This is a genomic window from Limnohabitans sp. TEGF005 (assembly GCF_055394835.1).
The window spans coordinates 572,221-684,810 of the sequence record NZ_AP029226.1 but is presented as its reverse complement, the minus strand read 5'-3'; the positions used below and the strand labels follow the sequence as shown (position 1 = coordinate 684,810).

Below are 112,590 nucleotides of genomic sequence, written 5' to 3'. Positions count from 1 at the left end.
GGTGGGCATGCTGATGACTGTGTGGTTCGGTGCCATCCCACGTCGGCTCATGCGCGTGCTGATGGTGCGCATCGTGCACATGGCGATGTGCATGTACCAACGGCTCATGGGTGTGCTCGTGTGCGTGCCGCTCGGTCAAGTGCAGCCAAACCCCCAGCCCCATCAACGCGCTGGCCAACCAGAAAGTGGGCGAAGTGGTTTCAGCCAAAAACACCACCGACACGGCCGCGCCCATGAACGGCGCAGTTGAAAAATAAGCCCCTGTGCGTGCCGCGCCCAAACCCCGCAAGGCCAACACAAACAACACCAGGCTGACGCCATACCCCAGCAAGCCGACCACCATGATGCCCAGCAAGGTCGGCGAGTCGGGCCAGCTCAAACCGAGTGCCAAGGCCATGGCGGTGTTCACCCCGCCTGCGATCAGGCCCTTGGTGCTGGCAATGAAGAGCGCATCCGATGCCGACACTTTGCGCGTCAGATTGTTGTCGATGGCCCAGCACAAACACGCCAAAGCAATGGCCGCAGGGCCCATCCCGTCAGAAGCGGCCATCTGGCCCGTGGGCCAGGACAACACCACACCACCGGCCACGATGGCCAGCATACCCAGCACCACCCGCCGATCGGCGTTTTCCTTGAAAACCAGCCAAGCCAGCACCGCCGTCAAAACAGCCTCAAGGTTCAACAACAAAGAGGCCACCGAGCCGCTGGTCTGGGTCAAACCGAACATCAACGCCACCGGCCCGAGCACCCCACCAAACAAAATCGCACCGGCAAGCCATGGCCATTCGTGGGGCGGCAGCCCCGAAGCTGGCCAGCCTCGTTCACGCCATAAGCGCATCAGCGCCAAACCCAGGCCACTGCCCAGATAGAGCAAGCCCCCCAGCAAAAGGGGCGGTACCTCGCCGACCAGCAACTTGGCCAAAGGCGTGCTGGCACCAAACAAGGCAGCAGCGGCCAGCGCCACCCCCACACTGCGGTTCATCAACACCGTGTTATTCCATGAGGCTTCAGACCACCAAGGCGGTCAGCACGTCCTGCACAGCCGTGGGGCGCACGACGCGGGCCACCTCCCGACCCTCACGCAAAACCAGCAAGGTCGGCCACAGCTTGACGCGAAAAGAACGCCCCAGCGCACGGCCCGGGCCGTCTTCTACTTTGAGGTGTTGCCACTGTGGCTGCTGTGCCAGTGCCTGGGCTACAGCAGGCTGTGCGGCGCGGCAGTGGCCGCACCAGTCGGTGCCAAATTCGAGCAAGGTCAGGCCGCGCAAGGCATCCACATCGGCGCGGCTGGGGGCTTCGATTTCGCTGAGGTAAGGGGCGGTTGTGGCCATGACGGGGTGTCTACTGATAAAGCGGTGCGCTGAATCATAAAGCCGAGCGGGTCAGCCACCACACGCGAGAACGGTCAAACCCCGGCCAGCTCGCGCAGCGCTTGCGGGTTGGGCAAGCCCAGCACACGACCTGCACCACTGATGAGCTGGCGATCGCGCAGGTGGCGCAGCACACGGGAAAAAGTTTCTGGGGCAATGCCCAACTGGGCTGCGATCGTGCGTTTGCGCTCGGTCAGCTTGACGGCCAATCCTCCGACCAGTTCATCGGGTTCGGCGTGTCGCAAGAGCCATTCGGCGCAACGCGCATCAGCGTCCTTGGCCAATCGGCTCACGGCCATTTCAGTTTGCTGGCGCTGCGAACGCGCCATGTCCAAGAGCAGGTTTTGCGAGGCCTTGGGCATCGCATGTACCTCGGCCAAAAAATCCGGCACGTTCACGAATTGCAAATGCACCTCGGTTTCAGCCACAGCATCGACCGCATGGGGCAAGCCCAGCAAGCCTGAAGCGGCTTCCAACCAAAATGGCCCTTCGACCACACCCAACTGGTGCGCCATGTCGCCATCGGTCATCACACCCACAATCACTTTGCCTTGCAACACATGCACGATGCGATCAGCTGCATCGCCACGGTGCAGCAAGACGGTGCCTGCTGCCTGGGTGGCAAAGGGCTCGGACAAAGGGGTCAAAGTGGTATCCAACATGATGAGACCGAATGTGCCAGAGCATGAGGTCTGCAGCTTTGACACAAATCAATAACGCACCCTGCGGAACCAGCATCGCCCAGTCGTCACGCCACTTGATCAATGGCCCAAGCCTTCGCCACAGATGGATACCCGCGTGCGCGGGCATGACAGACGGGGCATCTTGTCACCCCCGACCTGACCGGGGGGCCATGCCTTCGGTGCATGGCGGCAACAGCGTCAAACCACCAAAATCGCCCGGAAATCGTTCACGTTGGTGTGCGTGGGGCCGGTGATGACCAGATCACCCAAGGGTTCAAAAAAGCCATAGGCGTCATTGCGCTGCAGGTGTTCGTCAACCTTGTGGCCAAGTGCCAACGCGCGGGCCAAAGTATCAGGGCTCAATTGCGCCCCGGCGTTGTCTTCAATACCGTCAATGCCATCGGTGTCGGCAGCCAATGCCCACACACCAGGCTGACCCTGCAAGGCTTGGGCCAAGCCCATGCAAAACTCGCCCGCCCGGCCACCTCGCCCGCGTGGGCTGCCTGCAGGCTGGGGTTTGATGGTCACCGTGGTTTCACCACCACTCAAGATCACGCAGGGCTTGATGAACGGCCCCTGACCTTTGGCCGCTGCACGCGCCAAAGCGGCGTGCACCTTGCCCACCTCGCGAGATTCGCCCTCGATTTCGTCACTCAGGATGTAGGCATGAAGGCCCTCTGCCCGGGCCGCCTCGGCGGCAGCCTCCAGCGACTGCTGGGGCGTGGCAATCATGTTGACCACATGGCCTGCAAACACAGGCGAGCCGGGTTTGGGCGTTTCCCATGCGTCAGATTGCAGGGACTGCAACACCTCGGGCGGCACAGCAATCGCATAGCGCTGCAAGATGGCCAGCGCGTCTGCGCAGGTGCTGGCATCGGGCACAGTGGGGCCACTGGCGATGATTGAAGGATCGTCCCCCGGTACATCGCTGATGGTGAGTGTGACCACCCGCGCTGGCGCGCAGGCCGCCGCCAGACGCCCGCCTTTGATGCGCGACAGGTGTTTGCGCAGGCAGTTCATCTCTGAAATATTGGCCCCGCTGGCCAGCAGCTGGCGGTTGATGTCTTGCTTAACTTGCAGGCTGATGCCGTCTGCGGGCAAGGTCAACAAAGACGAGCCGCCGCCCGAAATCAGACACAACACCAAATCGTCGGCGGTCAGGCCTTTGGTGAGCTCAAGAATCCGCTCGGCCGCTTGAAGGCCAGCCGCATCGGGCACCGGATGCGCAGCCTCTACGACCTCGATGCGCTCAGGCAAACCTGCCGGGCGCGGTGGCGTGTGGCCGTAACGCGTGACCACCAGCCCAGACAGCGGCGCGTCTTGCGGCCACAAAGCCTCGACGGCCTGTGCCATAGCACCGCCAGCTTTGCCAGCACCCAACACCAACGTGCGACCCTTCGCGGGATCTGGCGGCAGGGGCAAATGGGCGGCAGTGTTGTGCAGCGGCAAAGCGCGGGTGACAGCGGCGTCGTAGAGACGACGCAGGAATGGAGACGGATCGTTCATTGGCACGACAAGTGGGCCCCGTAAATGCTACAAAAAAATCAGTGTAGCCTGAGCAAGCACCCCAAGATGTCGCCGAAGCGGACACCGACAGACAGCGCTCAATGCGCTGTCTGTGCGTGAGCTCAAGCCAGCAAAGCCTTGATGCGGCTGTTCATTTTTTCAGCCGAGATGCCGTAGCGGTCGTGCAGCGTGGGCAAAGCGCCCGCGTCCAGGAAGGCATCGGGCAGCGCCAGCATGCGGAACTTGGCGGGAATCACCCCTTCACGCATCAGCAAGCTGGCCACAGCTTCACCCAAGCCCCCCACGATGGAATGGTTTTCGGCCACCACAACCAGACGGCCCGCCTTGCGTACTTCGGCCAGGATCGTCGCTTCGTCCAAAGGTTTGATGGTCGGGCAGTGCAGCACAGCCACATTGACTTTGTCAGCATCAAGCTGTTTGGCTACTTCAAGGCTGCGCATGGTCATGAAGCCGCTGGAGATCACCAGCACATCCGTTCCTTCGCGGAGCATCTTGGCTTTGCCCAGCTCAAATTTGTAGTTGTACTCGTCCAGAACCAACGGCACATTGCCGCGCAGCAGGCGCATGTAAACCGGGCCTTTGTGCTCGGCAATTTGAGGCACGGCCTGCTCAATATCGAGTGCATCACATGGATCCACGATGGTCAGCCCGGGAATGGCACGCATCATGGCCAGGTCTTCGGTGGCCTGGTGGCTGGGGCCATAGCCTGTGGTCAGGCCCGGCAAAGCGCAGCAGATCTTCACGTTCAAGTTTTCTTCGGCAATCACTTGGTGAATGAAGTCATACGCGCGGCGTGTGCCAAACACCGCATAGGTGGTGGCAAAGGGCGTCAAGCCTTCCTTGGCCATGCCACCGGCTGCCGCCATGAGCAACTGCTCGGCCATGCCCATCTGGAAAAAGCGCTCGGGATAAGCCTGCGCAAACAAGTGCATGTCGGTGTACTTACCCAAGTCGGCAGTCATGCCAACGATGTCAGGGCGGTTGGCCGCGTATTCGACCAAAGCTTTGCCAAAGGGTGCGGCCTGCACGCGCTGCCCTTCAGACGCGATCGAGGCGATCATGGCCGAGGTGGTCAGGCGGGGTTTCTTTTCTGTGACGGCGTTCATCTTGGGTGTCCTCAGTTTTGGGATGCGTCCAGCACATGCAGCGCTTGTTGCCACTCGGGCGGATCGACGCGGATGAAGTGGTTCTTTTCGCGCGTTTCGAGAAAGGGCACGCCCTTGCCCATGAGCGTGTCGCAAAGGATCACGCGGGGCTTGGCCTCGGTCAACTGGCGTGCCGTGTCAAAGGCCCGCAGCACAGCAGGTAAATGGTTGCCATCCACACGCTGCACATGCCAGCCAAAAGAGGCCCATTTGTCGGCCAAGGGTTCAAAGCCCAGCACCTTGGACGAAGGGCCATCGGCCTGCTGGTTGTTGATGTCCACGATGCAGATCAGGTTGCCCAAGCCGTGGTGGGCGGCAGCCATTGCGCCCTCCCAGGTCGAGCCTTCGTCCAACTCGCCGTCCGACATGGAGTTATAGACAAAGGCCGGGTTGTTTTTGTGGCGCAAAGCCAGCGCCATGCCCACCGCAATCGGCAAGCCTTGGCCGAGCGAGCCGCCAGACATTTCCATGCCCGGCGTGTAGCTGGCCATGCCTGACATGGGCAGACGGCTATCGTCGCTGCCGTAGGTTTCGAGTTCTTCCTCGCTGATGATTTTGGCTTCAATCAGTGCGGCATAAAACGCGATGGCGTAGTGACCATGCGACAACAAGAAACGGTCACGACCGTCCCACTTGGGGTCATCAGCGCGAAAGTTCAGCGCATGGCCATAAGCCACAGCCAGCACATCGGCATAGCCCAGCGCCTGGCCAATGTAGCCCTGACCTTGCACTTCACCCATGCGCAGGGCAAAACGGCGAATGCGGTAGGCGCACTGGGCAAGAGAGGACAGCTGGGCGTTCGTCATGGACATGAAATCTCCAAGTCAATCAATACAGTCATTTCAGAATCACAGCGGGAACATATGAAACCAGCAGCAAGACGCCAAAGGCCACCACATAGAACGGCACCATGGCACGCACGGTTTCGCCCACTTTGACTTTGGCCAACGAACTGGCAATGAACAGCGTGGTGCCCACGGGCGGGGTGTACAGGCCAATGGCCAGATTGACGACCATCATGATGCCCAGTTGCACCGTGTCCATGCCAATCGCTTGCGCCAAGGGCAAAAACACAGGGGTCAGCAGCAGCACAGCTGCAGGCAGGTCAATGAACATGCCAAGGAACAGCATCATGGCGTTCATCAGCATGATGACAACCCACTTTTCATTCACGTTTTGCTGCACCCATTGCACGATGTGCTGCGGCATCTGGTCAAAGGTCAGCAACCAGCCAATAGCTGCTGAGGCCATGATGACCATCAGCACCACACCCGTGGCCAAACCGGCCTCGATGATGGCGTGGTGCAGGCGTTTGAGGGACAAATCGCGGTAAATCACCAGCGACACCAATCCCGCGAACAGGGTCGACAACACCGCCACCTCGGTGGGCGTGGCAATGCCGAAGCGCAAGAACACGATGATCAAAATAGGCAAGGCGATGGCCGGGATGGAATACACCAGGTTTCGGCGAAACTCGGCACGGTCGGCTGGTGCGCTTTCGCGCGGCAAGTTGTCGCGCTTGCCCACATACCAACAAGCCGTCATGAAGCCACCGCACAGCAGCAGGCCCGGCAATATGCCCGCGTAAAACAAGGCTCCAATCGATTCGTTGGCGCTCATCGCATACAAGATCATGGGAATTGAGGGCGGGATGATGATGTCGATCGTGGCCGCCGACGCCAGCGAGGCTGCCGAGAACGGCATGGGATAGCCCAGCCTGCGATGCCAAGGCATGACCAAAGAGCCAATGGCCGAGGCATCGGCCACCGCCGAGCCGGACACACCGCCAAACAAGGTGGACGACAGCACGCTCACCTGCGCGGGCCCGCCGTGCCAGCGACCGACCAAAACCGTCAAGGTGCCGACGATGGCCTGGCCGAGTCTGCCACCCATCATGAGCGAGCCCGTCAGCATGAAAAACGGAATGGCGATCAAGGGAAAGCTTTGCACCTGGGCCACCATTTGCTGCACCAGCAGGTCAAATGGAACCCGGTCGCTGCTGACCGCAGCGGCCATGGCCGCCACCAAGATGGCGTGGGCGATGGGCATGGCCAGCGTGGCCGCACCCAAGAAAACAAACAAAATCAAAAAGGTCATGGTGGTTATCCTTGAGCGGCTTGCGCCCCGGGTTCTGAATCGTCACGCGCCACTTGCACACCCCGCAAAGCTCGGTAAGCGGACAGCAGCGCAAGCAAGGCCAACATCAACATGCCAGCCATGAGACAGCCATAAGTCACCGATGTGGGAATCAGCAAAATCGGGGTGCGCTCGTCGTGCACGATTTCCAGCATGTTCCAGGTCGCACGGACCAGCACCGCGTACATCACGGCCACCGCGCTCCACGAAATGATCTCGATGCCGCGCTTCGTCGAGGCTTTGACCGCCTCGACCAGGAACACCGTTGCAATGTGTGCGCCTTTTTCGGCCGCCAACACCACGCCGGACATCACCAGCCAGGGAAACAACAGCTCGGGTATCTCGTTTGACCACTGCAAGCTGGTGCCGCTGGCATACCGCAGCAAGGTGTTGGCCGTCAGAATCAAGAAAATCAAGACCATCGTCACCCACAGCACCGAGCTGCAGATGACCACGATAGCGCGCTCAAGCGCGTTGCGCTTGACAATGACTGGGGTCATGAATGGATCTCCTCAAAGGACCACCTCGGCGTTTGATGCCGGGCAGAGCGTGAACATGGCAAGAGTGGGGCTGTATCGATCGGAGATGCGGCGTGTGTGACACGCCGCAAGTGCTTCAGCAAACGTTATTTGGCACGCGCAGCGGCCACGACTTTCTTCACGAACGGACCAATCGGGCCGGCTTCCCATTTGGCCACCACGGGGGCCGTGGCTTTTTCAAAGGGTCCCTGGTCGACTTTGTCAATTTGCACACCCTTGGCTTTAAGTTCTACAAACATCTTGTCGTCTGACTCTTGTGCCAGCTTGCGCTGTAGTGCTGTGGCCTCATCGGCTGCATCCTGCACGATTTTCTTATCGGCGTCAGACAGTCTGTCCCACGAGCGCTTGCCAATGAGGAACGGGGTCATTTCGTATTTATGGCCGGTCAGGGAGATGTACTTTTGCACCTCATAGAGCTTGCCCGCTTGCACGTTAACCAATGGGTTTTCCTGACCGTCCACCACGCCTTGTTGAAGCGCCACATAAAGCTCCGACCATTTAATCTGCTGAGCTTCAGCGCCAACACTTTGCATGATGTCAACCGTGACCGAATCAGGGGGCGTGCGCATTTTCAGGCCCTTCAAGTCCTCGGGCTTGAGGAGAGGCCGTTTGTTGTTGCTCATGTGGCGAATGCCGTTGTCCCAATACCCCAGAACGACCAATCCTTTTTCCGCAGATTTTTGCGCCAGTTCTTTGCCAGCGGGGCCATCCATCACTTTCCAAGCCTGGGCCTGGCTTGCAAACAAGAAGGGCATGCCGAAGGCGGCGTACTCAGGCACTGCATTTGCCAATGCACCTTGTGAATTGGCCGACATGTCCAATGCGCCAGTCCGCAGCGCAGTGACCATCGCAGCGTCGTCACCCAACTGGGATGCAGGTGCCACAGTCACATCAATGCGCCCATTGCTTTTGACCTTGGCCACTTCGGCAAACTTCAGCGACGCCAAATGGCGCGGATTGTCGGTTGCGGTACCGTGACCCAGCGTGAGTTTGACAGCCTGAGCTTGAGCGGCCGAAGTGGCCACGAGCAAAGACGCTACCAACAGACTGCGACGGAAAGTATTTAATTTTTTCATGATGTCTCCTTAGTTGAAATAAACCACGGCCCTGCCGTTGGTAGTGGGTGAAATTGAAATCAGTGAATCAGCATGCCGCCGTTAACATCCAGCGTCACACCAGTGCAGTACTTGGACAAGTCGCTGGCCAAAAACACCACGCAGCCCGCCACGTCGTTCGGCTCCCCAATCCGGGCCAACGGGATACCGTCCAAAATACCCTGACGCTTGTCTTCAGGAATCTTGCCTTTGTTGATGTCGGTGGCAATCAGGCCGGGGGTCACGCAGTTGACACGAATGTTGTTGCCACCGTATTCGCGTGCCATGGCACGGGCCAGGCCCAATACGCCCGCTTTGGCCGCCGAGTAGTGCGGACCGCCCAAAATGCCGCCACCGCGCTGTGCCGAGACCGAAGAGATGCACACAATGGAGCCGCTGTTTTGCGCCACCATGGTGGGCAAAACAGCTTGCGAGGCGTACAAGGTGCCGCGCAAACTGACATCCAAAATCCGGTCGTAGTCACTGCCGGTGATCTCCAAAAACTTGGCGGGCTGGGTGATGCCTGCGTTGTTGACCAAGATGTCGATTCGACCGTATTGGGCGTTGATTTTGGCCACAGCCGCTTCACAAGAGGCTTTGTCCGTGACATTGCCCACCAGACCCAGGTGACCCGAACCCAAACGCTCTGCAGCAGCATGGGGGTTGGCTCCTTCCAAATCCAAAATCACCACTTTGGCGCCCTGTTCCGCCATCATGGTGGCCGTGGCAAAACCCAAACCATTCAAGCCTGCGCCCCCTGTAATGACCGCAACTTTGTTTTTTAACAGCATGTTTGTCTCCTTTGATTGATGGATGCGTGGTGGTGAATGTCGCGATTCTCTAGTGCTTACCGCATGAAGACAAACGACATAAACTCACCATGGCATTAATTTTTTTCATGCTGCAACGCAATAAATATAGGCACACACCCCAGACTTCTTCTGGTGCAGCTTTGGGTGCTTTACCCCATCGGCGCAAATCAATACAGTCATCGGTGCAAGGAGTAATCCTGCCTGGCCACCCATCGATGTCATGCGCGCGCCAGCATTCGCACAGGCTGTTCGGCGACTACATGGTCCGACAAAATGCTTCTGAACCTTTGTACATGCGGCGTCGCCAAGTGGTCCTCGAACGCTTGTTCAGATTTGTAAACCTCGTAAAACAGCACTCCGTTTGTGCCTTTGGGAGTACGCAGCACGTCAAACTGCAGACAGCCGGATTCGTCCGCCAGAGAATGCCGAGCATCGTCAGATGCATGGGCCAAAAAGGAATCAATCAACCCCTCTTTGACCACGAATTCAGCAATCACAACAAAGGCGTTTGGTGAATAAAAAGCCTTGGATTTCGTCATGATTCAGACGCCACGTTAGTTGGCTTTGCCGAGCATGGTTCGCGTGTATTCCTTGCGGAATTCGACGACATCCAGGTTGTCCACGAGCTCGACATCGGAGAAACTCACGGGCGTGTCTTTCGCGACTGGCTTCACCAGTTTCACCTTGTGCGCCAAACCAATAGGCAAAGCATCAAGGGCCAGGCTCTTGGAGGCCGGAATGGCATTGGCCCAAACCGCAAAACCGCCCTCACCGTCCAACATTTCGCCTGCCTTCAAATCGGTTTTGGCGGTAGCCACCGCGTCGGCGCGGAACTCTTTGGAACAACCGGTGGCCTCGCCCCGCAACACGGCCGACAACACGCTCACACTGGTTTCCAGACCGATCAGGTGGAATGGCCGCCACATTGAGGCGTACCAACCCGATTTGTCAGTCAACAACCCGTACTGTTTGAAGCAGGCCCGGGTGTATTCATCTGGTGCCTTGAACGTGACAAACATACCGTAGCGGATGTTGTTAAGCACCTCGCGCCCATCGGGTTCCTGGCTGGCGGCAATGTCGATCAGACCACTGCGTGCCAGTCGGCCACCGTCTGCGGCAGGCTTAAAGACGTTGGCCAGATCGTGTAGGCCTGCGGGCAAAAATGCCAGACCCGCATCAGGGCAATCCAGCCCGGTGCCATTGGCCACCGCCGCCATCTCGATTGCTGCTTTGGTGCCGTCCGTAAACGAGTTGTACATCTGCGCGTTGAAATCACCGGCCTTGACCTCGGCCTCTGTCCAACCGAAGTAGCCCCATACAGTATCTGGCGTGGAATAGCGGTACCGAGGCTCGAAGTTCATGCCCTTGCCAGCGGCTGTCAGCTCAAACCCACAAGATCTAACCCAGTCAATCAGCTCGCACATAAAGGCTGGTTGGTCTCCGTACGCCATCGAATAAACCACGCCTTTGGCCTTGGCTCGGGCCGCCAATAAAGGGCCACACATCACATCAGCCTCGACGTTGACCATGACGACATGTTTTCCGTGATCGATGGCCAGCAAGGCATGACGCACACCGACGATCGGGTGTCCTGTCGCTTCGATGATGCACTCGATTCCGTCAAATTCGGCCAAGGCAGCCGCGTTGTCCACGATGCAGGTCTTGCCCGTTTTGTAAGCATCCCCCAGCGTTTTGGCGCTGTATTGATCTTCTTCCCAACCTACGCGCTTGAGCGACTCACGCGCTTTGGCCACATTCAAATCGGCAACGCCTACGACGTGGTAGCCCTTTATATGTCTGGCCTGCGCCAGCATCATGGAACCAAATTTTCCGGCACCGATGATGCCAACACGTACGGGACCCGCTTCTGCTGCGCGCTTTTGGAGCAATGTTGCCAAGTTCATGGAGAGTAATTTCCTTTTACAGTTAATGATTGCCTAAATTCAAATTAGAAAATATTTATATTTAATATCGCAAATAACAATTTTTCTCATCGTTAGTCAATTGATATTTAATTAAAATATTTATGTCATTTGAATGCATCGAATTAATTCGATATTCACTCAATAGCCAATTCGTTAGAAACAATATTAAGAGTCTCTCCTTCCCCTGTCCATTGACTTAAATTTGCCTTGTTTTTAGAAAAACTTAAGCGTTTTCTGCCTGCCGCAAAATTGCCCACAGTGACCTTGTGCAAAAGTCCCCGTCAGTTTAATTTTCCCCTGCCAACTCAGCGCCGTGCCAGGCATTGACCCCGTCAAAGGAGCCAGAGCGAAGGGGATTTAGGGCCGCACAGACTCGTTCTGCCAGTTCGTGCGTTCTTGCCGCAACCAGTCCAAGAACAGTTGGACTTTCGCTTTGCGCAAATGGTCAAAGGGGCAAACCACCCATTGCGTGGTGAGCTTGAATTGTGGAGGGTTGCGGACAGGACAAACCAGCGAACCCTCTTGTAATTCACGCCACATCATCAAGTTACTCTCCAATGCCACGCCCAAACCATCTGCCGCTGCGTCAATAGCCATGTGGCTGCGGTCAAAAAGCAAACGGGTCCATTCGGCAGATGGCAATACCCCCACAGACGCAAACCACTGCGTCCACTGCAGCTGAGCTTTCACCGAATAAATCAGTCGGTGTTGCTGCAACTCTGACGCTTCTAAGCTTTGAGCCGAGGCATAGGCTGGCGCACATACAGGTAAGTAGATTTCCTCTGCTAGCCCTTCCACAAAAACGCCCGGCCATTGCCCTTCCCCGTGACGAATCTCAACATCTACGGCTTCCCGGCTGAAGTCGGTCGGCTCCGTTGTGGCGTTAAGGCGCACTTCGACATCAGGGTTGGCATCCAGAAAACGTTGCAAACGAGGCAACAGCCACTTGCTGCCCAGCGTGGGCGTGGTGCGCACGGTCAGTGCGGCGCGAGAACGAAAGCCTCGTATCCGTTGGGTCGCCTCGGTGATGCGCTGCACATCCTCCGCAATCATCTCGAAATAGCGTTCACCTGCCTCTGTAAGGGCTACACCTCGTCCGGCCTTTTTGAGCAAGGTGGTACCCAGGTGCAGTTCCAGCGCATGAATTTGCTGACTGACGGCAGAGGGCGTTACATACAGTTCTGCCGCCGCCTTCGTCAAACTACAGCAACGCGCGACCACGTCAAATACGGCAATTGCGCGAAGAGGGAGTGTCATGTCATAGCCATTGGTTATACAAGCGTAGAAGGATATCGCTTTATCAAATTTACCAAGTCAAACGCATGCGCCAAATTTATTCGCTAACGCGACAAAAAGCCTGCTCTGCATGGCCCACTGAACAACACGATCAGCAGACAATTTAGACTGAGATATGCTTTGGTTGGATTTACAGCGAAGAACAACGATTTAATTTTATTCAAGTGACATGATCCCACCACTAAGCGCCCTGCAAGCCTTTGAAACCATCGCCCGCCGCAAAAGTTTTTCACTGGCTGCAGAGGAGTTGCACCTGACGCCATCGGCCGTGAGCCACCAAGTGGCCAAGCTGGAAAGCCTGCTGGGCGTGCGCCTGTTTGAACGCTCGGCCCGGGGCGTGGAACTGACACCCGCTGGCCAGCAATACCTGCAACGCGTGGCCAGCGCTTTGGGCGCCATCAACACAGCGACCGAAGACCTGCGCCACGGCGTGCAAGACACGCTGTATGTGCACAGCAGCCCCAGTTTTGCCAGCCTGTGGCTGATGCCGCGCATCGCCAGATTCACAGAATTGCACCCCAACATTTCGCTGGTGCTGTCGGCTTCGCATGTGCATTCGGACTTTCAGCTGGGCCAGATGGACATCGACATCCGCTATGGCATGCCCAATTGGCCCAACCTCGAAGTCGAGCCGGTTTTTACCGAACAAATCCTGCCGCTGGCCAGCCCCGAATTTATCCGCACCCACGCGCTGCACGATCCGAAAGATTTGCTGCGCGTGCCACTGATCCAGTCCAGCGTGAGCGTGGTGCAATGGCCCGAATGGTTTGCCCGGTTTGGCGGCGATCTGCGGCCAGAACGCATGGGCCTGCGCTTTGACCGCGCCATGATGAGCCTGGACGCCGCCGTGCAAAAACTCGGCGTGGCCCTGGAAAGCACCAGCATCGGCCAGTCCTTGATCGCCAGCGGCAAACTGCAACCGGTCTTTGCAGAAGACCTTTGCATGCAGGTGCGGGCGCACTTCATGGTCTACCCGGCCAGGCATGCGTCGCGGCCAGAGGTTAAAAGCTTTGTGGAGTGGTTGCGGGATGAGACGGGGGAGTCAACACGCTGAAACGGTTGGCAACTGGCGTCTAGTTGTCCGTGGAGCCCATCACTGTGGTCTTAGCCAGTCCGCCAGTTCGCGGGGTGAGGGTATGCGCCCAGCGGCCTTCACCGTGCCATTGATCACCAAGGCTGGTGTGCCGACCACAGGGTACTTCATGATCTCAGCGGGTTCCTGCACATGCTCCACTTCAATCGTTAGTCCCTGGGCTGCAGCCGCATCGCGGGTGAGTTGCTCCAAGCGCTGGCATCGGGCGCAGCCAGTGCCCAAAATTTTGATGTCCATTCAGTTGATCCTTTACGTTTGGGTTCAGGCTGTGCCGACGGGTTCTTGCAGCTGTCTCCGACCAAAGATACGGACAGTCGCTGTCACTGCAAAGCCCAATGCCGCCACGGACAGCGCAATATGCCAGACAGGTCGTGCATCGACCCAAGCGCCGTAGGCCAGACCTGCCACCGTCGCAAAAAATGCCACCAAGGCCACATAAATGGCTGTCTTACGGCGGCCGATGATGGAGGTTGTGATCAGCATGCTCTGCACGGAGAGTTCCGGGTCCGCCATGATTTAGGCCAGCAAGGGGCCCGGGTGCATGCCCATGGACAGCAACATCTTGGCTACGGGTACTTCGACCAACGTTGGAAAATACATGAAGACGCCAAACTCATGCGGCTTACGCCGGCGTTATCTTGGAACGATTCAATCTGAGCGGATCGCGCCATGTCATCGCGGTGAAACAGCACGGCCATGATCATGCCGATGCCCACGCCAAAGACCAGCGAAAGGACCAGCCGAGCGAGTGCGAATTCGCCGCCAAGCGCTACGCCGGTGTAAGACAGGGCCAGATATTGGCCGCCGGTGCGAAAAACATGAACGTCATGGCGGGCCCCAGCCCCACTCCTTGTTTGTAGATGCCAGCAAACAAGGGCTGTACCGTGCACGAGCAGACAGCAAGCAGGCTACCCGCACCAGCAGCTGCAGCTGCAGGATATGCCACCCACTTAGAAGCGCCAGGCCCTAAAAAGCGCACTACCGATGCCAGCGGCACCAGGGCCGAGAGTGCACCTGCGACAAAACAGGCGAACACAAGGCAAAGCATTACATGGGCCGCCAAGTACGACACCAGACTGCCCATTCCGCTTTGCAGGATCACCACTAGAAAATCCATGTCAGCCTTTAAACCATCAAAACAGGGTGGCCGTGCCGCATGGTTCATCGGCACTCCCAACTGACCATAGTCCATCAATGGTCGCAAGACTTGATTGATCCAAGTCAACTGTGCGCGCTGTCAAGCTTCTGCTCAATCACTTTGAGTTATGCAAGATGATGGCGAACGGCATCAGGGCCGGTGAATCCCGAATTAGCTGACAGAAGCCGACCAGAAGATCAATGCGAGTGACTGTTTCCGCGGCTTTTCAGTCGCTCATGCGGTGATGATCAAACGCCACGACGCCTCAAAAGCAGCCGACTGCCCGCCCGAATTACTTGCATAAATTTCATCTGATCCTGAATATTCATCGCTTGTCTTCATGTATCAAGCTGGCAAAAATCACAGCCAACATTCCATACACAGGAGACAGGCGCAGGTTCCGGCTGGAGCATGCGCCCACCCCATGAGCGCCCACCCACAACAAGCCTTGGCCCACGCCATCCGTTTCCTCTCGATCGACGCCATCGTCAAAGCCCAAGAGGGCCATCAAGGCGTGCCACTGGGCATGGCCGAGATTGCCACCGCGCTCTACACCCGCCACCTCAAATTCAACCCGGCTGAGCCCACATGGTTTGACCGCGACCGCGTGGTGCTGTCCAACGGACACGGCTCCATGCTCTTATATGCACTGCTGCACCTGACGGGCTACCCGGCATTTCCGTTGCAAGAAATCCAGCGCTTCCGTGAGCTGGGCTCGCACTGCGAGGGCCACCCCGAACGCAACCCAGCCATCGGCATCGAAGTGACCACTGGCCCGCTGGGTCAGGGCATCGCCAACGCATTGGGCATGGCCGTGGCCGAGGCGTATCTGAACGCCCGCTTTGGTAATGATCTGGTCAATCATTTCACCTACGCCTTTGTGGGTGACGGCTGCCTGCAAGAGGGCGTGGGCCAAGAGATGATTTCGCTGGCAGGGCACCTGCAATTGGGCAAGCTGGTGCTGCTGTGGGACGACAACCTGATCACCGACGACGGCAGCACCGCCCTGTCGATCAGCGAAGACGTGGCCCAGCGCTTTCGCGTGGCGGGCTGGCATGTGGTCGAGGTGGATGGGCACGACACTGAGGCTGTGTCTGCCGCACTGGATGCAGCCCGCGCCGACCCGCGCCCGTCCATGCTGGCGTGCCGCACCGTGATCGCCAAAGGCATCGCCCGCCTGCAAGGCCAGCGCGGTGGCCACAGTGGCCGCTTGTTTGCCGAAGACGCGCAGGCTGCACGCGAGTTGTTGGGCTGGCCACATGGCCCGTTTGAAGTACCTGCCGATGTGCAGCAGGCCTGGCGTGCAGCGGGACAACGCAGCCAAGGCGAACACGCTGCTTGGCAAGCCCGTGTGGCCGCCCTGCCCGCAACCGAACGCGCCGAATTTGAACGCGTGATGAAGGGTGAACTGCCGGCCAATTGGCAGCAGGTGTTGCAGAACTACAAACTGCAAGCGCTCAAAGCACCACCGGCTCCGAGCGGCATTTTCATCTCAGCCGAAATCAATGACCTGCTGACACCGCTGCTACCAGAGCGCATGGTGGGTTGCGCCGACCTGGAAGCGCCCACGAGCCACAAGCGAGGCCTGACCGCCTTCACAGCCGACGACCATAGCGGTTCGTATGTGCACTGCGGCGTGCGAGAGCATGTGATGGGGTCCATGGCCAACGGCATGGCCGCGCACGGCGGCGTGCTGCCACTGTCGGTGACCTATCTGGCGTTTGCCGATTACCAGCGCCCGGCCATGCGCATGGCGGCGCTCATGGGCCTGCCTGTCAAATTCGTGTTCAGCCACGACTCGATCGGCATCGGCAAAAACGGCCCCACGCACCAGCCGGTCGAAATTCTGGCCTCGCTGCGGGCCATGCCCAATATGTGGGTCATGCGCCCCGCCGACGCGGTAGAAGCCGCCGAATGCTGGGAAGCCGCACTGGCCCACACCACCGGCCCGGTCAGCTTGGTGTTTGCACGCCAATCGCTGCCACTTGTGCGCAACACGCACTCACCGGGCAACCTCGCCAGTCGCGGGGGCTATGTGCTGCACGAAGCCGCCTGTGGACATCGACAAGTCAGCCTGCTGGCCACCGGCTCGGAAGTGTTGTTGGCTGTGCAAGCGCGTGAACAACTCGAGGCTGCCGGCATCGCCACAGCGGTGGTGTCCCTGCCCTGCTGGGAACTTTTTAGCGCACAAGATGCGGCCTATCGGCAAAGCGTCTTGGGGGACTGCGAAACGGGCGTGCGTGTAGGCATCGAAGCCGCCGTGCGTCAGGGCTGGGACGCTTATCTGGGCAGCGACGGTGGGTTTGTGGGCATGACCGGCTTTGGTGCCAGTGGCCCGGCAGATGCGCTTTACAAACTCTTCAACATCACCCCTGAGTCCGTGGTGGCCGAGACGCAGCGTCTGCTTAAAATCTAAACTCTGCACAGCCCGGGACGCGCGGCAACGTGGTGCTCGCCCTACCCCCGTCAACGCGGGGGCCAGGGGATTCGGCCGCGACTTGACTCTTTTGTTGACCCAAGGACAAGTCCATGACCACCCTGCTGATTCACCGCGCCCGCTGCATCGCCACGCAAGACGATGCCAACACCGAACTCAAAGACGCTTCGCTGCTGATACGCGACGGCCGCATCGAACGCATCATCACCGCCAGCGAGAACACCGACGAACTGCTCGCGCAAGTCGACGAGGTGATCGACGCCCGCGGCCATGTGGTGGTGCCGGGCCTGATCAACACGCACCACCATATGTACCAGTCACTCACGCGGGCGATACCCCAGGTGCAGAACGCGGAGCTGTTCAGTTGGCTGCAAGGGCTGTACCCGATCTGGGTAGGCCTTACGCCCGAGATGGTGCGCGTATCGGGCCAAGTGGCCATGGCCGAGCTGCTGCTCAGTGGCTGTACCACCAGCTCTGACCACCTCTACATCTACCCCAACGGCGTGCGGCTGGACGACAGTATCGAAGCGGCGCACACCATGGGCATGCGCTTCACGGCCACCCGCGGGAGCATGAGCGTGGGCAAATCGCAAGGTGGATTGCCGCCCGACAGCGTGGTCGAAAAAGAACCCGCCATCCTGAAAGAAACACAGCGTCTGATCGAGACTTGGCACGATGCCAGTTATGGGTCGATGACGCATGTGGCCGTGGCACCCTGCTCGCCCTTCAGCGTGAGCCAAGACCTGATGCGCGAAGCAGCCAAATTAGCCCGTGCGCACAAAGTGCGCCTGCACACGCACTTGGCCGAAAACGACCACGACATTGCGTACACGAAAGAAAAGTTCAACTGCACCCCTGCGCAATACGCCCAAGACCTGGGCTGGGTGGGCGACGATGTGTGGCACGCGCACGGCGTCAAGCTCGACGACGAAGGCACCTACCTGTTTGCAAAAACCCGCACCGGCATTGCCCACTGCCCGTGCAGCAACATGCGCTTGGCCAGCGGCATCTTGCCCTTGCGCAAAATGCTGGATGCAGGCGTGCCCATCGGTTTGGGCGTGGACGGCAGCGCCAGCAACGACGCGGCGAACCTGCTCAACGAAGCACGCCAGGCCATGCTGCTCGCGCGCGTGGGCAAAGCCATGGAGCCACCACGCATCGAAGACGGGCGCACCGTTTACGGTTGTGACCGAGGCCCAGCCGAGATGACACCCCGCGACGCCCTGCGCTTGGCCACACGCGGCGGCGCACAGGTATTGGGCCGCGCGCACGAGCTGGGGCAAATCAAGGCGGGCTATTGCGCCGACATCGCGCTGTTTCGCACCGACACGCTGAGCATGGCGGGTGGTGCGGTGCACGACCCGGTGGGCGCGCTCTTGCTGTGTGCCAGCGACAACGCGGACTACACCATCGTCAACGGCCGTGTGGTGGTGCGCCAGGGCCAGATCACCACGGTGGACATGGGTCCACTGATCGAGCGGCACAACCAATTGGCTTTGCAGTTGGCGTTGGGCTCGACTTAACTCCCCCCATCAACATCACAAGTGTTTTGACCCGTCACTTGGCAAGGCCTTGTCTACACTGCAGCCATGATCCAAGGCCTCGTTCAACTCTTCATCTTCCAGGCACTCGGCGAACTGGTGTCCAAGTTCGCTCTGCCCTTCATTCCCGGTCCGGTGCTCGGCTTGGTGTTGTTGCTGGCATTTTTGGTTTTGCGCGGCCAGGTGCCTGCGTCGATGGACACGGTGGGCAGCAGCATCTTGCAGCACTTGGGGCTGTTGTTCATTCCCGCATCGGTGGGTGTGGTGCTTTACTTGCCCGTTTTGCAGGCCAATGCGTGGGCCATCAGTGCAGCGCTGGTGCTGAGCGTGGTGGCCACGGTGGCGGTGACAGCCGGTTTGCTCAAAGTTTTGGCCAAGAAGGACTGACGCCATGAACAACCCTTTGCGCTCCGACCTGCCCGCCATCTCCGAGATTTGGGTCTATCTGTCTGGCAGCCCGCTGCTGGCCTTGGTGTTGACGCTCAGCGCGTATTTGCTGGGCTTGACTCTGTACGAGCGCAGCCAGCGCAACCCGCTGGCCAACCCGGTCTTGATTGCGGTGGTGGTGGTTTGCTTGAGTATCAGCCTGCTCGACATGCCTTATGCCAAGTATTTTGAGGGCGCGCAGTTTGTGCACTTCTTGTTGGGCACAGCCACGGTGTCGCTGGCCATTCCGATCTACAAAGGGTTTGCTTCACTCAAGGGACGCATGAGTGTGTTGCTGCTGTCGTTGGTGGCGGGCGGCATCACCTCGGTGCTGACTGCCGTGGGCATGGCGCGTTGGCTGGGTGTCGACGAATCGCTGGTGCGCGGCCTGGTGGCCAAGTCGGTCACCGCGCCCATAGCGATGGGCATTGCCGAACGGGTGCAGGCCTCGCCGACCTTAACCGCCATCTTTGCTGTCAGCACCGGCATTTTGGGCGCAGTGCTGGGCCGCTATGTGCTGGACGCCTTGCGCGTGAAGGCCTGGTGGCAACGCGGCTTTGCCTTGGGTGTGGCCGCACACGGCATAGGCACCTCACGCGCTTTCAGTGTGAACGCCGAAGCCGGGGCTTATGCCAGCTTGGGCATGGGTTTGCACGGCATTGTGGGCGCTGTGCTGATCCCGCAAGCGGTGGGGTGGTGGTTTTGAACGTGCCGTTCAGTCTACTTTGGCACCCGCGAGGAACCAGCGACCGATCAGAGCGCGCTCTTCGGCGGTGATGCCCGTGGTGTTGTTCATGGGCATTTGCTGGGTCACCACAACTTGCTGATAGACGTTTTGCGCGTGTTGCGTGACCAGCGCAGGGCTGTCCAGGCGCACATTTTTCATCTGCACCTGTTCGCCATGGCACATGGCGCAGCGTTGGGCCAAGATGGTTTGCACCTGCGCAAAACTGACCGGCGCTGCGGGGGCGGCTGACACCACGGGGGCTGCGGGCCTGAGCGCGATGATCACGCCCAAAATGAGCACGACACCCACGGCGGCAAACGGCCACGGGTTGGCGGCACGGCCCAAGTGATAACCGTGGCGCTGCACAAAGAACTGGCGAATCAAAGCACCCGCAAACATCATCACAAACAGCAACACCCAGCGGTGTTCGTGCGTGTACAAAAAGCTGTAGTGATTGGAGAGCATCGCAAAGATGACGGGCAGCGTGAAGTAGGTGTTGTGCACACTGCGTTGCTTGCCGCGCTTGCCGTGAATGGCCAAGGCATTGGCATCGTATTTTTCGCCACTGGTCATGGCAGCCACCACTTTGCGCTGGCCGGGAATGATCCAAAAGAACACGTTGGCGCTCATGGCGGTGGCGATCATCGCACCCACCAGCAAAAAGGCGGCACGCCCTGCAAACAGCTGGCATGACAACCATGCGGCAAAAGAGATGACCACGATCATCAATCCAGCCACGATCAGCTCGCCGTTTTTGCGAAAACCAAACCATCGGCACACGGTGTCATAAACAAACCAGAAGGCCACCAAAAAACCCAGCGCCGCAGACCCGGCCATGACGGGCGTCCAGTCCATCAGCGATTTGTCGATCAGGAAAGTGCCCGCGTTCCAGAGGTACAGCACAGTGAACAGCGCAAAGCCACTCAGCCAGGTGGAATAACTTTCCCAATAAAACCAGTGGAGCTTGGTGTGGATGACCTTGGGGGCCACCATGTACTTTTGCGGGTTGTAAAAACCGCCGCCGTGCACCGCCCACATCGCGCCCCCAACGCCTTTTTCAAGCAGGTCGGGCGAATTGGGTTTTTGCAGGTTGTTGTCCAGAAAGACAAAGTAAAACGAGGAGCCAATCCAGGCGATGGCGGTGATGACGTGCACCCAGCGCAGCAACAGATTGGCCCATTCCAGCAGATACGTTTCCATGAAGGATCTCCAACCAGCTCACCACCGCGGGCCCTGTGAGCGGTCATTCGGTCGCGAACATGAACAAACCGAGGTCTGTTCCTGCGCCGCTGCGACCAGTGCACTGAAGTGTATACAGTTTATCCGCGTGAATCCAGCCTTGTCCTCCGCTCGCGCCTAGGGAAAACCAGAACCACGCCTCAAAGCGTTTGCAAGAGTTGTGCCGCCACAGCCACGGCAATGACTTCGGGCTCTTTGCCTGCGATGCCTGGCACGCCAATCGGGCAAGTGATGTGCGCAATCTCTTCGGCTGTAAAACCCCGATCCTCCAGGCGATGCCGGAAGGTGGCCCATTTGGTCTTGCTGCCGATCAAGCCCACAAATGGCAAATCGGCCTGCTCGCGTTGGCGTTTGAGGCAAGCGATGACGATGTCCAGGTCTTCGGCGTGGCTGAAGCTCATGATCAGCACGCGGCTGCCGGGCAACAAATCGGTCACAGCCGCGTGCACCGGGTTGGAATGTTCACAGTCCACAACATCGGGCACATCGGACGGAAAGATCTCGTCACGGCTGTCCACCCAGCGAATGACAAAGGGCAAAGGCGCCAGGGCATTGACCAGCGCCTTGCCCACATGACCGCCACCAAACAGCGCCAAAGGTGTGCGCGGCGGCATCAGAAGATCGCGCAGCCTGGGCAGGTCAGCTGCACTGACGGGCTCAAAACCCAGTGCCAGCGCACCGCCGCAGCATTGCCCCAAGCTGGGGCCCAGCACCTGATGCAAAGTGGTTTGGGTGGATTGGCCTGCCAGCAACAGCCGGGCATGGGCCAGGGCCTGAAACTCCAGATGGCCGCCACCAATCGTGCCCTGCTCTCCTTGCGCAAACACCAGCATGCGGGTGCCCGCAGTTCTGGGAACGGAGCCTTGGGTCGACAGTACCGTGACCACCACCGCGTTTTCAGTGCTTAGCCGCTTGAGGGCTTTCTCAATCCAGTTCAATCTCGTTGTCCATTCAATTAGGAGGGCCTGAAAGTTGTTTGCCCATTGGGCAAGGTCGATGCCACAATCATGGCCACCACAGAGTATGCCAAGGACAAGGGCTTGCCATGAACCAACATCTGCGCCAGATTCAAAATGCACTCACCACGACACTGCTGAGCTTGGGTGCTGCCACTTTGGGGTTTTTAAGTGGTTGCAGCACGCCGCCACCCGAAGTCATCAAACCGCCTGCGCCACTTCCGGTTGCCAAGGTCCCTGAAATCGTCAAAGTCCCTGCAGGTCCGACCTCGCTTGCGCGCACCAGCAGAGAGTACCGCAAGGACGCAGCCGGCCATTTGTACGGCATGCAAGCACACCGCATTTACAAAGGCCGTATGCCGCCCATGCTGGAAGCAGTGGGCGTGCTGAATGTGGACATCGACAAAAAAGGCGCCGTCAAAGCCGTCCACTGGATGCGTGCCCCCAAGCATGTGCCGCAAGTCATGGCTGAAATCGAGCGCATGGTCAAAGCCGCAGCGCCCTACCCCGTGCCCCAGCACCTGAGCCAAGTCACTTACACAGACACTTGGCTGTGGCACAAGAGCGGCAAATTTCAGCTGGACACCTTGACCGAAGGCCAAGACTGAGCGGTCAGCTCAGTCGTGCTGTGGCAGCTCAGGCTGAACAGCCGTGACAGCGGGCTGAGAAAGCGCCGTCTGCTGCGTCTGAGCCAATGGGATGCTGGCTTCTGATCGCGCTGGAAAGCACATCTTCTGGCCATCCCATTTTTGACCGCACCAGCAAACGCCCTCGTCGTTGATGATGCAAGTGCCGGTGCCGCAGCACCTTGGATCGTCTGACATGTGCCCACTCCTGAAACGTGTTTGGTCTTGGGCCGCAGGATGCCTGAAAAACTTTCAGGCATCCTGCCAAGCAGATCAAAGGCCCGCAGTGGCCTTGGCTTTTTCACACGCCATCAAGATGCGCTCGGGCGTGGCAGGTGCGTCCATGTACACCACCGCTTTGTGGTTGGCGCTGGCGGCCACCGCATCGCGCAAGGCGAAGAAGGCCGACAGGCCCAACATCAAAGGCGGCTCACCCGTGGCCTTGCTGTTGAAAGGCGTGGGCTTCAGGTTGGCGTTGTCGAACAAGGACACCTTGAAGTGCTCAGGGATGTCGCCCGCCACCGGGATCTTGTACGTGCTGGGGCCGTGTGTGAGCAGCTTGCCCTTTTTGTCCCAAATGCACTCTTCCATGGTGAGCCAGCCCATGCCTTGCACATAAGCGCCTTCGATCTGGCCTTTGTCCAATGCGGGGTTGATGCTACGGCCCACGTCTTGCACGATGTCCACGGCTTTCAGCCACCACTCGCCTGTGCGGGTGTCGATTTCCACTTCGCTCACCGCCGCGCCGTAGCAGTAGTAATAAAACGCACGACCGTTCAGGGTGGTGAAGTCGTATTTGATTTCGGGCGTCATGTAAAAGCCCGTCACGCTCAGGCCCACGCGGTCGAGCCAAGCTTGCTTGGTCACGTCGGCCCACTTGACGGATTTGCCGCCGCCGTGCAGCTCATTGTTGGCAAAGCTCACGTCTTCGGCTTGGCAGCCCAACATGCGCGCGGCCACAGGCTTGAGGCGTTCGCGCATTTGCGTTGTGGCGTTCATGATGGCCGCGCCATTGATGTCGGCACCGCTGGATGCCGAAGTGGCTGACGCGTTGGGTACTTTCTGCGAGTCGGTGGCGGTGATGCGCACATGGTCTACGCTGATGCCCAGACCATCGGCACACACCTGAGCCATCTTGGTGTTGAGGCCCTGGCCCATTTCGGTACCACCGTGGTTGCAACTGACCGAGCCGTCCATGTACACCACCAGCAATGCGCCGCCCTGGTTCAGGTGCGTGGCGGTGAAGCTGATGCCGAACTTCAGGGGCACCAAGGCCAAGCCGCGCTTGCGGGTTTTGCTTTTGGCGTTGAAGGCCTGCACTTGTGCACGGCGCTCGGCGTAATTCGATTCACGCTCGACCTGCGCAATCACCTTGTCGCCCACCCAGTCTTCGATGAGCTGGTTGTATTGGGTGGTCATGGTGTCGGGGCTGCCGCTGATGGCCGGGTCTGTGTACAGGTTGAGCTTGCGCACTTCCAAAGGGTCTTTGCCCAAAGTCATGGCAATTTCGTCCATCACCGTCTCGATGCCAAACATGCCCTGTGGGCCACCGAAACCACGGAAGGCGGTGGCGCTTTGCGTGTTGGTTTTGCAGCGGTGGCTGATCAGCTTGAGCGCGGGGATGTGGTAACTGTTGTCGATGTGCAAACAAGCGCGGTCATTCACCGGGCCCGAATAGTCGGTGCTGTAGCCGCAGCGGGACATGAGCGTGATGTCAGCGCCCAGCACGCGGCCGTTGTCGTCAAAGCCCACTTCGTAGTCGATGCGGAAATCGTGGCGCTTGCCCGTGATGGTCATGTCGTCATCGCGGTTCACGCGCAGCTTGACGGGCTTGCCCAACTTGTGTGCGGCCAGTGCGGCGCTCTGGCTGAAGATGCTGGCGTTGCCCTCTTTGCCACCAAAGCCACCGCCCATGCGGCGGCAAATCACTTCCACGTCGTTGGTGTGCAGGTTCAGGGCGTGCGCGGCTTCTCGTTGGTTGCCATCGGGGTGCTGGGTCGACACATACAGCGTGAGCTGGCCGTCTTCTTTGGGCACCGCGTAAGTGATCTGGCCTTCGAGGTAAAACTGCTCTTGCTGACCGGTGCGGGTCGTGCCCTTGATCTTGTGCGGGGCATTGGCAATGGCCGTGGCCGCGTCGCCACGGGTGATGCCTTTGGGCGGCATGATGAAGCTGCCCGCGGCCATCGCCTCTTCCACCGTCAGGATCGGCGTGAGTTCTTTGACCAGCACCTTGGCTTTGTGCGCGGCTTCGCGGGCATAGAGCATGTTGCGCGCCACCACCACGGCCACGGCCTGGCCAATGAACTCGACCTTGCCAGCGGCGAGGAAGGGATCATCGTGCACGATGGGGCCGCAGTTGTTTTCACCGGGAATGTCTTTGGCGGTGTACACCGCGACCACGCCGTGTTCCTTGAGAATGGCTGCGCGGTCGATGCCGTCGCCGATCAACTCGCCATGCGCCACGGGCGACAGGATGAGGGCGGCATACAAGGTGCCTGCGTGCTCAGGGATGTCGTCGATGTAGGTGGCTGTGCCTGTCACGTGCAGGTGCGCAGACTCGTGAACGATGTCGGTGCCTTGCTGAACGCCCGATGCGGGCAACAGGTTTTTAAGTGCGGTAGGAGCGTTCATTCAAGCCACCTCTTTCTGTTCTTCAATGAATTCCAAAGCCAAATTACGCGCCACCAAAGCGCGGTAAGCCCACGTGGCACGCAAGCCGTCGCGTGCGGTAAAGCTGGCGGCAATCGCGGCGTCCAGATCAGCCGCCTTCACATCGGCGGGCGCTTGGCCTTCGAGCACGGCTTCGAGTTGGGGCGCACGGGCCGGGAAGGGGCTCAGGCCGTTGTAGGCCAGCTTGACGCCAGACAACTTGCCGCCTTGGAGCGTGTAGCTGATGGCCGCGCAAGTGGCCGAAATGTCTTGCTCAAAACGCTTGCTCACCTTGTGGGCGCGAAAAACCTGTCCGGCCATGGGCTTGGCCAACTCCACCGCTTCGATGAACTCACCGGCTTCGAGCACGCTTTTCTTCATGCCGGTGTAGAAGTTTTCCAGCAACACGTTGCGGGTTTTGTCGCCACGGCGCAGCACCAAATTGGCACCCAGCGCCAGCAAGCAAGGCATGGAATCGCCAATCGGCGAGCCGTTGGCAATGTTGCCCGCCAAGGTGGCGGTCGAGCGGATGGGGGGCGAGCCAAAGCGGCGCAACACTTCGGCAAAGTCGGGGTAGGCCTTGGCGACCAGTGCCTCCACGTGGCTGAGCGACACTGCGGCACCGATGCGCCAGACCTTGTCGGTCTCGGCCACCTGGCGCAGGGCTTTGACATTGCCCAAATACATGATGTGGTCGGGGCGTGCGTACTGCTTGTTGACCTGCAAACCGATTTCAGTGCTGCCGGCCAAGAGTGTGGTGGTGGGGTGTTTGACCAGGTAATCGGCCACTTCTTCGATGGTGGCAGGCGACACAAACTCATTGCCTTTTTTAGTGCGCACCACGGGCTGCACGATGATGTCACCGTCCAGGCTGAGGGTGGGCACGCTGGCGCGCTGGATCTCTTTGAGCAAGGGCACATCGGCGCTGTCGTCCAGCTTCAGGGCTTCTGGCTTGGCGCAGGCCTTGGTGGCTGAATCGATGATCGGCTTGTAGCCAGTGCAGCGGCACAGGTTGCCGCTGAGCGAATCGGTGATCTGCTGGCGATTGGGCATGGGCAAAACCTGCACCAAGTTCACCAAACTCATCACGATGCCGGGGGTGCAGAAACCGCACTGCGAGCCGTGGCACTTGACCATTTCTGCCTGCACCGGGTGCAGCGTGCCGTCGGGTTTTTTCAGGCTCTCGACGGTCTTGACCGATTTGCCGTCCAGCGAAGGCAGCAACTGGATACAGGCATTGGTGGCGACATAGTCCACGCCTGTGCCTGCCGCGTTGAGTTCGCCCACCATGACCACGCAAGCGCCGCAATCGCCTTCGGCGCAGCCCTCTTTGGTGCCGGTGCGGTGCATTTGCTCGCGCAAATAGTCCAGAACGGTGGTGGTGCGGCGCTCGCCTTGGGCTTCGACGATCTGGCCGTCGAGCACAAAGCGCACAGTGTTGGTGACTTGGGTCATGGTTCGGGGGTCTAAATAAACGGTAGAGGCCAGATTTTAAAGAACCGGGGCCAGTGTGGCGGGCTTTTTTCGATGAAGTTGACAGATTCATCGAATGAATCGGGATATGACCTCAATTAACACCGTCAAACCCGACGTCATCGGGGGTCTACGCCCTAACCACCGTCACCCCTGACGTGATCGGGGGTCTATGCCCTAAGCACCGTCACCCCAGACGTGATCGGGGGTCTATGCCCTGACCACCGTCACCCCCGACGTGATCGGGGGTCTATGCCTTCGGCTGTGATGGATACCCGGTCAAGCCGGGCATGACGGATCTGTTGAATCAATCGGGGGCAAATCAATCATCAATCGTTAATCGGGGTCAGATCCCAAAATCAATCAGGGTCAGATCCCAATTAATTCAGGAGCCTCGATAGGTCGAGTAGCTCCATGGGCTGGCCAGCAGTGGGACATGGTAGTGCTGGTCTTCGTGGGCCACGCCAAAGTCCAGGCTGACTTTGTTCAAAAAGTGGGGTTCGGGCAGTTCAAGGCCTTTGGACTTGAAGTAGTCACTCACATTGAAGACCAGGCGATAGGTGCCTTTGCGCAGGCTGGCATGGTCGTACAGCATGCCGTCGGGGTTGCGACCGTCGCTGTTCAGCGTGAAGCTTTTGACCAAGGTGGCCTGATCGCCTTGGGTGGTGAAAAGAGAAACCTGCATACCGGCGGCGGGGCAGCCGTGCATCGTGTCCAGAACGTGAGTGCTCAATCCCATGGTCTTGCTCGCTTGTTTTGAATGGGGTCAAAAAGGTGGTTTTTGCAAGGCTTTAAAAAGCCCGCCAAACCGGTCGACCGAAGTGTATACAATTTTGCTTTTAGTGGCTATCATTTCTGCCGCAGACATCAAAACACCCGGGTCATTACCCGAAAAGGGACCGCGAGACATGGAAACTTCCACCACGCACCACATTGTCGAGTCGCTGACCCGCGCCATCGTGGAGCACCGCTTGCTGCCCGGCTCCAAGTTGGCAGAGCAAAAGCTGGCTGACCACTTTGGCGTCTCGCGCACGTTGGTCAGGCAGGCGCTGTTTCAACTGTCGCAAAACAGGTTGATCAAGCTCGAACCGGCCCGTGGCGCATTTGTGGCGGCGCCTTCAGTCGAAGAGGCGCAGCAGGTGTTTGCCGTGCGCCGCATGCTGGAAGCTGAGATGACCCGCGCCTTTGTCCTGCAAGTCACGCCGGAACAAATCGTGGCCCTCAAGGAACACATCAAACAAGAACGCGAAGCCGTGACACAGGGCGACATCACGGGCCGCACCGAGTTACTGGGCGACTTTCATGTGCGCATGGCCGAGTTGATGCACAACGATGTGCTGGCCCAGGTGCTGGGCGAGCTGATCTCGCGCTGCGCCTTGATCACATTGATGTACCAGTCACGCAACGAGGCCGAACACTCCACCGACGAACATGCGGACATCGTGGGCGCCCTCGAAGCCCGTAACGCTGACCTGGCCGTGCGCTTGATGCACGAACACCTGCTGCATGTCGAGGAAAGCCTGACCTTCGACCGCAAAGTACCGACGCACGACATTTCTTTGGCCCTGGCCTGAAGCCACAAAACGACCATGAGCACTTACGACTCGACCCTCCCCTACCCCCGCGACCTCAAGGGCTATGGCCGCCATGTGCCACACGCACAATGGCCGGGCGGCGCACGCGTGGCGGTGCAGTTTGTCTTGAACTACGAAGAAGGCGGTGAAAACTCGGTACTGCATGGCGATGCGGGCTCCGAACAGTTTTTGTCCGAGATGTTCAACCCTGCATCCTTCCCTGAGCGTCACATCAGCATGGAAGGCATCTACGAATACGGCTCGCGGGCGGGCGTGTGGCGCATCCTGCGTGAGTTCGAAAAACGCGGCCTGCCGCTCACGGTGTTTGGCGTGGCCACTGCATTGCAAAAGCACGACGACGTGACCGCCGCCTTCAAAGAGCTGGGCTACGACATCGCCTGCCACGGCCTCAAGTGGATCCACTACCAGCACATCGACGAGGCCACCGAACGCGCCCACATGGCCGAGGCCATGAACATTTTGCAAGAACTCACAGGCGAGCGGCCACTGGGCTGGTACACCGGCCGCGACAGCCCCAACACGCGCCGCCTAGTGGCCGACTTTGACGGCTTTGAATACGACAGCGACTACTACGGCGACGACCTGCCCTTCTGGATGAAGGTACGCAAAAGCGACGGCAGCGATGCGCCACAGTTGATCGTGCCCTACACCCTGGACTGCAACGACATGCGCTTCGCGCTGCCGCAGGGTTATTCGCATGCCGATCCCTTCTTTCAATACATGAAAGACACCTTTGACGCGCTCTATGCCGAAGGGGACCCGAACGGCGACAACGCGCCCAAGATGATGAGCATCGGCATGCACTGCCGCCTGCTGGGACGCCCCGGACGCATCACCGCACTGCAACGCTTTTTGGACCACATCCAGTCGCACGACAAAGTGTGGGTGGCGAGGCGCATCGACATCGCACGGCACTGGAAAGCCACACACCCCTACAAGGATTGACCATGCCCATCACGTTGGAACAACTCAATAACGCCAGCCGTGAAGAGGCGGCGCAAATGCTCGACGGCCTGTATGAGCACTCGCCCTGGATCGCCGAGCAGGCGCTGAACGAGCGCCCCTTCACATCGCTGGCGCATCTGAAACACGCCATGTGCGAGGTCTTGGCCCACGCTGGGCGCGAGGCGCAGCTCGGCCTCATCCGTGCCCACCCGGAACTGGCGGGCAAGGCCATGGTCAGCAAAACGCTCACGGCAGAATCCACGAACGAACAAACCAAGGCGGGTCTGACCGACTGCACGCCCCAAGAGTTCGCCCAAATCCAACAGCTCAACGCCGACTACAACGCCAAGTTTGGCTGGCCCTTCATCTTGGCGGTGCGCGGCCCGCGGGGGGTGGGCTACAACAAACGGCAGATCATCGACGCGTTTGAGCGCCGCCTGCACGGCCACCCCGACTTCGAATTGCAAGAGTGCCTGCGCAACATCCACCGCATCGTTGAAATTCGCCTGAACGACAAGTTTGACTTCGAGCCCACCCTCGGCCACCAGGTCTGGGACTGGCAAGAAAAACTGGCCCAACATTCAGACACCGGCTTTGCCGAGCTGGGCCAACTCACCGTCACTTACCTGACCGATGCGCACCGGGCGTGTGCCCAGCGCATCACGCAAAACATGCGCGACTGCGGCTTTGACGAGGTACACACCGACGCTGTGGGCAACGTGGTGGGCCGTTACCACCCCGCCACATCTGGCGGCAAATACCTGCTGACTGGCAGCCACTACGACACCGTGCGCAACGGCGGCAAATACGATGGCCGCCTGGGCATCTTTGTGCCCATGGCCTGTGTGCAGCAGCTGCACCACCAGGGGAAACGTCTGCCCTTTGGCATCGAGGTGGTGGCCTTTTCTGAAGAAGAAGGCCAACGCTACAAGGCCACGTTCTTGGGCTCTGGTGCCTTGATCGGTGACTTCAAGCCCGAATGGCTGGCGCAACAAGATGCCGACGGCATCACCATGCGCGCGGCCATGCAGCACGCGGGCCTGTGTGTGGAAGACATTCCCAAAATCCAGCGCGACCCGGCGCAGTACCTGGGCTTTGTCGAAGTGCACATCGAGCAAGGCCCGGTGCTCAACGAAGTAAATATCCCGCTGGGCGTGGTCACCTCGATCAACGGCAGCGAGCGCTACCTGTGCGAAATCATTGGCACCGCCAGCCACGCAGGCACCACCCCCATGGACCGCCGCCGCGACGCGGCCTGCGCCGTGGCCGAACTGGCGCTTTACATGGAGCAACGTGCGGCCCAAGACGGCGACTCGGTGGCCACCATCGGCCAGCTGAATGTGCCCAACGGCTCGATCAACGTGGTGCCGGGACGCTGCACCTTCAGCCTGGACATGCGCGCCCCCACCGACGCACAGCGCGATGCGCTGGTCGCCGACGTGATGGCCCAACTGCACGCCATCAGCGAGCGTCGCAGCGTGCGCTACAGCGCCGAACGCACCATGAGCGCTGCCGCTGCGCCCAGCGCCCCCGAGTGGCAAGCCCGCTGGGAACGTGCCGTAAGCGCCCTGGGTGTGCCGCTTTTCAAGCTGCCCAGCGGCGCGGGCCACGACGCCATGAAGCTGCACGAAGTCATGCCGCAAGCCATGTTGTTTGTGCGCGGCGAAAACGCAGGCATCAGCCACAACCCGCTCGAATCGACCACCAGCTGCGACATGCAGCTGTGCGTCGACGCTTTCACCCATGTTTTGAACCAACTCTCTCAGGAACTGTCATGAGCGCTACAGCCCAACAATACCAACAACTCGACACCTGGATCGACGCGCACTTTGACGAACAGGTGCAGTTTTTGCAGGCGCTGGTGCAAGTGCCCACCGACACCCCGCCTGGCAACAACGCGCCTCATGCCGAGCGCACTGCCGAACTGCTCAAGCCGATGGGCTTTGAGGCCGAAAAACACCCTGTTCCTGCCTCCGAAGTCAAAGCCTATGGGCTGGAGTCGATCACCAACCTGATCGTGCGCCGGAAGTATGGCGAGGGCAAAACCATTGCGCTGAACGCCCACGGCGACGTGGTGCCCCCCGGCGAAGGCTGGACTTACCCACCCTACGGCGGCGAGATTCACAACGGCGCGATGTATGGCCGCGCCACTGCCGTGAGCAAGTGCGACTTTTCCACCTTCACCTTTGCCACGCGGGCACTCGAATCACTGAAAGCCCCACTCAAAGGCGGCGTGGAACTGCACTTCACGTACGACGAAGAGTTTGGCGGCGAAATGGGCCCCGGCTGGCTGCTGGCCAAGGGTTTGACCCAGCCCGATTTGATGATTGCCGCAGGCTTCAGCTACCAGGTGGTCACCGCGCACAACGGCTGCCTGCAAATGGAAGTGACGGTGCAAGGCGAGATGGCGCACGCCGCCATCCCCGACAGCGGCACCGATGCACTGCAAGGCGCGGTGCACATCTTGAACGCACTGCACGCGCTGAACACCCAGTATTTAAAAGTCACGTCACAGGTAGAGGGCATCACACACCCCTACCTGAACGTGGGCCAGATCAGTGGCGGCACCAACACCAATGTGGTGCCCGGCAAGGTCGTCTTCAAACTCGACCGCCGCATGATCCCCGAAGAAAACCCGGCCGAAGTCGAAGCCAGCATCCGCCAGACCATTGCCGACGCGGCCGCCAGCTTCAAGCCCCCACGCGGCGGCCAAGAACTCAAAGTGGATGTGCGCCGCATGCTGCTGGCCAACGCCATGAAGCCCTTGGCGGGCAACCAGCCAATGGTCGACGCGATCCAAAAGCACGGTGGCGAACTCTTTGGCGAAGCCATCCCCGCGGTGGGCACGCCGCTGTACACCGACGTGCGCCTGTACGTGGAACGCGGCATCCCCGGCGTGATCTATGGCGCAGGCCCGCGCACCGTGCGCGAGTCCAACGCCAAGCGCTCAGACGAGCATGTGCAGCTAGAAGACCTGCGCCGCGCCACCAAAGTGATTGCGCGGACCTTGCTGGATTTGCTGGCCTGATGGGTCTGATGGCCAGCGCTGAAGTCAGCCCGGCTGCGTCACCCGCTCGCCATCAACCACGTTGAAGGTACACCTTCACGAAGCTGCTCTTGAGCTTGTCGGCCTGGCCTGACAAGCCATCGCGCTTGTCTGCTTGCGCCATCGCCATCAACGCATCCAGGTGCTGACGAATGGCCTGAATTTCGGCATCGTTGGCTTGCTCTTCAACTTGTCGAAGTTTGTCACTGACGGCGGGATAAAGCTGGATGATTTTCTGAACGTCTCGGGCTTGTGCCGCATCGAGCATCTGCTCCATGTTGTCGTGAAAATCGACCAAAGCCACTGACAACAAAGAGAAGCCATTGCGCTTGAGCATGTCCTGAAACACAGGGCGCACCTTTTCCAGATCCAAATGGGCTTGATGCAGATCGCCGCTGCGAACCGCTGGCTCAACGCCGGACAGCATGGCCTGCACCGACACGAGATCGGCGCTCAATTGGGTGTCAGTGCGCAACGCATAGGGGCGATATTTTGTGTACTTTGACTGAAATGCAAGCCACGCGGGCATCAAGCGGTCATAGTCGGCGTTGGCCTTTTCCCGCTCATTCTTGCCCGTCAAGAACAGGGTTTGCTTGTAAAAATGGTTCATGGCGTTGAACTCTTCAAGAAAGAGTTTTCGGCTAAAGGCCGCACTGCCATAGCTGCCACCGACCAGCAAGGCCAGCAAAGCGGCCCATCCCAAGGCTTTCCACGCCATGCCCACCTCACCCGATGAACGGCTTGCAGTGCTTACGCCCAACCAACGGTACACCGGACAAAACTGAAGCAAAGCCGTGCCCCCCAGAATCGCCGCCACGGCATAAACCGGCCATTGAGCGGCCGACGTCAACCAAAAATAAGCCCATTGAGCCAAGCCAATGGCCAATGCCAGACGCAGCCAGCGATCGATCGGATGGGTATTTTTCATGTCAAAACCTTGTGTGAAGACCCTCGAAAGGCTTTCGACGGTGACGGGTTCAAGTATCTGACCCGACGCCCTGGTTGAATTTGATCTTGATCATTTGGGGCACGCCTACAAGCTGTTTTGCAGCACCTGGGTAATCCCTGAGGTCAGCCCTGGATTTTTTGTATACAGTTTGAAACACAAAGAAGCACACATTTAGCCTCTTTGCGGTTTTCCCTCTGTTTACTTTCCAGGAGACACCTCCATGAGTTCAACCATCCACCCCGTGGACGAGCATTTGCCCAATGGCAAGCTCGCCGCTTTGGGCCTGCAACATGTGCTGGTGATGTACGCCGGTGCTGTGGCCGTGCCCCTGATCGTGGGCCGCGCCCTCAAGCTCAGCCCGCAAGACGTGGCTTACCTGATTTCGGCTGACCTGTTTTGCTGCGGCTTGGTCACCCTGATCCAGTCGCTGGGTGCCACACAGTGGTTTGGCATTCGCCTGCCCGTGATGATGGGCGTGACGTTCGCGTCGGTAGCGCCCATGGTGGCCATGGCCAACGCCAACCCGGGCGAGCTGGGGGCACAGCTGATCTTCGGCTCCATCATTGGGGCGGGCATCATCTCGATCCTGATCGCGCCACTGGTGAGCCGCTTGTTGCGCTTCTTCCCGCCTGTGGTCACCGGCACCATCATTGCCGTGATCGGCATCAGCTTGATGCGCATCGGCATCAACTGGATTTTTGGCAACCCCTTTGGCCCCACTGCGCCCAGCATCGTGACGCCCGAGCACAAACAATGGCTTGATGCGGCAGCGGCAGCTGCCAGCGCACCGGGTTCCGTGTTGCCCGCCATTCCCAAAGACCTGGCGCTCTTGCCCAAGATGCCCAACCCCAAATACGCCGACCTGACTGGCGTGAGCATTGCGGCTTTGGTGCTGGTGTCCATCATGCTGATCTCGCGTTTTGCCAAAGGCTTTCTGGCCAACATCTCGGTGCTGTTGGGCATCGTGATCGGCGGCGTGGTGGCCACAGCCATGGGCCTGATGAACTTCGACAAAGTGGGCAAAGCTGCCTGGTTTGACGTGATCATGCCGTTCCACTTCGGCATGCCGGTGTTTGAGCCGGTGCTGATCCTGACCATGACCCTGGTCATGATTGTGGTGATGATCGAGTCGACCGGCATGTTTTTGGCCTTGGGCGAAATGACCGACAAAAAGGTCGACCAAGCCGCGCTCACACGCGGTCTGCGCACCGATGGCCTGGGCACGCTGATCGGCGGCATTTTCAATACCTTCCCCTACACCAGCTTCTCGCAAAACGTGGGCTTGGTGGCGGTGACGGGCGTGAAAAGCCGTTTTGTCTGTGTGGCCGGTGGCTTGATTTTGGTGGCCTTGGGCCTCTTGCCCAAAATGGCTGCGCTGATCGAATCGCTGCCCACCGTGGTGCTGGGCGGCGCGGGTCTGGTGATGTTCGGCATGGTGGCGGCCACTGGCATCCGCATCCTGGGCAATGTGGACTTCAAGAACAACCGCTTCAACGCGATGATCGTGGCGATTTCGATCGGCATCGGCATGATCCCGCTGATCGCTCCCAACTTCAAACAGTGGATGCCGCATGGCCTGCACCCGTTGATCGAGTCGGGCATCTTGCTGGCGTCCCTCAGCGCAGTGGCTTTGAACCTGTTCTTCAATGGCGCCAGCGGTGACAACCGCGACGCGATCGAGGCCGCCAAGCAAGCCGAGGCGCACTGAACCAGGGCAAAAGAAGACATGGATACCCGGTCAAGCCGGGCATGACAACACACTTGTCACCCCGACCGGATCGGGGGTCCATGACTTCTGGCTTTGTCACCCCCGACCAGATCGGGGGGCCTTGACTTCTGGCTTTGTCACACCCGACCAGATCGGGGGGCCTTGACTTCTGGCTTTGTCACCCCCGACTGGATCGGGGGTCCATGACTTTATGAGTGGGCACACCACCAAAACGCCAATTTGGTGCACAGCCCCAGCCAAGCTGCACCAAAAATGAGGATTTCTAGGGGATGGACCTGACATGAGCCGTCAGACCCATGGTCGATAATGGCACCGATTTTGCTAGACAAGATTCACCGTTTATTTGACCCTGGAGCCCCTCATGAACAAGCGTTTCTTACTCAAAGCCACCGCCGTGTTGGCTGCTGCTGCCGCTTTTGGCACCGCCCAAGCCCAAACAACCCCCATCAAATTTCAGCTGGACTGGCGTTTTGAAGGCCCTGCCGCGTTCTTTTTGCAACCTGCAGCCAAGGGCTATTTCAAGGATGCCAAGCTCGACGTGACTGTGGACTCAGGCAACGGTTCGGGTGGCGCGGTCACCCGCGTGGCTTCGGGCACATACGACCTGGGCTTTGCCGATCTGGCCGCGTTGATGGAGTTTCACGCCAACAACCCCGACGCGCCCAACAAGCCTGTGGCCATCATGATGGTCTACAACAACACCCCCGCTTCGGTCATGGCCCTGAAGAAATCCGGCATCAAGACCCCGGCTGACCTGGCGGGCAAAAAGCTCGGTGCCCCCGTGTTTGACGCTGGCCGCCGCGCCTTCCCCATCTTCCAGAAAGCCAACGGCATTGGCAACGTGGCCTGGACCGCGATGGACCCACCTCTGCGCGAAACCATGCTGGTGCGCGGCGATGTGGACGCCATCACGGGTTTCACCTTCACCTCGCTGCTGAACATCGAAGCGCGTGGCGTGAAAGCCGAAGACGTGGTGGTCATGCAGTACCCTGACTTTGGCGTGAAGCTCTATGGCAACGCGATCATCGCCTCGCCCAAGATCCTGAAGGAAAACCCAGCCGCCGTGAAAGCCTTCCTGAGCGCCTTCACCAAAGGGGCCAAAGACGTGATCACCGACCCAGCCAAAGCCATTGAGTCGGTCAAAGCCCGCGACGGCATCATCAACGTGGCCCTGGAAACACGCCGCCTGCAATTGGCCATTGACACCGTGATCAACAGCCCATCGGCCCGTGCTGAAGGCTTTGGCCAAATCAATGGCCCACGCCTGACCCTCATGGCCTCGCAAGTGTCCGACGCCTTCAACACCAAGACCCGCGTGAAAGTGGACGACATCTGGAACGGTTCGTTCCTGCCCACGGCCAAAGAGCTGGACATTCTGCCCAAGCCCAAAAAATAAAGCGCCTGGCAAATACACCCGGCACTGACTTGAGCCCACTTCAACCTTTGTGGTTGTGGTGGGCTTTTACAGGATGCTGCCTGTATACACTTTCGAACACCATTTCAGAGTTTTCACCATGTCACAAGACGCATTCGTCGATTTCCAGAATGTCTGGCTGGCCTACAACGACGAGTTGTTGGCACAAAACCACTTCGCGGTAGAAGACATCAACCTGCAGGTCAAGCAAGGCGAGTTCATCGCCATCGTCGGCCCATCGGGCTGCGGCAAATCGACCTTCATGAAGCTGACCACGGGCCTGAAAATGCCCAGCAAAGGCACCATCCATGTGGATGGACAAGCCGTGACCGGCCCGCTCAAGATCAGCGGCATGGCGTTTCAGGCTTCGTCATTGCTGCCTTGGCGCACCACGCTCGACAACGTGCTCTTGCCGCTCGAAATCGTCGAGCCCTACCGCTCCAACTTCAAGCAAAAGAAGGCCGAATACGTTGAACGTGCCCGCAAGCTGCTCAACACGGTGGGCCTGGGTGGCTACGAAGACAAGTTTCCTTGGCAACTGTCGGGCGGTATGCAGCAACGCGCCAGCATCTGCCGGGCCCTGATCCACGAACCCAAAATGCTGCTGCTCGACGAGCCCTTTGGCGCGCTCGATGCCTTCACACGCGAAGAACTCTGGTGCATCTTGCGCGACCTGTGGACCGAGCAAAAATTCAACGTCATCCTGGTCACGCACGACCTGCGCGAATCGGTGTTTCTGGCCGACACGGTGTATGTGATGAGCAAGAGCCCCGGCCGCTTTGTCGTCAAACGCGAGATCGATCTGCCACGCCCGCGTGATCTGGAGATCACCTACACCCCCGAATTCACCAACATCGTGCACGAGCTGCGCGGCCACATCGGTGCCATGCGCAAGACCGGTGCGGCGATCAACCAATAAGCGGGAGCCCCCATGAACAAAAAATCCCTCGAAAGCTGGTCCCCCTGGATCTTGCTGGTGCTGACCCTGTTGATCTGGGAAGGCTTGTGCCGCGTCTTCAATGTGTCGGAATTCGTGTTCCCCAGCCCCTGGCGCATTGCCGAGCAAACCGTCGAATACCGCGATGTGATCGCGGGCCATGCCTGGCGAACCTACTGGGTCACCATGGTGGGTTTTGGCATCGCCATCGTGGTGGGGGTGCTGCTGGGATTTGTGATCGGCAGCTCGCGCCTGGCCTATGCCGCCGTCTACCCGCTCATGACCGCTTTCAACGCGCTGCCCAAAGCGGCGTTTGTGCCGATCTTGGTGGTGTGGTTTGGCATCGGCATCGGCCCCGCCATCCTCACAGCGTTCCTCATCAGCTTTTTTCCGATCATGGTGAACATCGCCACGGGTTTGGCCACGCTGGAGCCTGAACTGGAAGACGTGCTGCGCGTGCTGGGTGCCAAGCGCTGGGACGTGCTGGTCAAAGTCGGCCTGCCCCGCTCCATGCCCTACTTTTACGGCTCGCTCAAAGTGGCCATCACCTTGGCCTTTGTGGGCACCACCGTGTCGGAGATGACCGCCTCGAACGAAGGCATTGGCTACCTGCTGATCTCGGCCGGTTCGGCCATGCAGATGGGCCTGGCGTTTTCGGGTTTGGTGGTGGTGGGGGCCATGGCCATGATCATGTACGAACTGTTCAGCGCCATCGAAAAACACACCACCGGCTGGGCGCACCGCGGCTCGCAAGGCGAATGAAGATCGCCCCGGCGCAGCGGACACCGCGCAACATGCCACCGGCTCACACATGACCTGGCACGCCAGCCTCAACCTCGACTACACCCTGGAGTCTGAGCGCAGCGTGGCCCGCTACCTGCACCAAGGCCCGCTGCGCATTTTGCAAAGCCTTTACCCCGAAGGCGATGCGGTCTGCCACAACGTGCTGGTGCACCCACCCAGCGGCCTGGTGGGCGGCGACACCCTCGACATGCACGTCACCGTGGGCGCAGGTGCCCATGGCCTGGTCACCACGCCGGGGGCCACACGCTTTTACCGGTCGGATGCGGGCTTGGCCACGCAGCAAGTGCATGCCCGTGTGGAAGGCGGTGCTCGGCTGGAATGGCTACCCTTGGAGGCGATTGCCTACAACGGCTGCGATGCGCTCAACCGCGCCGTGTTCGATCTGGCACCCGGCGCAGAAATGATGACCTGGGACATCACCGCGCTGGGCCTGCCCGCCGCCGACTTGCCTTTTGCACAAGGCACATTTCGCCAACATTTGGAAATCCCCGGCCCGAAGGGTCCGATCTGGCTAGAGCGCGGCACCCTGAACGCCACCGACACCCGATTGATGGACAGCCCACTCGGTCTGGCAGGCCAGCGCTGCATGGCCACGCTGGTGTTTGCGGCAGGCAGCGCCATCGCGGCTGAACGCGCAGATCGCGCCCTCGCCTGCGCACGCGAGCTGATCGAAGCCTCATCCCTGCGCTTGACGGCGGGTGCGACATCGCCCCACAAACAAATCATCGTGCTGCGCGTGCTGTCCCCCGTGACCGAGCCAGCCATGCAACTGCTGCGGCAAGTGTGGGCCGCGTGGCGTCAGGAGATGTGGGGATTGGCGGGGAACGTGCCAAGGTTGTGGAATCTGTGATTGCCGAATGACCGGCATTGACCGCTCACCAGACGTCGGAGAAAAGCAACCGTCAAGAAATCCTTGACGGTTCAACCCTAGAACAGCCCCCTTGCCGACCGCGGACGGGGCTATATACAATTGCCATATACGTTTCTTTAAGGGGGTCACCATGTCCATCGGCACTGTTTTCGTCAACAACCGTACCCAGGCCGTTCGTCTCCCTTTGGACGTGCGACTGCCCGAGGGCGTCCAAAAGGTCGAGATACGCGTCAATGGCAACGAGCGCATCATCGCCCCTCTAGGCCAAACATGGGACAGCTTCTTTCTCGGTGGTCCCACAGTGAGCGACGACTTCCTGCCCGAGCGCGCCACCCAGCACCAGCCGGAGCGGGAGGCGCTCTGATGTTGCGTTACCTGCTGGACACCAACATCGTCATCTACGTGTTGAAGCGGCGACCCGTCGAGGTGCTTTCCACCTTCAATGCCAACGCCAGCCGCATGGCGATTTCCTCCATTACCCTCGCCGAACTCTTGCACGGTGCGGAGAAAAGCAGCCGCGTGAGCGGGAACTTGGCCGCGATCGAGGACTTTTGCAGTCGCCTAGCCGTTCTGCCCTATGGCCCCAAGGCCGCGCAGCATTACGGCGCCATTCGCGCCGCCTTGGAAAAAATCGGCCAGCCTATCGGTGTGAACGACATGCACATTGCAGCGCACGCCCGCAGCGAAGGCCTGGTGCTGGTGACGAACAACATGGGCGAGTTCGCACGGGTGCCTGCGCTGCAAGCAGAGAACTGGGTCCAAACAGCGCAGTAATTGACGAGTTATCGAGCATCAGTCGCAAAAAGTGCGTCGACTGCCACGCCAAGTTTGCCGCGATAGCTGCGGCAGGCCAGCAGCAGGCCTTTGACGTGATGACCACACCGACAGGTCTAGGCTGGGAGCGAACCTTCGTATCAGGCCTGACGTATTGCAGCGTCATACCCGTTACAGACGTTGAAAGGCGTTATTCGTAAAGGCTTATCGAGCGACTACATTGAAAGTTGGCTCATAGCTCACGGGGAAATTAACTGATCGAGCAATAAAGCAAAAGTCATGAACTTTATGGTGAAGTTCGCCAGCGAGTCCCAAATCTGCGCCTTCTTGCACCGAAATTTTGGGCCGGAGAACTGCAGCAAGAAACCGTCCTGCCCCATTCGGCAAAGTCTCGCCATGGCCAATCGGATCATCACGGTAGCCTGTCACAACGATCCCAGCATTGCTTGCAAGGTGTAAATACCAAAGCATGTGACATGCGGACAACGCCGAAATCAAGAGGTCTTCAGGATTCATTTTGGCTGGATCACCACCAAGGAGAGGATCATTCGAACAATGAATGATGTCCTTACCAGGCAAAGCAATATCCCAAGTCCGGTCGTAAGCTTTGTAAGCGCGGGTTCCTTCTCCACGGTTTCCAGTCCAGATAATCGACGAAGCGAAATCGTGTAGCTTTGCCATGTCTTGTCCTTTTTATTCGAAGCAACAGTTTATAGCTACTGTATTTGTATAGCTTGATCCATACCGTATCGAAGAGGCCTGACCGCCCAATCCAGCTCGGCTCACCTGAGTTTCCGGTTCTGGCCGAGGACAGTCGGTTGAACCGCAGAAGTAGAAGACGTCACCCGCTGCTTATCGGTCACCTTTTCCAATCTGTTCTCTTTTTTCACCCCGCCAACGCAGAAGCCCCCTCAAATCGCCACCAACTGCTGAATGCTCTTTTCCTTCATCTCGCTGCCTGGGCCTCGGGCAATCACCTCGCCGCGGTCCATCACCAAATACTGGTCGGCCAGTTCCTCGGCAAAGTCGTAGTACTGCTCGCACAGCAGCACCGCCATGCGCTGGCCTTGCAGGCCCACGTCGGCCAGTTGGCGAATCACACGGCCAATGTCTTTGATGATGCTGGGTTGAATGCCTTCGGTGGGCTCGTCCAGAATCAGCAAACGCGGCTTGGCTGCCAAAGCGCGGGCAATGGCCAGTTGCTGTTGCTGACCGCCTGAGAGGTCACCACCGCGGCGGTGCAGCATTTGCTTGAGCACTGGGAACAGTTCAAACAACTCAGGCGGGATAGGCGTGCCACCCGCTTGCGTGGCCAAGCCCATGCGCAGGTTGTCTTCGACCGTCAAACGGGCAAAAATTTCTCGACCCTGCGGCACATAGCCAATACCGGCCGCCGCACGTTCGTAGGGTTTTGCCTGTGTGATGTCTTGCCCAGCCAGCGTGACGCTGCCGCTTTTGATCGGCACCAGGCCCATGAGCGATTTGAGCAAGGTGGTTTTACCGACGCCGTTGCGGCCCAGCAAGACGGTGACTTGCCCCTGCTCGGCAGACAGGCTCACATCGCGAAGGATGTGGGAGCCGCCGTAGTATTGGTGAATGTTTTGGACTGTCAGCATGTTTTCTCTGTTTGATGTGTTTGCACCAACTTGTTCGGTACGGGTGAATCGGACATGGTTCCCGGATCAAGTCTGGGATGACTCGTCCTGATCAGCGCCCCAAATAAACCTCAATCACCCGCTCATCGGCCTGCACTTGATCGAGCGTGCCCTGGGCCAGCACCGAGCCATCGCACAGCACGGTGACGATGTCCGAGATGGTCCGAATAAAGCCCATGTCGTGCTCCACCACCATCAGCGAATGTTTGCCCTTCAGGGTCAAAAACAACTCGGCGGTGCGCTCTGTTTCGTGGTCGGTCATACCGGCCACGGGTTCGTCCAGCAGCAGCAACTTGGGGTCTTGCATGAGCAGCATGCCAATCTCGAGCCACTGTTTTTGACCATGGCTGAGTGTTCCCGCTTGCACCCGCACACTGTCAGCGAGGTGGATGGTGTGCAGCACTTCGGCCAAGCGATCGCTCTGGCGTGAGTCGAGCTTGAAGAACATCGAGGCCTTCACGCCTTTGGGCGTTTTCAGCGCCAGCTCGAGGTTTTCAAACACGCTCAGATGCTCAAACACCGTAGGCTTTTGGAACTTGCGACCAATGCCCAGCTGGGCAATCTCGGGTTCGTTGTGGCGCAGCAAATCAATGGTGCTGCCAAAAAACACCGTGCCCTCGTCAGGCCGGGTCTTGCCCGTGATGATGTCCATCATGGTGGTTTTGCCAGCGCCATTGGGGCCAATGATGCAGCGCAGCTCACCGGGTGCAATGTCGAGTGACAGCTTGTTGATGGCCTTGAAGCCATCAAAGCTCACGCTCACATCCTCGAGGTACAAGATGCGGCCATGCGTCACATCCACCTCTTTGGCGTCTTGCAGCACACGGCCATAACCGGCAGCTCGGCCACCCGACTCGGTGGACTCCACACGCTGTTGCGCCGACTGGGCAATGCGCTGCGCGCCTTGTTTCAACAGATCGGGGGTCATGCAGCACCGCCTTTCTTGTTCTTGAATTTGGCCACCAGCCCCACCACGCCTTGCGGCAGGTACAAAGTCACAGCAATGAAGAGCGCCCCTAAAAAGTACAGCCAAAATTCTGGCGCGGTCACGGTGAGCCAGCTTTTGGCCCCGTTGACCAAAAACGCGCCCACGATCGGTCCGATCAAAGTGCCACGCCCTCCGACTGCGGCCCACACCGCCATCTCGATGGAGTTGGCCGCGCTCATTTCACCGGGGTTGATGATGCCGACCTGCGGCACATACAAGGCCCCTGCAATGCCGCACATCACAGCCGAGATCACCCAAATGCTCAGCTTGTAAGGCAGTGGCGAATAGCCCGAAAACATGACCCGCGTTTCGGCATCGCGAATGGCTTGCAGCACGCGGCCATATTTGCTGCCCACCAGCCAGCGCGAGAACAGATAGAAACCCAGCAAGGTGACACCTGTGATGACAAACAAGCTCATGCGCATGTGGGGGGTGGCGATCGGCAGGTCCAGAATGCGCTTGAAGTCGGTGAAGCCGTTGTTGCCACCAAAGCCGGTTTCATTGCGGAAAAACAGCAGCATCGCCGCATAGGTCATGGCCTGGGTGATGATGGAAAAGTACACCCCTTTGATGCGCGAACGGAAGGCGAAATAGCCAAACACAAAGGCGATGAAGCCTGGCACCAACACCACCAAAATCAGTGTGGCCACAAAGCTGTCCGACAGCATCCAGTGCCAAGGCAGTTCTTTCCAGTCCAAAAAGACCATGAAGTCGGGCAAGTCACTTTTGTAGTTGCCGTCTTGGCCGATCTGACGCATCAGGTACATGCCCATGACGTAGCCACCTAAAGCGAAGAACAGTCCGTGGCCCAGCGACAAAATGCCGGTGTAGCCCCAGATCAGGTCCATGGCCAAGGCGCAAATGGCGTAGCACATGATCTTGCCAATCAGCGATACCGCAAAGTCGCTCAGATGCAAGGGGTTGCCTGCAGGCACCCACAAATTGAGCACCGGGGCCAAAAAGCCCACAACGATCAGCGCCAGCAAGAAAGCCATCCAGGCTTTGCGCCCCAACAGGGGCGCAGGAGTCGGTAATTTAAATGACGTCATATTCATGCTCATATTCACGCTTCAGCACTGCGACCCTTCATCGCGAAGATGCCTTGAGGGCGCTTCTGGATGAAGATGATGATGAACACCAGCACGCAGATTTTGGCCAGCACAGCGCCGGTCCAGCCTTCGAGCAACTTGTTGACCAGGCCCAGGCCCAGCGCGGCATACACGGTGCCAGCCAATTGGCCCACCCCGCCCAGCACCACCACCATGAACGAGTCCACGATGTAGCTTTGGCCCAAATCAGGGCCGACGTTGCCCACCTGACTCAAAGCGCAACCGGCCAAACCGGCAATGCCCGAACCCAAGGCAAAGGCATAGGTGTCGATGCGGGCGGTGTTGACGCCCATGCACGAAGCCATGGGGCGGTTTTGCGTGACGCCACGCACAAACAGGCCCAAACGCGTTTTGCCAATCAACAGCGCCATGCCCACCAGCACGGCGGCGGCAAACACAATGATCAACACACGGTTCCAAGGCAATTGCAGGTTGGGCAGCAACTGCAGCGAGCCGCTCATCCAAGAAGGGTTTTCGACGCCCACGTTTTGCGCACCAAACAAGCTGCGCACGCCTTGCATCAGCACCAGGCTGATGCCCCAGGTGGCCAGCAAAGTTTCCAAAGGGCGGCCGTACAAATGCTTGAGCACGGTGCGCTCCATCACCGCCCCCACCAAGGCCGAGGTGATGAACGCCACCGGAATAGCGACCGCCAAGTAAGCGTCAAACGCGGCGGGCAGGTAATCCCGAAACAAGGCTTGCACCACATAGGTGGCGTAGGCACCAATCATCATCAGCTCGCCATGCGCCATGTTGATCACGCCCATCAGGCCATACGTGATGGCCAGCCCCAGTGCCACCAGCAACAAGATCGAGCCCAGGCTGGCACCCGTGAAAAGCGCGCCCAAGCGCTCGCCCCAGCGCAAACTTTCTTGCACAGCGGCCAACGAAGTCTGAATTTGTTTCTTGACCGAAGGCTCTTGCTCATCAGCCAGGCGCTGGTTGAGCAACAACAAGGTCTCTGGCTGTTTGCTGTCGGCCAGCTCACGAGCGGCCAGCAAACGGTCGTTCGGTGCATCGCTGTTGAGCAGCGCAGCCGCACGGGCCTGGCGCACCAGGCTTTGCACAGTGGCATCTTTTTCAGCCGCCAGCGCTTTTTCCAGCAAAGGCTTGCGACTGGCATCAGGCTCTTTGAGCAGTGATAAGGCCGCCAGACGGCGCACCTTGACATCGGCGCTGAACAACTTGAGGGCAGCCAGCGCTGTGTCGATCTCGCCACGCAGGCGGTTGTTCAACATCACATCTTCGGCGTCTGCGGGCACGGTGACAGACTGGCCTGTCACAGGATCTGTGCCCTGGCCATCGCGCACGACCAGCACCTGGTCTTTGGCGATCTTGACCACATCGTCGGCCAGCGCCTGCAAATACGCGGCGGTTTTGTCATCGCCTTGCGCCACCGCTTGTGCCAAAGCTTCTACGCGGGCATCGCTCTCTCCGGTCGCCATGGCAAGGGCTTCGTCCATCGTCAGGGCTTGCGCGGCCGACAGGCCCCACACCGCGCTGGCGATCAACGCGCCTTTCACAATCCATCTTTTCATTTTTCTCATCTCATGTTCAGCAGCTGCTCGCCAAGGCAATCTTGGGCATGAAATGGATTCCCGCGTGCGCGGGAATGACAGTTTGTTCATCAAACTCATGAATGACAAGTGTCGTGTCATCCCCGCGAATGCGGGGATCCATCTCGTTGACTGTCATGGATTCCCGCCTGCGCGGGAATGACCTTCAAACCCATCACTTCTTGGCAGGTTCGTCAGGCTTGACGTCGTTGCCGGGGATGTAAGGGCTCCATGGCTTGGCTTTGACCGGGCCAGGTGTCTTCCACACCACGTTGAACTGACCGTCGGCCTTGATCTCGCCGATGAACACCGACTTGTGCAGGTGGTGGTTTTTCTCGTCCATCTTGCTGGTGATGCCGCTGGGCGCTTTGAAGGTCTGACCCGCCATGGCTGCGATCACTTTGTCGGTGTCAGTCGACTTGGCTTTTTCAACCGCTTGCTTCCACATGTTGATGCCGATGTAAGTCGCCTCCATCGGGTCGTTCGTCAATGGCTTGTCTTTGTGACCGGCGATGTTTTTGGCCTTGGCATAAGCCGCCCACTTTTTGGTGAACTCGTCGTTGGCCGGGTTCTTGATGGACATGAAATAGTTCCATGCCGCCAGGTGACCGACCAAAGGCTTGGTGTCCACGCCGCGCAGCTCTTCTTCACCCACCGAGAAAGCGACCACCGGCACGTCTTTGGCTTTCAGGCCCGCATTGCCCAGCTCTTTGTAGAAAGGCACGTTGGAGTCACCGTTGATGGTGGAGACCACGGCGGTCTTGCCACCGGCTGAGAATTTCTTCACATCGGCCACGATGGTTTGGTAATCGCTGTGGCCAAACGGGGTGTATTTTTCGTCGATGTCTTTGTCAGCCACGCCTTTGGACTTGAGGTACGCGCGCAAGATTTTGTTGGTGGTGCGGGGGTACACATAGTCGGTGCCCAGCAAGACCCAGCGCTTGGCTGCGCCGCCTTCTTTGCTCATCAGGTAGTCGACTGCAGGAATGGCTTGCTGGTTGGGCGCAGCACCGGTGTAGAACACGTTTTTCGACAGCTCTTCACCTTCGTACTGCACGGGGTAAAACAGCAAGCCGTTCATTTCTTCCACCACCGGCAGCACCGACTTGCGCGACACCGAAGTCCAGCAGCCGAAGATCACCGAGACCTTGTCTTGACCGAGCAACTGCTTGGTTTTTTCAGCAAACAAAGGCCAGTTGGAAGCGGGGTCAACAATCACAGGCTCAAGCTTTTTGCCGAGCACACCGCCCTTGGCGTTGATCTCGTCGATGGCCATGAGCACGGTGTCTTTCAACACGGTTTCAGAAATGGCCATGGTGCCCGACAAGCTGTGCAACACGCCCACCTTGATGGTGTCAGCGGCCAGTGCCTGGACCGAGAAAGTCAAACTGCCCGCCACCAAGGCTGCGGCAGTTGCGAGGGCTTTGAGATTGCCACGACGGTTCATCATGAGATCACTCCAATCAGGAAAGTAGGTTTTCAAACACGCGGAGACTTGCAACGCTGAACCTGCTCTTGCAATCACCGTGCCAACCCACGCAAATGCCCTGACGCCCGCCAACAGGACTGCCGTTTCCCTAGGAATTGAGTGGCTCCCTATAAAGGGGCACGCTCTTTGCTACATTGAAATCATCCAATGCACCAATTCAACCAGAGCGCACCAAAATGGAACTCACCCCTCGCGAAAAAGACAAGCTGCTGATCTTCACAGCAGGCCTTTTGGCCGAGCGCCGCAAAGCACGCGGCCTCAAACTGAACTACCCCGAAGCCATTGCGCTGATCAGTGCCGCCGTCATGGAAGGCGCACGGGACGGCAAGACTGTGGCGCAACTCATGAGCGAAGGCCGTAGCGTTTTGACGCGGGCAGACGTGATGGACGGCATCGCCGAAATGATCCCCGACATCCAAGTCGAAGCCACTTTTCCAGACGGCACCAAATTGGTGACCGTGCACCAACCCATTGTTTGAACCCCAGGAATCACACATGAAAAAATTCACTTTGACACTTGGCCTCGCACTGTCCAACCTGGGCAACACCGCTTGGGCTCACGAGGGCCATGGCCTGGGCAGCACCCATTGGCACGCCACCGATGCACTCGGTTTTGTGGTCGCTGCCGCCTTGGTGGCGGTGGCGTTTTACTTCGGCAAAAAGTGAGCCCGACATGACGCCTGGAGAACTTTTGATTGACCCCGGTCAGCATGCGCTGAACGTGGGCCGCCGCACCTGCACGCTGGTGGTGCAAAACGCCAGCGACCGTCCGATTCAAGTGGGCTCGCACTACCACTTTGCCGAAACCAATGCAGGCTTGAAATTCGACCGCACCGCCGCACAAGGCATGCGCCTGAACATCACATCGGGCACCGCCGTGCGCTTTGAGCCGGGCCAACAACGCACCGTGGAGCTGGTGGACTACGCCGGTGACCGCGTGGTGTACGGCTTCAGAGGCCTGACCAACGGTGCACTCGACACCACGCATGCGAAAGGCAACTGACATGGCCCACATCGACAAACGCGCTTACGCCGAAATGTTCGGCCCCACCGAGGGCGACCGGGTTCGCCTGGCCGATACGGCCTTGCTCATCGAGGTCGAAAAAGACTTCACCTTGCTGGCAGGTGGCTACGGCGAAGAGGTGAAATTTGGTGGCGGCAAGACGATCCGCGATGGCATGTCGCAATCGCAACGCACCAATGCCGAGGGCGCGATGGATTGCGTGCTGACCAATGCGCTCATCGTCGACCATTGGGGCATCGTCAAAGCCGATATTGGCCTCAAGGGCAACCGCATCGCCGCCATTGGCAAGGCGGGCAACCCAGACACCCAACCGGGCGTGGACATCGTCATTGGCCCTGGCACCGAGATCATCAGCTGCGAAGGCCTGATCGTGACGGCAGGCGGCATCGACAGCCACATCCACTTCATAGCGCCCCAGCAAATAGACGAAGCGCTGGCCAGCGGCGTGACCACCATGCTGGGCGGCGGCACGGGCCCGGCCACCGGCACCTTTGCCACCACCTGCACGCCCGGCCCTTTCAACATCGAACGCATGATGCAGGCGGCTGACGCCTTTCCGATGAACCTGGGTTTTTTGGGCAAAGGCAATGCCACTTTGCCTGCGGCGCTGCACGAACAAATCAATGCGGGCGCCATTGGCCTGAAGCTGCACGAAGACTGGGGCACCACGCCCGCAGCGATTGACAACTGCCTGAGCGTGGCCGAAGCCACCGACACGCAAGTGGCCATCCACACCGACACGCTCAACGAGTCGGGCTTTGTCGAAGACACGGTGGCCGCCTTCAAGGGCCGCACCATCCACACCTTTCACACCGAAGGTGCGGGCGGCGGGCACGCACCCGACATTTTGAAAGTGGTGGGCGAAGCCAATGTGCTGCCCTCTTCTACCAACCCCACACGGCCATACACCATCAACACCCTGGACGAGCATGTGGACATGCTGATGGTTTGCCACCACCTGGACCCGGCCATCGCCGAAGACCTGGCCTTTGCCGAAAGCCGCATCCGCAAGGAAACGATTGCAGCCGAAGACATCCTGCACGATTTGGGGGCCATCAGCATGATGAGCAGCGACAGCCAGGCCATGGGCCGGGTGGGCGAGGTCATCATCCGCACCTGGCAGACCGCACACAAGATGAAGCAGCAGCGCGGCAGCTTGCCCGGCGACACAGATCGCCATGACAACGCCCGCGTGAAACGCTACATCGCCAAGTACACGATCAACCCCGCCATCGCACACGGCATGAGCCACGAAGTGGGCAGCATCGAGGTGGGCAAGTGGGCCGACCTGGTGATCTGGAAGCCGGCCTTCTTTGGCGTCAAACCCGCCATCGTCATGAAGGGCGGCTTCATCGCACTGGCCGCCATGGGCGACCCAAACGCGTCGATTCCCACCCCGCAGCCGGTGCATTACCGGCCCATGTTTGGCAGCTTTGGCGGTGCACTGACTCGGGGCTCGCTGACCTTTGTCTCGCAGGCGGGTTGGCAAGCGGGCATCGGTGCGCGTTATGGCCTTCAAAAAACTTTGTCGGCTGTGAAAAACATCCGCAAGGTGGGCAAAAAAGACATGGTCCACAATGACTACGCCCCCCGCATGGAAGTCGATGCACAGACCTATGCGGTGCGGGCCGACGGCCAACTGCTGGTGTGTGAACCCGCCACCAGCTTGCCCATGACGCAACGCTACTTTTTATTCTGATGATCACTTGTTCCAAACTCATGCCCCAAGGCCGTGGCCTGGCCAGCGTGCTGGTCAAGCGGGCCAGCACCATCACACTGGACTGGGACACCCGCCAAAAAAGCCGCTTTGACGCGGTGGACAGCAGCCAGCGCCAGCTGGGCATCTTCTTGCCCCGAGGCACCGTGGTGCGCGGCGGCGATGTGCTGGTGGCCGAAGACGGTTCGCTGGTCCGTGTGGAGGCGGCGCCGCAAACCGTGCTGCGCATCACCGCCTGCACCGAGCACGGCAGCCCGTTCGACCTGACTCGCGCGGCGTACCACTTGGGCAACCGCCATGTCCCGATCGAGCTGAAACCGGACCATCTGAAGATCGAGCCCGACCATGTGCTGGCCGACATGCTGCGGGCCATGCACATGACCGTGGTGCAAGTCACAGAGTCGTTTGAACCAGAAAGCGGCGCTTATGGCGACCACGGTGGGCATTCGCACGATCAAAGCGACACATCCCAACCGCATACACACGGCCCCGACTGCAAGCATGAACACTGACACAGCGCCTTCGGGCCTGCTGCAACTGATCTGGCTCGCGTCCCCTGCGCTGCCGATTGGGGGCTTTTCGTATTCCGAAGGGCTCGAAGCGGCCATTGAACAAGGCTTGGTACACGATGAGCACAGTGGCACGGACTGGTTGGTCGACCAACTGCATCTGACGCAGTCGCGCGGCGACATGGCCGTGCTTGCTCAAGCCATCCCCGCTTGGCAAAGCGGTGACACCGCCCGACTGCAAGCCCTGAACGACTGGGTCATGGCCACCCGCGAAACCGCCGAGATGCGCCTGCAAACCGAACAAATGGGGCGCTCATTGCTGGACTGGCTGCGCAACCTGCAGCAAGCCAGCCCGTCGCAACTGGCGTGTTGCGCTCAATTGCCACCCACCTACCCGCTGGCCATGGCCTTGGCGCTGTCGTTGTCTCATGCACCGCTGGATCAGGCCCTGCAAGCCTGCGCCTTTGGTTGGGCCGAAAACATGACCCAAGCCGCCCTCAAAGCAGTGCCTCTGGGCCAAAGCGCAGGCCAACGCATGTTGGCCAGGCTGGCCCGTGAAATCCCTGTGGCGGTGCAAACCGCCATGCACTTGAGCGACGAAGATCGCCAAGCTTTCAGCCCCATGCTGGCCATTTTGTCGGCCCGCCACGAAACCCAATACTCCAGGATCTTCAGATCATGAATACGCCCTTGCACCACATCCCCAACCGCACCCAAAAACTGCCGCCCCTGCGCGTGGGCATTGGCGGGCCTGTGGGCTCTGGCAAAACCACACTGCTCGAAATGCTCTGCAAAAACATGCGCGAGCGCTGGGACCTGATTGCCATCACCAACGACATCTACACCAAGGAAGACCAAAGGCTGCTGACCGAAAGCGGCGCCCTGCCCGCTGAACGCATCATGGGCGTGGAGACTGGTGGCTGCCCACACACGGCCATCCGCGAAGACGCCTCCATCAACCTCGAAGCGATTGACCGCATGCTGGAAAAGTTTCCCAACGCCGATGTGGTCTTCATTGAAAGCGGGGGAGACAACCTGGCCGCCACATTCAGCCCAGAGTTGAGCGACCTCACGATTTACGTGATCGACGTGGCTGCAGGCGAAAAAATCCCACGCAAAGGCGGCCCCGGCATCACCAAGAGCGACTTGTTTGTGATCAACAAAACCGACTTGGCTCCCCATGTGGGCGCTTCCTTGGATGTGATGCGGGCCGACACCGCCCGCATGCGCCCAAACCCCGAAACACGGCCATGGGTCATGACCAACTTAAAAACACAAGCGGGCCTGGCCGAAGTCGTGGCGTTTATTGAAAAAAGGGGCATGCTGAAGCACGCCTGAACCTCTTGGACCCCCATCAACGCCAGATTCAAGGTTTTAAGCCGTTACAATCTGCCCCCAAGGAAGCGTGGCAGAGTGGTCGATTGCACCGGTCTTGAAAACCGGCGACTCGAAAGGGTCCGTGAGTTCGAATCTCACCGCTTCCGCCAGACCTCACACCTTAAAAGCGCCCTCTCGGGCGCTTTTTTGTTTTCCGGCTTTTGCGCTCAGCAACAGGCCAATGGAGGCAAGACCCAATGCCGAGCCGGGTTTATCAGAATGGCTCACAAAGGCTGTGGTCTCTAATAAAAAATCCGATACCACCATTTAATTCGATAAAATCGAAGAATTATGGAAAAAACAAACAGTCCTTTTGCCTCGGCATACATGCGTTTTCTGCAACTCGCCAAGGTCATTCAAGCCTTGCCCAGTGGCATGGAAATGGATGCCAACGAAAGCGCCTTGTTGCAAGCGGTGGTCTTGCGCTGGTACGAAAACAAACCCATGACGGTGCGCGAGGCCATTGGCTTAGCCGATTTGGGTTCGCCCGCGACTTTGCACAAACGCATCACCCGCTTGCGCGGAAAAGACATGCTCAGCACCCTGAACCTGGAAGGCGATCGCCGGGCCAAGTTCCTGATTCCCACTGAGCGGACCTTGGATTATTTCAGTCACTTGGGTCAATCCATGCAACAGGCCCATCAATCCCAAGCTGCATGAAGATCGCCCTCAAAGAAGCCTTTGAAACAGCAGCACTGACCTTGGGCAGTGCTGTGTTGTTTGCGGGCTTCTTTCATTTCAATGGCTGGCTTTTTGCAAGCTTGTCTTATGCAGAGGGCGTCAATTGGGTGTTTTTGCCTGCAGGCTTTCGCATCGTGCTTGTCTTGATTTTGGGGCTGCCGGGCGCCACAGGCATCATGTTGGGCACTTGGTACCTCGACCAAGGCTCGCTGGACAGTCAGCCCTGGCTGGTGTTGCTCACCGGCGTGGTTTCGGGCTTCACCCCCTTTGCGGTCATGAAGGTCCTTGCCAAAGGCCAACAAACCGCTCGCCTGCTGCAAGGCATAACCACCCAAAGTTTGCTCAATTTCACCTTGATTTTTGCGGCCGCCAGTGCCGTGACCCATCAACTGCTGTGGTTGGTGATGGACCGCGCTGATGTGAACATTTGGGTAGATGTCTGGCCCATGTTCATTGGCGATGCGATTGGCTCTTTGTTGATGCTCTACGCCTTCAAACTGCTGCTCTCGCAGATGAAAATCAAGGCGCTCTGATACGCCTTGACAAGTGACAGGCTCACTCTGCCAGAAAGAGTGCCTGCAAGTCGCTCAAAAAGTCGAAACCCTTTTCTGTCGGCCAAACCCGGTGCAGGTCACGTCCGATCAAACCCAGTTTTTCGGCCTCTTGCAGGCCCTGCTGAATGCTTGTCATGGCCAAGCCCGTGCGGTCCACATAGTCGGCCAAAGCAAAACCACCGCGCAGGCGCAAGGCATTGAGCATGAACTCAAACGGCAGTTCCTGGCGTGACACCTCGGTGCTTTGCGTGACCGGCTCGCCCTTCATGGCTTGCTGCATATAAAGCGCAGGCTCGCGGTAACGCACCTGCCTCAGCACGCGATGCGCAAAACTGAGTTTGCTGTGCGCCCCTGCGCCAATGCCCAAGTAGTCACCAAACTGCCAATAGTTCAGGTTGTGCGCACACGTGTGTCCGGCTTTGGCGTAGGCCGAGACCTCGTAGCGGTCCAGGCCAGCAGACGCGGTCAGCTCGGTGATGCGGTCCATCATCTCGTAGGCCAAATCGTCTTCGGGCAAGCTTGGCGGAAACTTGGCAAACACGGTGTTGGGCTCGATCGTCAGGTGGTAGATCGAGATGTGTGGTGGCGCAAAAGCCAGTGCAGTCTGAATGTCTTGCGTCATGCCTTCGAGCGTCTGGCCCGGCAAGGCGTACATCAGGTCCAGGTTGAAGGTGTCAAACACCTGCGCGGCTTCGGTCACGGCGGCCAAGGCTTGGTCGCGGTCATGCACCCGGCCCAGCGCTTTGAGGTGTGCGTTGTCAAAACTCTGCACACCGATCGACAAACGGGTGATGCCTGCTTGGCGGAATGCCTTGAAACGGTCTTTTTCGAAAGTGCCGGGGTTCGCTTCCATGGTCACTTCGGCATCGGGTGCCAAGCGCACACGGGCACGGATGCCGCCGATCAAACGGTCAATGGCGTCGGGTGAAAACAGGCTGGGCGTGCCACCACCCAAAAACACGGTCTGGATGCTGCGGCCCCAGATCAAGGGCAAGCTGGCTTCCAGGTCGGCAAACAGCGCGTCGATGTAGGCGTCTTGCGTGGAAGGCGCATCCACCCCCGCGCGGAATTCGTGTGAGTTGAAATCACAATACGGGCACTTTTTGATGCACCAAGGCAGGTGCACGTACAGCGACAGCGGCGGCAACGCGTTCAGTTGCAGCAAGCCAGGGCGCATGGCGTGCACCGGGTCCATCATTGGATTCATGACAGGCTCATGTTGGTGTGAGGTCCAACCAACGCTCGCGCATCAGCACCAGCATGGCCTGGGCCGCACGGCCCCGGTGGCTGTTGGCGTTTTTGACTTCGGTGGGCAGTTGGGCAAAGGTCTTGCCAAACTCGGGCAAAAACATGACCGGATCGAAGCCAAAACCGTTGCTGCCCAGGCGCTCACGGGTGATCTCGCCCACCACCCGGCCCACTGCAATCAAGGGCTCAGGGTCATCGGCGCTGCGCACGGCCACCAGCGTGCTGACCATGGCGGCGCGGCGGTTGGCGAGGCCTTGCATTTGTTCTAGCAATGCGGTCACGTTGTTGTCATCGCTTTTGGGGTAGCCAAAGCGAGTGGCGTAATACGCCGTGTCGACACCCGGCTGGCCATCAAAGGCGTCCACGCACAGGCCAGCGTCATCGGCCAGCGCGGGCAAGCCGCTCAGCTGCGCGGCATGTCGGGCTTTGGCCAAGGCGTTTTCAACAAAGGTCTTAAAAGGCTCTTCTGCCTCAGGAATGTTCAGTTCAGACTGGCGCACCAGCGTCATGTGCAACGGTGCAAACAGCGTTTGCAGTTCGGCCAATTTGCCGGCGTTGTTGGAAGCGAGAACGATTTTCATGACACCGTCACCCGCACTTCAAGCTGTGAAAGTGAGGGTTTTGGGCTCGTCATGCGCTTGCTTTTGAAGCTGCACCAGTTGCGCAATGCCTTTTTCGGCCAGTGCCAGCATGCGGTCCATCTCGACGCGGGTGAACGCCACGCCTTCGGCCGTGCCTTGCACTTCAACAAAATGACCGGCACCCGTCATGACCACGTTCATGTCGGTGTCGCAGGCCGAGTCTTCGGGGTAATCCAGATCCAGCAAGGCTGTGCCGTTTTTCAGGCCCACCGAAATGGCGGCCACGCGGTCCAGGATGGGCGACTCGCTCAATTTGCCTGTCGCCATCAGCCAATTGACGGCATCTTGGGCCGCCACAAAAGCGCCCGTGATGCTGGCGGTGCGCGTACCGCCATCGGCCTGAAGCACGTCGCAATCGAGGTGAATGGTGCGTTCGCCCAGTTTCTTGAGGTCAAACACGGCACGCAAAGACCGGCCAATCAGGCGCTGAATCTCTTGCGTGCGGCCGCTTTGCTTGCCGCGTGCGGCTTCACGGTCGCCCCGGGTGTGCGTGGCGCGAGGCAGCATGCCGTATTCGGCGGTCACCCAGCCTTCGCCGCTGCCTTTTTTGTGGCCCGGCACTTTTTCTTCCACCGAAGCGGTGCACAACACACGGGTCTGGCCAAACTCGATCAGCACCGAGCCCTCGGCGTGGACGGTGTAACCCCGGGTGATGCGCACAGGGCGCAAAGCATCGGCGGCGCGACCGGATCGGACGTAAGAAGCAGTCGTGGTGTTCATGGTGTGTATAAAAGTACGTTTGAAGCGTGCCAGCAATGGGGGCAGGCAGAGAGTTTGCGATAATCCACGGTTTGGTGTTCGCACCTTGTGCGGCCCATTTGCAGCGCTCAAGCCTCTTTCTTGCAACCGAAGAAGGGCTGTGCTGTCCCAAGGAATTTGACCGATGCCAGTTTACAGTATGACCGGGTACGCCAGCGTGCAGCACAGCCCGCTGCCCACCGAGGGCGAGGCCCCTGCCAGCACAGGCCCCACAGCACGATTGGGCCTGGAAATCCGCTCGGTCAACAGCCGTTTTCTTGACCTGTCTTTTCGCCTGCCAGAAGAGCTGCGCCAACTCGAACCCGGCCTGCGCGAGCTGATCACGCGCCAGATCAAGCGCGGCAAAGTGGAAGTGCGTGCCAGCCAGGATGCAGGCGATGGCGCTGCGCTGCAAGCGCCCAACCACCAAGCCCTGCAAAAAATAGCCGCCCTGCAAGACAAAATTCAAGACTGGTTGCCAGATGCCCGGCCTTTGAGCGTGGCCGATGTGCTTCGCATGACTGCGGGCAGCTCGGGCCAAGCCGCACCCGACGAAGCCGCCTGGATGCAACTGGCCACCCGGGCTGTGGATGCCCTGCGCGAAGCCCGCTCCCGCGAAGGTGCCCGCCTGACCGACATGCTGCAAGGTCATATCACCCAGCTGCTGAGCTTGGCGGAACAAGCGGTGCCGCTGGTGCCACAGCTCGTTGAACAACAACGCCAACGCTTTCTGGAGCGCTGGAAAGACGCCATGGCACTGGCCGACGGCAGCCACCTGCCCGAAGCCGCGCAAGACCGTGCCCTGACCGAGGCCACCGCTTTTGCGATCCGCATCGACGTGGCCGAAGAGCTGACCCGCCTGCGCTCGCACTTGGACGAAATCTCCCGCCTGCTGACCAAAGGGGGCGACATCGGCAAACGCCTGGACTTTTTGATTCAGGAACTGCACCGCGAAGCCAACACGCTGGGCTCCAAATCGGCCGTACTGGAAATGACCCGCATTTCTGTGGACATGAAGGTGCTGATCGAGCAAATGCGCGAACAAGTCCAGAACATCGAATAAAGAACCTCAGCATGGATTACCCCGGAAACCTCTTTGTCGTGGCCGCCCCCAGCGGGGCCGGCAAATCCAGTCTGGTGAAAGCCTTGATGGAGCTGGACTCGCGCGTCCAGCCCACGGTCTCGCACACCACCCGCCCCCCGCGCGGACAAGAAAAGCACGGGCGCGAGTACTTTTTCGCATCCGTTCAGGAATTTGACGCCATGGTGCTCGGCGATGCCTTTGTCGAGTGGGCGCATGTCCACGGCCAGCGCTACGGCACTTCCAAAAAGATGATCGAAGACCGCATGGCCCAAGGGGCCGATGTGATTCTAGAAATCGATTACCAGGGTGCCTTGCAGATCAAGAAGATGTATGCCAACGCGGTGCTGATCTTCATCTTGCCGCCCAGCTGGGAAGAATTGCGCTCGCGCCTGGAGCGGCGCGGCGAGGACACGGCCGAGATCATTGAACTGCGCTTGCAAAATGCCGCTGTCGAAATGGCTCAGGCCCAGGAATTCGACTTCGTTATAATCAACGAAGTATTTGATCGTGCCCTGTTTGACCTCAAAGCGGTTGTTCACGCCCAGCGGCTCAAGTACCACGTCCAGCGCCGAGCACGGCCTGACACCTTTCAAGCGCTCAAAATTGCTTGAATCACGCTCAGAAATTCTCAAGGAAAACATCATGGCCCGCATCACTGTTGAAGATTGCCTGGAACAGATCCCTAACCGCTTTCAGCTGGTTTTGGCTGCCACCTACCGTGCCCGCATGCTGAGCCAAGGTCACACACCCCGCATTGAAAGCAAAAACAAGCCTTGCGTGACCGCCTTGCGTGAAATTGCTGCAGGCAAAGTCGGCGTCGAAATGCTCAAACGCGTTTCCTGATCCGCACCCCACCCGGTACCTGCCGGGTCACAAAAGCCCCAGTGATGGGGCTTTTTTTTGTCCCACGAAAAAGCCAGCAACGCCTTGCGTTACATTGATGTCATGAGTACTGCAATGCCCCCATCCTCCAAAGCAGGTCACAGCCGCCCCAAGGCCGTGCCACCGGCTGCAGCCAATGCGGCAGCTGCCAGCTTTGCGGTGCTGGAGGCCCAACTCGGTTACCTGAACGAAGCCGAAACGGAGATGGTGCGCAAAGCCTACAAGTTCGCTGACGAAGCTCACTTGGGGCAAATGCGCAAAAGTGGCGAACCCTACATCACCCACCCCATTGCGGTAGCGGGTTTGTGCACCGAATGGAAGCTAGACGCCCAAGCATTGGCCGCCGCTTTGTTGCACGACGCCATGGAAGACTGCGGCGTCACCAAGATCGAGTTGATCGAGCGCTTTGGCTCACCGGTGGCTGAACTGGTCGATGGCCTGACCAAGCTGGACAAGCTGGAGTTCAACACCCGCGAAGAAAACCAAGCCGAGTCGTTTCGCAAGATGCTGCTGGCCATGGCCCGCGATGTGCGTGTCATCCTCATCAAGCTGGCCGACCGCACCCACAACATGCGCACCATGTCGGACATGCCGCGCAGCAAGTGGGGCCGCATTGCCTCGGAAACACTCGAAATTTACGCGCCCATTGCCCACCGTCTGGGTTTGAACCAGATTTACCGCGAACTGCAAGACCTGTCGTTCAAACACCTGCTGCCCTGGCGCTATGCGGTGCTGACCAAGGCCGTGTCACGGGCACGCAACCGCCGTCGCGATCTGATTCAAAAGGTGCAAGTCGATGTGGAAGCCGTCTTTGCGCAGGCCAAGATGGATGTGCGCATCAGTGGACGCGAAAAAACGCTCTATTCCATCTACAAAAAGATGGATGAAAAACACCTGAGCTTTGCCCAGGTGACCGACATTTATGGCTTTCGGGTCATCGTGCCCTCCGTCATTGACTGCTACACCGCCCTCGGCTGGCTGCACCAGATCTACAAGCCTGTACCTGGCAAGTTCAAAGACCACATCGCCATTGCCAAGGTCAACGGTTATCAATCACTGCACACCACGCTGGTGGGCCCGTCGGGCGTGAACGTCGAGTTCCAGATGCGCACCGAGGCCATGCACCTGGTGGCCGAGTCGGGTGTGGCCGCGCACTGGCTTTATAAAGAACACGCATCGGCCAATGCCCAGTCAGAGCGTTTGGGCACGCAATGGCTGCAATCGCTTTTGGACATCCAGACCGAGACGCGCGATGCGGCTGAGTTCTGGGACCACGTCAAGGTCGACCTGTTCCCCGATGCGGTTTATGTGTTCACTCCTAAGAGCCAGATCATGGCCTTGCCGCGCGGTGCCACAGTGGTGGACTTTGCCTACGCCATCCACAGCCGGGTGGGCGACCACGCGATGGCGGCCCGCATCAATGGCGACCAGGTGCCACTGCGCACCGAGCTCAAAAACGGCGATGTGATCGAAGTGATCACTGCACCCGTTTCGGCCCCCAACCCGGCTTGGCTGGGTTTTGTGCGCACCGGAAGGGCCCGCTCCAAAATTCGCCACCACCTCAAAACCATGGCACAGACCGAGTCGGTCGAGCTGGGTGAAAAACTCCTGACCCAATCGTTGCGCGCAGAGGGCATCGACAAACTGCCTGCGGACGACGATGCACACCAAGCGCTGTGGGAAAAGCTGTTGCGCTTCACAGGCAACCGCAACCAGCAAGATTTGTTGATGGACATCGGTTTAGGCAAACGCATTGCCACCATCGTGGCCAAGCGCTTGGCCGCCTTATTGTCAGAATTGGGCCAAAAACCCGATGCATTGCTGATGACCCGAGAGCGCTTCACCGCGCACGAATCCATCTCGCAAGGTGCCATCACCCTCGATGGCAGTGAAAACGCATCGGTGGTCTATTCACGATGCTGTCGTCCCTTGCCGGGTGACGACATCGTGGGCTATTTGGGCCGTGGTGAAGGTTTGGCCGTGCACACCCGTGACTGCGCCACGGCAAGAAAACTGGAACACAAGGACCGGGAGCGCTTCATTGGCGTCGAATGGTCCGACGAGTTAACGCGCAATTTTGAAACCAGCATCAATGTCACCGTCGTCAACGGCAAAGGTGTCTTGGCCAGAGTGGCTGGGGCATTGGCCAGCGCTGAAACCGATATCGTTCACGTCGACATGGGCCACGAAACACCACAAGACACGGCCGAGTTGAAGTTCGTGGTCGCCGTGCGCGACACCACTCACCTCGAACAAGTGCTGCGCCACCTCAAACGCACACCTTCCGTGATCCAGGCGGACCGACAAACCAACAAAGGCAGCTCAGCCTCTTGAGGCGGCCTCAGGCCTGCTCCCCCAAAGGCGGGGCAGGATAACTGACCTGCAAAACCTCGATCTCCAGCACACCTGCAGGCGTGACCAGCCTCAGCTCGTCGCCTTCGCGTGACTTGACCAAGGTACGTGCGATTGGCGAGACCCAACTGACCTGTCCTTGCAAACTGTCAGCTTCGTCAATGCCCAAAATCGTCACCGTGCGTTCGGTGCCCGAGGCTTCGACATAGGTGACCGTGGCACCAAAAAAAACCTGATCGCTGCCGTGGTGCACCGCTGGGTCCACCACTTCGGCCAGCTCCAGACGCTTGGTCAGGAAACGAATCCGCCTGTCTATTTCACGCAAGCGTTTTTTGCCATAAATGTAGTCACCGTTTTCTGATCGGTCACCATTGCTGGCCGCCCAGTGCACGATCTCGACCACTTTAGGACGCTCATCGTCAATCAACCCAAAGAGCTCGGCCCTCAAACGGGCATAACCTGCTGGCGTCATGTAATTGCGCGCACCTTTGGGCAAGGCGGGCAAACCCAAATCGTCGTCATCCTCGGTGTCTTGGTTGGGGGCTTTGCTCATGTCGTGATGCTACAGAGGCAAGTGAAAGACGCAAGGATCTCTGGATGGTGATGGGCACGCGCTATTAGCGGCACATTTTGAGGAGCAGAAATAGAAAAAGCCCACAACTTTCGTTGTGGGCTTTCTAATTTTTGGTGCGGCTGGCAGGAATCGAACCCACGACCCCTTGGTTCGTAGCCAAGTACTCTATCCAGCTGAGCTACAGCCGCATCATGCATCGAATTATAGCAAGCTTTTTTGGCCCATTTGAGCCAGCCCGCAATTTATTGCCAGGAAACTGCCGACATGTCGTTCGCAAAAACCGGCGAGCTCGACCACAGGCCCTTCAGGCCTTTGCGATACACCGCTGTGTTGGATGCATTGAACAAAAACACGTTGACTGCATCCTTGGCAATCATGCGTTGCATGTCGCCAAACAACTGGGTGCGCTCCTTGGCTGTCGTGGTGGAAGAATGTTTGGCCGCCAGATCACGGAAAGCCTTGCTGTCGTACCCCCAGTAATACTGCGGGTTGGCATAGTTCATATAGTCCAGCGGCTCAACGTGATTGATGACCGTCAGGTCAAAGTTACCCTTGAAGGTACCGCCCAGCCATTGAGCCCATTCGACGTTTTCGATCTTGGCGATGATGCCCACCTTGGCCAGTTGTGCCGCGAGAATCTCGCCGCCCTTGCGTGCATAGGGTGGCGGCGGCAAGGTCAAGGTCACATTCAGCGGTGTCTGGACACCGGCTTCCTTGAGCAGGGCTTTGGCTTTTTCTGGGTCATACCCGTAGGTGCCACTCAACTCGACATAGCCCGCATCGGTGGGGGCCATGTGACTGCCGATGGGTTTGGCCAGCCCTTCAAAAACACCATCGATGAACGCCTTTTTATCGATCGCATGCGACAAAGCACGGCGCACGCGCACATCGTCAAACGGCTTCTTGCGGTTGTTGATGGTCATGATGCCTTTGCCAGCCGTACTGCCGACTTCAACCATGAAGCGCTTGTCGGCCTGAAACTGCTTCAGGCTTTGTGGCGATTGAAAGCGGGGCATGCCATCGATGTCGCCAGCCAACAAAGCAGCCACCTGGGCAGCCGAATCGTTGATGAAACGGAAAGTGACTTTCTTCACCTTGATCGCGTTGGCATCGCGAAAACCATCCCATTTAGACAGCGTGACTGCCGTGCCCTTGGCCCAGCTGTCGAGTTTGTAGGGGCCTGTGCCGATCGGTTTGGTGGCGGCGTTGGCCGCGCTGTCGGGGTGCAGGATGACCGCTGTGTTTTCACCCATGCGGAACAAGAAGTTGCCATCCGGGTTGTTCAGCACCAACACCACGGTGTGCGCATCGGGCGTTGAAATGTGGCTGATGTTGTTGAACACTGCACCTTTGGCTTTGTTCGTGCTCTTGGGGTCTTTGGCACGTTCAACACTGAACTTCACTGCCGCAGAGTCAAAAGGACTGCCATCCTGAAACTTCACGCCTTTGCGCAGCTTGAAGGTGTAGGCCTTGCCGTCGGCGTCCATTTTCCAGCTCTCGGCCAACAAAGGACTGATGGAGCCATCGACGTTGATCTTGGTCAGGCCTTCGAGGATGTTGTAGTGCACCACTTCGCCAATGGCCGCAGCGGGGGCCATGGTGGGATCGAGGCTGGTGGGCTCCAAAATCATGCCCAAAATCACGCTGTCCTTGCGCGATTGAGCTTGCGCCTGCAACGGTGCCCAGGCCAAGCTGGCAGCTAGCAGGGCCACCGCGCTCAGGCCTGCAGTGCGGCGCGTGATGGGGAATTGAACTTTCATGTCTTCTCCTGATCTAAAAATGCGTCCCGTGTACCGGGCACGGCTGAAATGAGCATCCGAGTGTAAGGATGCGCGGCATGCTGAAAAATTTGTGCTGAGGGGCCTTGTTCAACCACTTGGCCAGACTGTAAAACCAACACATCGTCGCACATGAGATTAACGACGGCAAGGTCGTGGCTGACCAACAAATAGCTCAAACCGTGGCGATCTTGCAGGTCCATCATCAGGTTGAGCACCTGCGCCTGCACCGACACATCCAGGGCACTCACAGGCTCATCGGCCACGATCAAGGCAGGGCGAGTAATCAAGGCCCGGGCGATGGCGATGCGCTGGCGTTGCCCCCCCGAAAATTCGTGGGGGTATTTGTCCAGATCGGCGGTTCTGAGGCCCACTTCGCTCAAGGCCTCAGCGGCGCGGTCGCGCAGCTCGGTTTGACTCACGGCGCGGTCGCGCAGCTCGGTTTGACTCACGGCGCGGTCACGCAGCTCGGTTTGACTCACGGCGCGCTCGCGCAACGTCGAGCGACTGTCTGCTGGGGGCTGCAAAGTCAAGATCGGCTCGGTCACGATGCTCAGCACTTTTTGACGGGGATCGAGTGAGCCATAAGGATCTTGAAACACCATTTGAAAACCGCTGCGCAAATGCCGCAATGCAGCCGGAGCGGCTTTGTGCACATCCACGCCGTTGAACAACACCTGCCCCTCGCTGGGTTGATCGAGCGCCATCACCAAACGGGCCAGCGTCGATTTGCCAGAGCCAGACTCCCCCACAATGCCCAAGCTCTTGCCCGGCTGCAGCTTGAAACTCACGTTCGACAAGGCCGGCAAGCTCTTGGCGGGGCCCCACAGGGACGATCGTGGCAGGGCAAAACGCCGCCCCAACTGCCGAACTTCCAGCAGCGGTGGCGTGGTCGGTGTCTGGGCCTTCGTCATGACAGCCTCCAGCGCGGACAACACACCACATGGGCTTGATCGGTGGGGCTGGGCGGTGCCACGGTTTCGGCTTGAGGCGGGGTGCGACGGCAATCGTCTACAGCCCAAGCGCAGCGGTCCGCAAAGGCACAGCCCGTCGGCAAATCCATCAACTCAGGCACGCTGCCGGCAATCGTGCTCAAGCGTGTCCCGCGGGCCAAGCCCAAACGTGGCCGCGCCGCAAAAAGCCCCCGCGTGTAGGGGTGCGCACGGTGGGCAAACAAGTCAGGGGTGGTCGCGCTTTCGACCACCGAGCCGCCATACATGACCATCACACGGTCCACCTGGTCTTGCATCAGGCCCAGATCATGGCTGATCAGCAGCAAGCCCATGCCGTCTTCGTGGACCAATTGCTTGATCAAGGCCAGCACCTCTTTTTGCACCGTCACATCCAGCGCCGTGGTGGGCTCGTCGGCAATCAGCAAATCGGGACTGCAAGCCAAAGCCATGGAGATCATGACGCGCTGTCGCTGACCGCCCGACAGCTCGTGCGGATACGCGTCAAGACGCTCTCGCGCCCGAGGCAGCTGCACACGATCGAGCAATTGCAGGGCACGCGCCTTGGCTTGGGCCACCCCCATGTGCTGGTGCAAACGCACGGGCTCGGCAATTTGTTTCCAGATGGGGTGCAGCGGGTTGAGTGCCGTCATCGGCTCTTGAAAAATCATGGCCATGCGCGCTCCGCGCAACTGGCACAGCTGGGGCTCAGGCATGCCCACCAGCTCTTGGCCTTGCAACAAAATCGACCCGCTGACCTGTGCACGTTCGGGCAGCAAGCCCATCAATGCCAAAGCGGTGAGCGATTTGCCGCAACCACTTTCTCCAATCAAACCGACCGTCTGGCCACGCTCGAGTTGCAGCGACACGCCACGCAGGGCCTGCGCCCAACCCCGTGCCGTGGGCAAAGTGACCCGCAAGTCGGTCACTTGCAGCAAAGGCTTGGAGGTAGACATTTCAGCCATGCGCGTTCACCGTTGTCTGGCCAAACGCGGGTCCAGCACGTCGCGCAAGCCGTCGCCCAACAGGTTCAAGCCCAGTACCGCCAGCGCAATGGCCGCGCCCGGGTAAACCGCCAGCAAAGGGGCTTGGAACATTTGCGATTGCGCCTCATTGAGCATGCGACCCCAACTGGGCTGGGGCGGTTGCGTGCCCAAGCCCAAATAAGACAGCGCCGCCTCGGCCAAGATGGCGATGGCAAACTGGATGGTGGACTGCACGATCAGCACACTGGCGATGTTGGGCAACACATGCACCCGTGTGATGGCCAGCGGCCCTTGGCCCGCGGCGCGGGCGGCGGCAGTGAAGTCGCGCGACCACACGGCATTGGCCGCGCCACGCGTGATGCGGGCAAACACCGGGATGTTGAAAATGCCAATGGCCACAATGCTGACCACCAAACCCGGTCCGTAAATGGCGGTCAGCATGATGGCCGACAACAAAGCCGGAAAGGCAAAGGTGAAGTCCGATGCACGCATGATGACTTCCTCAACCCAGCCACGCCGTGCCGACGCCAGCAAGCCCAAAGGCACGCCCACCCCCAAGCCGATGCCCACCGCGATGAAGCCCACCAACAAAGAATTTTGACTGCCGACCAAGAGCAAAGCGCCGATGTCGCGCCCCAAGCTGTCGGTGCCCAACCAATGCGCTGCGCTGGGCATGGCCAGTTTGTTCGGTATATCGATGTCGCCCACCGGGTAAGGCGACCAAAACAAAGACAGCAGCGCACACGACACCATCAGCAAGACCACGGCCCCGCCTGTCACGAAACTGGGGTGCCGACAAGCGCGACGGATCAACGTGTTTTTATCCGGCATAGCCCGCCTTCAGACGTGGATCGATCCATGCATAAAGCACATCAATACAGAAATTGATGAGGATGACCAAGGCGGCCAACAACATGACCACATCGCGCACCACGATCAGATCGCGGTTGGCAATGGCCTGAAAGATCAGTCGCCCGATGCCCGGCAACACAAACACGTTTTCAATCACGATGGCGCTGGTGATCAGGTTGCCAAACTGCAAGCCCATCACCGTGAGCACTGGGATCATGGCATTGCGCAACACATGCCCCCACAGCACTTGGCGGCGCGACAGCCCTTTGGCCCGTGCGGTTCGCACAAAATCTTCACGCAATGTGTCAAGCACGGCCGAACGCGTCACCCGCGTCAAAATCGCCGTTTGCACCGCCGCCAGTGCCATGGCCGGCAGCAGCAGGGCCTTGATGCCCTCGACCATCCCGCCACCTGTTTCTTCCGTCCATCCCGGAAAACCGCCTGCGCTGACCCACTCCAAGTGCACCGCAAACAGCAAAATCAACAAGATGGCCAGCCAAAAATTCGGCAAGGCCAGGCCCAACTGGCTGAGCGTCATCACCCCCAGATCACCCGCCTTGTTTTGCTGCGAGGCGGCATAGATGCCCAGCGCCAGCGCCAACGCCACCGTCAAGCCCATGGCCATGACGGCCAGCGGCAAAGTGACCTGCAAACGCTCGGCCATCAACTGGGCGGTGGGGGTGTCGTAAGAAATACTCAGGCCGGTTTGCCCCTGCAACAGCCCACCGACCCAATTCGCATAGCGGGTGGCGGCAGGCTGGTTCAGGCCCAGCTTGTCTTCCATGGCGGCCATCGACTCGGGCGTGGCTGTTTCGCCCAAAATCACTTGAGCGGCATTGCCGGGCAGCAACTCGAGCACGGCAAACACCACGACCGACGTGGCCAACAGGGTCAACACAAAGCTCAGCAGCCGTCTCAAAACGAACAGGGGCACACGCTATCCTTGGGGTCTGTGAGCAACGACGAACAGGGTTTTCAATGGCATCGCAAATGATTGTAAACAGCGAACACGGCAGCATTGTGGATGTGCCGGGTTTACAGGTCGGCCACTTCACGCTCAGCGAACGCCTGACGGGCTGCTCGGTGGTGCTGGCCCCCGAAGGCGCTGTAGGTGCAGTGGATGTTCGAGGTGCCGCGCCGGGCACGCGCGAAACCGATTTGCTCGACCCCGCCAACTTGGTAGACAAAGTGCACGCCGTGCTGCTCAGCGGCGGCAGTGCTTTTGGTCTGGATGCCGCCAGCGGCGTGGTGCGGTGGCTGGAGGAACACGGCATTGGCTTTGAAACCGGCTATGGCCGCGTGCCCATCGTGCCAGCGGCCGTCTTGTTTGACTTGCCCGTGGTCCGCCCAGGCGACGACCCCAAAGCACGCCCCCAAGCCGAGGCCGGTTACGCCGCCTGCCAAGCGGCATCGACCGCACAGCCGGCGGCAGGCAATGTGGGCGCGGGTGCCGGCGCCTGCGTGGGCAAACTGTTTGGCCTGGACCGCTGCATGAAAGGGGGCATCGGCAACGCCAGCGTGCGCGTAGGCCCCTGGGTGGTCGGTGCTTTGGTGGCCTGCAACGCGGTGGGCGATGTGATCGACCCGGCCAGCGGACAGGTATTGGCGGGTGCCCGCACAGCCGATGGCACAGGCCTGCTGGACAGCCAACGCGCCTTGTTGGCGGGCGAGCGGGGCAAGCGCCCATTGCCCGGCACCAACACCACCATCGGGGTGGTGGCCACCAACGCCACACTCACCAAAGCCCAGGCCAAACGCCTGGCTATGAGCGCCCACGACGGACTGGCCCGCAGCATCCGGCCCGCCCACACCCCGCTCGACGGTGACACCTTGTTTGCCCTGGCCACCGGCACCGAAGCCAGCCCGGCCGATCTGATGCTGCTCACCGTGATGGCCGCCGAAGCCACGGCATTGGCCACGCTCGACGCCATACGACAAGCACAGAGCATCGAAACAACTGGCGGGACAGTGCCTGCGGCCTCTGCCTGGCAGCCGTCCGATAAAATCTCTCACCTATGACAAACCAACTCGACAAAAAATCCCAAGCCTGGTCCGCGCTCTTTTCTGAACCCATGAGCGAGTTGGTCAAGCGCTACACCGCCAGCGTCTTCTTTGACAAACGCCTCTGGCAAGCCGACATCACCGGCAGCTTGGCCCACGCCGACATGCTGGCCGCCCAGAACATCATTGGCGCCAGCGATCTGGCCGACATCCAGCGCGGCATGGCGCAAATCACGCAAGAGATCGAATCCGGCGCTTTTGAATGGAAGCTGGACCTGGAAGACGTGCACCTGAACATCGAGGCGCGCCTGACCCAGCTGGTGGGCGACGCAGGCAAGCGCCTGCACACCGGGCGCAGCCGCAATGACCAAGTGGCCACCGATGTGCGCCTGTGGTTGCGCACCGAGATGGACCTGATCATCGATTTGTTGGCCGACCTGCAAAAGTCGCTGGTCGATGTGGCCGAGCAAAACGTCGAGGTCATCATGCCCGGCTTCACCCACTTGCAAGTGGCCCAGCCCGTGAGCTTTGCGCACCATTTGCTGGCCTATGTAGAAATGTTTGCCCGTGACGCCGAGCGCATGGTGGACGTGCGCCGACGCACCAACCGCCTGCCATTGGGCAGCGCCGCCTTGGCAGGCACCACCTACCCACTGGACCGCGAACGCGTGGCCCGCAGTCTGGGCATGGTCGATGAAGCGGGCCAGCCACAGGTCTGCCAAAACAGCCTGGACGGTGTGAGCGACCGCGACTTCGCCATCGAATTCACCGCCGCCGCTTCGCTTTGCATGGTGCACATCAGCCGCTTCAGCGAAGAGCTGATCTTGTGGATGAGCCAGAACTTTGGCTTTGTGCGCATTGCCGACCGCTTCACCACCGGCTCGTCCATCATGCCGCAGAAGAAAAACCCCGACGTGCCTGAACTGGCACGCGGCAAGACAGGCCGTGTGGTGGGCCACCTGATGGGCCTGATCACCTTGATGAAGGGCCAACCCCTGGCCTACAACAAAGACAACCAAGAAGACAAAGAGCCCCTGTTTGACACCGTGGACACGCTCAAGGACACCTTGCGCATCTTCAGCGAAATGGTGGGTGGCCAAGTCAACCCAGCCACGGGCCGCAAAGAAGGCGGCATCACCGTCAACGCCGCCGCCATGGAAGCGGCCGTGAAAAAGGGCTACGCCACTGCCACCGACCTGGCCGACTATCTGGTCAAAAAAGGGTTGCCTTTCCGCGATGCGCACGAAGTGGTGGCCCATGCCGTCAAGACCGCGCAAGGCCTGGGCGTGGACTTGTCAGAGTTGCCGCTCGAAACCCTGCAAAAGTTTGACAGCCGCATTGAAGCCGATGTGTTCGGGCCGCTCAGCCTGCAAGGGTCTTTGAACGCCCGCAACACTTTGGGCGGCACCGCGCCCGCGCAAGTGCGTCTGCAAATTGGGCGGCACCGGGTGCGTCTCGCCTGATCAGCGACATGCCTGCCTATTGGGCAAGCATTTAATTGGGCAAGCATTTAGTTTGAGGCGAATCAAACACTTGCCATCTGGTTCACCTGCCCCCTGAAAACTTGACTAGCATCAGCGCATGTTGATGCAAACGCTGAGTGCAGCCCGTGACCTGGGGCGTCTGAACACGATTTTGGGGGTGCTGATTCGCCATGGTTTTGGCGACAGCGTGCGTCGCTTGGGACTGGCCGACACGTTGGAAAAGGCCGGGCACGCACTGCACTGGGACCATGCGGCCGATCTGGCCCGCCTGCCGCCCCCGGTGCAAGTTCGGTTGGCGCTCGAGGAGCTGGGGCCCACCTTTGTGAAACTGGGACAAATCTTGGCGGGGCGGGCTGACTTGTTTGGCCCCGAATGGATTACCGAGTTTGAAAAACTGCACAGCCAAGTACCGGCTCTGCCCTTAGATGACTTGCGGGCCCAATTGGTACAGGATTTGGGTCAGCAGCCTGAAGCCGTGTTCAAACGGTTCGACACCCTTCCCTTGGCTGCGGCCTCGATGGCGCAAGTGCACGGCGCACAGCTCCAGGATGGCACCGAGGTCGTTGTGAAAATTCGCCGCCCTGGCATCACCGAAACAGTGGCTGCCGATTTGCGGTGGCTGGCCAAGCTGGCCACCTTGGCCGAAGCGCAGTTGCCTCTGCTCAAACCCTACAGACCGCAACAACTGGTGCGCGAATTGACCCGGTCATTGACCCGAGAACTTGATCTGGCAAGCGAATGCCGCAACGCTGAGCGCATCGCGGCCAATCTGGCGCAGATGCCGTGGATCGTGATTCCGCGCGTGCATTGGGCTTTCACACACGAACGCATCAATGTGCAAGATCGCATTGTGGGCATTGCCGGACACCAACTGGACTTGCTGGACCAGAACGGTTACGACCGCCAACTGCTGGCACGACGTGGTGCAAATGCGGTACTCAAAATGATCGTGGAAGATGGCTTTTTTCATGCCGACCCACACCCAGGCAATGTGCTCTACCTGCCCGGTAACGTCATCGCGTTCATCGACTTTGGCATGGTCGGACGCTTGTCCAGGCGACGCCGTGAGGACCTGCTGAACTTGTTGCTGGGCTTGGTTGAACGCAAACCCGAAGCGGTTGCCGACGTGCTGCTGGAATGGACAGGGGATGAACAGGGCGTGCAACTGGAGACACTGGAAGGCGAAATCGAGGCCTTTGTCGACCAGTATTACGGTGTGCCACTGGCGCAACTGAGTTTGGGACAGATGCTGAACGATGTCACCGCCATTTTGCGTGAGCACCGTTTGGCTTTGCCCAGTGATCTGGCGCTGCTCATCAAGGCCTTCATCACGCTGGAGGGCATGGGTCGTGGCCTGGACCCTGGCTTTCACATGGCCGCAGAGGCCCTGCCCTTGCTGCGCAAAGTGCTGCGTGCCCGCTACAAACCCAAAGTGCTTGCGCAACGGGCTTGGCACGCGTTGAGCCGCAGCTTGCAACTGGTCGGGCAACTGCCGCACGATGTGTCGCGTCTGCTGCGCAGTGCCCGTCATGGCCAATGGCATATGGCCCTGGAGTTGACCCACCTCAAACGGGTGGGCAACCAAATCAACCAAGCGGCCAATCGCATGGCCATGGCGTTGGTGATAGCCGCCCTGATCGTGGGCTCGTCCATCGTGATGACGGTGCAAGGTGGACCCACGCTGTGGGGGCTACCTGCGTTTGGTTTTATGGGCTTTTGCGGTGCGGTGCTGGGCGGTATATGGCTGGTGCGTGCCATCTGGCGAAGCAGCCACCAAAGCGACGACAGCGACCACTGATCATTCGCGGTCTGGGTACGTCCACGCACAGACCCCATGGCCCCAAGGCCCAAGACTGAACCCTGTTAGCGCGTCACAGCACACACCACCGCTGTTGATTTAAAAACCGGATGAGTCTCAAGGAGGTCACGCATGCAATTCCACACCCAGTCGTCTCAAATTGAAAAGCTGCAAGGCGTGCCACGCACCTTGCTGGTGCCATTGGCGGCCCGTGCGCAAGGCGGTGCTTCGTTTCCGGCATTGGATCCCCATGACCGCTATGCCCGAGAACTGCTCTCAGCCCTGGGCACAGAAGCACAAACCGACCTCAGTGATGTGCCTGTCGTGGTCAATGTGCTTTGGCGAACCGGCTTGATCAAACAAATGGGCCGCGATTTTTTTAACCGCTACCCCGAAGGGCTGGGTGTCAATCTGGGTGCGGGATTGGCGCATTATTTTCAATGGCTTGGCCAAGAGAACAACGCGTGGGTGGATGTGGATCTGGAACAGGTGATTGAACTGCGGCAGTTGTTCATGCCGCCAACGTCTTCGCAGTGTGACAACCATGCCATGGACATCACCGAGCCAGGCTGGTGGCAACGCCTGTCGGGGCACCAGCGTCATTCAAGGCAGCCGGTTTTAGTGGTCTGCGAAGGGGTGTTGATGTATTTGCAGCCCTTCAAGGTGAACCGCATCATCCGTGAAATCGGTGAAAACGCGCCAGATGGCTCTGAACTGGTGCTGGACTTCATTTCACCTTTGGCCGTGGGCCCTACAGCGATGCTGAAGCAGCAAGAAGACCCCGATGCCCCGTTCACTTGGGGCGTGCACAACGGTCAAGAGATTTCCCACTTACACCCGCGACTGGAATTGCTGTCTCAGCACAGTGTGTCAGAGGCTTATGGAATGGGTGCCACTTGGGCCGAGATGTATTGGCGCATGTTCACAGCGGGCCCGCTTTATGGCATGGCCCGATTCAGAATATCGTAGCCAGCGCAAACCCCGGCTGGGCCTGCAATGTGAAGAAAGACCATGGAACACATCCGGCCATGACATCCGCGATAATTTGCAGGCCAACCGGCCGTCTTACAACCACACTGTCCTTTCATGCACACCATGACCACCCCTGCTGAAACCACGCCCAATCTGATGCCCTGGACCGATTCGCTCAACACGGGCGATGCACGAATGGATGAAACGCACCAGGAGTTCGTGGACATGATCAACACGATCTTAGCCACGCCGGAAGAAGAACAACTGCCGGTTTACAAGGCGTTTTTGAACCACACGGTGGAACACTTTGCGCAGGAAGAGCGTTGGATGCTGGCCACCGGGTTTTCGGCCGACAACTGCCACGCCGAGCACCACGCCACCATTCTGGAAACCATGCGCGTGGTGGAAGCCCATTACCTGGACACCGACAAGCAAATCATCACCCGCATGGCCGAAGCGCTGGCCGAGTGGTTTCCGGGCCACGCCAACAGCATGGACGCTGGCTTGGCGGCGCACCTGCAGTCGGTGGGCTTTGACAGCGTGACCGAAACCCTGGCCGACCCATCGGCCATCAAAAACGTGACCATGTCGGGCTGCGGCAGCGTGAGCTGCAGTTAAGCCCTGCCCATTTGGACCTCAACCCCTGACAGGTTGAGGCCTTTTTGAAACAGGTCCAAACGCGGGTTCAGTGAACTTCAAACGCTGGTCACTCCAGCGTGATTTTTTCGTCCTTGACAATTTTGGCCATCGCTGGAATTTCTAAGCGCATCCATTGGGCGAATTGGTCGGGTGTCATGCCAGAGGGCTCTGCGCCCAATGCGGTCAAACGCTCTTTGATCTCGGGCAGGGCGGCAATGCGTTGAATCTCGGCATGCAATTTGTCAATGACCGCCTTGGGTGTGCCCGCTGGCGCCAGCAGCCCCTGAAAACTACCTGTCAAAAAGCCGGGCAGCGACTCCGAAACGGTGGGCGTTTCAGGCATTTGCGCGTTGCGTTTGGTGCTCGAGATGGCGATCAATTTGATCTTGCCCGCCTTGACGTGCGGATAGGTGGCAACCATGCCATTGAACATGACGTCAACTTGTCCGCCGATCAAATCGGTGATGGCTTGTGCACCGCCTTTGTAAGGCACATAACCCCACTCAATGCCGTTGCGCTGGGCGTACATGACGCCAGCCAGATGCGAGGCGCTGCCCATGCCAGCAGCCACGGCGTAATTGAGCTTGCCTTTTTGTGATTTGGCATAGGCCACCAATTCTGCAGGTGTGTTGGCAGGCACTTTGGTGCTGACCGCCAGCAAATGGGGGGAATAGGCCACCATGGCGACGGGTGCAAAGTCTTTCTCGACATTGAAGGGCAGTTTGAACAAAGCAGGGCTGATCACCAAATTGCCCACATCCATCAGCACCAAGGTATGGCCATCGGCGGCAGACTTGGCCACCGCATCAGCACCCAGGTTACCGCTGGAGCCTGGACGGTTTTCAACCACCACGGCTTGGCCCCAACTCTCGGTGATTTTTTGACCAAAGATTCGGGCCAAGACATCTGACGTGCCACCCGCTGGGAACGGCACCACAATTTTGATGGGTTTGGTCGGGTAAGTTGCCTGCGCCCAAGCAGGTGCCATGGGCGTGATCAGAACCGCTGCCAATGCAGCAAATAAAAATGACTTGTTCATACCAATCTCCGGTTTAAAAAACACGCTGTCATCACGAAAACTCGAAACTGCCCTGAGTCCACCGCCGGGCCTGCTCGCTCAGTGAAACGCCCAGGCCAAGCCGGGTAGGCACCAGCATGCGGCCGTCTTTAATCTGGATGCGCTCATTGAACAGCGGTTCGAGCCATTCGAAGTGCTCGACCCACGGTTCGGTTTTGTAATTGGCCGCCAAGTGGATGTGCAGCTCCATGGCAAAGTGCGGGGCCAGCATGATGCCTGCGTGTTCGGCCAACTGCGCGATCTTGAGAAAAGGCGTGATACCGCCCACACGCGGGCCGTCGGGCATCAGAAAATCGGCGGCGCGGTGGCGAATCAGATCCCAGTGTTCCTGCACGCTGGTCAGCATTTCGCCTGTCGCAATGGGGGTGTCGAACTGGGCGGCCAGCGCGGCGTGGCCTTCGTGGTCATAGGCGTCCAGAGGCTCCTCAATCCAGATCAGGTTCATGGGCTCGAGACGGCGGCACATGCGCTGCGCGGTCGGGCGGTCCCATTGCTGGTTGGCGTCCACCATGATCGGAAAGCGGTCACCCAGATGCTGGCGCACGGCACTCACACGCTCGATGTCTTTATCGCAGTCGGGCTGCCCCACTTTGAGCTTGATGCCGCCAATGCCCTTGTCTACCGAGGCTGCAGCGTTGACCAGCAACTGGTCAAGCGGTGTGTGCAAGAACCCGCCCGAGGTGTTGTAGCAGCGCACGCTGTCTCTGTGCGTGCCCAGCAGCTTGGCCAACGACAAGCCTGCGCGTTTGGCTTTCATGTCCCACAGGGCCACATCGAACGCGCCAATGGCCTGCACGCTCAAGCCGCTGCGGCCCACCGAAGCGCCTGCCCAGCACAGCTTGTCCCAAAGCTTGGCAATGTCGTTGGGGTCTTCGCCGATCAAGACCGGTGCAATCTCTTTGGCATGCGCAAACTGGCCGGGGCCGCCTGCACGTTTTGAATAGCTGAAGCCTACGCCCTCGGCACCGTCCCGGGTCTTGATTTCAACAAACAAGATAGCGATTTCGGTCATCGGTTTTTGACGACCGGTCAGCACCTTGGCGTCGCTGATGGGGTTGGCCAGGGGCAAGGTGCAGGCGGACACCCGCACCCAGGAAATGGCGTCGGACATGAGGGCTTCTTTCTTATTCGGGCTTGATGCCTGCGGCCTTGATCACACGGGTCCATTGGTCCAGCTCGGATTTGACAAAAGCCGTGTAGGGCTTGTTACCCGACGCGGGAATGACAAAACCGGTGGAAGTCAGGCGCTGGCGGAAGTTGGCCGATTGCATAGCTTGGGCCGTGGCCGCTTCGAGCTTGTCCACGATGGGCTGGGGCGTGCCCTTGGCCACCGACAAACCCGACCAAGACAGGGCTTCAAAGCCTTTGTAGCCAGACTCGGCAATGGTGGGCACATCGGGATAAAGCGCGTTGCGCTCCTTGCTGGTCACGGCCAGTGCCCGCAACTTGCCCGCCTTGACGTGTGGCAGCGCCACGTCTTGGTTCAGAAAGACCATGGGAATGGTGCCCGCCAGCAAGTCGTTGAGCATGGGACCACCGCCCTTGTAGGGGATGCCCGTCATGAACACACCCGTGGTTTGTTTGAACAATTCCATGGCCATGTGGCCTGAGGCGGCGTGGGTGAAACCGTAATCCAACTTGCCAGGATTTTTCTTGGCGTGGTCGACCAGATCCTTCACGGTCTTGAACGGTTGTGCTGGATGCACCAGCAACACGTTAGGCCCCGAGTGCACTTGCGTGAGGTGAATGAAGTCGGTCAGCGAGTTGTACTTGAGGTTGGGGTCTAGGCCATGCGCCACGGCGTTTTGACCCACACCGGTCTGGATCAGGGTGTAGCCATCGGCCGGCATTTTGGCCGCACGATCGGTGCCCACCACGCCACCGGCACCACCAATGTTTTCGACCACCACGGGCTGCTTGAGGACTTTAGCCAATTCCTCAGCCATCAAGCGGCCCATGACATCGCTGGTGCCTCCGGGTGGGAAAGCCACGATCAGCTTGATGGGTTTGTTGGGGTAATCGGCTTGCGCAATGCCCTGTCCTTGGCCCAGCAAGCCCAGACCGGCGAGGCCGATCGCGGTCAGCAGTTGGCGTTTTTTCATCATGGTTGTCTCCTGGCGTTATGGTGTCAAAAATCAAAAAAAGGACGTAAAAAATCAGGTAATAGGTGCGGGGTTGAACAGCACCAACGCGTTGTGCAGCTTCCAGTGCTCGGCCCAAGTTCGTTTGCCGCTGGCGGTTTCCAGCAACATGTGGAACAGCGCCCAGCCCGCTTCTTCAATCGTCATCGCACCATCGGCGATCTGGCCCGCATTGAAATCCATCAAGTCGTGCCAGCGGCGTGCCAAGTCGCTGCGCGTCGCCACCTTGACCACCGGGCAGGCCTGCAAACCATAAGGCGTGCCGCGCCCAGTGGTGAACACGTGCACATTCATGCCAGCCGCCAATTGCAGCGTGCCGCAGATGAAATCGCTGGCGGGCGTGGCGGCAAAGACCAGCCCCTTTTGATCTGGCTTGAGCTTGTCGCCGGGCGCGAGCACGCTGGCAATCGCCCCGCTGCCGCTCTTGATGATCGAGCCCATGGCTTTTTCAGCGATGTTGGACAGGCCTCCGGCCTTGTTGCCCGGCGTGGTGTTGGCAGTGCGGTCCACCCGGCCACGGTCAAGGTACTGGTCGTACCAGCCGAGTTCACGCACCACACCTTGTGCAACCTCAAACGTGGCGGCGCGGCTGGTGAGCTGCTCTACCGCATCGCGCACCTCGGTGTTTTCCGAGAACATCACGGTGCCACCGGTGCGTACGATCAGGTCGGCCATATAGCCCACCGCCGGGTTGGCAGTCACACCAGAAAACGCGTCACTCCCGCCGCACTGCACGCCCACCACCAAAGCGCTGGCAGGTACGGTCTGGCGACGGCGGCCGTTCAGGCGCTCCAAGTGGGGTCGGGCACGCTGCACGATGTCGTCGATCATGGACATGAAGCCCACGTGTTCGTCGTCCTGCAGGCACACCAGATCAGGGCCTTTTTCTTTGTCACGCGCATCGTGCACCGGGAAGCTGCCGGGCGGCAACAATCGCGCTGGTTGCAGCTTTTCGCAACCCAAACTCACCACCATGACCTCATCACCAAAGTTGGGGTTGAGGCTGATGTTTCGCAGCGTGCGGATCGGGATCTCGGCGCCGGGCGCGTCAATTGCAACACCACAGCCATAGGTGTGCTCGAGACCCACCACACCGTCCACATTCGGGTACATCGGTAACAGCTCGCGCTCGATGCGCTCAACAGCGATCTTGACCACGCCTGCCACGCACTGCACCGTGGTGCTGATGGCCAGCAGGTTGCGCGTGCCCACCGAGCCGTTGGCGTTCACATAACCTTCAAAGGTGTGGCCCTCCAGCTGTGTCCATTGAGGCGCAGGGACCGTGGCCATGGGCAGGTCTTGCAGTTCACGCGCAGGCGGAATGTCCAAGAGTCGCTCATGCACCCAACTGCCCGCCGTGATCGCTTCGCGGGCATAGCCCACCGGCACGTTGTAACGCAGCACAGCCTGGCCTACGGGAATGTCTTTCAAGGCCACCTTGTGGCCTTGTGGGACCTTGTCACGCAAAGTCAAGCCTTCGGGCAGGACGGTGCCTGCGGGCAGACCACCATCGTTGGCGATGATGGCCACGTTGTCATTCGGGTGCATGCGAATGGCCAAAGAACGCAGGGGTGTGCTCATGTCAATAACGAGGCTGTTTGCCCGTGAAAGTGGGGTCGTACTTGCGCATCTGGCCCAAGTCGTCGCGGTTGCGGATGCCGCAGTGCAGCCAGTTGTCGTGCAGGCGTTCCAGCGCTTGGGGATCAATGGACACACCCAAGCCCGGCCCACGCGGTACGCGCAGGCTGCCGTTTTCAAATTGGAGACGACCGCCCTGCACGATTTCTTCGTCCTGCCAAGGGTAGTGGGTGTCACATGCGTAGGCCAGGTGCGGCACCGATGCGGCCAGGTGGGTCATCGCGGTCAGGCTGATGCCCAAGTGCGAGTTGGAGTGCATGGACAAACCCATGTCAAAGGTCTGGCACAGGCGCGCGAGCTGTTGCGTGGTGCGCAGGCCACCCCAGTAGTGGTGGTCAGACAGCACGATGCGCACCGGACAACCCAGGCGCACGTTGTCCGCAAACTCTTTGTAGTCGGTCACGACCATGTTGGTGGCCAGCGGCACATCACAAGCCCGTGCGACCTCGGCCATGCCATGCAGACCGGGGGCCGGGTCTTCGTAATACTCCAGCACGCCGCGAAGCTGCTCGACCACCTTGAGGCTAGTGGCCACGGTCCAGTTGGCGTTGGGGTCGATGCGCAGCGGCGCGCCCGGAAAGGCTTTGGCCAGCGCCAACAGGGCGGCCACCTCTTGCTCTGGGGGCAGAGCGCCCGCCTTAAGTTTGATGCTCTTGAAGCCGTACTGCTCGATCATGCGGCGCGCCTGCGCCACCATCTGCGCGGGGGCAATGCCTTCGCCAAAAGGGTCGGCGGCGTAAGGCTTGTCGATGTGCTCGGCGTACTTGAAAAACAAATAAGCACTGAAAGGCACCGCATCGCGTGCGGCGCCCCCCAGCAAATCCACCACCGGTGCGTTGGCCAACTGCCCCTGCAGGTCCAGCATGGCAACTTCAAAGGCACTGATGACCTTGGCCACGTTCTTGGACACATGGGTGCCCGGGGCCAAGGAGATCTGTTCCCCCAAAAACTCCGAGGTGTGCCCATCGGGCTGCACCAGTGCCCGGACACGGGTTTCCATCGCGTTCAGGTCCCAGGGCGACAGGCCTTCTAAGGCGGGTGCGGCCTTAGCCAGCACGTCCAGCATGGCCTGGTCGCCATAGGTCTCGTTGATGCCCACGCGTGCGCAGCTGGTTTCGATTTGGATAATCGAACGCAAGGCCCAAGGTTCGTGAATGCCTGCTGCATTGAGCAAAGGCGGGTCGCGAAAGGCGATGGGCGTGACATGCACGCGTCGGATGGTGTGCTGCTTCGACATGGCTTACTTGAGCAAATTAGGCAACCACAGGGTGAACTGAGGCACGTAAGTCACCAGCAGCATGGCCAAGGTCAGCGCACCATAAAAAGGCGCAATGGTGCGCATGACCTGCCCCACCGTTATCCCGCCAATGGCGCAGCCCACAAACTGCACCGAACCCACCGGCGGTGTGTTCAGACCCAAGGCGCAATTGATCAGCAACATGATGCCGAACTGCATCGGATCCATGCCAAAGTGCATGGCAATGGGCAAGAAGATCGGGGTACAAATCAGGATGGTGGCTGCCATGTCCAAAAATGTGCCGAGGATGAACAACAAGATGTTGATCATCAAAAAGATGACCCAAGGCTCGGTGCTGACTTTTTGCATCAGATCACCGGTCATCTGCGGCACTTCATACAGCGCCATGAAATAACCAAAGGCATTGGAGATGCCGATCAGCAAAAGCACCACGCCCGTGGTTTTGCAAGCTTTGGCGCAGGCTTTCAAGAAATTCTTGAAGGTCAGGGTGCGGTAGACGACCACGGTGACAAACAACGCCCAGGCCACCGCAATCGAGGCCGACTCTGTGGCGGTGAATGCGCCGGACAAAATACCGACCAAGATGATCACCACGACAAACAAACCAGGCAAGGCAGCACCGAATGACTTGATCACTTCAAGCCAACCCGGAAAGTTGCCATGGATCGGGTAACCACGGCGCACCGCCACCCAATAAGCCGCGCCCAGGTTGCACAGCGTGAGAATGATGGCGGGTACCAGCCCAGCCAGTATCAAGCCCAGCACACTGACCGAGGCCAGACCCGAAGCGGCCAGCGTGAAGATGATCATGTTGTGCGAGGTGGGCATGATGGCGCCCACCAAAGCCGCATGCGTGGTCACATTCACGGCATAGTCGGCGTCATAGCCTTCTTTTTTCATGAGTGGAATCATCACCGAGCCCATGGCCGAGACATCGGCCAATGGCGAGCCCGCCACACCGCCAAAAATGGTGCAGCCGATCACATTGCTCATGCCCAGACCGCCCCGCACATGGCCCACCAAACTGTTGGCAAAGCGCACGATGCGGTCGGCGATGCCGCCATACAGCATCAACTCACCCGCAAAAACAAAAAACGGAATGGCCAGAAAGGAGAACACCTGCATGCCGCCCACCATTTTTTGAAACACCATGGCCACCGGCAACCCGGCGGCCATGATGGTGGCGACAGAGGACAGGCCGATGGCGAAAGCCACCGGAACACCCAAGATCAGCAGCAAAGTAAAGCTGAGGGCAAGAACAGTCAATTCCATGGCATCAATCCCAAACAGGCTTTACAAGCTCACCGCGCAGCAAGGCCACGATATGCTCAATCGAGAAAAGCAAAATCAAAGCCCCCGCGATGATCACGGGCACATAGTCAATCCCATCGGGCACGGGCAGCATGGGCTTTTTTTCGGCCCACTTGGCAGAGGCCCAAAGCCAGCCGCCTTGCACCATCAAATAGCCAAACAAGCCCACCAGGGTGTGAATCAAGATTTCGATGCGGTGCTGCCATTTTTCGGGCAATAAAACCACCAGCGATTCCAAGCCAATGTGACCTGCATCGCGCACCCCCACCGCCAAACCAAAGGCCGTCACGAACAGCACGATCAACATCGCCAGGGCTTCGGCCCAGGTCGGGGTGTCGTTGAGCACATAGCGCCCAATGACCTGCCACTGAACACACAAGATCACGGCAATCAGGCCGATCACGGCCAGCACCAGACAGATCTTGGAGACCGTTGCACAAAATTTGGTGAACATCAAAAACTCCAGCCCCCGGCTCTCGCCAGGGGCACAGGGAAAAACCGCTTACTTGGTGTCTTGAATGGCCTTGATCGCACGCTTCATTTCAGGCGTGGTCATGAACTTGTCGTACACCGGGGCCATCACAGCCTGGAAAGACTTCTTGTCCACTTCGACAATCTCGGCACCTGCGGCCTTGACATTGGCCAGTGATTTGCCTTCGGCTTCGTCCCAAGCTTTGCGCTGAACGGCCACCGACTCTTTGGCCGCCTGACGGACCATGGCTTGCTCGTTGGCGGGCAACTTGTCCCAAGTGACCTTGGACATCACCAAAATCTCAGGGGCCATGGAGTGCTCGGTTTTGGAGTAAACCTTCACAGCTTCCACATGTTTGGCCGTATCAAACGAGGGGATGTTGTTTTCGGCAGCATCGATCAGGCCCGTCTTGAGGCCGGTATAAACCTCGCCATAAGGCATGGGCGTGGCGTTAGCGCCCATGGCGCTGACCAGCGCCACCCACAGATCAGACTGCTGCACACGGATCTTCAGACCCTTGGCATCGGCCACGCTCTTGATGGCTTTCTTGGCGTAAATGGAGCGGGCACCGCTGTCATAAAAAGCCAAGCCCACGTAGCCTGCGGCTTCGCAGCTCTTGAGGATTTCGGCACCCACAGGGCCGTCCAGCGCATGGCGCATGTGCTCCACCGAGCGGAACAAAAACGGCATGGTGGGCACCATGGTCATGGGGCAGACGCCGTTCATGGGGGCGACGTTGACGCGCACCATGTCGAGCGCACCGATCTTGACTTGGTCGATGGTCTCTTTTTCGGAGCCCAGTGCGCCTTTGTTGAAGACCTTGATTTTGTGCTTGCCGCCCGACAATTTATCGAGCACCGTGCTCATGTGCTTGACCGCCACCACGGTGGGGTAGTCGTCGGCATTGTGGATGTCAGCAGAGCGAAATTCAGCAGCTTGTGCCGACAGGGCCAGGCCAGCAGCGATCGCCATCAGGGAAGGTTTGAGTTTCAGCATGAAAGTCTCCAGAGTTAAAAGTTTTTAAAACACACCATCAAACACTTGCGGGAAAACGGGAAAAAACAGGCTCCGGCATGCCGCGCACACCGGGCTGTAAAGCGATCACAGCGCCGCTCAGGCCTCTTGCGGCCTCTGTGGTTTGCGCGGGAATGATCGAGGTCACCAACAGCTGGTCCAGCTCGCCCCCCCCAAACGCGCACATAGAAGGCTTGGGCATGGGCACGGTCAGCGACCGGGTCCAGTGGCCCTGGGCATCAAATGCATGGATCTGTCCCGCATCGTTGCCACAAATCCAGTAATGCCCTTGCGCATCCACGGCCGCACCATCAGGGCGACCCGGCCATGGGTTCATGTCCACAAAAAGGCGCTGCTGGCTCAGCGTGCCTGTGACCACATCCAGGTCAAAAGCCCAAATTTTTTGCACCGTGGGATGCGAGTCAGACAGGTACAAAACTCGGCCATCGGGGCTCATGCCCAAGCCATTGGGCGTGAGCAAGCCCGTGACGTGTGGCCCCGTCAAGCCACGCTCGTCCAGGCAATAAAGCCCGCCTTGCGCCGAAGCCAAAGACATGTCCATCACCATGGTGCCCACCCACAAACGCCCACTGGCATCGCAGCGGCCGTCATTGAAGCGCATGCCCGCTGCGGGATGGGTGATGCGTGCCAACCACTGCACGTTTGCTTGGGCACCTTCATGCAAGGTGATGCGCGCAATGCCGGTTTCCATGGCCGCGACCAATTGGCCTTGAACGCCAGTCAAGGCAATGCAACCCACGCGCTCAGGCATGCGCCAAGACTGCACCGGCTCCAAAGAGCCCGGTTGGCAGCAACGAACGAAGGGGCCTTCAATGTCCACCCACCACAAACGCTGCGCACGGACATCCCACACAGGAGACTCCCCCACACGGTCTTGTGTATCGGCAATGGTTTGACAAGGGGTCATGAAAGAGTGGCCATCAACGTTGGTGTTCTGATACATTGCTACGAAAGCACAGTGATCTGTTGTCGTACAAGTTAATTGTGCAAGCCCTCCCATCAAACCAAAATGGGTATTTACCCGATGAACACACCAACAGCCGAAGCCCCAAAGCGCAAAACACGGAGTTTGACCTTCGGGCTCGTCGATCAATTGAGCACAGAAATTCAGAATGGCACCCTGAACAGCGGCCAAAAATTACCCACCGAAGCGGCCATCATGGCGCGCTTTGGCGTCAGCCGAACCGTGGTCAGGGAAGCGATATCCAAACTCCAGGCTGCCTGCTTGGTAGAGACCCGACACGGCATCGGCACATTTGTTTTGGCGCAGACAGACACCCCCTCTTTTCGCATCAATCCCAACCAATTGGGCACCTTGCACGACGTGATTGCCTTGCTGGAATTGCGCATCAGCATTGAAACCGAAGCCGCCGCACTGGCTGCTGTCAGGCGCAACGAGGACAATTTGCGTGTGATGCAAGACGCCATGGCCGCCTTTTTGAGCGCCATCGAAGAAGGCCGCGATGCCATCGCGGCCGATTTCCAGTTTCACCACGAAATCGCCCGCGCCACGCAAAACAACCACTTTGCCGACATGATGAATTCGCTGGGGTCGCAAGCCATTCCCAGAGCACGCCTCGAGACCACATCGCCAGAAGAGCCCCAACGCTTGGGCTATTTGCGGCGCGTCCATCAGGAGCATGAAAACATCCTGAACGCCATCACGGCACAAGATGCCGAATCCGCACGCGCAGCGATGCGCACCCACCTGTCCAACAGCCGTGACCGCCATAAAAAAGGCATATCCAGCCATCCCTGAGCACCCAACAAGGGTTAATACGGACCCCCTAAAACCCGACTAAGTTGTACGATGTCTGCTAAATTAACAGCCATTAACGCCATGTCCAAGACCCCATCAACCCCCGTGATCACACGCATGCAGGTGATTCCCGTTGCAGGCCACGACGGCATGCTGCTCAACCTGAGCGGGGCGCACGGACCGTTTTTCACACGCAACATCGTCATCCTGACCGACTCGGCGGGTCGCACCGGCTTGGGCGAGGTGCCCGGCGGCGAAAAAATCCGCCAGACCCTGAATGACGCAAAGCCCCTGATCGAAGGCCAGCCCGTGGGCGACTACAACCGCCTGCTCAATGCCATGCGCCAACAGTTTGCTGACCGCGACAGTGGTGGCAGAGGCAACCAGACTTTTGACTTGCGCATCACCATCCACGCCGTCACCGCCGTAGAAAGCGCCCTGCTCGACCTGCTGGGCCAGCACCTCAACGTGCCCGTGTGCGCCTTGTTGGGCCAGGGCCAGCAGCGCACCCGCGTACAGATGCTGGGTTATCTGTTTTATGTGGGCGACCGCCAACAAACCGATCTGGCCTACCGCAGCGAGCCCGACCAGACCGACGACTGGCTGCGCCTGCGCCACGAAAAAGCCCTGACTGCCGAGGCCGTGGTGCGCTTGGCCGAAGCCGCGCAAGCGCGTTACGGATTTCAAGACTTCAAACTCAAAGGTGGCGTGCTGCGCGGCGAAGAAGAAGTCGAGGCCATCGTGGCACTGCACGAACGCTTTCCCCAAGCCCGCATCACACTCGACCCGAATGGCGGCTGGCTGCTCAAAGACGCGATCCGACTGCTGCGCGACCACCGCGACACCATGGCCTATGCCGAAGACCCTTGCGGTGCAGAAGGCGTGTTTTCGGGCCGCGAAATCATGGCCGAATTCCGACGCGCCACGGGCTTGCTCACCGCCACCAACATGGTCGCCACCGACTGGCGCGAGATGGCCCACAGCATCCAGTTGCAGTCGGTCGACATTCCGCTGGCCGACCCGCATTTCTGGACGCTGCAAGGCTCGGTGCGCGTAGCGCAGCTGTGCCAGATGTACGACCTGACCTGGGGTTCGCACTCCAACAACCACTTTGACATTTCGCTGGCCATGTTCACCCACTGTGCGGCAGCCGCACCTGGCAAGGTCACGGCCATCGACACGCACTGGATTTGGCAAGACGGGCAGTTCCTCACGCAAACGCCGCTGCAAATCAAGGGCGGCTATGTGGATGTACCTGCCAAGCCGGGCTTGGGCATTAATGTTGACATGGCTGCCATTGAACGCGCACACCAGCTGTATTTGCAGCACGGCCTGGGCTCGCGCGACGACGCCATGGCCATGCAGTATTTGATACCCGGCTGGACATTCAACCCCAAGATGCCCGCACTGGTTCGCTGATCCTTGGCGATCACAACGGGCACTGAACACTTTGACAACACACACCTATCGGATTTGGAGCAACACATGAAATTGGGATTCATCGGACTGGGCATCATGGGCAAACCCATGGTTGGGCATCTGCTGGCCGCTGGCCACGAACTCTTTGTGCACTCACGCAGCGGCACACCAGAAGAACTGACAGCACAAGGGGCCAAAGCCTGCGCCAGCCCCGCCGAAGTGGCTCAGCATGCCGACATCATCTTCACCATGGTGCCCGACACCCCACACGTTCAAGACGTGTTGTTTGGCGAGCAAGGCGTGGCCAAAGCCCTGAGCGCAGGCAAGACGGTGGTGGACATGAGTTCCATCTCGCCCATCGCCACCAAAACGTTCGCAGCGCAAATCAACGCCTTGGGCTGCGACTACCTGGACGCCCCCGTTTCAGGCGGTGAAGTGGGTGCCAAAGCAGCCAGTCTGACCATCATGGTGGGCGGCAGCGAGGCCACTTTCAACAAGGTGCAGCCCCTGTTTGCCTTGATGGGCAAGAACATCACCTTGATCGGCGACAACGGCAGTGGGCAAACCTGCAAAGTGGCCAACCAGATCATCGTGGCGCTCAACATCGAAGCGGTGGGCGAGGCCCTGCTGTTTGCGTCCAAAGCGGGGGCCGACCCGGCCAAAGTGCGGCAAGCCCTGATGGGGGGCCTTGCCACCAGCCGCATTCTGGAACTGCATGGCGAGCGCATGATCAAACGCACGTTCAACCCAGGTTTCCGCATCGAGCTGCACCAAAAAGACCTGAATCTGGCGCTGGAAGGCGCCAAGGCCATGGGCCTTAGCCTGCCCAACACCGCCAACGCACAACAACTGATGAACAGCTGCATCGCCCACGGCGGCGCGGCCTGGGACCATTCGGGTTTGGTTCGGGCGCTCGAAATCGCGGCCAACTTCCAGATCGCAGGCAACTGAATTCCAGACGTCGAAACACCCCACACAAGAGACACATCCATGGACATGCCCCTCAACCATTTCAAACACGCGATCCAGTCGGGTCAAAAACAGATCGGTCTGTGGTCGCACCTGTGCAGCAACATCAGCACCGAGATTTTGGCGCACTGCGGCTTTGACTGGCTGCTGCTGGACATGGAGCATTCACCCAACGACCTGCCCGAAATCCTGGCCCAGCTACAAGCCATGAAGGGCAGCCCCACCACCCCGATCGTGCGTCCACCCTGGAACGACATGGTGACCTTCAAGCGCTTGCTCGATGTGGGTGTGCAGACGCTCTTGGTGCCCTATATCCAGACGGCAGAAGAGGCCCAACAAGCGGTGTCTTACACCCGTTATCCACCACAAGGTGTGCGCGGTTATGCGGGTGCGCCACGCGCCAGCCACTATGGCCGTGTCAAAGGCTATGCCCAGCACAGCAGCGAAGAAATTTGCGTGCTGCTGCAAGTGGAGACGGTGCAAGGCCTGCAAAACATCGAAGCCATCGCCAACGTAGACGGCGTGGATGGCGTTTTCATTGGCCCCGGTGATTTGTCGGCAGCGCTCGGCCACCTGGGCAACCCCAAGCACCCCGAGGTGCTGAAGGTGATTGACGAATCCATTGCCCGCATCCGCGCTTGCGGCAAAGCGGCGGGCATCCTCACTGGCGACGAAGCCCTGGCCAAACACTATGTTGAACAAGGCTGCCTGTTTGTGGCCGTGGGTGCCGACCAGAACGTATTGCGCGACAGTGCCACCGCTTTGGCTGGCCGATTTAAATCTTGAGCACGGGACAACACATGCTGAACACCCCCTCATCCACACCCACATCCAATTCAGGCATCCGGTTTCCACGCTTGCTGCTCACAGGCGCTGGCGGCAACCTGGGGCAAGAACTGCGCCCCCGCCTGAAGGCTTATTGCGACGTGCTGCGCGTCAGCCACCGCCGTGACCTGGGGCCTGCTGCTGCGGGTGAAGAAGTTCAGACGGCATCGCTCGAAGACGCCGAACACATGCTGTCATTGCTTGACGGTGTGAGCGCCGTGGTGCACATGGGCGGTGTCTCGACCGAGCAGCCCTGGGCCCCGATCCTGGCGGGCAACATTGTGGGCATGGTCAACCTGTACGAAGCGGCCCGCCTGAAAGGCGTCAAGCGCATCGTGTTTGCCAGCTCCAACCATGTGACTGGTTTTTACCGCCAGGACGAAGTGGTCAACACCCGCATGCCACCCAAGCCCGATGGGTTTTATGGCCTGTCAAAAGCCTTTGGCGAAGACCTGGCCCAGCTGTATTGGGACCGTTGGGGCGTAGAAACGGTGAGCATCCGCATCGGCTCGTCATTTACCGAACCGCGCGACCGCCGCATGCTGGCCACTTACCTGAGCTATGACGACTTGGAGCGCCTTGTGGTGGCAGCCCTCACTGCCCCCATCGTGGGCCACAGCATCATCTACGGCATGTCGGACAACCAAACCACCTGGTGGGACAACACCCACGCCAAACACATTGGCTACCGGCCACAAGACTCTTCTGACGTGTTCCGCCATGCCGTAGAAGCGCGCCAGCAGACCATTGACAAGCAAGACCCGGCCGCGATTTACCAAGGGGGCGCGTTCGTCAAGGCAACACCCCACGGCTGAGCGCAACCCTGGCAGTGCAAAAACGGGCAGGCCCCAAAAATTTCAAACGGCCTGACCCAAGTTTCACAGCCCTCACAATGGGCTGAGGCTACGATGGGTGGCTTTCAAGAATCGCTACACCCCCGCAGGAGACAACCCATGCCCGTGATCACCAACATCGAAGACTTGCGCGTTTTGGCCGAAAAGCGCGTGCCGCGCATGTTCTACGACTACGCCGACAGCGGCTCATGGACCGAGGGCACCTACCGCGCCAACGAAAGCGATTTTCACAAGATCAAGCTGCGTCAGCGCGTGGCCGTGAACATGGAAAACCGCACCACCGCCACCAAGATGGTGGGCATCGACACCAAAATGCCCGTGTGCATCGCCCCCGTGGGCCTGACCGGCATGCAACACGCCGACGGCGAAATGCACGCGGCCATGGCCGCCAAAAAATTTGGCATTCCTTTCACGCTGTCGACCATGAGCATCTGCTCCATCGAAGACATCGCAGCCCACACGCAAGCGCCGTTTTGGTTCCAGCTTTACATGATGCGCGACCGCGAGGCCATGGCCCGCATGATCGACCGCTGCAAAGCCGCCAACGTGAGCGCCCTGGTGCTCACGCTCGATTTGCAGGTGATTGGCCAGCGCCACAAAGACCTCAAAAACGGCCTGACCGCCCCACCCCGCCCCACCATCGCCAACATCATCAACCTGATGACCAAACCGCGCTGGTGCCTGGGCATGGCGGGCACCAAACGCCACACCTTTGGCAACTTGGTGGGCCATGTGAAGGCGGTGACCAACATGAAGTCATTGGCCTCATGGACCAACGAGCAGTTTGACCCGACCCTCAATTGGGAAGACGTGGCATGGGTCAAAAAACAATGGGGCGGCAAGCTGATCCTCAAAGGCATCATGGACGTGGAAGACGCCCAACTGGCCGTGGCCAGCGGTGCCGATGCGATCGTGGTCAGCAACCACGGCGGTCGTCAGCTTGACGGCGCGCCCAGCAGCATCGAAGCCCTGCCCGCCATCGTGGCCGCCGTGGGCAGCCAGATCGAGGTTTGGATGGACGGCGGCATCCGCAGCGGCCAAGACGTGCTCAAGGCCTGGGCGCTGGGTGCCAAAGGCACCATGATTGGCCGCGCCATGGTTTATGGCCTGGGCGCCATGGGCGAAGAAGGCGTGACCAAAGCCCTGCAAATCATCCACAAAGAGCTGGACGTGACCATGGCCTTTTGTGGGCGCACCGACATCCAGACGGTGGACAAAAGCATCTTGCTGCCCGGCACGTTTCCGGTCTGATGCCCAAACCCAAGCTGGGCTGAAAGATCAGCCTTTGGGTTTGAAACGCCACAACACCTGCCCCGCCTCGTCCAGCAAAAGCAGTTGACCCTGCTCTTGCCGGGCTGAACGGGTTTGGGCCATGGCCTGCAAAAACCGGTCTTCAGCCTCCATCACCCCCGGCTGAAAACAGTACATGCGGGTCGACCCCATCTGCACCCAACGCAAAGAATGAAGGCCGATGTCGGCTTTGCCGAAATAACGGTTACAGCCCGTATGCCCTGAAATTTGGCCCGTGCTGGCAATGTCCAGACTGGCGGGCAACTGCCCCAGCGTGGGTCCTGCGTCTACCCAATGCGTTTCGAGCAAGGCCTTGGGGCTCCAAGCTTGCGCATGCCCCGTGCTCAATGGTGAGCAAGCCACCAAACCCCACACGGCAACGCCCAGCGCACCGATCACAAGCTGCTTGTTCATATACCTCCCTTTTTATTTGTACCTACAGGCCGGATGTTAATCGCCAGGCCGCGGAGGCTGAACTTGGCGTTATCCTTCTGCGGTGCCACCCGATACCGCCCCCTTTGATCAGCCAGAAAGCCCTGCCCTGACTCGCCGCATTGCCCACCTCGACATGGACGCGTTTTACGCCTCCTGCGAGTTGCTGCGCTACCCGCAGCTCAAAGGTTTGCCGGTGGTCATTGGCGGTGGCCGCCGCAAAGAAGACGACCTGCTGGGCAAGCTGCAAGCGGCTTACCCAGACAGCGAATGGACCGAAGCCACATTTGCCGAACGGCTGGACCGCATCCCGCTGGACTTTTTCCCGCGCATCGAAGGCTACACCGGGCGCGGCGTGATCACCACCGCCACCTATGCGGCCCGGCAGTTCGGCATCGGCTCGGCCATGGGGCTGATGAAAGCGGCCAAGCTCTGCCCCCAAGCCATTTTGCTGCCGGTGGACTTTGACCGTTATCGGCATTACTCGCGCACCTTCAAAAGCATCATCCTGGACATCGCCCCCGTCATGCAGGACCGAGGGGTGGACGAGGTCTACATCGACTTCACCCATGTGCCTGGTGGCCAGCGCGAAGGCGGGCGGGTGCTGGCCCGCTTGATCCAAAAAAGCATTTTTGACGCCACCGGCCTGACCTGCTCGATTGGCGTGGCCCCCAACAAACTGATCGCCAAAATGGCCAGCGAGTTCAACAAACCCAAAGGCATCTCCATCGTGCACGAGGCCGACCTGCAAAGCCTGATCTGGCCGCTGGCCTGCCGCAAGATCAACGGCGTAGGCCCCAAGGCCGATGAAAAACTGCAAAGCTTTGGCATCCACACCATCGGCGACTTGGCCGCACGCGAACAGCACTGGCTGGTGGAACACTTTGGCAAAAGCTACGGCGCCTGGCTGCATGAAGCGTCATGGGGCCGCGACGACCGCCCGATCGAAACCGAGAGCGAGCCCGTCAGCATGAGCCGAGAAACCACATTCGAGCGCGACCTTCACGCCGTGCGTGACCGGGCCGAGTTGGGCGCGGTGTTCACCCGCTTGTGTGAACAGGTGGCGGCCGATTTACAGCGCAAAGGCTACGAAGGCAAAACCATCGGCATCAAGCTGCGCTATGACAACTTTCAGGCCGTCACGCGGGACCAGTCTTTGCCCGGTTACACGGCTGACGCCAAACAAATCCGCCAAATCGCGGGGCAGTGCCTGAAACGGGTGGACTTGTCACGCCGCGTGCGCCTGCTGGGCGTGCGTGTGGGGTCACTGGTCAAGGCGGGGACAGCAACTGCCACGATCAGTCACCCTATGGCCGCAGAAGAGCAGGGCCATGGGCCTCAAGCGCAGCTGCTGTTCACGGACGACTGAGGGTCGCCAAACCTTTCAATGGCTGTGCAATTTCTCCTGCAGCCAGACCTTGATGAGCGACTGATAAGGCACATCCCGTGCGTTGGCAGCGACCTTGATGCTGTCAAGCAAATGCTGGGGCAGTCGCAATGAAATGGTCTTGGTGGTGGGGCGCAAGTTGGGTAACTTCACCTTTTGGGCCTTTGTCCAGTCCACATGCACGGTGGAGTCTTGACCCTGCGGATCTGACTCCCAGTAGGCGCGCTCTTGTGCCTCTGTCTTGAATTTGGGAATCGGTTGTTTAGCTGTCTGCTTGTTCATAAAAACTGCGCTCCTTTCTGTGCATGTTCCGTGCTGAAATCACGCGAATTAACTCGCCTGATCGGCGCAAAGTGAAGGTGATGTGCAAGCGTCGCCCTTCGTCCGTCATGCCCAACGCGTGAAGCCGAGCTTCACTCTCACTGTGCGCGACATCGTTCAAAAAAAGCAACGGCGCATTGAAGAAAACCTGCTCAGCCTCTGCCGTGCTGACGCCATGTTTGTCATTCTTTCGCTCGTTGCCTGCATCCCATTCGAAGCCGACGATGGTTGAGAAATCAATCATGATTTGTATATTACTATCATTTACAAAATATGACGAGCCTGATCAGACAAGGTCAAAGCCGCGACAGCAATGCCATCCGCCAGCCGCTACATTGACCCAGATGAGACACCCCACAAACAAACTCAACTGCTTTTCTTTGACGACTGAAGGCCATGTGGCCCACCTGGTGCTGAACCGCCCCGAGGCGATGAACACCATGCACCCCACCTTCTGGCGCGAGCTGCACGAGGTGCTGACCGACATCCACAAAGCGGGCACCGCCCGGGCGCTGGTGATCTCGAGCACGGGCAAACACTTCAGCGCGGGCATGGACCTGCAAACCTTCGGCAGCGCTATTCAAATGGACGACAGCAGCGCCGAAGGTCGCTCGGCCGTCTATGACCTGCTGACCGACATGCAGCGCACCTTCACCCTGCTCGAAGAACTGCGTATCCCGGTGATCGCGGCCATCCAAGGTGGCTGCATTGGTGGCGCGGTGGACATGGTGACCGCCTGCTGCATGCGGTATGCCTCGGCCGATGCGTTTTTCTGCATCCAAGAAATCAACATCGGCATGGTGGCCGACGTGGGCACCTTGCAGCGCCTGCCCAAGCTCTTGCCCATGGCGCTGGTCAAAGAACTGGCCTACACAGGCCGACGCCTGAGTGCCGACAAAGCGCTGACCCACGGCCTGGTCAATGAAGTGCTGCCCACCCACGAAGACACCGTGGCTGCCGCCCTGCAAGCGGCCAAAGAGATCGCCAACAAACCACCCGTGGCCATCTGGGGCACCAAGCAAGTACTGCACTACGCCCGCGACCACAGCACCGAAGACAGCCTGCGCCACATGGGCTGGCTACAAGGCGCCATCTGGAGCAACGCCAATGTGCGCGAAGCGATCAGCGCCATGCAAGAAAAACGCGAGGCCAACTTTTCGCCGCTGCCAGCGCTCAAAGGGTTTCGGGAATTTGGTTGAGGCCGGATCATCACTTTGCCAAAGCCCTGCGCCCAAAAGACACGCAACAAATAGCACTCCTCTGAGGCCAGCGGTCGGGTTATTGGGGCTATAAAGTGGATAGCGAGACTACCCAGTTGAAATTAAAGGCGACAGGGGGCAAGCAGCGCCTAACGAATGTCATGGACACGCAGCAAATTTTCAGGATCATTCAATCCATTCCGTCCACAGAGGCCGAGCCCTTCGAGCTGTTGCTAGCCAAGCAATTGCGGCTTGGCAATCAAGATTTGAAATGAGCAAACCGGTCATGTCCAAACACCCACTCACATTGCGCGACCAAACGACAGAGTTTCTGCTCTACACCGCCCCAAACGGCGCAATCAAGGTAGAAGTCCTGCTCAGCAACGAGACCATTTGGCTGACACAAAAGCGCATGGCCGAGTTGTTTGGAGTGGGTGTGGCGGCCATTTCCAAGCACCTAGACAATATTTACGCCTCGGGAGAATTGCAACGTGATGCAACTATTTCCATTTTAGAAACAGTTCAACAAGAGGGGGCGCGCCAAGTCACCCGCAAGCTCGAATACTTCAACCTCGATGCCGTCATTTCAGTCGGCTACCGCGTCAACTCGGCACAGGCCACGCAGTTTCGGATTTGGGCCACCCAGCTGATCAAGGACTACATCATCAAGGGGTTTGCTATGGATGATGAGCGCCTGAAAAATGGGAGATTTTTTGGCCAAGACTACTTTCGCGAGTTGCTGGAGCGGGTGCGCTCCATACGAGCCAGCGAGAGGCGCATTTACCAGCAGATCACCGACATTTTTGCAGAGTGCAGCATTGACTACGACCCCAAGTCAGATACCACCCGGCTGTTTTATGCCCATGTGCAAGACAAGTTTCACTTTGCGATCACGGGGGAGACGGCTGCAGAGATCATTTCGCGCCAAGCCGATGCCAGCAAACCGCTGATGGGATTGAGCACCTACAAAAATGCGCCCGATGGCCGCGTGCTGAAATCGGACACGCTGGTGGCCAAAAATTATTTGAGCGAGCCCGACATCAAAAAACTGGAACGTGCGGTAGCAGCTTTCTTTGACTACATCGAACGCATCATCGAGCAGCGAACCAGCTTCACCATGGCTGGTTTTGCTGAGAGCGTGGACAAGTTTTTGGCCTTTAATGAATACCAAATTCTGGAAGGCTACGGCAACATCAGCAGCGAACAGGCAGAGCAAAAAGTTTTGGCTGAATATGAAAAGTTCAACAAGCAGCAACGCATCGAGTCCGATTTCGACCGCCAAGTCAAAAAGCTGTTGAATAAAGGGAGTGCTGATGCCACATGACAGCCCCGTGAAAGTGCAGATGCTTGAGTCCGTTCACATTCGTACAGCATGGGATGGGCACGCTAACAAAAGTGTGGATGCCTCGACTTATTGGAGCAAGCTCAAACAGTGCCTGAAAGCTAAGGGCAATGAACCCGTGACAAATTTTCACGGTTTGAAGATGAAGGGCAGCCAATGGCAAATTGCGCATGACCGATGTGGCCGTTATCGAGCTACTTCTTCAAATCATCCAATCGTTTCCCTTTAAAAAGGCCTAGCCCTTCAAGTTGCGGCTGGCCGAAGTGGGCATATTTAATATGCCGCGGTTCGATAATTCCCCATGCAAATCTTCCACAACACCCAACACGCAGAGCACGCAGGCCGCCAAGAAATGTTTCGGGGCCGCATGGTCGATTGCCACGAAGTGCCGCAGCGCTTGCAGCATGTGCTGGACGAACTGGCGCGGCGGCCCGTGGGCAGCTTGGTGCAGCCTGCGTCTGACTTGCCGCTGGACGCGGCTTTGCTGCGCGTGCACAGCGCCGACTACTTGGACTTTTTGGCCCATGCCTGGCGCGACTGGGTGGCGCTGGACCCGGCCAATGCGGCGGTGGACGCCCTGCCCTCGGTCTGGCCGCTGGCGTCGCGGCACGGCTTTCGCACCGATATGCCGCCACTCAACTTTGCGGCGCGGCTGGGGCAATACGCGTTTGACTCGGGCACGCCCTTGATGGCGGGCAGTTGGCCCGCTGCCCGCGAAGGCGCGGCCTGCGCGCTGGCGGCCGCGCAAGCCCTGCTGGGCGGCGAACGCTTTGCCATGGCGCTGACCCGCCCACCGGGCCACCATGCGGGCCCCAACTACATGGGCGGTTATTGCTTCATCAACAACGCCGCCGTGGCCGCGCAGGCCCTGCGCGACGGCGGGCTGCAGCGCGTGGCCGTGCTGGATGTGGACTACCACCACGGCAACGGCACACAAACCATCTTTTACGAACGCGGTGATGTGTTCACCGCCTCGGTTCACGGCGATCCACGCACCGAATACCCTTTCTTTTTAGGCCATGCCGACGAGCGCGGCGCGGTTGCTGGCGAGGGTTTTAACCTGAACTTGCCTTTGCCACGCGGCACCGGCTTTGAGGTCTGGTGGGCCACGCTGCAAACGGCCATGCAAGCGGTCAGCGACTTTGCGCCGCAAGCGCTGGTGGTGCCGCTGGGGCTGGACACGTTTGAGGGCGATCCGATCTCGGGCTTCAAGCTTCGCAGCGCCGACTACCTGAAGCTGGGACAAGCTTTGGCGCAATTGGGCTTGCCGACGGTGTTGACCTTTGAAGGCGGTTATGCCGTGGCCGAAGTGGGTGTGAACACCGTGAATGTGCTGGAAGGCTTGCGCGGCTAAAAGCCATCTATTCGCACCGCGACAAAATTCAACCCTGAATGATGCGCCAGCGCTCTAGCTCAGCTGGGCGCAAGCCGTATCTGGCCAACACGCCTTCGTGCAGGCGGCGCAGCTCTTGCATGACGAGCGCCCGCACGTCTTCGCGGTCCGGTCCTGGTGCGGCCAGGGCCACTTGGTCAGCCACCAGCGCCAGCGGGTCTTGCTCGGGGTTTTGCACCACGGCCTTGACGATTTGGCGGATGGCCTCACGGTAAGTCAGGCGCAGCAAGTCGGGCTCGGCCACGCTGGATTTGGCCGTCAGGTATTCCTTGGTCGAACGCTCATAGGCCCACATGAACAAATCCCGCAGCAACTCGACACGGTTCATTTCGTAAACACCCAGCACAGATGCGGTGTACCAAGCCTGTGACACGCCTAAAAATGTCAATGGGCACAAGTTGGCCCGCATCAAAGGCCAGTTGGCCAGCAGGCGAGAAGTGCGCTTGTTGCAATCAGCAAAGGGCTGCAAATAAGGCAGGTGCACCATGGCAAAAAAAGACTGTTCAAACGGGTCTTCGATCGCGTTGAATTTGGCCAACGCTTCGTCAAGCAAGGTGCTGATGAGCGACTGGCCCGATGGTGGCTGGTACACGCTTTGGCCAATCTGCACCGGGTGCGTGCGTAAACGGCCTTCGTCTTCGGGGCTTTCAAGCAGGTTTTCTGACAAGGCGCTGTGCAGGTTCATCAGCAAATAACGGCTCATTTGCGGTGCGGCCACGTTGTCCATGAGCAGCTCGATGGCCGCTTTGTGATTCAAGATCATCTGCGTTTCGATCACGCCGTGGCCTTGCGCCTGCTGGCCGTGAGCGATCAGGGCGCGGGTGTCCAGGCGCGAATAAGTGTTGCCCTCCAAGTGGCTGGATGCCCACGACAAATCAATCAGCAAACGGTCGAGCACAGCACGGCCATAAGTACCCGCCGGTTGCGGCCCTGGCCCAGTGCGCCCCATGCGGTGTAGCTGCGCCCGCACAGGCTGAGGCAGATAAAACATGAGGTTAGGTTGGTAGGCCTGCAAAAACTCTGACTGATAACCCACTGGCTTGCGCGTGCTCCAGGGTTGCGACAGATAGGCGCGAATGTCTTTGCTGTCGGGCGACAACGGCCACTGACCGGTAGAAAGCTCTTCTTCGGCCCGCCAGGCTGATGCCTGCGAAAGCCCCACTTGACTGGGCAAAGCGTAAGTCAACAATTTTGGCGCTATTTCTGCATTGGCCACATAACGGGTGGCGCGGGCCTTGCCAATTGGCGCGATTTTGCCCGATGCAACCCAATGCGCCAACGCTCTTTGCAGGCTGCGACGAGGCACGTCAGGCCATTTTAGAAGGGCTTCTGCGAGTGAAAAGCCATTCGGCTGGGCCTGAATGGCGCTCAAGAGTTGCGGAATAAAGTCGGACATGATTGGCGCAATTCTAAACAATCGCGCCAAATTAGCAAATGCCAGTCATCCCGAGCGACAGCTAAATGCCTGCCATCCCGAGCAAAGGCAAATGCCAGTCATCCCGAGCGACAGGTAAATGCCTGCCATCCCGAGCGACAGCTAAATGCTAGTCATGCCAAGCAAAAGTAAACGTCTGTCATCCCGAGCAAAAGTAAACGTCTGTCATCCCGGGCGAAGACCCGGGATCCATCCCCCAACCACGGCAACAACGTGTCCCTGACATCTGCAAACCTCACAGGGCCAGATCAATAAATACATCCGAGGTGTCACCCCAGACAAAAACCGAGAACTTTCATATACGATTCAGGCTCACTTTACGAGCACTTAATGGGCCTTAATTGGAACGAAATCAAATCCAGAGCATTGCTTTTCAGCAAGACCTGGGCCGACGCCAGCAATGAAGACAGCGAAGCCAAGCCCTTCTGGATCGACTTCTTTGAAATCTTTGGCATCACCAACAAACGCGTCGCCACGTTCGAGTTGCACGTCAAAAAACTAGGCGGTGCACAAGGCTTTATGGACCTGTTTTGGCCTGGCGTGCTGTTGGTCGAACACAAATCGCGCGGCAAAAGCCTCGATGCCGCCATGGACCAAGCCATTGGCTACCTGCACAACCTGGTCGAGCGTGACCTGCCGCAGTTGGTGATCGTGTGTGACTTTGCCCACTTTCGGGTGCACCGCCTGGCCACGGGCGAGACGATGGCGTTTGAGCTGCGGCACCTGCACAAACACATCAAGCATTTTGGCCTGCTGGCAGGCTACAAGGTGCAAGACATCCAGGCCGAAAACCCGGTCAACATCAAAGCCGCGATGGCGCTGGGCCGCCTGCACGACGCCCTCAAAGACAGTGGCTACAGCGGCCACGCGCTCGAGGTGCTGCTGGTGCGTTTGTTGTTTTGTTTGTTTGCCGACGACACCGGCATTTTTCAGCCCGCGCAATCGTTCAGAGACTTTGTCGAAGAACGCACCGCGCCCGACGGCTCAGACCTCGGCCCGCGCTTGGGGCAACTGTTTCAGGTGCTCAACACGCACGAAAGCCAGCGCAACAAAAACACCGACGAACAACTGGGCCAATTCGCCTACATCAACGGCCGCCTGTTTGAAGAAACCCTGCCCATGGCCGACTTCAGCACCGCCATGCGCGAAGCCCTGCTGGACGCCTGCGGGCTCGACTGGTCGGCCATCAGTCCGGCCATTTTTGGCAGCTTGTTCCAAAGCATCATGGACGAAAAAGCCCGCCGCAACCTGGGCGCGCACTACACGTCTGAGGCCAACATCCTCAAACTCATCAAGCCCTTGTTTTTGGACGAACTGCATGCCGAGTTTGAGCGCATCAAAGGCAACCGCAACAAGCTGTTTGAGTTTCACAAAAAACTGCGGCAGCTGACGTTTTTTGACCCCGCCTGTGGGTGCGGCAACTTTTTGGTCATCAGCTACCGCGAACTGCGCGAGCTGGAACTGAAGGTGCTGCGTGCCGACAACGAGCTCAGCGAACACAGAGGCCAACTGGCGGTGGACGTGCATGGCCTGATCGGCGTGAACGTGGACCAATTCTTTGGCATCGAGATCGAAGAGTTCCCGGCACAAATTGCCCAAGTAGCCCTGTGGCTGGTAGACCACCAAATGAACCTGCGCGTGAGCGTGGAGTTTGGCCTGTACTTTGCCCGCGTGCCACTGGTCAGCTCGGCCAGCATCCGGCACGCCAACGCGCTGCGGCTGGACTGGAGCGAAGTGCTGCCTGCGGAGCGGTGCAGCTATGTGCTGGGCAATCCGCCGTTTTTGGGCAAGACCTACCAAAGCAAAGAACAAAAAGCCGACTTGGGCGCCGTGATGCACGGCATACATGGCGCGGGTGATCTGGACTTTGTGTGCGGCTGGTACGTGCTGGCCGCCCGTTACACAAGGCCAGCGACCCCGTGTCATGCCGGGCTTGAACCGGCATCCATGCCCCGATGCGCATTTGTGTCAACCAACAGCATCACCCAAGGCGAACAAGTGGCCGTGCTCTGGGGCGAAATGCAGCGCCTGGGCATGCACACCCACTTTGCACACCGCACCTTTCAGTGGAGCAACGAGGCCAGCGGCAAAGCCGCCGTGCATTGTGTGATCGTGGGCTTTGGCCCCGAAGATCAAGCCGTCAAAACCATCTACGAATACGAAGACATCAAAGGCCTGCCGCATGCCGTGCCTGTTAAGCGCATCAATGCGTATTTGGTGGATGCACCAAACGTTTTTCTGAACAAACGCCGCACGCCCATTTGCGCTGTGCCTGAAATGACCAATGGCAGCAAACCCACAGACGGGGGCAACTTGCTGCTGGACGATGAAGACAAAGCGGCCCTGCTGGCCGCGGAGCCACAAGCAGCTGAATGGATTCGACCTTATCTGATGGGCGACGAATTCATCAATAGCATTTCCCGATGGTGCTTATGGTTGGTAAATGCGTCACCAGCTGTTTTGCGTTCAATGCCACACGTAATGAAACGGGTCGAGGCCGTTCGAGCGATGAGGAGTTCAAGCACCGACGCGCAAACACAAAAGGATGCCAACAATCCGACGCAATTTCAGAAAATTCGCCAACCACTGACATCCCGGTACTTGGCCATCCCTAAGGTTTCTTCCGAGCGCCGCCAATTCATCCCCATCGGCTATCTAGACAGTAACGTCATCTGCGGTGACAAAATTTTCTTTGTCGACGACGCCTCACTGTTCACCTTTGGGGTGCTCACCAGCACGATGCACAACGCCTGGATGCGTTACACCTGTGGACGTTTGAAAAGCGATTACAGCTACTCCAACACCATCGTCTACAACAACTACCCCTGGCCCGGCTTCGCTAGCGAGCCACTCAGCGACAAACACCGCATCGCCATCGAACAAGCCGCCCAATGCGTGCTCGACGCCCGCGCCCAATTTGCAAGCTCGTCACTGGCCGACCTCTACGACCCGCTGACCATGCCCCCGGCCCTGCTCAAGGCCCACCAAAAACTAGACACCGCCGTAGACGCCGCCTACCAACCCAGCGGCGGCAAAAAGTCCTACGCATCCGACGCCGAACGCGTGGCCTTCCTCTTCGATTTGTACCAACGCATCACCAGCTTGCTGCCTGCGCCAACCGCTAAGAAAACACGCAAATCCATAGCCGCATACGTTCCACCTTTCGGCTGCGCATCAGAGGACTCGAACGTTACGCGCCAATAAAGTTAATCACATGAGCACATGTCGCAAATTAAGCGCTCCACAGCAGCCGAGATCTGAAAAAGCTCGCGGCCATTTTCAAATTTTGATTCAACAGCACGTCATTAAGGAAAGCTTGCCATGAAACTAACAAAAGTCCGCGTCCAGAACTATCGGTCCGTTGAGGACAGCGAAGAATTTGAAATCGGCGATCTCACCTGCCTTGTCGGCAAGAATGAAGCGGGAAAGACCACGCTGCTGAGCGCCATGCGGGGACTCAAACCTTCGCAGCCCTTCGAATTTGATGAGGTCATCGACTACCCGCGGCGTTTTTCAACCCGATTTGACGACCGCCATGAAGATGGAACGGCAGAGGTGATCCGGACATGGTGGCGTCTTGAAGATACGGACAAGGCCGCTGTCGAAAAGCGCTTTGGTGCCGGAGTATTGAAGAGCGACACTTTCCAAGCCCACTTTGGATTCCGGTTTAAGGACGATAGTCGCATATGGACGATTGATGTCGATAGTGCCAAGGTTCTGGAAAACATGGTGTGCAAGCATGCCCTCGATGAAACTGAACGCAGCGTTATTCATGGTGTCACCACTGGGCCTGCCGCAGACGAGGCGCTTTCGGCGCTGACAGAGAGAACGCTCAAGCAAGAGGCTTTGTTACAGGACATTAAGAATAGTCGGGAGTCGAGCTTTATTAAGGGAGTGATCGATATCTTGTCGCCGAGGCAGCCGAAGTTTTTCTTCACATCTCACTTCGAGCGGATGTCCGGCATGGTCTCAATCGAGAAGCTCCAACTGGACAAGAAGAACGGCTCCGTCTCAGTCGGGGACGAAATATTCCTCGACTTTCTCGAATACGCAGGCACCACTCTGGAGGACTTGAAAAATGTGGACCGCCGCGAGGAGCTGAAAGCCAAGTGCGAGGCCGCAAGTAACGAAATCACCGAGGAAATATTCCAGTTCTGGAGCCAAAACAACGCACTGGAAGTTGTTATCGAGATCGATAACGCCAAGCCCAAGGACCCGGCCCCGTTCAACACGGGTATGGTCGCCGACATTCGAATTAAGAACAACAACCACAAGGCGACGCTCCCCCTGTCTGAGCGCAGTGCGGGTTTTGTCTGGTTTTTCTCATTCCTTGCCCAGTTCAAGCAGCTCAAAAAGACACCGGGCCATGCAAATGCCATCATTTTGTTGGACGAGCCCGGCCTGACCTTGCATGGCAAGGCACAAGGCGATTTACTGCGCTACATTGTCGAGCGGCTACTGCCGGACCACCAGGTCATCTTCACCACCCACTCGCCCTTCATGGTTACGATGGACCGCCTTGCCGATGTCCGAATCGTGGAGGACGTAGTTATCGACAAGCCTGGCAAGCGTCCTGAGGTAAAGGGAACAAAGGTGCGATCCGACGTGCTGGAGGTCAAAGACGACACGCTATTCCCGCTCCAAGGTGCTTTGGGCTACGAAGTTACCCAGTCGCTGTTCATCGGTGCCAATACTTGGTTGGTTGAAGGCCCATCGGACATCCTTTACCTGCAAGTCCTGTCACAAGCATTGACCAAGCGCCGGCGCGTTGGAATCGACCCCAAGTGGACCTTGTGCCCATCGGGTGGTATCGACAAGATTGCACCGTTTGTTAGGCTGTTCGGCGGCAACCATATTAATGTGGCGGTGCTTTCCGACATCGCCAATGGTGACAAGTCCAAGATCGAAAACTTGAAGAAGGCCGACATCCTTAAAGCCGGGCATTTCTACACCTGCGCGGACTTCACGAATCAGACCGAATCGGATGTTGAGGACTTGTTTGAATCCGACCTGTTCGTCGAGATGCTTAATGGCGCATACAAGCCGCCTGCGGCCAACGTGGTGACGAACGATGCACTGATTTCGGCTGCACCAACCCCGCGTATCGTCAAGAAGGCGGAGGCGCTTTTCAAGCTGATGCCCGTGTCGGTAGCCGAGTTCGATCACTTCGGAGCCTCGCGCTGGCTATTGGAGAACCCGTCCATTTTGGATGCCGATACTCCAGCGATTAACGCGACTCTCGACCGGTTCGAGGAAGTGTTCAAGGCATTTAATGCCTTATTGGCATAGGCGGCCCTAAAAAACGGATGACTGCAACGCGTAGACAAATCGCCCACCACCAGCAACTTGCGCCGTGCGCGGGTCATGCCCACGTTCATGCGGCGGATGTCAGACAGGAAGCCGTCTCGCCTTGGGGGTTGCTGCGCGTCAACGGGATGTATTGGCGTTTTCCGTGATGAGCACTTGCGCAGAGATACCCAAGCCTTTGTTCAAGTTTCGGATCATGCGCAGCGTGAGGGGGCGTTTGTGGCTGAGCACTTCATACACGCGGTTGGGCTGCCCGATCATCGGCTCAAGGTCTTTGATCGACAGGCCTGCTTGGTCCATGCGGAATTTGATGGCCTCCACGGGGTCTGGCAGATCAATCGGATGGTGCTTGCGCTCATAGGCCTCAATCAAGGTTGAGAGCACATCCAGGCGTTCGCCTTCGGGTGAGTCAGGCGATGGGTCTTGGTCCACCAGCGCTGACACCACGCGCAGTGCTGCGCGGCAATCTTTTTCTGTGCGGATGGGGGTGATTTCCATGATGTTCTCCTTGACACTCACGACTGAGCCACTGAGGCCGTATCGACCTTGTCGTATTCGGCATGTGTGCCCACAAACTTGATGTAGGCGATTTGCATCCGGTACGCAAAGGCGACGATGAGACGGTACTTGTTCCCGGCAATGTTGAAGACGATCCGGTTGTTGCCAACGATGCTGGCGTTTCCGTATTGAAATTTGACATCGCCCGGGGATTTCCATTCGGCCCGGCAGGCTTCACCGTACCAAGTTTTCAAGGCTTCTTCTGCGTCACCGCGCCCGGGCTTTTCCCAGAATGTCTTGAGTGTGGATACGGCAATGACTCGCATGGCGGCATTTTAGTCCCGAATTGGGACTGATGACATACAGCGCTCTTTTGGGGTGGCCATCAGATTCCCGTCAAGAGCAATACAGGCTTTGACCGAATGCCTAGACTGGTGATAAAGTAGGTACGTTTTCATGCATACATTCGAAGGAGGGTGCCATGCTCGCTACCGCCAAAGTTTTTACCAACGGCCACAGCCAGGCTATTCGCTTGCCCAAGGCATTTCGCGTGGATGTCGATGAAATGTGGATTGCCCGCAACGAGGTAACGGGAGAGATCTCGCTCAAGCCCAAGGACACGGAAACATTGCGCCAGCGTCGGCTGGATGCGCTGATGACCGCAATTACAGACAACCCATTGCCCGACAACTTTTTGTCGGATGACAGCCGGCAAAACCATTCACCCAAAAATCCTTTTGCGGATTGGGATACGCCAACAGCCCCTAAAGCCTCCGCAAAAGCAACGGCCAAAGCCTCCGCAAAAGCAACGGCCAAAGCCTCTGCTAAACGCACCGCCAAAACCAAGGCCCGCAAGTGATCAAGTACTTGGTCGATACCAACATCTTGGGCTACTTTGCACGCAACAGCTCTGCCGCGCTGCAAACGCGCATGTTGGCGGCGCTCAAAAAGCAGGAAATCGCCATCTCCGCCATCACCCGCGCCGAAACTCGATTTGGGCAAGCACTGCTGCAAGCCGAAGACAAACGCCGCCGAATCATTGATTTGCTGCTCAATGAGATTCCAGTTTTGCCATGGACGCTGGAGGCCGCAGACCGCTATGGAGAAATTGCCGCCCACCTACAACAAACCGGGCAGCCCATTGGCGAAATGGACACCCAAATCGCCGCGCATGCATTGGCGCTGGGCCTGCCCTTGGTGACCCACAACACACGGCACTTTAAGCGAGTGGTGGGCTTGAAACTTGAAGACTGGATGACCTGAAAAGTCGAGCTAGCCATCTATTCAACGACTATTGGGACGGCACGATAGCCCCCCACCCCCTTCACATAAGCCAGCAACTCCCCAAAAAACGGATGTCTGCAAAGCGTGGACGAATCGCCGACCAGCAGCAGCTTGCGCCGTGCGCGGGTCATGCCCACGTTCATGCGGCGGATGTCGGACAGGAAGCCGATCTCGCCTTGGGGGTTGCTGCGCGTCAAGGTGATGGCAATGATGTCGCGCTCTTGGCCCTGAAACGAATCGACGGTGCCCACGCTGAGCCTGCGTTGCAGCAGCAAACCATTCAGCACTTCGCTGTCTTCGATGGCGTCTTTCAAATAATTGATTTGGGCGCGGTACGGTGCGATCACGCCAATGGTCAGCGGGCGCTGGTCTGGGTCGGTGGGTTCGCCTGGTTCCGACAGTTGGGCCAGCAGCTGCGCCAGGCGCTCCAGCAGCAAGTGGGCTTCTTCGGGGTTGGCGGTTGAACGGCTTTCGGGGATGGCCAGTTCTTGATAGCCACAGCCCGCCGTGTCGATGAATTCCACAGGCAGGTCGGGTGCAAAGCGCGGGTCATTAAAGCGCGGGTCATACGCAGCCAAGTCGGCATGGCGCACGCTAGGGTGTGGCACCAGTTGGCCGCCATAAAACTTCTCTGAGCTGAACCCCATGATGTGCGCGTGCATGCGGTATTGCACGGTGAGCATGCGGGCCGTTTGCGGCTGCCGCTGGATGCACTTTTCAAACAGGGTTTCGCGCAGGCCTTCGCGGGCCGCTTTTTCGCTTTTCACGGTGGGCGGCAACTGGTGGTGGTCGCCCGCCAAAACAATGCGCTGGCCCTTGGCAATCGGAATCCAACAACCCGGCTCCAAGGCCTGGGCGGCTTCGTCAATAAAGACAGTCTCAAAGCTCAGGTGGCGAATGTGGCGGTTGTTGGCACCCACCAGCGTGCAGGTGATGACCTGCACCGATTCGAGCACGTCTTCGGTCATGAAGCGCTCTAAATCGTCGGCGGCTTGTCGCAGCGTGCGTGCTTCTTCTCGCAGCCATTGGCGTTGCTGTCGCTCCTCAAAACCAAAGTTGCGCACACGTTCACTGGCAGTCTCGCGATGTTGCTCAGCGGTTTGGCGCATCGCGTGCATCTTGGCGTAGCTGGCGTGGGCCATCACCCCGGCATCGAGCGTGTGCTTGAGCAGCAGGTCTGACACACGGCTGGGGTTGCCCATGCGGATCACATTCACACCGCGCTCGGCCAACTTTTCTGTCAGCAGGTCTACGGCCGTGTTGGAGGGGGCGCACACCAGCACGCGCCGCTCACGCCGTATGGTTTCAAGAATGGCCTGCACCAGCGTGGTGGTTTTGCCCGTGCCGGGCGGGCCGTGGATGATGGCCACGTCTTGGGCCGCGATCACATGGCGCACAGCCGCCAGCTGCGAATCGTTGAGCGCACTCGGGTAAAACAGGTCGTCGGCTTTTTGCTCTCGAAAGCTGGCCTGCCTGGCCCCCAGCAGCACGTCGCGCAGTTCGGCCAAGCGGTTGCCGTGTGCGCCCATGACGTCACCCAGAGCCTGGTGCATCTCGCGGTAGCTCACCTCGTCAAACGTCAGGTCAATGCCCAGCGCGCTGCCGTCCAGCACCCAATCGGGCAGCGACTCTTTGGTGGTGGCAAACAGCAGTTTGTTGCGCCGCACGCTGGTCACCACGCCGCTCAGCACGGGCCGGTCAGGCCCTGAGTAGCCGGGCGCACTGCTGAACACACAGGCGTTTTTCCCGACCTGAAACAAATGCAGGTCTTGCCGATGCGCAGGACGCTCTAGCTCCAGCACCACCTTGCCACCAAAACCGATGTCTTCTTGGGTGATGGTGACGGGGTACCAGGTCAAGCCGCGCCGACGGCGCTCTTTGATGCTGGCACTGGCGTTTTTGAGTTTGAATTGCGCTTGGTCTTCCTTTTGCTCAAGTTGCATGAGTGCACGCACATGGCGTAACTCATGTTGAACAGCGCAAGGAGCGGTGGGGGTCAAGTCAGATAAAGGCATCGACCCGGCGGCCTGATTCACTGCCGCGCCGTGCGCACGTTCGGCGGCACCGCCCCCGGATGGCTGGTGCGCCAGGGGTTGATGTCCAGCCCCCCACGGCGGGTGTAGCGGGCATAAACCGTGAGCTTGGTCGGTTTGCAGCGCGTCCAGATGTCCATGAAGATGCGCTCGACGCATTGCTCATGAAACTCGTTGTGGTTGCGAAAACTCACGATGTATTGCAGCAAGCCCGCTTGGTCAATTTGTGGGCCGCTGTAGGTGATTTGCACACTGCCCCAATCGGGCTGGCCGGTGACCAGGCAATTGCTTTTGAGCAAGTGGCTGACCAGCGTTTCTGACACCGGCAGTTCTTCGGCGTTGGCGGTCAGCAAATCGGGTGCGGGCTGGTAGCGGCTGCACTCGATGTCCATGCGGTCGAGGTTCAAACCGTCCAACTCGTGCACGGGCTCGGCGTCAAATTTTTCTTGCAACAGCAGCTTGACACCCACACTGGCCTGCACCACGCCACCGTGCCAAATGGCTGTGCTGATGTCGCGGCGAATCAAATCGCGCACCACATCGGCGCTTTCAAGCCGCGTGTTGTTGAAGCTGTTGAGGTAGAGCTTGAAGGACTTGCTTTCGACAATGTGCGTGCTTTCGGCAGGCACCGTGATGTGCGCCAAGGCCACCTGTGGCTTGCCTTTGGGGTTGAGCCAGGACAGCTCAAACGCGGTCCACAAATCGGCCCCAAAAAACACCGGCTGCCCGGTGACCCCGATCTCGGACCGCTTGGTGGCGCGAGGAATCGGGAACAGCAAACTGGCGTCGTACTGGTCGACATAGGCGCTGGTCTTGCCCAGCTGCGATTGTTCCGGGGTGTGCTCGGGGGTGTGCTCTGGAGAGTTCATGCTCATGCTTGCACCTTGCGTCGAAAAACCAAACGGTCAGGCTCAGACACCTGCGGGTCGTAGGCATAGCCCGCCAGATCAAAGCCAAGCAGGCCTTCTGGGTGGCTGATTTTGTTCTGAATGGCATACCGCGCCATCAAGCCCCGCGCCCGCTTGGCGTTGAAACTGATGATTTTGTATTTGCCGCCCTTGAAGTCTTCAAACACGCACTCGATCACGCGGGCTTTCAGGGTTTTGCGGTCGACCGACTTGAAATACTCCTGCGAAGCCAGGTTGACGATGACCGGGGTTTTGTCTTTGGCCAGCTGGGCGTTGAGGTACTCGGCAATTTGCGACCCCCAAAACTTGTAGAGGTTGCTGCCCTGGTCGGTTTGCAGCGAGGTGCCCATCTCCAGGCGGTAGGGCTGCATCCAGTCCAGCGGGCGCAGCACGCCATAAAGCCCACTCAAAATGCCCACATGGCTTTGCGCCCATTGCAGCTCTTGGGCATTCAAGGTCTTGGCGTCCAGGCCGTCGTACACATCGCCATTGAAGGCCAGCACGGCTTGCTTGGCGTTTTTGGCAGTGAACTTTGGTGCCCAAGCTTCGTAGCGGGCCACGTTCAAAGCCGACAGTGCGTCCGACAAGTCCATCAATTCGGCAATTTGCTGGGGCGATTTTTGGCGCAGCACCTCGATCAGGGCCTGCGATTGCGGCACAAACTGGGGCAGCGTGTGCGGCACATCGCCTGCGGGGGTTTCGTAATCCAGAGATTTGGCGGGTGACAATAAGAACAACATGCTCGACATCCTTTACCTCGACGATTATCTTGCAGCCGTGACCAAGCCGCCCGGCCTGTTGGTGCATCGCACTGGTCTGGACGCGGGTGAAACCCGGTTTGCCCTGCAAATGCTGCGTGACCAGCTGGGCCGCCCGGTGTGGCCCGCGCACAGGTTAGACAAAGGCACCAGCGGTGTGCTGCTGTTTGCCCTGAACCAAGAGACCGCCCGTTTGTTGGGCCAAGCCTTTGAAAGCGGCCAAAACCTGCAAAAGACCTACCGCGCCATGGTGCGCGGCTGGCCAGCCGATGCGGGGCTGATCGACCACGCACTGAAACGCATGCCCGACGACATGCGCACCGAGCGCCTTGAATCGCAGCCCGCCCAAAGCCGCTTTACCACCCTGCGCCGCTTCGAACTGCCCTTGCCCCAGCAAGGCTTTGCCAGCACCCGCTGCGCCGAAGTGGCCCTGCAGCCGCTGACGGGCCGCCGCCACCAGTTGCGCCGCCACATGAAACACATCGCCCACCCGATCTTGGGCGATGCCACGCACGGCAAGGGCCCGCTCAACCGGGCCGTGGCCGACTTGATCGGGCTGCAACGGCTGTGGCTGCATGCCGAAAGCCTGGCACTGCCCCACCCCATCAGCGGCCAGTTGCTGCAACTGGCATCGCCCTTACCAGCGGAATGGACACTTTGGGACACCTTTGCACCTGCCCAACCAATTGTCATCCCGGGCTTGCCTAAGCAATCGTCATCCCAGGCTTGACCCGGGATCCATCCCCACTTGACCCGCCGAACGTCATCCCGGGCTTGCCCAACCAACTGTCATCCCGGGCTTGACCCGGGATCCATCCCCGCTTGACCTTCCGAACGTCATCCCGGGCTTGCCCAACCAATCGTCATCCCGGGCTTGCCCAACCAACTGTCATCCCGGGCTTACCCAAACAACTGTCATCCCGGGCTTGACCCGGGATCCATCCCCGCTTGGCCTTCCGCCCTGCGCAAAAACCAACACATGGACCCCGGATCAAGTCCGGGGTGACAGGGGCGTGAGTCACGTCCAGAGTGACAAGCGTGTGAATCAAGTCCGGGGTGACTGGGGTGATGTCACCCAACGGATAAGCATCCTCGCGGTTTTCCATAAGATGCGAGGTTCAGACTGTTATCGCTTGCCAAGCCGCAACACAACACCTACAACCAGCCCCATGAGCCTGCTCTTCACGCCCTTCACCTTCAACGCGCCATCGGGCCCGCTCACCTTGCCCAACCGCATCGTGATCGCGCCCATGTGCCAATACTCGGCCGAGAACGGCCAGGCCACCGACTGGCACCTGACACACTGGGCCAACTTGCTCAACAGCGGTGCAGGCTTGTTCACCATCGAAGCCACAGCGGTGTCGGCGGTCGGTCGCATCAGCCCCGGCTGCCTGGGCCTGTGGGACGACGCCACCCAAGCCGCTTTGGCAGACAAACTGCACCGTGCCCGCCGCCTGGCTCCGCAAATTCCCGTGTGCATTCAGATCAGCCACGCTGGCCGCAAGGCATCGAGCGCAGCCCCCTGGAACGGTGGCATGCTGATCGCTCCCGCCGATGGTGGCTGGCAAACCGTGGCGCCCAGCGCCCTGCCCCACTTGCCGCAAGAAGCCGCGCCCACCGAGCTGAGCCTGGCCGACATCGCGCAAATCAAGGCCGACTTTGTGAACACCGCTTTGCGCAGCCACGCTTTGGGCATCGAGGCCATCGAGCTGCACGCCGCACACGGCTATTTGCTGCACCAGTTTTTGTCACCCATTTCCAACCAACGCACCGACCAATACTGTGGTTCGTTTGAAAACCGCATCCGTTTTCCGTTGGAAGTGTTCAAAGCCGTGCGCGAAGCTTTTGGCGGCACGCTGGGCATGCGCATCTCGGGCACCGATTGGGTCGATGGGGGCTGGACGATCGAAGAAACCGCCGAGTTGTCCGTGCGGCTCAAGCAAGCCGGAGCGCAGTTCGTTCACATCTCGTCGGGCGGCGTGTCGCCTTTGCAAAAAATCGCCATTGGTCCCGAATACCAGGTGCACTTGGCCAAAGCAGTCAAAGCCGCATCGGGCCTGACCACCATCGCCGTCGGCCTGATCACCGAAGCCGAGCAGGCCGAAGCCGTGCTGCAACGCGGCGATGCCGACCTGGTGGCGCTGGCCCGCAGCTTTTTGTACAAACCGCGCTGGGGCTGGGAAGCGGCTGTGGCATTGGGCGGCACCGTCGATGCGCAACAGCAGTACTGGCGCAGCTTGCCCCGCGAGGCCAAAAACATTTTCAACGACGCCAAAATCGGCATGCGCTGATTTCTGACCTTCCCCAAAAAGAGAGACAAACATGAACACACCTCGCACCTTGAGTCGAAAAATCACCCGCCTGCTGGCCTTGGCCAGCCTGTGCGCGCCCATGGCCCTGATGGCGCAAGCCTTCCCCAGCAAGCCGATCACGCTGGTGGTGCCTGTGCCACCCGGCGGCTTGGTCGACACATCGGCCCGCCTGATCTCGGAGCCGCTGGGCCGCCTGATCGGCCAATCCGTCGTGGTGGAAAACAAAGGTGGTGCCAGCGGCAACCTGGCTTACCAGCAAGTGGCCCGCAGCGCCAAAGACGGCCACACCTTGCTGGTGTCGTATTCGGGCTACCACGTCGCCAACCCGATCTTGATGAACAAGCTGCCCTGGGAGCTGAAAGACCTGACCCCGGTGGGCCTGATCACGGTGGCGACCAACGTGGTGGCCGTGCACCCATCGGTGCCGGTCAGCAACATGAAGGAGTTCATCGCCTACGCCAAACAGAATGCCGGCAAGCTGAACTACGCCTCGCAGGGCAATGGCTCGGTTTCGCACATCGGCACCGAAATCTTCAAGCAGCAAACCGGGGTGGACCTGGTGCATGTGCCCTACAAAGGCTCAGGCCAGGCCATTGCCGACGTGCTGTCGGGACAAGTGCAGGTGTTCATGACCACGCCGCCTTCGGTGATGCAGCACATTCAGGCCGGCAAGCTCAAGGCCTTGGCCGTCACGGGCAAAAAGCGCCACGCGGGCATGCCCCAAGTGCCCACCATGGCCGAAGCCGGTTACCCCAACTTTGACCTCGAATCGTGGGTGGCCCTGTACGCCCCAGCGGGCACACCGGCCAGCACGGTGAACCAACTGGCCGACGCCGTCAAACGCAGCCTGGATCTGCCCGAGAGCAAGCAACGCGCCGACGCGGCAGGCATTGAGGTGCGTTTTGTAGCCCCGACCGAAATGACCAAGCTGCTCGACCGCGACATCGCCGACTGGACCCAAGCCATCAAGTCCGCGAACATCAAACTCGACTGATCGCCCAACGTCAAAAAGCCGGGGCGGGCCTTGTGGCCTGCTCCGGCTTTTTTGTCATCCGAGCCGTGTGCGTTACTTCAAGTCACCCGCCAAGCTGGCCAAAGTGTCGGGAAAGATTTCGACATGCGAGGGGTAATGCGTGTGGTCGCAACCCAGCTTGACACCCGCACCAGCCTTGACGGCAGCGCACATGACCGGTGTCAACTCAAAGCGCACAAAGTGCACGGCCGAGGTTTTCTCGTCGGTCTCGCGGTCCAGGTCTTCGTCGGCAATGGCATACACGCGCGTGTGGCCTTCGACCTCGACAAACAGGCGATCTTCCACGCCGATCAGCTTGGCCAACTCGCGCTTACGTTCGTGGATGTCGGTGTACTCGATCATCATGGTGGCCTTCCAGTTGCTGCCATCCGGCACCAAGGGGGCATAGGCCTCGATCTCTTGCAGGATGCCTTCTTCTTCAAAGACTTTTTCGATGCGCAGCATCTCCTGGATCTGATAACGAATGGTGGTTTCGCTCTCAAACTGCACGTTGATGTGCTCGCCCAGCTGCACACTGCGCAGCTTGCGGTGGGCGATAACCTCGGGCTTATGGACCTTGCGCCATTTGGTATAGGCCTCCAGCGACATCAGGGTCTCGGGCGTGATTTTTCCGGTCAGTTGCATGGCGGTTTTCCTTATTTGAGGCCGTAGGCTTTGCGCACCAGGGTCAGGGGGTGGTTCAGTTCGGGGGCACCCAGGCCGTTGACCTCAAAGCCCTGGGCTATGTGATGGCCGCCCAGCGGGCAGTCGGAGCTGATGAAGTCGGGCTTGGAGCCGTCTTTCATAGTGGCCATGGCTTTGAACACCGGTTTGCCGATCTTCATTGCCATGTCGTGTGAGCCTTTTTTCACACCATAGGTGCCAGCGTGGCCCGAGCAGCGTTCGATGGTGTTGATCTCGGTGTCCGGGATCATCTTGAGCATTTCTTCGGTCTTTTTGCCAATGTTCTGCACCCGGCCGTGACAAGGAATCTGGTAGCTCACATTGCCCAGCTTTTGCGGAAACTCGGTTTTCAGCAAGCCATCGCGCTTGCGGGCCATGAAATATTCAAACGGGTCCCACACCGCATCTTTGACCAACTGCGTGTCGGCGCAATCGGGAAACATCAGCGGGATCTCTTGCTTGAACATCAGGGCGCAGCTGGGCACTGCCGCCAAGATGGCAAAGCCGTCTTTGGCGTATTTGGCCAGCACCGGGATGTTGGCTTCTTTCGAGGCCTTGACCGAGTCCAGATCGCCCAATTCCAGCTTGGGCATGCCGCAGCACTTTTCCTTCTCGACCAAGACATAGGGAATGTCGTTGTGGTCCAGAATTTTCAGCAAATCGTGGCCAATGCCCGGCTCGTTGTAGTTGATGTAGCAGGTGGCATAAATGGCCACTTTGCCTGGCGTCTTGTCGCCGTCGATCACCTTGACCGATTGGGCATCGGGTGCACTGGAGCGGAATTTTTGGGTCGCCAGTGAGGGCAGCCACGCGTTTTTGTCCACACCCGCCACGCTTTCCATCACGCTGCGGGCGGCGGCGGTTTGGTTGATGGCATTGACCGCCTGCACCACGATGGGAATACCGGCAAACGAGCCATGCACATCGGTGGAGGCCAACAGCTTCTCGGCCATGCCCACTTCCCCTTTTTGGAACTTGATGGCCTTGGCCCGCAGCATGGTGTGCGGGAAGTCCAGGTTCCAGGCGTGCGGTGGGGTGTAGGGGCACTTGGTCATGTAGCACAGGTCGCACATGTAGCACTGGTCCACCACTTTCCAATAATCCTTTTTGTCCACCCCATCGACTTCCAGGGTGCTGCTCTCGTCGACCAAGTCAAACAAGGTCGGAAACGCGTTGCACAAGCTCACACAACGGCGGCAACCGTGGCAGATGTCAAAGATGCGCTCCAACTCATCCAGGCACTTGTCTTCGTTGTAGAAGTCCGGGTTTTGCCAGTCCAGAGCGTGCCTTGTGGGGGCTTCGAGGTTGCCTTCTTTGGCCATGCTGTGCTCCTTCGGTTTTGGTTTTGGAGGTTTTTCTGAGGGCTTTGCCGCCCAAACCCTGAGAAAAACCCGCTGCGCTTTGGCACGCAGCGGGGCGACCGAAACCAGCGAATCAATCGACCAGTTCGTTCAGGGCTTTTTGATAGCGGTTGGCATGTGAACGCTCGGCCTTGGCCAGTGTTTCAAACCAGTCGGCCACTTCATCAAAGCCTTCTTCGCGGGCGGTCTTGGCCATGCCCGGGTACATGTCGGTGTACTCATGGGTTTCGCCAGCCACGGCCGAGGCCAGGTTTTGGCGGGTCGAGCCAATGGGCAGTCCGGTGGCCGGGTCGCCAGATTGCTCCAGAAACTCCAAGTGACCGTGGGCGTGGCCTGTCTCGCCTTCGGCGGTGGAACGGAACAGGGCTGCCACGTCGTTCTGGCCTTCAATGTCAGCCTTGTTCGCGAAGTACAAATAGCGACGATTGGCCTGCGATTCGCCTGCGAAGGCGTCTTTCAGGCACTGCTCCGTGCGCGAGCCTTTGAGTGCTGCCATGGAAATCTCCTTGATGGGTTTTGAACCTTGAATGCCCTGGCATGATCGCCAGAGAATCACAGGTTACCCCCAGACCGCTGACTCTGCCCAATAAATTGATTCAATGGCATGAATTTAGCGGGCCTATGGGGTTAGCCAGGGTGCGCCCGACCACAGGAGCCCGGGTGGGCTAGGTAAAATCACCCTTTTGGACTTTGATCGTCCTGCGCGGCATCTGCTGAGGTGCCGTTTTTCTTTTTAAGAAGCCCCCAGCCATGAGCAACGCGCCTGCCACTCCCGTGAACCAAACCGGCCTTGAGAGCCTGTCCAAATCGTTTGAACCCGCTGCACTCGAAGCCCATTGGGGCCCCGAATGGGAAAAACGTGGCTACGGTGTGGCCGGTTTCCGGGGCACGCAAACGGCCAAAGACGGCGCACCCGCCTTTGCCATCCAGCTGCCACCGCCCAACGTGACCGGCACGCTGCACATGGGCCACGCCTTCAACCAGACCATCATGGACTCGTTGACCCGCTACCACCGCATGTCGGGCCACAACACCGCTTGGATTCCGGGCACCGACCACGCCGGCATTGCCACCCAAATCGTGGTGGAGCGCCAGCTGCAAGCCCAAGGCATCAGCCGCCACGACATGGGGCCAACACCTGCCGAAGCACGCAAGAACTTTGTGAGCAAAGTGTGGGAGTGGAAAGATGAATCGGGCAGCACCATCACCCGCCAGATGCGCCGCATGGGCGACAGCGTGGACTGGAGCCGCGAGTACTTCACGATGGACCCCAAACTGTCCAAAACCGTGACCGAAACCTTTGTGCAGCTCTATGAGCAAGGCCTGATCTACCGTGGC

Annotated in this window: 112 protein-coding genes and 2 tRNA genes (2 of these 114 cut by a window edge); 54 read left to right on the top strand and 60 right to left on the bottom strand. The window is 59.0% G+C overall.

Going from position 1 to position 112,590, the window contains the following annotated elements:
- The 13 genes from ACZ5RG_RS03290 to ACZ5RG_RS03230 form a co-directional block, all read right to left on the bottom strand.
- A protein-coding gene (locus tag ACZ5RG_RS03290; protein ID WP_298600646.1) for a DMT family transporter crosses the window boundary here: on the bottom strand, window positions 1–982 show its 5' portion. 59 nt of this gene lie to the left of the window's left edge; the window shows 982 of its 1,041 coding nt (coding positions 1–982); the start codon lies at window positions 980–982; its stop codon lies off the left edge, out of view.
- A 25-nt stretch (window positions 983–1,007) separates the two neighbouring features.
- Window positions 1,008–1,331 (bottom strand): thioredoxin family protein, encoded by a 324-nt coding sequence (locus tag ACZ5RG_RS03285; RefSeq protein ID WP_298600618.1) that lies wholly within the window; start codon window positions 1,329–1,331, stop codon window positions 1,008–1,010.
- 74 nt (window positions 1,332–1,405) lie between these two features.
- On the bottom strand, window positions 1,406–2,032 hold the full coding sequence (locus tag ACZ5RG_RS03280; RefSeq protein ID WP_298600620.1) for a Crp/Fnr family transcriptional regulator: 627 nt from the start codon (window positions 2,030–2,032) through the stop codon (window positions 1,406–1,408).
- Window positions 2,033–2,251: 219 nt separating this feature from the next.
- Window positions 2,252–3,559, bottom strand: coding sequence for a glycerate kinase type-2 family protein (locus ACZ5RG_RS03275; protein WP_464447773.1), 1,308 nt, complete (start codon window positions 3,557–3,559; stop codon window positions 2,252–2,254).
- A gap of 122 nt (window positions 3,560–3,681) precedes the next feature.
- A complete protein-coding gene (locus tag ACZ5RG_RS03270) occupies window positions 3,682–4,686 on the bottom strand; it encodes a transketolase family protein (RefSeq protein WP_464447772.1) in 1,005 nt (334 codons plus the stop codon).
- 11 nt (window positions 4,687–4,697) lie between these two features.
- Window positions 4,698–5,531: a transketolase gene (locus ACZ5RG_RS03265; RefSeq protein ID WP_464448173.1), complete on the bottom strand. Its 834-nt coding sequence runs from the start codon at window positions 5,529–5,531 to the stop codon at window positions 4,698–4,700.
- 31 nt (window positions 5,532–5,562) lie between these two features.
- Window positions 5,563–6,822, bottom strand: a complete 1,260-nt coding sequence (locus ACZ5RG_RS03260; protein ID WP_464447771.1) for a TRAP transporter large permease — start codon at window positions 6,820–6,822, stop codon at window positions 5,563–5,565.
- Window positions 6,823–6,827: 5 nt separating this feature from the next.
- The gene (locus ACZ5RG_RS03255; protein WP_464447770.1) at window positions 6,828–7,361 is read right to left on the bottom strand and encodes a TRAP transporter small permease; all 534 of its coding nucleotides are present in this window, start codon (window positions 7,359–7,361) and stop codon (window positions 6,828–6,830) included.
- Between the two features lie 125 nt (window positions 7,362–7,486).
- Complete coding sequence (locus ACZ5RG_RS03250) at window positions 7,487–8,476, bottom strand: TRAP transporter substrate-binding protein (RefSeq protein WP_464447769.1); 990 nt, start codon at window positions 8,474–8,476, stop codon at window positions 7,487–7,489.
- 59 nt (window positions 8,477–8,535) lie between these two features.
- Entirely contained in the window at window positions 8,536–9,285 is a 750-nt protein-coding gene (locus tag ACZ5RG_RS03245; protein WP_464447768.1) for an SDR family NAD(P)-dependent oxidoreductase, read from the bottom strand.
- Window positions 9,286–9,524: 239 nt separating this feature from the next.
- The gene (locus tag ACZ5RG_RS03240) at window positions 9,525–9,845 is read right to left on the bottom strand and encodes a putative quinol monooxygenase (protein ID WP_464447767.1); all 321 of its coding nucleotides are present in this window, start codon (window positions 9,843–9,845) and stop codon (window positions 9,525–9,527) included.
- Between the two features lie 15 nt (window positions 9,846–9,860).
- Entirely contained in the window at window positions 9,861–11,210 is a 1,350-nt protein-coding gene (locus ACZ5RG_RS03235; RefSeq protein ID WP_464447766.1) for an NAD(P)H-dependent oxidoreductase, read from the bottom strand.
- A gap of 378 nt (window positions 11,211–11,588) precedes the next feature.
- Entirely contained in the window at window positions 11,589–12,488 is a 900-nt protein-coding gene (locus ACZ5RG_RS03230) for a LysR substrate-binding domain-containing protein (protein WP_464447765.1), read from the bottom strand.
- A 208-nt stretch (window positions 12,489–12,696) separates the two neighbouring features.
- Here ACZ5RG_RS03230 and ACZ5RG_RS03225 point away from each other — a divergent pair, with 208 nt between their 5' ends.
- On the top strand, window positions 12,697–13,581 hold the full coding sequence (locus tag ACZ5RG_RS03225; RefSeq protein ID WP_464447764.1) for a LysR substrate-binding domain-containing protein: 885 nt from the start codon (window positions 12,697–12,699) through the stop codon (window positions 13,579–13,581).
- A 39-nt stretch (window positions 13,582–13,620) separates the two neighbouring features.
- Here ACZ5RG_RS03225 and ACZ5RG_RS03220 read toward each other — a convergent pair whose 3' ends face one another.
- The 3 genes from ACZ5RG_RS03220 to ACZ5RG_RS03210 all read right to left on the bottom strand — a co-directional run bounded on the left by ACZ5RG_RS03220 (window position 13,621) and on the right by ACZ5RG_RS03210 (window position 14,845).
- A complete protein-coding gene (locus tag ACZ5RG_RS03220; protein WP_464447763.1) occupies window positions 13,621–13,857 on the bottom strand; it encodes a thioredoxin family protein in 237 nt (78 codons plus the stop codon).
- 24 nt (window positions 13,858–13,881) lie between these two features.
- On the bottom strand, window positions 13,882–14,103 hold the full coding sequence (locus ACZ5RG_RS03215) for a hypothetical protein (RefSeq protein ID WP_464447762.1): 222 nt from the start codon (window positions 14,101–14,103) through the stop codon (window positions 13,882–13,884).
- Between the two features lie 286 nt (window positions 14,104–14,389).
- Window positions 14,390–14,845: a permease gene (locus ACZ5RG_RS03210; protein ID WP_464447761.1), complete on the bottom strand. Its 456-nt coding sequence runs from the start codon at window positions 14,843–14,845 to the stop codon at window positions 14,390–14,392.
- Between the two features lie 337 nt (window positions 14,846–15,182).
- Between ACZ5RG_RS03210 and tkt the strand changes: the two genes are divergently transcribed.
- The 4 genes from tkt to ACZ5RG_RS03190 all read left to right on the top strand — a co-directional run bounded on the left by tkt (window position 15,183) and on the right by ACZ5RG_RS03190 (window position 19,868).
- Window positions 15,183–17,174 carry a transketolase gene (gene tkt, locus ACZ5RG_RS03205; RefSeq protein ID WP_464447760.1) on the top strand — a complete coding sequence of 664 codons (1,992 nt, stop codon included), beginning with the start codon at window positions 15,183–15,185 and terminating at the stop codon, window positions 17,172–17,174.
- Between the two features lie 113 nt (window positions 17,175–17,287).
- Complete coding sequence (locus ACZ5RG_RS03200) at window positions 17,288–18,718, top strand: 8-oxoguanine deaminase (protein ID WP_464447759.1); 1,431 nt, start codon at window positions 17,288–17,290, stop codon at window positions 18,716–18,718.
- 66 nt (window positions 18,719–18,784) lie between these two features.
- Entirely contained in the window at window positions 18,785–19,123 is a 339-nt protein-coding gene (locus tag ACZ5RG_RS03195) for a CidA/LrgA family protein (RefSeq protein WP_298600627.1), read from the top strand.
- 4 nt (window positions 19,124–19,127) lie between these two features.
- Window positions 19,128–19,868, top strand: coding sequence for an LrgB family protein (locus ACZ5RG_RS03190; protein WP_298600628.1), 741 nt, complete (start codon window positions 19,128–19,130; stop codon window positions 19,866–19,868).
- A 9-nt stretch (window positions 19,869–19,877) separates the two neighbouring features.
- Here the strand turns inward: ACZ5RG_RS03190 and ACZ5RG_RS03185 are convergent, their stop codons facing one another.
- Together ACZ5RG_RS03185 and xdhC are read right to left on the bottom strand one after the other, a co-directional pair.
- Window positions 19,878–21,089, bottom strand: coding sequence for a urate hydroxylase PuuD (locus ACZ5RG_RS03185; RefSeq protein WP_312259531.1), 1,212 nt, complete (start codon window positions 21,087–21,089; stop codon window positions 19,878–19,880).
- A gap of 179 nt (window positions 21,090–21,268) precedes the next feature.
- Window positions 21,269–22,066, bottom strand: a complete 798-nt coding sequence (xdhC, locus tag ACZ5RG_RS03180; protein ID WP_464447758.1) for a xanthine dehydrogenase accessory protein XdhC — start codon at window positions 22,064–22,066, stop codon at window positions 21,269–21,271.
- Window positions 22,067–22,173: 107 nt separating this feature from the next.
- On the opposite strand from xdhC, the gene ACZ5RG_RS03175 reads away from it, so the two are divergent.
- On the top strand, window positions 22,174–22,692 hold the full coding sequence (locus ACZ5RG_RS03175) for a hypothetical protein (protein ID WP_298600633.1): 519 nt from the start codon (window positions 22,174–22,176) through the stop codon (window positions 22,690–22,692).
- Between the two features lie 9 nt (window positions 22,693–22,701).
- Here the strand turns inward: ACZ5RG_RS03175 and ACZ5RG_RS03170 are convergent, their stop codons facing one another.
- The 4 genes from ACZ5RG_RS03170 to uraH all read right to left on the bottom strand — a co-directional run bounded on the left by ACZ5RG_RS03170 (window position 22,702) and on the right by uraH (window position 27,574).
- On the bottom strand, window positions 22,702–22,908 hold the full coding sequence (locus tag ACZ5RG_RS03170) for a hypothetical protein (protein ID WP_298600635.1): 207 nt from the start codon (window positions 22,906–22,908) through the stop codon (window positions 22,702–22,704).
- Window positions 22,909–22,983: 75 nt separating this feature from the next.
- A complete protein-coding gene (xdhB, locus tag ACZ5RG_RS03165; RefSeq protein WP_019429546.1) occupies window positions 22,984–25,344 on the bottom strand; it encodes a xanthine dehydrogenase molybdopterin binding subunit in 2,361 nt (786 codons plus the stop codon).
- Window positions 25,345–26,817: a xanthine dehydrogenase small subunit gene (xdhA, locus tag ACZ5RG_RS03160; RefSeq protein WP_464447757.1), complete on the bottom strand. Its 1,473-nt coding sequence runs from the start codon at window positions 26,815–26,817 to the stop codon at window positions 25,345–25,347.
- 403 nt (window positions 26,818–27,220) lie between these two features.
- Window positions 27,221–27,574, bottom strand: coding sequence for a hydroxyisourate hydrolase (gene uraH / locus ACZ5RG_RS03155; protein ID WP_312259536.1), 354 nt, complete (start codon window positions 27,572–27,574; stop codon window positions 27,221–27,223).
- A gap of 169 nt (window positions 27,575–27,743) precedes the next feature.
- Here uraH and ACZ5RG_RS03150 point away from each other — a divergent pair, with 169 nt between their 5' ends.
- Genes ACZ5RG_RS03150 through ACZ5RG_RS03135 form a run of 4 tightly spaced genes read left to right on the top strand, consistent with a single transcriptional unit; the run spans window position 27,744 to window position 32,403 of the window.
- A complete protein-coding gene (locus ACZ5RG_RS03150) occupies window positions 27,744–28,409 on the top strand; it encodes a GntR family transcriptional regulator (protein ID WP_312259537.1) in 666 nt (221 codons plus the stop codon).
- Between the two features lie 15 nt (window positions 28,410–28,424).
- The gene (gene puuE, locus ACZ5RG_RS03145; RefSeq protein ID WP_464447756.1) at window positions 28,425–29,375 is read left to right on the top strand and encodes an allantoinase PuuE; all 951 of its coding nucleotides are present in this window, start codon (window positions 28,425–28,427) and stop codon (window positions 29,373–29,375) included.
- Between the two features lie 2 nt (window positions 29,376–29,377).
- Window positions 29,378–31,153, top strand: a complete 1,776-nt coding sequence (gene uraD / locus ACZ5RG_RS03140; RefSeq protein ID WP_315234914.1) for a 2-oxo-4-hydroxy-4-carboxy-5-ureidoimidazoline decarboxylase — start codon at window positions 29,378–29,380, stop codon at window positions 31,151–31,153.
- Window positions 31,150–32,403, top strand: a complete 1,254-nt coding sequence (locus ACZ5RG_RS03135) for a M20 family metallopeptidase (protein ID WP_315234913.1) — start codon at window positions 31,150–31,152, stop codon at window positions 32,401–32,403. Before uraD ends, ACZ5RG_RS03135 begins: the two co-directional genes overlap by 4 nt.
- 52 nt (window positions 32,404–32,455) lie before the next feature.
- Here ACZ5RG_RS03135 and ACZ5RG_RS03130 read toward each other — a convergent pair whose 3' ends face one another.
- A complete protein-coding gene (locus tag ACZ5RG_RS03130; RefSeq protein ID WP_312259541.1) occupies window positions 32,456–33,349 on the bottom strand; it encodes a YgaP family membrane protein in 894 nt (297 codons plus the stop codon).
- A 241-nt stretch (window positions 33,350–33,590) separates the two neighbouring features.
- Here ACZ5RG_RS03130 and ACZ5RG_RS03125 point away from each other — a divergent pair, with 241 nt between their 5' ends.
- From ACZ5RG_RS03125 to vapC, 7 genes are all read left to right on the top strand, one after another.
- Window positions 33,591–35,078 carry a nucleobase:cation symporter-2 family protein gene (locus tag ACZ5RG_RS03125; protein WP_464447755.1) on the top strand — a complete coding sequence of 496 codons (1,488 nt, stop codon included), beginning with the start codon at window positions 33,591–33,593 and terminating at the stop codon, window positions 35,076–35,078.
- Window positions 35,079–35,460: 382 nt separating this feature from the next.
- Window positions 35,461–36,495, top strand: coding sequence for an ABC transporter substrate-binding protein (locus ACZ5RG_RS03120; RefSeq protein WP_312259542.1), 1,035 nt, complete (start codon window positions 35,461–35,463; stop codon window positions 36,493–36,495).
- A gap of 118 nt (window positions 36,496–36,613) precedes the next feature.
- Window positions 36,614–37,432 (top strand): ABC transporter ATP-binding protein, encoded by an 819-nt coding sequence (locus ACZ5RG_RS03115; RefSeq protein WP_298599198.1) that lies wholly within the window; start codon window positions 36,614–36,616, stop codon window positions 37,430–37,432.
- Between the two features lie 12 nt (window positions 37,433–37,444).
- Window positions 37,445–38,212, top strand: coding sequence for an ABC transporter permease (locus ACZ5RG_RS03110; RefSeq protein ID WP_298599201.1), 768 nt, complete (start codon window positions 37,445–37,447; stop codon window positions 38,210–38,212).
- Between the two features lie 49 nt (window positions 38,213–38,261).
- Window positions 38,262–39,104 (top strand): urease accessory protein UreD, encoded by an 843-nt coding sequence (locus tag ACZ5RG_RS03105; RefSeq protein WP_464447754.1) that lies wholly within the window; start codon window positions 38,262–38,264, stop codon window positions 39,102–39,104.
- Between the two features lie 151 nt (window positions 39,105–39,255).
- Window positions 39,256–39,489 carry a type II toxin-antitoxin system VapB family antitoxin gene (vapB, locus tag ACZ5RG_RS03100; protein ID WP_315234906.1) on the top strand — a complete coding sequence of 78 codons (234 nt, stop codon included), beginning with the start codon at window positions 39,256–39,258 and terminating at the stop codon, window positions 39,487–39,489.
- A complete protein-coding gene (gene vapC, locus ACZ5RG_RS03095) occupies window positions 39,489–39,899 on the top strand; it encodes a type II toxin-antitoxin system tRNA(fMet)-specific endonuclease VapC (protein WP_298599208.1) in 411 nt (136 codons plus the stop codon). The genes vapB and vapC overlap by 1 nt, the downstream gene beginning before the upstream one ends.
- A 204-nt stretch (window positions 39,900–40,103) precedes the next feature.
- Here the strand turns inward: vapC and ACZ5RG_RS03090 are convergent, their stop codons facing one another.
- The 6 genes from ACZ5RG_RS03090 to urtA all read right to left on the bottom strand — a co-directional run bounded on the left by ACZ5RG_RS03090 (window position 40,104) and on the right by urtA (window position 46,654).
- A complete protein-coding gene (locus tag ACZ5RG_RS03090; RefSeq protein WP_464447753.1) occupies window positions 40,104–40,580 on the bottom strand; it encodes an OsmC family protein in 477 nt (158 codons plus the stop codon).
- Between the two features lie 230 nt (window positions 40,581–40,810).
- The gene (urtE, locus tag ACZ5RG_RS03085) at window positions 40,811–41,515 is read right to left on the bottom strand and encodes an urea ABC transporter ATP-binding subunit UrtE (protein ID WP_298599219.1); all 705 of its coding nucleotides are present in this window, start codon (window positions 41,513–41,515) and stop codon (window positions 40,811–40,813) included.
- A 91-nt stretch (window positions 41,516–41,606) separates the two neighbouring features.
- Window positions 41,607–42,482 carry an urea ABC transporter ATP-binding protein UrtD gene (gene urtD, locus ACZ5RG_RS03080; protein WP_298599221.1) on the bottom strand — a complete coding sequence of 292 codons (876 nt, stop codon included), beginning with the start codon at window positions 42,480–42,482 and terminating at the stop codon, window positions 41,607–41,609.
- The gene (gene urtC / locus ACZ5RG_RS03075; protein WP_298599242.1) at window positions 42,479–43,591 is read right to left on the bottom strand and encodes an urea ABC transporter permease subunit UrtC; all 1,113 of its coding nucleotides are present in this window, start codon (window positions 43,589–43,591) and stop codon (window positions 42,479–42,481) included. The genes urtD and urtC overlap by 4 nt, the downstream gene beginning before the upstream one ends.
- A 14-nt stretch (window positions 43,592–43,605) precedes the next feature.
- Entirely contained in the window at window positions 43,606–45,189 is a 1,584-nt protein-coding gene (urtB, locus tag ACZ5RG_RS03070) for an urea ABC transporter permease subunit UrtB (protein WP_464447752.1), read from the bottom strand.
- 193 nt (window positions 45,190–45,382) lie between these two features.
- Complete coding sequence (urtA, locus tag ACZ5RG_RS03065; protein ID WP_298599245.1) at window positions 45,383–46,654, bottom strand: urea ABC transporter substrate-binding protein; 1,272 nt, start codon at window positions 46,652–46,654, stop codon at window positions 45,383–45,385.
- A 218-nt stretch (window positions 46,655–46,872) separates the two neighbouring features.
- Between urtA and ureA the strand changes: the two genes are divergently transcribed.
- The 10 genes from ureA (at window position 46,873) to ACZ5RG_RS03015 (ending at window position 52,537) form a co-directional block, all read left to right on the top strand.
- Window positions 46,873–47,175, top strand: coding sequence for an urease subunit gamma (gene ureA, locus ACZ5RG_RS03060; RefSeq protein ID WP_298599225.1), 303 nt, complete (start codon window positions 46,873–46,875; stop codon window positions 47,173–47,175).
- Between the two features lie 16 nt (window positions 47,176–47,191).
- Window positions 47,192–47,362, top strand: coding sequence for a hypothetical protein (locus tag ACZ5RG_RS03055; RefSeq protein WP_298599228.1), 171 nt, complete (start codon window positions 47,192–47,194; stop codon window positions 47,360–47,362).
- Between the two features lie 7 nt (window positions 47,363–47,369).
- Window positions 47,370–47,699 carry an urease subunit beta gene (locus ACZ5RG_RS03050; protein ID WP_298599231.1) on the top strand — a complete coding sequence of 110 codons (330 nt, stop codon included), beginning with the start codon at window positions 47,370–47,372 and terminating at the stop codon, window positions 47,697–47,699.
- 1 nt (window position 47,700) lies between these two features.
- Window positions 47,701–49,419, top strand: a complete 1,719-nt coding sequence (ureC, locus tag ACZ5RG_RS03045; protein WP_464447751.1) for an urease subunit alpha — start codon at window positions 47,701–47,703, stop codon at window positions 49,417–49,419.
- Window positions 49,419–49,949, top strand: coding sequence for an urease accessory protein UreE (gene ureE, locus ACZ5RG_RS03040; protein WP_315234892.1), 531 nt, complete (start codon window positions 49,419–49,421; stop codon window positions 49,947–49,949). The genes ureC and ureE overlap by 1 nt, the downstream gene beginning before the upstream one ends.
- The gene (locus ACZ5RG_RS03035) at window positions 49,939–50,628 is read left to right on the top strand and encodes an urease accessory protein UreF (protein ID WP_315234890.1); all 690 of its coding nucleotides are present in this window, start codon (window positions 49,939–49,941) and stop codon (window positions 50,626–50,628) included. Before ureE ends, ACZ5RG_RS03035 begins: the two co-directional genes overlap by 11 nt.
- Complete coding sequence (gene ureG, locus ACZ5RG_RS03030) at window positions 50,625–51,284, top strand: urease accessory protein UreG (RefSeq protein WP_298601490.1); 660 nt, start codon at window positions 50,625–50,627, stop codon at window positions 51,282–51,284. The genes ACZ5RG_RS03035 and ureG overlap by 4 nt, the downstream gene beginning before the upstream one ends.
- 61 nt (window positions 51,285–51,345) lie before the next feature.
- Window positions 51,346–51,433: transfer RNA gene (locus ACZ5RG_RS03025), tRNA-Ser, on the top strand.
- A gap of 217 nt (window positions 51,434–51,650) precedes the next feature.
- Entirely contained in the window at window positions 51,651–51,983 is a 333-nt protein-coding gene (locus tag ACZ5RG_RS03020; protein WP_298601493.1) for a hypothetical protein, read from the top strand.
- On the top strand, window positions 51,980–52,537 hold the full coding sequence (locus ACZ5RG_RS03015; RefSeq protein WP_464447750.1) for a hypothetical protein: 558 nt from the start codon (window positions 51,980–51,982) through the stop codon (window positions 52,535–52,537). The genes ACZ5RG_RS03020 and ACZ5RG_RS03015 overlap by 4 nt, the downstream gene beginning before the upstream one ends.
- A gap of 22 nt (window positions 52,538–52,559) precedes the next feature.
- Here the strand turns inward: ACZ5RG_RS03015 and hemW are convergent, their stop codons facing one another.
- The 3 genes from hemW to rph are packed head-to-tail and all read right to left on the bottom strand — an operon-like array spanning window position 52,560 to window position 55,167.
- Window positions 52,560–53,756: a radical SAM family heme chaperone HemW gene (hemW, locus tag ACZ5RG_RS03010; protein WP_464448172.1), complete on the bottom strand. Its 1,197-nt coding sequence runs from the start codon at window positions 53,754–53,756 to the stop codon at window positions 52,560–52,562.
- 16 nt (window positions 53,757–53,772) lie between these two features.
- The gene (rdgB, locus tag ACZ5RG_RS03005) at window positions 53,773–54,387 is read right to left on the bottom strand and encodes an RdgB/HAM1 family non-canonical purine NTP pyrophosphatase (protein ID WP_464447749.1); all 615 of its coding nucleotides are present in this window, start codon (window positions 54,385–54,387) and stop codon (window positions 53,773–53,775) included.
- Window positions 54,388–54,405: 18 nt separating this feature from the next.
- Window positions 54,406–55,167, bottom strand: a complete 762-nt coding sequence (gene rph / locus ACZ5RG_RS03000; RefSeq protein ID WP_298601504.1) for a ribonuclease PH — start codon at window positions 55,165–55,167, stop codon at window positions 54,406–54,408.
- Between the two features lie 163 nt (window positions 55,168–55,330).
- Between rph and ACZ5RG_RS02995 the strand changes: the two genes are divergently transcribed.
- From ACZ5RG_RS02995 to ACZ5RG_RS02980, 4 genes are all read left to right on the top strand, one after another.
- Window positions 55,331–56,248: a YicC/YloC family endoribonuclease gene (locus ACZ5RG_RS02995; RefSeq protein ID WP_298601507.1), complete on the top strand. Its 918-nt coding sequence runs from the start codon at window positions 55,331–55,333 to the stop codon at window positions 56,246–56,248.
- An 11-nt stretch (window positions 56,249–56,259) separates the two neighbouring features.
- Complete coding sequence (gene gmk / locus ACZ5RG_RS02990) at window positions 56,260–56,880, top strand: guanylate kinase (protein ID WP_019429514.1); 621 nt, start codon at window positions 56,260–56,262, stop codon at window positions 56,878–56,880.
- Window positions 56,881–56,911: 31 nt separating this feature from the next.
- Window positions 56,912–57,112, top strand: coding sequence for a DNA-directed RNA polymerase subunit omega (gene rpoZ / locus ACZ5RG_RS02985; RefSeq protein WP_026036562.1), 201 nt, complete (start codon window positions 56,912–56,914; stop codon window positions 57,110–57,112).
- A 114-nt stretch (window positions 57,113–57,226) separates the two neighbouring features.
- Entirely contained in the window at window positions 57,227–59,485 is a 2,259-nt protein-coding gene (locus ACZ5RG_RS02980; RefSeq protein WP_315234883.1) for a bifunctional (p)ppGpp synthetase/guanosine-3',5'-bis(diphosphate) 3'-pyrophosphohydrolase, read from the top strand.
- A 7-nt stretch (window positions 59,486–59,492) separates the two neighbouring features.
- On the opposite strand, the gene greB is transcribed toward ACZ5RG_RS02980, so the two are convergent.
- The 7 genes from greB to ACZ5RG_RS02945 all read right to left on the bottom strand — a co-directional run bounded on the left by greB (window position 59,493) and on the right by ACZ5RG_RS02945 (window position 65,577).
- Complete coding sequence (greB, locus tag ACZ5RG_RS02975; RefSeq protein WP_464447748.1) at window positions 59,493–60,056, bottom strand: transcription elongation factor GreB; 564 nt, start codon at window positions 60,054–60,056, stop codon at window positions 59,493–59,495.
- A 132-nt stretch (window positions 60,057–60,188) separates the two neighbouring features.
- Window positions 60,189–60,265 (bottom strand) — tRNA-Arg (locus ACZ5RG_RS02970).
- Between the two features lie 54 nt (window positions 60,266–60,319).
- Window positions 60,320–61,837, bottom strand: a complete 1,518-nt coding sequence (locus ACZ5RG_RS02965) for an ABC transporter substrate-binding protein (protein WP_464447747.1) — start codon at window positions 61,835–61,837, stop codon at window positions 60,320–60,322.
- On the bottom strand, window positions 61,834–62,769 hold the full coding sequence (locus ACZ5RG_RS02960; protein ID WP_464447746.1) for an ATP-binding cassette domain-containing protein: 936 nt from the start codon (window positions 62,767–62,769) through the stop codon (window positions 61,834–61,836). The genes ACZ5RG_RS02965 and ACZ5RG_RS02960 overlap by 4 nt, the downstream gene beginning before the upstream one ends.
- On the bottom strand, window positions 62,766–63,770 hold the full coding sequence (locus tag ACZ5RG_RS02955) for an ABC transporter ATP-binding protein (protein ID WP_464447745.1): 1,005 nt from the start codon (window positions 63,768–63,770) through the stop codon (window positions 62,766–62,768). Before ACZ5RG_RS02955 ends, ACZ5RG_RS02960 begins: the two co-directional genes overlap by 4 nt.
- Before the next feature lie 6 nt (window positions 63,771–63,776).
- Entirely contained in the window at window positions 63,777–64,622 is an 846-nt protein-coding gene (locus ACZ5RG_RS02950) for an ABC transporter permease (protein ID WP_464447744.1), read from the bottom strand.
- A complete protein-coding gene (locus ACZ5RG_RS02945) occupies window positions 64,612–65,577 on the bottom strand; it encodes an ABC transporter permease (protein WP_464447743.1) in 966 nt (321 codons plus the stop codon). The genes ACZ5RG_RS02950 and ACZ5RG_RS02945 overlap by 11 nt, the downstream gene beginning before the upstream one ends.
- A gap of 44 nt (window positions 65,578–65,621) precedes the next feature.
- On the opposite strand from ACZ5RG_RS02945, the gene ACZ5RG_RS02940 reads away from it, so the two are divergent.
- The 5 genes from ACZ5RG_RS02940 (at window position 65,622) to ACZ5RG_RS02920 (ending at window position 71,516) form a co-directional block, all read left to right on the top strand.
- On the top strand, window positions 65,622–66,662 hold the full coding sequence (locus tag ACZ5RG_RS02940) for a P1 family peptidase (protein WP_298601532.1): 1,041 nt from the start codon (window positions 65,622–65,624) through the stop codon (window positions 66,660–66,662).
- Window positions 66,659–68,107: an argininosuccinate lyase gene (argH, locus tag ACZ5RG_RS02935; RefSeq protein WP_298601535.1), complete on the top strand. Its 1,449-nt coding sequence runs from the start codon at window positions 66,659–66,661 to the stop codon at window positions 68,105–68,107. The genes ACZ5RG_RS02940 and argH overlap by 4 nt, the downstream gene beginning before the upstream one ends.
- Window positions 68,108–68,225: 118 nt before the next feature.
- Window positions 68,226–69,926 carry an ABC1 kinase family protein gene (locus tag ACZ5RG_RS02930; RefSeq protein ID WP_298601538.1) on the top strand — a complete coding sequence of 567 codons (1,701 nt, stop codon included), beginning with the start codon at window positions 68,226–68,228 and terminating at the stop codon, window positions 69,924–69,926.
- A 132-nt stretch (window positions 69,927–70,058) separates the two neighbouring features.
- On the top strand, window positions 70,059–70,895 hold the full coding sequence (locus tag ACZ5RG_RS02925) for a class I SAM-dependent methyltransferase (RefSeq protein ID WP_312259567.1): 837 nt from the start codon (window positions 70,059–70,061) through the stop codon (window positions 70,893–70,895).
- A gap of 126 nt (window positions 70,896–71,021) precedes the next feature.
- Window positions 71,022–71,516 (top strand): bacteriohemerythrin, encoded by a 495-nt coding sequence (locus ACZ5RG_RS02920; protein WP_312259568.1) that lies wholly within the window; start codon window positions 71,022–71,024, stop codon window positions 71,514–71,516.
- Window positions 71,517–71,604: 88 nt separating this feature from the next.
- Here ACZ5RG_RS02920 and ACZ5RG_RS02915 read toward each other — a convergent pair whose 3' ends face one another.
- Genes ACZ5RG_RS02915 through ACZ5RG_RS02875 form a run of 9 tightly spaced genes read right to left on the bottom strand, consistent with a single transcriptional unit; the run spans window position 71,605 to window position 81,377 of the window.
- Window positions 71,605–72,576: a Bug family tripartite tricarboxylate transporter substrate binding protein gene (locus tag ACZ5RG_RS02915; protein WP_312259569.1), complete on the bottom strand. Its 972-nt coding sequence runs from the start codon at window positions 72,574–72,576 to the stop codon at window positions 71,605–71,607.
- Window positions 72,577–72,607: 31 nt separating this feature from the next.
- Complete coding sequence (locus tag ACZ5RG_RS02910) at window positions 72,608–73,726, bottom strand: L-talarate/galactarate dehydratase (protein ID WP_312259570.1); 1,119 nt, start codon at window positions 73,724–73,726, stop codon at window positions 72,608–72,610.
- Window positions 73,727–73,739: 13 nt separating this feature from the next.
- Entirely contained in the window at window positions 73,740–74,720 is a 981-nt protein-coding gene (locus ACZ5RG_RS02905; protein WP_464447742.1) for a Bug family tripartite tricarboxylate transporter substrate binding protein, read from the bottom strand.
- Between the two features lie 51 nt (window positions 74,721–74,771).
- On the bottom strand, window positions 74,772–76,337 hold the full coding sequence (garD, locus tag ACZ5RG_RS02900) for a galactarate dehydratase (RefSeq protein ID WP_464447741.1): 1,566 nt from the start codon (window positions 76,335–76,337) through the stop codon (window positions 74,772–74,774).
- 1 nt (window position 76,338) lies between these two features.
- A complete protein-coding gene (locus tag ACZ5RG_RS02895) occupies window positions 76,339–77,631 on the bottom strand; it encodes an enolase C-terminal domain-like protein (RefSeq protein ID WP_464447740.1) in 1,293 nt (430 codons plus the stop codon).
- Window positions 77,632–77,634: 3 nt separating this feature from the next.
- Complete coding sequence (locus ACZ5RG_RS02890) at window positions 77,635–78,924, bottom strand: TRAP transporter large permease (RefSeq protein ID WP_298601562.1); 1,290 nt, start codon at window positions 78,922–78,924, stop codon at window positions 77,635–77,637.
- 4 nt (window positions 78,925–78,928) lie between these two features.
- The gene (locus tag ACZ5RG_RS02885; RefSeq protein WP_298601565.1) at window positions 78,929–79,417 is read right to left on the bottom strand and encodes a TRAP transporter small permease; all 489 of its coding nucleotides are present in this window, start codon (window positions 79,415–79,417) and stop codon (window positions 78,929–78,931) included.
- Between the two features lie 48 nt (window positions 79,418–79,465).
- Window positions 79,466–80,431, bottom strand: a complete 966-nt coding sequence (locus ACZ5RG_RS02880) for a TRAP transporter substrate-binding protein (protein WP_298601567.1) — start codon at window positions 80,429–80,431, stop codon at window positions 79,466–79,468.
- Between the two features lie 37 nt (window positions 80,432–80,468).
- Window positions 80,469–81,377 (bottom strand): SMP-30/gluconolactonase/LRE family protein, encoded by a 909-nt coding sequence (locus tag ACZ5RG_RS02875; protein ID WP_312259575.1) that lies wholly within the window; start codon window positions 81,375–81,377, stop codon window positions 80,469–80,471.
- Between the two features lie 117 nt (window positions 81,378–81,494).
- On the opposite strand from ACZ5RG_RS02875, the gene ACZ5RG_RS02870 reads away from it, so the two are divergent.
- From ACZ5RG_RS02870 to ACZ5RG_RS02845, 6 genes are all read left to right on the top strand, one after another.
- Complete coding sequence (locus ACZ5RG_RS02870; RefSeq protein ID WP_464447739.1) at window positions 81,495–82,229, top strand: FadR/GntR family transcriptional regulator; 735 nt, start codon at window positions 81,495–81,497, stop codon at window positions 82,227–82,229.
- 51 nt (window positions 82,230–82,280) lie between these two features.
- The gene (gene gudD, locus ACZ5RG_RS02865) at window positions 82,281–83,648 is read left to right on the top strand and encodes a glucarate dehydratase (protein ID WP_464447738.1); all 1,368 of its coding nucleotides are present in this window, start codon (window positions 82,281–82,283) and stop codon (window positions 83,646–83,648) included.
- 66 nt (window positions 83,649–83,714) lie between these two features.
- A complete protein-coding gene (gene glxR / locus ACZ5RG_RS02860) occupies window positions 83,715–84,599 on the top strand; it encodes a 2-hydroxy-3-oxopropionate reductase (RefSeq protein ID WP_464447737.1) in 885 nt (294 codons plus the stop codon).
- Window positions 84,600–84,638: 39 nt separating this feature from the next.
- Complete coding sequence (locus ACZ5RG_RS02855; protein ID WP_298601580.1) at window positions 84,639–85,403, top strand: HpcH/HpaI aldolase family protein; 765 nt, start codon at window positions 84,639–84,641, stop codon at window positions 85,401–85,403.
- 14 nt (window positions 85,404–85,417) lie between these two features.
- Window positions 85,418–86,257 (top strand): NAD-dependent epimerase/dehydratase family protein, encoded by an 840-nt coding sequence (locus ACZ5RG_RS02850; RefSeq protein WP_298601582.1) that lies wholly within the window; start codon window positions 85,418–85,420, stop codon window positions 86,255–86,257.
- Between the two features lie 138 nt (window positions 86,258–86,395).
- Window positions 86,396–87,547 (top strand): alpha-hydroxy acid oxidase, encoded by a 1,152-nt coding sequence (locus ACZ5RG_RS02845; protein ID WP_298601585.1) that lies wholly within the window; start codon window positions 86,396–86,398, stop codon window positions 87,545–87,547.
- Between the two features lie 27 nt (window positions 87,548–87,574).
- On the opposite strand, the gene ACZ5RG_RS02840 is transcribed toward ACZ5RG_RS02845, so the two are convergent.
- Complete coding sequence (locus tag ACZ5RG_RS02840; RefSeq protein WP_312259580.1) at window positions 87,575–88,000, bottom strand: META domain-containing protein; 426 nt, start codon at window positions 87,998–88,000, stop codon at window positions 87,575–87,577.
- 154 nt (window positions 88,001–88,154) lie between these two features.
- Here ACZ5RG_RS02840 and dinB point away from each other — a divergent pair, with 154 nt between their 5' ends.
- Window positions 88,155–89,387: a DNA polymerase IV gene (gene dinB / locus ACZ5RG_RS02835; RefSeq protein ID WP_464448171.1), complete on the top strand. Its 1,233-nt coding sequence runs from the start codon at window positions 88,155–88,157 to the stop codon at window positions 89,385–89,387.
- Between the two features lie 15 nt (window positions 89,388–89,402).
- On the opposite strand, the gene ACZ5RG_RS02830 is transcribed toward dinB, so the two are convergent.
- Together ACZ5RG_RS02830 and ACZ5RG_RS02825 are read right to left on the bottom strand one after the other, a co-directional pair.
- A complete protein-coding gene (locus tag ACZ5RG_RS02830; protein ID WP_298601594.1) occupies window positions 89,403–89,687 on the bottom strand; it encodes a BrnA antitoxin family protein in 285 nt (94 codons plus the stop codon).
- Window positions 89,668–89,970, bottom strand: coding sequence for a BrnT family toxin (locus ACZ5RG_RS02825; protein ID WP_464447736.1), 303 nt, complete (start codon window positions 89,968–89,970; stop codon window positions 89,668–89,670). The genes ACZ5RG_RS02830 and ACZ5RG_RS02825 overlap by 20 nt, the downstream gene beginning before the upstream one ends.
- Window positions 89,971–90,070: 100 nt before the next feature.
- Between ACZ5RG_RS02825 and ACZ5RG_RS02820 the strand changes: the two genes are divergently transcribed.
- From ACZ5RG_RS02820 to ACZ5RG_RS02810, 3 genes are all read left to right on the top strand, one after another.
- Window positions 90,071–90,925: an enoyl-CoA hydratase-related protein gene (locus ACZ5RG_RS02820; RefSeq protein ID WP_464447735.1), complete on the top strand. Its 855-nt coding sequence runs from the start codon at window positions 90,071–90,073 to the stop codon at window positions 90,923–90,925.
- Between the two features lie 286 nt (window positions 90,926–91,211).
- Window positions 91,212–92,249, top strand: coding sequence for a virulence RhuM family protein (locus ACZ5RG_RS02815; protein WP_464447734.1), 1,038 nt, complete (start codon window positions 91,212–91,214; stop codon window positions 92,247–92,249).
- A 319-nt stretch (window positions 92,250–92,568) separates the two neighbouring features.
- Entirely contained in the window at window positions 92,569–93,621 is a 1,053-nt protein-coding gene (locus tag ACZ5RG_RS02810; protein WP_464447733.1) for a histone deacetylase family protein, read from the top strand.
- Window positions 93,622–93,649: 28 nt separating this feature from the next.
- On the opposite strand, the gene ACZ5RG_RS02805 is transcribed toward ACZ5RG_RS02810, so the two are convergent.
- Window positions 93,650–95,056 carry a Fic family protein gene (locus ACZ5RG_RS02805; protein ID WP_464447732.1) on the bottom strand — a complete coding sequence of 469 codons (1,407 nt, stop codon included), beginning with the start codon at window positions 95,054–95,056 and terminating at the stop codon, window positions 93,650–93,652.
- Window positions 95,057–95,425: 369 nt separating this feature from the next.
- Between ACZ5RG_RS02805 and ACZ5RG_RS02800 the strand changes: the two genes are divergently transcribed.
- Together ACZ5RG_RS02800 and ACZ5RG_RS02795 are read left to right on the top strand one after the other, a co-directional pair.
- The gene (locus ACZ5RG_RS02800; RefSeq protein WP_464447731.1) at window positions 95,426–98,299 is read left to right on the top strand and encodes a DNA methyltransferase; all 2,874 of its coding nucleotides are present in this window, start codon (window positions 95,426–95,428) and stop codon (window positions 98,297–98,299) included.
- 117 nt (window positions 98,300–98,416) lie between these two features.
- A complete protein-coding gene (locus tag ACZ5RG_RS02795; protein WP_464447730.1) occupies window positions 98,417–100,384 on the top strand; it encodes an AAA family ATPase in 1,968 nt (655 codons plus the stop codon).
- Window positions 100,385–100,522: 138 nt separating this feature from the next.
- Here the strand turns inward: ACZ5RG_RS02795 and ACZ5RG_RS02790 are convergent, their stop codons facing one another.
- Together ACZ5RG_RS02790 and ACZ5RG_RS02785 are read right to left on the bottom strand one after the other, a co-directional pair.
- Window positions 100,523–100,900, bottom strand: coding sequence for a helix-turn-helix domain-containing protein (locus tag ACZ5RG_RS02790; RefSeq protein ID WP_464447729.1), 378 nt, complete (start codon window positions 100,898–100,900; stop codon window positions 100,523–100,525).
- A 17-nt stretch (window positions 100,901–100,917) separates the two neighbouring features.
- Entirely contained in the window at window positions 100,918–101,226 is a 309-nt protein-coding gene (locus ACZ5RG_RS02785) for a type II toxin-antitoxin system HigB family toxin (protein ID WP_464447728.1), read from the bottom strand.
- Window positions 101,227–101,381: 155 nt separating this feature from the next.
- On the opposite strand from ACZ5RG_RS02785, the gene ACZ5RG_RS02780 reads away from it, so the two are divergent.
- Both ACZ5RG_RS02780 and ACZ5RG_RS02775 read left to right on the top strand, forming a co-directional pair.
- Entirely contained in the window at window positions 101,382–101,759 is a 378-nt protein-coding gene (locus ACZ5RG_RS02780; protein ID WP_464447727.1) for an antitoxin, read from the top strand.
- Window positions 101,756–102,163, top strand: a complete 408-nt coding sequence (locus ACZ5RG_RS02775) for a type II toxin-antitoxin system VapC family toxin (protein WP_464447726.1) — start codon at window positions 101,756–101,758, stop codon at window positions 102,161–102,163. The genes ACZ5RG_RS02780 and ACZ5RG_RS02775 overlap by 4 nt, the downstream gene beginning before the upstream one ends.
- A 17-nt stretch (window positions 102,164–102,180) precedes the next feature.
- Here ACZ5RG_RS02775 and ACZ5RG_RS02770 read toward each other — a convergent pair whose 3' ends face one another.
- The 3 genes from ACZ5RG_RS02770 to yaaA all read right to left on the bottom strand — a co-directional run bounded on the left by ACZ5RG_RS02770 (window position 102,181) and on the right by yaaA (window position 105,865).
- On the bottom strand, window positions 102,181–104,127 hold the full coding sequence (locus tag ACZ5RG_RS02770) for an AAA domain-containing protein (protein WP_464447725.1): 1,947 nt from the start codon (window positions 104,125–104,127) through the stop codon (window positions 102,181–102,183).
- An 89-nt stretch (window positions 104,128–104,216) separates the two neighbouring features.
- Window positions 104,217–105,086 (bottom strand): NADPH-dependent 7-cyano-7-deazaguanine reductase QueF, encoded by an 870-nt coding sequence (queF, locus tag ACZ5RG_RS02765; RefSeq protein ID WP_298601333.1) that lies wholly within the window; start codon window positions 105,084–105,086, stop codon window positions 104,217–104,219.
- Between the two features lie 2 nt (window positions 105,087–105,088).
- A complete protein-coding gene (gene yaaA / locus ACZ5RG_RS02760) occupies window positions 105,089–105,865 on the bottom strand; it encodes a peroxide stress protein YaaA (protein ID WP_464447724.1) in 777 nt (258 codons plus the stop codon).
- On the opposite strand from yaaA, the gene ACZ5RG_RS02755 reads away from it, so the two are divergent.
- From ACZ5RG_RS02755 to ACZ5RG_RS02745, 3 genes are all read left to right on the top strand, one after another.
- Window positions 105,864–106,613, top strand: coding sequence for a pseudouridine synthase (locus ACZ5RG_RS02755; RefSeq protein ID WP_464447723.1), 750 nt, complete (start codon window positions 105,864–105,866; stop codon window positions 106,611–106,613). The two genes, yaaA and ACZ5RG_RS02755, sit on opposite strands and share 2 nt — an antisense overlap.
- 439 nt (window positions 106,614–107,052) lie before the next feature.
- On the top strand, window positions 107,053–108,174 hold the full coding sequence (locus tag ACZ5RG_RS02750; RefSeq protein ID WP_464447722.1) for an NADH:flavin oxidoreductase/NADH oxidase: 1,122 nt from the start codon (window positions 107,053–107,055) through the stop codon (window positions 108,172–108,174).
- Window positions 108,175–108,205: 31 nt separating this feature from the next.
- Entirely contained in the window at window positions 108,206–109,189 is a 984-nt protein-coding gene (locus tag ACZ5RG_RS02745) for a Bug family tripartite tricarboxylate transporter substrate binding protein (RefSeq protein ID WP_298601345.1), read from the top strand.
- 72 nt (window positions 109,190–109,261) lie between these two features.
- On the opposite strand, the gene ACZ5RG_RS02740 is transcribed toward ACZ5RG_RS02745, so the two are convergent.
- The 3 genes from ACZ5RG_RS02740 to ACZ5RG_RS02730 all read right to left on the bottom strand — a co-directional run bounded on the left by ACZ5RG_RS02740 (window position 109,262) and on the right by ACZ5RG_RS02730 (window position 111,748).
- The gene (locus ACZ5RG_RS02740; protein ID WP_298601348.1) at window positions 109,262–109,852 is read right to left on the bottom strand and encodes a DUF3501 family protein; all 591 of its coding nucleotides are present in this window, start codon (window positions 109,850–109,852) and stop codon (window positions 109,262–109,264) included.
- Between the two features lie 11 nt (window positions 109,853–109,863).
- The gene (locus tag ACZ5RG_RS02735) at window positions 109,864–111,213 is read right to left on the bottom strand and encodes a (Fe-S)-binding protein (RefSeq protein ID WP_312259592.1); all 1,350 of its coding nucleotides are present in this window, start codon (window positions 111,211–111,213) and stop codon (window positions 109,864–109,866) included.
- A gap of 112 nt (window positions 111,214–111,325) precedes the next feature.
- Window positions 111,326–111,748, bottom strand: coding sequence for a rubrerythrin family protein (locus ACZ5RG_RS02730; protein WP_019431318.1), 423 nt, complete (start codon window positions 111,746–111,748; stop codon window positions 111,326–111,328).
- Window positions 111,749–112,002: 254 nt separating this feature from the next.
- Here ACZ5RG_RS02730 and ACZ5RG_RS02725 point away from each other — a divergent pair, with 254 nt between their 5' ends.
- A protein-coding gene (locus ACZ5RG_RS02725; RefSeq protein ID WP_464447721.1) for a valine--tRNA ligase crosses the window boundary here: on the top strand, window positions 112,003–112,590 show its 5' portion. It continues 2,445 nt past the right edge of the window; 588 of the gene's 3,033 nt are visible here — the first part of the coding sequence; the start codon lies at window positions 112,003–112,005; its stop codon lies off the right edge, out of view.

Coding starts and splice junctions, on each gene's coding strand:
- ACZ5RG_RS03285 (WP_298600618.1), bottom strand. CDS start 1,331: ATGGCCACAACCGCCCCTTACCTCAGCGAAATCGAAGCCCCCAGCCGC.
- ACZ5RG_RS03280 (WP_298600620.1), bottom strand. CDS start 2,032: ATGTTGGATACCACTTTGACCCCTTTGTCCGAGCCCTTTGCCACCCAG.
- ACZ5RG_RS03275 (WP_464447773.1), bottom strand. CDS start 3,559: ATGAACGATCCGTCTCCATTCCTGCGTCGTCTCTACGACGCCGCTGTC.
- ACZ5RG_RS03270 (WP_464447772.1), bottom strand. CDS start 4,686: ATGAACGCCGTCACAGAAAAGAAACCCCGCCTGACCACCTCGGCCATG.
- ACZ5RG_RS03265 (WP_464448173.1), bottom strand. CDS start 5,531: ATGACGAACGCCCAGCTGTCCTCTCTTGCCCAGTGCGCCTACCGCATT.
- ACZ5RG_RS03260 (WP_464447771.1), bottom strand. CDS start 6,822: ATGACCTTTTTGATTTTGTTTGTTTTCTTGGGTGCGGCCACGCTGGCC.
- ACZ5RG_RS03255 (WP_464447770.1), bottom strand. CDS start 7,361: ATGACCCCAGTCATTGTCAAGCGCAACGCGCTTGAGCGCGCTATCGTG.
- ACZ5RG_RS03250 (WP_464447769.1), bottom strand. CDS start 8,476: ATGAAAAAATTAAATACTTTCCGTCGCAGTCTGTTGGTAGCGTCTTTG.
- ACZ5RG_RS03245 (WP_464447768.1), bottom strand. CDS start 9,285: ATGCTGTTAAAAAACAAAGTTGCGGTCATTACAGGGGGCGCAGGCTTG.
- ACZ5RG_RS03240 (WP_464447767.1), bottom strand. CDS start 9,845: ATGACGAAATCCAAGGCTTTTTATTCACCAAACGCCTTTGTTGTGATT.
- ACZ5RG_RS03235 (WP_464447766.1), bottom strand. CDS start 11,210: ATGAACTTGGCAACATTGCTCCAAAAGCGCGCAGCAGAAGCGGGTCCC.
- ACZ5RG_RS03230 (WP_464447765.1), bottom strand. CDS start 12,488: ATGACACTCCCTCTTCGCGCAATTGCCGTATTTGACGTGGTCGCGCGT.
- ACZ5RG_RS03225 (WP_464447764.1), top strand. CDS start 12,697: ATGATCCCACCACTAAGCGCCCTGCAAGCCTTTGAAACCATCGCCCGC.
- ACZ5RG_RS03220 (WP_464447763.1), bottom strand. CDS start 13,857: ATGGACATCAAAATTTTGGGCACTGGCTGCGCCCGATGCCAGCGCTTG.
- ACZ5RG_RS03215 (WP_464447762.1), bottom strand. CDS start 14,103: ATGCTGATCACAACCTCCATCATCGGCCGCCGTAAGACAGCCATTTAT.
- tkt (WP_464447760.1), top strand. CDS start 15,183: ATGAGCGCCCACCCACAACAAGCCTTGGCCCACGCCATCCGTTTCCTC.
- ACZ5RG_RS03200 (WP_464447759.1), top strand. CDS start 17,288: ATGACCACCCTGCTGATTCACCGCGCCCGCTGCATCGCCACGCAAGAC.
- ACZ5RG_RS03195 (WP_298600627.1), top strand. CDS start 18,785: ATGATCCAAGGCCTCGTTCAACTCTTCATCTTCCAGGCACTCGGCGAA.
- ACZ5RG_RS03190 (WP_298600628.1), top strand. CDS start 19,128: ATGAACAACCCTTTGCGCTCCGACCTGCCCGCCATCTCCGAGATTTGG.
- ACZ5RG_RS03185 (WP_312259531.1), bottom strand. CDS start 21,089: ATGGAAACGTATCTGCTGGAATGGGCCAATCTGTTGCTGCGCTGGGTG.
- ACZ5RG_RS03175 (WP_298600633.1), top strand. CDS start 22,174: ATGAACCAACATCTGCGCCAGATTCAAAATGCACTCACCACGACACTG.
- ACZ5RG_RS03170 (WP_298600635.1), bottom strand. CDS start 22,908: ATGTCAGACGATCCAAGGTGCTGCGGCACCGGCACTTGCATCATCAAC.
- xdhB (WP_019429546.1), bottom strand. CDS start 25,344: ATGAACGCTCCTACCGCACTTAAAAACCTGTTGCCCGCATCGGGCGTT.
- xdhA (WP_464447757.1), bottom strand. CDS start 26,817: ATGACCCAAGTCACCAACACTGTGCGCTTTGTGCTCGACGGCCAGATC.
- uraH (WP_312259536.1), bottom strand. CDS start 27,574: ATGGGATTGAGCACTCACGTTCTGGACACGATGCACGGCTGCCCCGCC.
- ACZ5RG_RS03150 (WP_312259537.1), top strand. CDS start 27,744: ATGGAAACTTCCACCACGCACCACATTGTCGAGTCGCTGACCCGCGCC.
- puuE (WP_464447756.1), top strand. CDS start 28,425: ATGAGCACTTACGACTCGACCCTCCCCTACCCCCGCGACCTCAAGGGC.
- uraD (WP_315234914.1), top strand. CDS start 29,378: ATGCCCATCACGTTGGAACAACTCAATAACGCCAGCCGTGAAGAGGCG.
- ACZ5RG_RS03135 (WP_315234913.1), top strand. CDS start 31,150: ATGAGCGCTACAGCCCAACAATACCAACAACTCGACACCTGGATCGAC.
- ACZ5RG_RS03130 (WP_312259541.1), bottom strand. CDS start 33,349: ATGAAAAATACCCATCCGATCGATCGCTGGCTGCGTCTGGCATTGGCC.
- ACZ5RG_RS03125 (WP_464447755.1), top strand. CDS start 33,591: ATGAGTTCAACCATCCACCCCGTGGACGAGCATTTGCCCAATGGCAAG.
- ACZ5RG_RS03120 (WP_312259542.1), top strand. CDS start 35,461: ATGAACAAGCGTTTCTTACTCAAAGCCACCGCCGTGTTGGCTGCTGCT.
- ACZ5RG_RS03115 (WP_298599198.1), top strand. CDS start 36,614: ATGTCACAAGACGCATTCGTCGATTTCCAGAATGTCTGGCTGGCCTAC.
- ACZ5RG_RS03110 (WP_298599201.1), top strand. CDS start 37,445: ATGAACAAAAAATCCCTCGAAAGCTGGTCCCCCTGGATCTTGCTGGTG.
- ACZ5RG_RS03105 (WP_464447754.1), top strand. CDS start 38,262: ATGACCTGGCACGCCAGCCTCAACCTCGACTACACCCTGGAGTCTGAG.
- vapB (WP_315234906.1), top strand. CDS start 39,256: ATGTCCATCGGCACTGTTTTCGTCAACAACCGTACCCAGGCCGTTCGT.
- vapC (WP_298599208.1), top strand. CDS start 39,489: ATGTTGCGTTACCTGCTGGACACCAACATCGTCATCTACGTGTTGAAG.
- ACZ5RG_RS03090 (WP_464447753.1), bottom strand. CDS start 40,580: ATGGCAAAGCTACACGATTTCGCTTCGTCGATTATCTGGACTGGAAAC.
- urtE (WP_298599219.1), bottom strand. CDS start 41,515: ATGCTGACAGTCCAAAACATTCACCAATACTACGGCGGCTCCCACATC.
- urtD (WP_298599221.1), bottom strand. CDS start 42,482: ATGACCCCCGATCTGTTGAAACAAGGCGCGCAGCGCATTGCCCAGTCG.
- urtC (WP_298599242.1), bottom strand. CDS start 43,591: ATGACGTCATTTAAATTACCGACTCCTGCGCCCCTGTTGGGGCGCAAA.
- urtB (WP_464447752.1), bottom strand. CDS start 45,189: ATGAAAAGATGGATTGTGAAAGGCGCGTTGATCGCCAGCGCGGTGTGG.
- urtA (WP_298599245.1), bottom strand. CDS start 46,654: ATGAACCGTCGTGGCAATCTCAAAGCCCTCGCAACTGCCGCAGCCTTG.
- ureA (WP_298599225.1), top strand. CDS start 46,873: ATGGAACTCACCCCTCGCGAAAAAGACAAGCTGCTGATCTTCACAGCA.
- ACZ5RG_RS03055 (WP_298599228.1), top strand. CDS start 47,192: ATGAAAAAATTCACTTTGACACTTGGCCTCGCACTGTCCAACCTGGGC.
- ACZ5RG_RS03050 (WP_298599231.1), top strand. CDS start 47,370: ATGACGCCTGGAGAACTTTTGATTGACCCCGGTCAGCATGCGCTGAAC.
- ureC (WP_464447751.1), top strand. CDS start 47,701: ATGGCCCACATCGACAAACGCGCTTACGCCGAAATGTTCGGCCCCACC.
- ureE (WP_315234892.1), top strand. CDS start 49,419: ATGATCACTTGTTCCAAACTCATGCCCCAAGGCCGTGGCCTGGCCAGC.
- ACZ5RG_RS03035 (WP_315234890.1), top strand. CDS start 49,939: ATGAACACTGACACAGCGCCTTCGGGCCTGCTGCAACTGATCTGGCTC.
- ureG (WP_298601490.1), top strand. CDS start 50,625: ATGAATACGCCCTTGCACCACATCCCCAACCGCACCCAAAAACTGCCG.
- ACZ5RG_RS03020 (WP_298601493.1), top strand. CDS start 51,651: ATGCGTTTTCTGCAACTCGCCAAGGTCATTCAAGCCTTGCCCAGTGGC.
- ACZ5RG_RS03015 (WP_464447750.1), top strand. CDS start 51,980: ATGAAGATCGCCCTCAAAGAAGCCTTTGAAACAGCAGCACTGACCTTG.
- hemW (WP_464448172.1), bottom strand. CDS start 53,756: ATGATGGACCCGGTGCACGCCATGCGCCCTGGCTTGCTGCAACTGAAC.
- rdgB (WP_464447749.1), bottom strand. CDS start 54,387: ATGAAAATCGTTCTCGCTTCCAACAACGCCGGCAAATTGGCCGAACTG.
- rph (WP_298601504.1), bottom strand. CDS start 55,167: ATGAACACCACGACTGCTTCTTACGTCCGATCCGGTCGCGCCGCCGAT.
- ACZ5RG_RS02995 (WP_298601507.1), top strand. CDS start 55,331: ATGCCAGTTTACAGTATGACCGGGTACGCCAGCGTGCAGCACAGCCCG.
- gmk (WP_019429514.1), top strand. CDS start 56,260: ATGGATTACCCCGGAAACCTCTTTGTCGTGGCCGCCCCCAGCGGGGCC.
- rpoZ (WP_026036562.1), top strand. CDS start 56,912: ATGGCCCGCATCACTGTTGAAGATTGCCTGGAACAGATCCCTAACCGC.
- ACZ5RG_RS02980 (WP_315234883.1), top strand. CDS start 57,227: ATGCCCCCATCCTCCAAAGCAGGTCACAGCCGCCCCAAGGCCGTGCCA.
- greB (WP_464447748.1), bottom strand. CDS start 60,056: ATGAGCAAAGCCCCCAACCAAGACACCGAGGATGACGACGATTTGGGT.
- ACZ5RG_RS02965 (WP_464447747.1), bottom strand. CDS start 61,837: ATGAAAGTTCAATTCCCCATCACGCGCCGCACTGCAGGCCTGAGCGCG.
- ACZ5RG_RS02960 (WP_464447746.1), bottom strand. CDS start 62,769: ATGACGAAGGCCCAGACACCGACCACGCCACCGCTGCTGGAAGTTCGG.
- ACZ5RG_RS02955 (WP_464447745.1), bottom strand. CDS start 63,770: ATGGCTGAAATGTCTACCTCCAAGCCTTTGCTGCAAGTGACCGACTTG.
- ACZ5RG_RS02950 (WP_464447744.1), bottom strand. CDS start 64,622: ATGCCGGATAAAAACACGTTGATCCGTCGCGCTTGTCGGCACCCCAGT.
- ACZ5RG_RS02940 (WP_298601532.1), top strand. CDS start 65,622: ATGGCATCGCAAATGATTGTAAACAGCGAACACGGCAGCATTGTGGAT.
- argH (WP_298601535.1), top strand. CDS start 66,659: ATGACAAACCAACTCGACAAAAAATCCCAAGCCTGGTCCGCGCTCTTT.
- ACZ5RG_RS02930 (WP_298601538.1), top strand. CDS start 68,226: ATGTTGATGCAAACGCTGAGTGCAGCCCGTGACCTGGGGCGTCTGAAC.
- ACZ5RG_RS02925 (WP_312259567.1), top strand. CDS start 70,059: ATGCAATTCCACACCCAGTCGTCTCAAATTGAAAAGCTGCAAGGCGTG.
- ACZ5RG_RS02920 (WP_312259568.1), top strand. CDS start 71,022: ATGACCACCCCTGCTGAAACCACGCCCAATCTGATGCCCTGGACCGAT.
- ACZ5RG_RS02915 (WP_312259569.1), bottom strand. CDS start 72,576: ATGAACAAGTCATTTTTATTTGCTGCATTGGCAGCGGTTCTGATCACG.
- ACZ5RG_RS02910 (WP_312259570.1), bottom strand. CDS start 73,726: ATGTCCGACGCCATTTCCTGGGTGCGGGTGTCCGCCTGCACCTTGCCC.
- ACZ5RG_RS02905 (WP_464447742.1), bottom strand. CDS start 74,720: ATGATGAAAAAACGCCAACTGCTGACCGCGATCGGCCTCGCCGGTCTG.
- garD (WP_464447741.1), bottom strand. CDS start 76,337: ATGAGCACACCCCTGCGTTCTTTGGCCATTCGCATGCACCCGAATGAC.
- ACZ5RG_RS02895 (WP_464447740.1), bottom strand. CDS start 77,631: ATGTCGAAGCAGCACACCATCCGACGCGTGCATGTCACGCCCATCGCC.
- ACZ5RG_RS02890 (WP_298601562.1), bottom strand. CDS start 78,924: ATGGAATTGACTGTTCTTGCCCTCAGCTTTACTTTGCTGCTGATCTTG.
- ACZ5RG_RS02885 (WP_298601565.1), bottom strand. CDS start 79,417: ATGTTCACCAAATTTTGTGCAACGGTCTCCAAGATCTGTCTGGTGCTG.
- ACZ5RG_RS02880 (WP_298601567.1), bottom strand. CDS start 80,431: ATGCTGAAACTCAAACCTTCCCTGATGGCGATCGCTGCTGGCCTGGCC.
- ACZ5RG_RS02875 (WP_312259575.1), bottom strand. CDS start 81,377: ATGACCCCTTGTCAAACCATTGCCGATACACAAGACCGTGTGGGGGAG.
- ACZ5RG_RS02870 (WP_464447739.1), top strand. CDS start 81,495: ATGAACACACCAACAGCCGAAGCCCCAAAGCGCAAAACACGGAGTTTG.
- gudD (WP_464447738.1), top strand. CDS start 82,281: ATGTCTGCTAAATTAACAGCCATTAACGCCATGTCCAAGACCCCATCA.
- glxR (WP_464447737.1), top strand. CDS start 83,715: ATGAAATTGGGATTCATCGGACTGGGCATCATGGGCAAACCCATGGTT.
- ACZ5RG_RS02855 (WP_298601580.1), top strand. CDS start 84,639: ATGGACATGCCCCTCAACCATTTCAAACACGCGATCCAGTCGGGTCAA.
- ACZ5RG_RS02850 (WP_298601582.1), top strand. CDS start 85,418: ATGCTGAACACCCCCTCATCCACACCCACATCCAATTCAGGCATCCGG.
- ACZ5RG_RS02845 (WP_298601585.1), top strand. CDS start 86,396: ATGCCCGTGATCACCAACATCGAAGACTTGCGCGTTTTGGCCGAAAAG.
- ACZ5RG_RS02840 (WP_312259580.1), bottom strand. CDS start 88,000: ATGAACAAGCAGCTTGTGATCGGTGCGCTGGGCGTTGCCGTGTGGGGT.
- dinB (WP_464448171.1), top strand. CDS start 88,155: ATGGACGCGTTTTACGCCTCCTGCGAGTTGCTGCGCTACCCGCAGCTC.
- ACZ5RG_RS02830 (WP_298601594.1), bottom strand. CDS start 89,687: ATGAACAAGCAGACAGCTAAACAACCGATTCCCAAATTCAAGACAGAG.
- ACZ5RG_RS02825 (WP_464447736.1), bottom strand. CDS start 89,970: ATGATTGATTTCTCAACCATCGTCGGCTTCGAATGGGATGCAGGCAAC.
- ACZ5RG_RS02820 (WP_464447735.1), top strand. CDS start 90,071: ATGAGACACCCCACAAACAAACTCAACTGCTTTTCTTTGACGACTGAA.
- ACZ5RG_RS02815 (WP_464447734.1), top strand. CDS start 91,212: ATGTCCAAACACCCACTCACATTGCGCGACCAAACGACAGAGTTTCTG.
- ACZ5RG_RS02810 (WP_464447733.1), top strand. CDS start 92,569: ATGCAAATCTTCCACAACACCCAACACGCAGAGCACGCAGGCCGCCAA.
- ACZ5RG_RS02805 (WP_464447732.1), bottom strand. CDS start 95,056: ATGTCCGACTTTATTCCGCAACTCTTGAGCGCCATTCAGGCCCAGCCG.
- ACZ5RG_RS02800 (WP_464447731.1), top strand. CDS start 95,426: ATGGGCCTTAATTGGAACGAAATCAAATCCAGAGCATTGCTTTTCAGC.
- ACZ5RG_RS02795 (WP_464447730.1), top strand. CDS start 98,417: ATGAAACTAACAAAAGTCCGCGTCCAGAACTATCGGTCCGTTGAGGAC.
- ACZ5RG_RS02790 (WP_464447729.1), bottom strand. CDS start 100,900: ATGGAAATCACCCCCATCCGCACAGAAAAAGATTGCCGCGCAGCACTG.
- ACZ5RG_RS02785 (WP_464447728.1), bottom strand. CDS start 101,226: ATGCGAGTCATTGCCGTATCCACACTCAAGACATTCTGGGAAAAGCCC.
- ACZ5RG_RS02780 (WP_464447727.1), top strand. CDS start 101,382: ATGCTCGCTACCGCCAAAGTTTTTACCAACGGCCACAGCCAGGCTATT.
- ACZ5RG_RS02770 (WP_464447725.1), bottom strand. CDS start 104,127: ATGCAACTTGAGCAAAAGGAAGACCAAGCGCAATTCAAACTCAAAAAC.
- queF (WP_298601333.1), bottom strand. CDS start 105,086: ATGAACTCTCCAGAGCACACCCCCGAGCACACCCCGGAACAATCGCAG.
- ACZ5RG_RS02755 (WP_464447723.1), top strand. CDS start 105,864: ATGCTCGACATCCTTTACCTCGACGATTATCTTGCAGCCGTGACCAAG.
- yaaA (WP_464447724.1), bottom strand. CDS start 105,865: ATGTTGTTCTTATTGTCACCCGCCAAATCTCTGGATTACGAAACCCCC.
- ACZ5RG_RS02750 (WP_464447722.1), top strand. CDS start 107,053: ATGAGCCTGCTCTTCACGCCCTTCACCTTCAACGCGCCATCGGGCCCG.
- ACZ5RG_RS02745 (WP_298601345.1), top strand. CDS start 108,206: ATGAACACACCTCGCACCTTGAGTCGAAAAATCACCCGCCTGCTGGCC.
- ACZ5RG_RS02740 (WP_298601348.1), bottom strand. CDS start 109,852: ATGCAACTGACCGGAAAAATCACGCCCGAGACCCTGATGTCGCTGGAG.
- ACZ5RG_RS02735 (WP_312259592.1), bottom strand. CDS start 111,213: ATGGCCAAAGAAGGCAACCTCGAAGCCCCCACAAGGCACGCTCTGGAC.
- ACZ5RG_RS02730 (WP_019431318.1), bottom strand. CDS start 111,748: ATGGCAGCACTCAAAGGCTCGCGCACGGAGCAGTGCCTGAAAGACGCC.